This window comes from Luteibacter rhizovicinus DSM 16549 (assembly GCF_001887595.1).
In the GTDB taxonomy this organism is placed as follows: domain Bacteria; phylum Pseudomonadota; class Gammaproteobacteria; order Xanthomonadales; family Rhodanobacteraceae; genus Luteibacter; species Luteibacter rhizovicinus.
This window is the reverse complement of sequence record NZ_CP017480.1, coordinates 282,767-398,109: the sequence shown is the minus strand read 5'-3', so window position 1 is coordinate 398,109 and position 115,343 is coordinate 282,767. Positions and strand designations below refer to the sequence as shown.

Genomic DNA, 115,343 nt, shown 5'->3' with positions numbered 1-115,343 from the left:
GGATGTCGGGCGAGACGATGGCCTTGGCGGCCGGAATATCGACGGCGGTGAACTTCGATCCCTGGATGCCGAGGCGCATCTGTGCACCAGCACCGAGCGCGGCCGTGCCCTTAATGCCGAGTGTGCCTTCGCCCGAGCGGATCGTGCCGTCGACGGTGTAATTCGTCGCGTCCGTGGTGGTGACGCTGATGCGTCCGTCCTTGAGCTTCAAGCCCGCACTCGGCACTTCCGCGGCGAAGCCGACGACGAGCGCCTGCCCGGTAATGGCTGGCGTGGCGATGGTCCCACCGAGATGGAAGTTGGCATCGAGGCCACCCTTCACCTCGGCGACCTCGCTGGTGAACAGCTCGATGACGCCGAGGTCGGTGAGATGCAGGGCGACGGTGCCGCCGAGCGCCTGCTGGGCGCCGCTGATCGACACGTTGCCATCGAGCGTTCCGCCCTTGTTGAGCGACGCGCGAACGGTGACACGCTGGTTGTCGGGCGCGAGCTGCGCATTGGCGACGAGGTTGTCGTAGACGAGCAGCGGATTCTCGCTGCGATCGGTATAGGCGATGGAGCCATGCGCGCTGGTGATATTCGCCTGCCCGGACAACGCGCCCGCCGCGGTACGACGAATGCTGCCATCGCCTTCGATGATGCCGTCGGCACGCATCGGGCTGTTCGACTGCTCGGCCGCCGTCATGATCAGGGCGAGCGGCACCTTGCGCAGACGATAGCTGGCGTCGAGGTTGCCGCCCTTGTCCTGCTTCGCCGCCACGCACAGCAGCGGCTCGCCGGCGGTGAGGCAGAGGTCGCTCAGGCTGGCTGCGCCATCCTTCCAGGCCAGCTGGCTGGCGTTCTGCAGGCGCCAGCGGGGCAGTCCCTGATAGTCGATGTTGAGCGTGGACAGCGTGCCGCTCCACGCGCCGTTGCGTAGTGAGCCGGAGAGCTGGAGATCGGCAGCAAGCGGGCGACCGGTCGCGTCCACGCTGAGCTGGTGCTGTTCCTGCGTCCCGTTGGCGTTCACCGCGAGGCGGTCGAAGACGAGACCGCCCGAGACGACGTGCGTGCCGACGATGGCGACCTTGCCACCGGGCTTGCTGATATCGGGAATGTCCGCGTCGACGGTCAGCGCATCGACCTTCTGGCCGGCATACATCAGGGCACCACCGCGAACATTCGCCTTCACCGCCAGCTTCGGCACATTGCCCTTGGCCGAGACGTCGCCCTGGATCCGGCCACCGGCATCGGGCAGCCAGTCGCCGAGCGACGTGATGGCCAGCTTCAGGTTAGCGTCGTTGGCGGTATCGCCCTTGGCATCCAGATGAACCGTGCTGCCGCCAGAGGCGAGATCGAGCGTGCCGTTAACCACTTCGTTGGGCTTCAGCGTGAGCTTGCCAAAGCCACGTAGTTGCCGCTGGCGAAGCGTGCCATCGAGCTTGCGCAGCTCGAGCGTGCCGAGCGGGCCATCCTTTGCCATCTGGCCTTCGGTGGACAGATCGAGGTTGAGCGCGCCGGGCCACTCGGCGAGCAACTGGCTGGGATCGAAACGATCGCCCTTTAGGTCGATCTTCCAGGCCAGTTGTGGCTGCAGGGTCAGCGTGCCGCTGGCGGCGAGGCTGCCGTTGGGCTGCTTCAGCTGCACCGTGTGCAGGGCGATGATGTCCGGTTTGCCGTCGACGTCCAGGGTGAACTTGCCGACGTGACCGGGTGGCCCGATGTCGACGTCGCCAGCCGCGTGGTACGCGTCGGCGCTGCCCTTGAAGGTGAGTTGGCCGACGCTGGCGAGGTCCTGTCCGGCGACGCTGGCGGGAACGAGGACATCCTTCCAGTTGAGCGCGAGATCTGCCGAGACCGGCTGTGCCCCGATGTCGACCGTGCCGCGCGCGGTCAGCGCACCCTTGACCTGCGGTGAGCCGACGGTGAGTTCGTCGAGCGTGAGTCGCTTGTACTCGTGGTCGAACGCGGCCTTCACCGGCGTCAGTCGCACGACGTAATCGTTGAGGTCGACGTCCCCGCTGAGATCCGCGTGGTAACGGTCGCCCGAGCCCTGAAGCGCGAGAGCCAGAGATTGCAGGCTGCTGTCGCCGATCAGCGGTTTGGGATCGAAGCGTGGCGCATCGATCTTCGCTGTCCAGGCGAAGTCGCCGCTCTGAACGAGGTTGGCATCCACTTGTGCCACGAAGGGCAGGGTGAGCTTGACGAGGGTGTGCGCCTTCGCACCGTCGCTATGCGCTTCGAGGTCGCCGGCGTAGTCGATGTCGCCGAGTTTCCAGCGGAAACTCGCCTTGCCGTCACCCTTGTAACCCTTGCCGACGGCAAGCGTGCCGCCGAGATCGGCCTGTCCGTCGGGGGCACGCAGCGCGAGGGTTTGCAGCGCGATGCCCTTCGACGTCCAGGAGCCAACCAGGTCGAGCGAACTGGATTCGAACAGCGGCTGGCCGGCCTGGGTCACCTTGACGTGACCAACCTTGACCTTGTCGAGCACGATGTCGAGTGGTGGCTCGAGCGAGAACGGCTCCGACGCCGTCTCGGGCTCGGGCTGGCTCGGCGGCAGTGCCACATCGATGCCATCGGCGGTCAGGTCATAGACGTGCGCGCGCTTGCGCAGCAGCGAGCCGAACGAGAAATCGACATGCGCACGGGCGACACGGATATCCATGCCCTTGCCATCGCGATAGCGCAGTCCAGTGAGGTCCAGCGGGCCGGCAAGACGCCCTTCGGCGTGATCGACGGTGAGCGCGTTATCGGTAAAGGCACCTGCACGCGCCAGCGCGAAGCGAAGTCCGGACGCGCTGCCGACCAGCCACCACACGCCAAGCACGACGACCAGAAGCAGTACGCCAACGGCCACGCCCACGCGGATCAACCATTTCATGCCGGTGCTCCTCACAGGTCGGGCCCGATGACGACGTGCAGGTGGATACCGTGCGATTCCTTGTTACCGACCGGAACGGCAAGGTCGGCGCGGATCATGCCGACCGGCGACAGCCAGCGCACGCCCAGGCCGGTACCGACCAGCGGTTTGTAGTCGGTGCCGGCGAAGGCATTGCCCGCATCGACGAAGGCGGCCATGCCCCAGTTGCGCGTGAAGTAATGCTCCACCTCGGTGCTGCCGACAAGCAGGTTCTCGCCGCCGATCACGCGACCGTACGAGTTCTTCGGGCCGATGCTTTCGAAGTCGTAGCCGCGCACGGAGCGATCGCCACCGGCGAAGAAACGCAGCTGCGGCGGCAAGGCGCTGAAGTCGTCCGTCCAGATCTTGCCCGCGGTGCCGCGGAGGATCAGGCGATTGCGTCCCCAGAACGACTGGATCCACTTCGCGTCGCCCATCAGTTCGGAGAAGCGTGCATCGGAGAGCAGGTCGCCGGCGGTGCTGCGGGCGGTGAGTGTGAGCGACCAGCCGCTGCGCACGAAGGTCGGGTTGTCACCCTTCTTCCGGCTCAAGGTGAGTTCCGGGTAGAGCAGGGTGCTCTGGCCGTGATCCAGGCCGAGGGCGTTGTCGCCTTCGCCGCCGCGTTTGCCGACGGTGAACGTGCCTGACAGGACATTGATGCCGATCGTTCGTGTCCAACCGTGCCACAGCCGCGTTTCATTGGCGACGAGCTGGATCGTGCGCGACTTCGAGGTGACCGTGTTGGCGTCGCGGTAGTTCGCGCCGAAATTGAAGCTGCGCTGGTTGGGACCCGGCATGGGGATCTGGTACAGCGTGGAAATGGTCTTGAGCCGTTGCGCCACGACCAGTTCGTTCTTCCATTTGTGGCCGCGATCGTTCACCCAGCGCTTTTCGATGCCGCCGCGCAGGCCGGCGCCGGTATCGGTGCCGAAGAACGGCCCGCCGGTATAGATCGTGCGCTTGGCCGGCGCGAGTTCCACCTTGATGTCGATCGTGCCGTCCTTCGCGTTGTCGGTGTCGGGCATGACGTTGACCACGGCGAAGTAATCGGCGCCGTTGAGGGCCTGCTGCAGGTCGAGCAGCTGGTTCTGCGAGAAGTAGTCGCCACTCTTGAATGGCACGTAGCGATCGAGGAAGCCGTCGCGGAACTGCGAGTTCTCGAAATGGATCGTGCCGTAGCGGTAGCGTTTGCCCGTCTCCCAGGCCAGCTCGACGGTGGCGCTGTGTTCGGCGCGGTTGACCTCGACACGATGGGTGACGAGCTTGGCATCGAGAAAGCCCGTCGCCGTGAGCGCGCCGCTGACGGCATCACGCGCCGCGTCGTACTGGCCGTCGTTGAGCGTCTTGTCCTTGAGTCCGTTGACGCCGCGCATGGCACGGGCGATGGGCTGCAGCTTGGCAGCCTCCTTGTCCAGGCCGACGTTGACGGTCTTCACGGTAACCGGCGTGCCGGGCACGACGTGGAGGGACACCTGCCAGTCATTGCCGACCTGCTTGATGTCGCCGGTAGCGGTCGCTTCGTAGTAGCCGTAAGGGCGGAGCGCAGCCTGTACCTGGTCGGGAGCGTTGTCGTAGAGCCGCCGGATCTGCGCTGCGGTGGCATCACGCTTGGCGTACTGACTCAGTTCGACGCCGGCAACGACGGCGTTTTTCAGGGTTTCATCGACGCCGTCCACGGTGACGACGACGCCGGCATGGGCGAGGCAGGGCAGGAGGAACCACGGCAGAAGCAGCAGTCCATGGCGTCTGGTTCGGCGCATGAGCATCCCGTTCCGGTCGTGATCCAACACCGTGGGGTACGGCGGCGAGCGGGGACACCTCCGGCATCCCCTGACATCAGGTCTTGGCGTAACTTACCGCGCGGCGCGTGCAGGGTCGATACACAAACGTGAACGACCCCCGGTGGTTCAGCCCGCTTCGTCACCCGCAGTGTGCGCGATCCAGGCGCCGACCAGCGCCGACACGTAGGGAATGGACTGCGCCGTGAGGATGAACATCCACAGCACGCTCTCCACATAGTTCGTGCCGTAGTGCATCGCCATGCCGATCACCGCGCAGAGCAGGGCGATCGCCATGAGACCTTCCTCACGTACCGGGGCAAAAGCGGCAAAACTGCTGCCACCCATGCGTCGGCTCTTCGCGGTGACCACGAAGGCCGTCTTCTCGCGTGTCAGGCCATGCAGGATGCCGCGTGCAATAGCGTGCGACAGACCCATGCTGGCCACCGAGGCCATGATGGTGTCGTACCAGCTGCACGGGACGCGCGCGCGATAAAGCACGAAGCCGAAGATCGCCTTGGCGAAGAAGAAGCCGATCACCGGGATCAGGAACAGCTGCATCGGCAGGTTGAAGTACTGCGGCGCGTAGATCATGCCGGCCGTCCACAGCAGGCCCATCATCGTGAAGATGAAGTGCAGCGCATCGGCGAACCAGCTGAACCAGCCAGTGAGGAAGTGGAAGCGCTGGCCGGCGGAGAGGGGTCCCTTACGGGTCATCCAGCTCCAGCGGCCCTTGAGGATCTGCATGGCGCCGAAGGCCCAGCGATAGCGCTGGCTCTTGTACGCCTTGAAGTCGGCAGGGGTCAGGCCCTTGCCCATCAGTTCGTCAACGTAGACCAGCTCGTAGCCTGCGTGCATGAGGCGCAGGCCGAGCTCGGCATCCTCGCAGATCGTCCATTCGGACCAGCCGCCGGTGCCTTCCAGCGCCGAGCGACGGACCATGGTCATGGTGCCGTGCTGGATGATGGCGTTGCGCTCGTTGCGATGATGCATGCCGATGCGGAAGAAGCCGTCGTATTCCCACGCGGTCATGCGCCGGAAGCGGTTGTTCTCGAACTCGCGGTGGGCCTGCGGGCACTGCACCACGGCTACCTTGGCGTCGTGGAAGTAGCCGGTGAGCGCGGCCAGCCAGTCCTCGCGAACCTCGTAGTCGGCATCGATCACGGCGACGACCTCGGCACGTTCGTCCGTGGCGGTGAGGCCGAAGTTGAGCGCGCCCGCCTTGTAGCCGGGCCAGGGTTCGAGATGGAAGAAGCGGAACTTGGGACCGAGCTGTTCGCAGTACGCCTTCACCGGCTCCCAGACCGCCGGATCCTTGGTGTTGTTGTCCAGCACCAGGACTTCGAAATTCTCGTAGTTCAGGCGGGCCAGCGAATCCAGCGTGATCTGGACCATCTCCGGCGGCTCGTTGTGGCAGGCCAGGTGGATGGACACGAAGGGCTGCTTTTCGACCGGATCGTACGGCAGCATGCCGGCGTGGCGGATCCACTCGCGACGCCAGAGCACCTCGGTGAATTCGAAACCGTTGATCAGCAGGATCGCCAGGATCGCGATCTGCGCAGGGAACAGCAGGATCAACATGGCCCAGTCGAACGGGCTCAGGTAGAAATTGAAGGGCAGGGTGGCCGACCAGACGATCAGGCCGCAGGCCAGCTGCAGCAAGGCCATGAAGAACAGCCGGCCCATCAGCTTGAAGCGACGGAAGCGACTGCCGAACCAGACCATGGGGAAGAAGGCCAGCGCCGAGGCGGCAAACGCCTTCCACGGCCAGCTGGTGTCTTCGGTCACCGGACCCTTGAACGGGAATTTCAGCTGGCGGTCGGCATTGAACATGCCCCAGTACGCGCCCGTGCGGCCTTCGCCCAGGTTTTCCTTCCACGGCTGGTCGATGGCTTCGAGGACGTAGTAGTCGTCGATGCCCTTGCGCTTGGCCATGTTGAAGAAGTCGCGCAGGAAGATCGCTTCATTGGAAACGGTCGGGTAGGCGTATTCGTGGCGGTCGCCGTTGGAGGGCCAGCCAATCTCGCCGATAACGATGTGCTTGCTCGGGAAGCGATGCTGGAGCGCCTGGAAGCTGCCATCGCTGTCCTTGCTGCCGTCGGCCTCGCGCGTGCCGATGGAGTCGGGCACGGCATCCTTGCGATCGATACCGTTCCAGTAGGGAAACAGATGGACCGTGATGAAGTCGACGTGGTCGGCCAACTCCGGATTCTGCATCCACACATGGAACGGTTCGGCCATGGAGACCGGCTGGTGCACGGCGGCGCGCACGCGATCCAGGTAGGCCATCATCTGGCTGGGCTTGAGGTCGCCGCGATACAGCACCTCGTTACCGACGATGACGCGCGAGATGGTCTTGGGGAAGCGGTGGGCCTGGGCGATCAGCGCGTCGATCTCGCGCTCGTTGTTTTCCAGGCGGGTGTCGATGTTGGCGCCCGCCATCACGTCCAGCCCTTCCTTGTCGGCCAGGCGGATCGTCTGCGGGTTCTCCAGCATCGAGTAGGTACGAATGCGTGGCGAATAGCGATGCACCAGGTGCAGGTCGCCGGTGATTTCCGGGTCGGAGGAGACGTCGCCCCGCATCGGATTCTGGTAGCGCTGGTAGGCCGTGAAGGCGAAACCGGAGATCGGGCCGTTCCAGTCGTCCGGGCCGCGCGGGATGTTGCCCAGGAACCACAGGCCCACGTTGAGGCCCGCGACTAGGACCGCCAGCAGCAGCGCGGTGAGGATCGGATGGCTTCGTTCGGTCGTGGTAACAGCGCTCAAAAACAATCCCCGGACCGGTCGGCCCCCAAGTGGCATCAAGTGAGGTAACCGGGGGAGCTTAACGAACGCGGGGGACAGGCTCAACGCATTGCAGCATGGCCGGTCAGGGGGAACTCAGAGAGTGGGGGCGTCACGGGGCCGTGTGATCTCACATTACCGGCTCGGCCAGCCCCTGTAGGAGCCGATTCATCGGCGATCCCGCGGCAGCGGGCCAGGGTGCGGCGAGCACCCGATTCGCCGATGAATCGGCTCCTACAGAGAGCATGAGGCTCTTACTTCAGCAGCGAGCGGAGCATCCAGGCGGTCTTCTCGTGGTCCTTGAGGCGACCGGTGACCATGTCGGCGGTGCCTTCGTCACCGGCGGCCTCGGCACCCTTGATGGTGTCGCGGGCCGTGGCGGCGGCGATTTCATGGCCTTCGACCAGCTGGGCCACCATATCCTTCCACTCCGGCACGCCGGCTTCTTCCTTGATCGAGGTCAGCTTGCCGAACTGGCTGTACGAGCCCGGCGCGAACACGTCGAGGATGCGGATGCGCTCGGCGACTTCGTCGGCGGCCAGCCAGAGGGCGTTGTACTGCACCTCGAACATGCCGTGCAGGCTGTTGAATTGCGGGCCCGTCACGTTCCAATGGAAATTATGCGTCTTCAGGTAGAGCGAATACGTGTCCGCGAGGAGCTTGGACAGGTGCTTCGCGACCGCTTCCCGGTCTTTCTTGGCAATACCGATATCGATGGCCATGGTGCGACTCTCCTTGGTTTTTTCTTGCTTCAAGCGAAATCTTAACGGGCGGCACGGTGCACGTGAAATGAAACGTTCCGATGCCGTCGATAGACGCACGCTATTATTGGCGTTCCCATGAGTACCTCGACCAGCCCCACACGACACCCCGCCCCGGATCCGCGCCTGCGTGAGCTGCGCGAGGCGCTCGGCCAGGTCACCAGCCGCGATTTCGGCCGCCTGTCCGGTCGCTGGCGCGCGCTGTCGCGCAAGCCGGACGCGGCGAAGATCGACGCGCTCGGCAAGGACATCGCTGTCTCGGTGGCCCGTCGCGCGGCCCGTGCGGCGTCCAAGCCGCCCATCACCGTGGACGCGTCGCTGCCGATCGCCGCGCGGGCCGAGGACATCATCAAGCTGATTCGCGAGAACCAGGTGGTGGTGCTCGCCGGCGAGACGGGCTCGGGCAAGACCACGCAGCTGCCCAAGCTGTGCCTGGCCGCCGGTCGTGGCGAGGCCGGCCTGATCGGCTGCACCCAGCCCCGACGGCTCGCCGCGCGCTCGGTGGCGACCCGTGTGGCGGAGGAACTGGGCACCCCGCTGGGCGACAAGGTCGGCTTCCAGGTCCGCTTTACCGAAAAGGTCTCGGACCAGGCCCTGGTCAAGTTCATGACCGACGGCATCCTGCTGGCCGAAACCCAGTCCGATCCCTGGTTGTCGGCCTACGACACGATCATCATCGACGAAGCGCACGAGCGCAGCCTCAACATCGATTTCCTGCTCGGCTACCTCAAGCGCCTCGCCCAACGCCGGCCTGAGCTGAAAATCATCGTCACCTCGGCGACGATCGACACCGAACGCTTCGCCGCTCATTTTGGCGATGCGCCCGTGGTCGAGGTGGAAGGTCGTACCTACCCGGTCGAAACGCGCTATCGCCCGCCGGGCGAGCGTGGCGAGGGTAATGTCGCCCAGATGATCGCCGACGCCATGGACGAGATCACGCGCGAAGACCCGCGCGGCGATGTCCTGGTGTTCCTGCCCGGCGAGCGTGAGATCCGCGATACCCACCTTCTTCTTTCGCGCAAGCAATACCGGGAAACCGAGGTGCTGGCGCTCTACGCACGGCTCTCGGCCAACGAGCAGGACCGCGTGTTCAAGCCGGGGACGAAGCGCCGCATCGTGTTGGCCACCAACGTCGCCGAGACCTCCCTCACGGTGCCGCGCATCCGCTATGTGATCGATCCCGGCACGGCGCGCGTGAAGCGTTACAGCCAGCGCAGCCAGCTGGAGCGCCTTCACATCGAGCCGATCTCGCAGGCGGCGGCCAACCAGCGCAAGGGCCGTTGCGGCCGTATCGGTCCGGGTATTTGTTACAGGCTTTATGACGAAGCGGATTTCAACCTGCGCCCGGCTTTCACCGATCCGGAGTTGCTGAGGTCCTCGCTCGCCAACGTCATCCTGCGCATGCTCGCACTGGACCTGGGCGACGTGGATGACTTCCCCTTCCTGGAAGCCCCGGATCCGCGCGTCGTCGCGGACGGGTATCGCCGTCTCGCCGAGATCGGCGCGATCGACGACACCCAGCGCCTGACACCGATCGGTCGCACCGTCGCCCGCTTGCCGATCGACGTGCAGCTGGCGCGCATGCTGGTGGAGGCACGGCGGCTGGGTGGCCTCTCCGAACTGCTGACCATCGTCGCGTTCATGAGCATCCAGGATCCGCGTGAGCGTCCGCCGGAGGCTCGCGGGCAGGCCGATGCGGCCCATGCGCAGTTCGCCGATCCCAAGTCGGATTTCATCGGCGTATTGAACCTGTGGCGCGCGCACGGCGAAGCGGCCGAGGAACTCACCTCGTCCAAGCTGCGCGACTGGTGCTCGCGGCATTTCCTCAGCTTCATGCGCATGCGCGAGTGGCGCGAGCTGCACCGTCAGCTGGTCCTGGTCACGCGTGAACTGGATTGGGGCAGCAAGGCCCCGCCTCCGGCAGCCGCGCTGGAAGGTGACGCCCAGTTCGAAGCGATCCATCGCAGCGTGCTCGCCGGCCTGCCGACCCAGGTCGGCCACAAGGACGAAAAGGGTGTTTTCCGCGGCACACGCGAGCGTCGCTTCCAGGTCTTCCCCGGTTCCGCGCTGGCGAAAGCGCCACCGGCCTGGCTCTTTGCCGGGCAGATCATCGATATCGGCGGGCGCGTGTGGGCGATGATGTGCGCCCGCGTCGATCCTGCGTGGATCGAATCGCAGGCCAGTCATCTCGTGCGCGCCACGGCGCGTGACGCGCATTGGTCGCGCAAGCGCGGCACGGTGATCGCCTATGAGCAGGTCACCCTGTTCGGGCTGGTGCTGGTCGAACGTCGCCCGGTCACGTTCCACAAGCAGGATCCGCGACTGGCTCACGACATCTTCGTGCGCGAGGCGCTGGTCCGTGCCGACATCGACAGTCGCGCCGATTTCGTCCGCGCCAACGCGCGCGTGCTCGAGCAGGCCCACGACATCGAGGCCAAGCAACGTCGTGCCGGCTTGCTGCGTTCGGATGAGGAACTATCCGCGTTCTTCGAGGGCAAACTGCCCGAGGAGATCGCCGATGTGCGGGGGCTCGACGCGTGGTTCCGCAAGGCGTCGCCCGGCGAGCAGGCTGCGCTGCGCTGGACGCTTGCCGATGTCATGGACAGCGGCACCGGTCTCGATCCCAAGGCCTTTCCAGCGTCGCTCGATATCGACCAGCATCGCTACCGGCTGGAATATCGTTTCGTCCCGGGCGATCCGGCCGACGGCGTCACCATCCAGGTCCCACTGGCCTTCCTCAACGCGCTGCCAATCGCGCGGGGCGAGTGGCTGGTCGGTGGCCTCGTGGTCGACAAGGTTGCCGAGCTGATTCGCGCCTTGCCCAAGGTCTTGCGTCGCAACTTCGTTCCCGCACCCGACTTCGCTCGCGCGTTCGCCGAGGCGGAGGCGCCTCGTGATGAGCCGCTGGCGAAGGCGCTGGCGCGTTTCCTCAAACGCACGACCGGTGTCGATGTCGATCCGGCGGCCTTCGCGGGCGCGGAATTGCCGTCGCATCTGCTCATGCGCTACCGCATTCATGACGAAAACGGCCGGACGCTCGCGGAAGGGCGAGATCTGGCAGCCATCCGTGCCGACTGGGAAGGCAAGGCCCGTGAAGCGTTCTCACGCAAGACGGACGTCGAGCTCACGCGCGAAGACATCGTCGCCTGGGACTTCGAATCGATCCCCAGGGAGGTCCGCTCCGAGGGTGGCCTGACCGCATATCCCGCGCTCGTCGACCTGGGCGAGGCAGTCGCCCTGCGCGTCTTCGAACGCGCCGACGAAGCGGCCGAGGCGCACGTGGGCGGCGTGGAGCGGTTGATCCGCCAGGCGCTGGCCCCCGAGTTCAAGCGCGCACGACGCCAGCTGCCGATCGCCAACGCGCTGTCGCTCAAGTACGCGCCGATGGGCAGCGTCGAGGGTCTGCGCGAGGATCTGGTCGAGGGCGGCTTCGGCGACCTGATCGCTGATCGCCGCCTGGATGCGCGGACCCAGGGCGAGTTCGAGGCGTTGCACGTACAGCTCGGGCGCGAACTGTTCGGCGCCGCCATGGCCCGGCAGAAGCTCGCCGAGCCGATCATCGAGGCCCAGGCCGAACTGAAGCCGTGGATGGATCCGCCTCTGATGGGCTTTGCCAAAGCCAGCTACGACGACTTGCGCGAACAGCTGGCCGGCCTGCTTCAGCCCGGTTTCCTGCGCGAACTGCCGACCGCGCGCCTGGGCCACCTGCCGCGCTACCTCAAGGCCATGCGCCTTCGCGGAGAACGCCTCCGGCAGGACCCCGCGCGCGACCAGTCGCGTATGCTGCAGGTGCTGCCTTACTGGCGCGCATTGCTCAATGCGGGGGGTACCGCCCTGGATGCGGTGGTCTGGAGCGAACTGCGCTGGTTGCTCGAGGAATGGCGCGTATCGCTGTTCGCGCAGGAGCTGAAGACCGCCGAACCCGTGTCGGCCAAACGTCTTGCCCGCGCGTTGGAAGTGGCCCAGGCCGCGCAACGATGACCACCCGGAAGGACGACGCGACGATGAGCGAGCAGCGTTCCCCCGACGTCAAGGCAACGGCGATGCCGTTGACCCAGCGTGCGCGCGAGGCCTGCGCCTTGTTGCCCGTGGCGGCGCGCGCCGAAGCGGAAACCGTCATCGAGTTGCTGCGCCTGCTCGGCTGCGACGACGAAACCTGCGCGTCGGCCCTGTGGTTCTCGCTGCTCAACGGCTTGCCGGGCGCTGCCGACGAGGCAGCGAAAACCTGGCCGGCGTCGCTACGTCGCCTGATCGACGGGCAGGGCGAAGCCGAGAAGGTCTGGGCGCTGCATGCCCAGCGCGGTCCGGTGGGAGGCGCCGAAGGGTTGCGGCGTCTCCTGCTGGCGATCATCCGCGACCTGCGCGTGGTCTTCGTGCTGCTGGCCCGGCAGCTGGCGGCGATGCGCACGGCGATGGCCCTGCCGGACCACGAGCGCCGCGAGCTTGCCCAGCTCACCTCCGATATCCATGCGCCGCTGGCCAACCGACTCGGCATCTGGCAGCTCAAGTGGGAGCTGGAAGACCTCGCCTTCCGTTATCTCGAACCCGATACCTATCGGCGTATCGCGCGGCTGCTCGACGAACGCCGCGTGGATCGCGAGACCTTCATCGCCTCGAGCCTGGCCACGTTGCGCAGCACGCTGGAAGGCGCGGGTGTGCACGCTGAGCTGGCTGGCCGGCCCAAGCACATCTTTTCCATCTGGAAGAAGATGAAGAAAAAGGGGTTGGAGTTCTCCGACCTCTACGACATCCGTGCCGTGCGCATCCTCGTCGACAGCGTGGCCGACTGCTACGCCGCACTCGGCCTCGTGCACAGCCTGTGGCCGCATCTGCCCGGCGAGTTCGACGATTACGTGGCGCGGCCGAAGGGCAACGGGTATCGCTCGCTGCACACGGCGGTGATGGGCCCGGCGGGGAAAACGCTCGAAGTACAGATCCGCACGCACGAGATGCATCGCGCCAACGAACTCGGCGTGGCCGCGCACTGGCGCTACAAGGAAGGCGGCGGTGCCGATGCGGAGTTCGAGGCGAAGATCGCCTGGATGCGCAAGCTGCTCGAGCCGCGCGGCGAGGACGAAGCGGAGCTCGCGGCCGGTTTTGAAACCGAGCTGATGGAAGATCGCGTGTACGTGCTCTCGCCCAAGGGCGAAGTGATCGACATGCCGCGCGGCGCCACCGTGCTCGACTTCGCGTACCACATCCACACCGAGGTCGGGCATCGCTGCCGCGGCGCCAAGGTCAACGGCCGCATCGTGCCGCTGACCACGCAGCCGCGTAGTGGCGACACCATCGAGATCCTCACCACGAAGAGTTCCGAGCCGAGCCGTGACTGGCTCTCCTCGCACCACGGCTACCTCAACACTTCGCGTGCGAAGGAGAAGGTCCGGGCCTGGTTCCGGCGCACCGCGCACGATGCCAACATTGTGGCTGGCAAGGCGGCGCTCGAGAAGGAACTGCGCAAGCTGGCGCTGGATGATGTCGACCTGGCCAAGCTGGCCACGCACTTCCGCCTCAAGGGCGTCGAAGAGCTTTTCGTCACTATCGCGCTGGGCGAAGTCTCGCTGGGTCAGATTGCGCGCTCGCTGCAGGAACCGGTCGAGCACGAGATCACCCAGTCCGGTAACCCCGTCGCCTCGCGCGCCGCACAGCATGACCGTGGCGCGCTTTCCATCGAGGGTGTCGGCAACCTGCTGACCACGCTGGCGCGCTGCTGCCAGCCGCTGCCCGGCGATCCAGTGCGTGGGTTCATTACCCGTGGGCGTGGCGTGTCCGTCCATCGGGCCGACTGCGCCAGCCTGTCACGTCTTGCGCGAAAGAACCCCGAACGGGTGATCGACGTGAGCTGGGGCAGGGTCGAGGTGCAGAACTACGAGATCGACATCGAGCTCCGCGGCTACGACCGCAAGGGACTGCAGAAGGACGTGGCGACCACGATCAGCAATACCGGGCCGCATATCGTCGCCTCGTCCAGCCGCGTGCACGTGAAGACCGGCGAGGTGGAGATGCGGTTCACCTTGCGGGTGAAGGACTACGAGCAGCTGTCGATGGTGCTGGGACGGCTGGGCGCATTGCCGAACGTGACCGACGCCCGCCGCCTCGGCGGCCGGTAACAGCCGCCCCGGTGGCAGGTAACAGGTAAGCCACGCACAGGAGGCGGCTCTTTGTGGGAGCCGCTTCAGCGGCGATAGGGAGCTTGCCTCACCCTGGCCCGCTGCCGCGGGATCGCCGATGAATCGGCTCCCACAAGTGCAGCTCCCACGAGGAAGGCTGTTACAGCCCGCCCATCATCATCGCCACGCCCCAGTCCTTGATCGGTGCGGCGATCAGCATGCGGGCCAGGATCAACCCGAGGATGACCACCGTCGGCGAGAAATCCAGTCCGCCGAGGGTCATGCGGCCACGCAGGGGACGCACCAGCGGATCGGCCAGGCTGGTGACCAGACGTGCCACGGGATGGTAGCGGTCGGTCGAGAGCATGCTCATCAGCGACCAGACAAAGACCAGCACGACCCAGGTGAGCAGGAAGAAGTCGAGGGTCTCGCCGAGGCTGACGATGACCAGACCGACCACGTTCGGCAGGATGCCGGCCATGGCCACGATCAGCAGCCACTTCACGCATTCCAGCAGGAAGACGACCAGCAGCGCGCCGGTGTTCACCCGGCGCACGCTGGGCAGCACCTTGCGGACCGGGCGCAGGATCGGGTTGGTGAAGCGGTAGAGGAACTGGCAGATCGGATTGTTGAAGTCCGCGCGGAAAGCCTCGGCCAGCAGGCGCAGTACGAAAAGGGTGACGAGGGCCCCAAAAATGAAATCCAGTATCAGGGAGCCCGCGTTGGTCAGGTAGTTCACGTGTTCGATTCCATGTCTTCGGAAAGGTCAAAGCCGCGGCGGCGTGCCGCATCGACGGCGCGAGCCACGATGGCATTGAAGTGGTCGTTGCGAAAGCTGTCCAACGCCGCCTGAGTGGTCCCTTTCGGCGAAGTGACCCTCTGACGCAGTGTGGCGGCGCTTTCACCGCTTTCGATCAGCATACGGCCTGCACCGAGGGCCGTTTGTGCCGCCAGCGCGCGTGCGGTTTCGCGGGAAAGGCCCTGAGAAAATGCTGCATTTTCGAGGGCTTCGACCATCAGGAAGAAGTAGGCAGGGCCGCTTCCGGAGAGGGCGGTCACCGTATCGAGCTGGTCTTCCTCGGGCACCCACACGGTCAGGCCGGCGGCGTCGAGCACGTGCTGGGCCTCGGCCCGCTGGGGCGCGCTGACCCGGCCATTGGCGAACAGGGCGGTCGCTCCGGCGCCGATCATGGCCGGGGTATTGGGCATGCAGCGGACCACGGGCAGGGCGCCGTCCAACCAGCGCTCGATCTGCGCTATGCGGATGCCCGCGGCGATCGAGATGATCACCGGCCGGTACTTCTGCACCACGGGGCGCAGGGTCCGGCAAACGTCGGCCATCATCTGCGGTTTGACCGCCAGGACGAGGATGGCGGCGCCTTCGGCGGCATCGAGGTTGTTGGTATAGGTCGCCACGCCGTACTCGCGCGAGAGCTCCTGCAGGGCCTCGGCGCGTGGTTCGGCCACGGCGATACCGCCTGGCTGGGCGCCGTGGCGGATCATGCCGGCGATCAGCGCCGTGGCCATGTTGCCGCCGCCGATAAAGGCGATCCGATTCATGGGGGTGTCCGCTCCATACGCGACGTCTTTCACAGTCATCGAAGCATATATGGTGCCGTGCCTTGCCGCCGACCCCCGGGCGTGTTTACCTATGCCCACAAAGATAGGGGACCCAAATGGATATCGCCGAACTCCTTGCCTTCTCCGTGAAGAACAAGGCCTCCGACCTGCACCTTTCCGCGGGACTCCCGCCGATGATCCGCGTCGACGGCGACGTGCGCCGGATCAATATCCCGGCCCTGGAGCACAAACAAGTCCATTCGCTGATCTACGACATCATGTCGGACAAGCAGCGGCGCGACTTCGAAGAGTTCCTCGAGACCGACTTCTCCTTCGAGATTCCCGGCCTTGCGCGCTTCCGAGTCAACGCCTTCAACCACAATCGTGGCGCCGGCGGTGTGTTCCGTACCATTCCGTCCGAAGTGCTCTCCCTCGAAGACCTCGGCGCGCCGAAAATCTTCCGTGAGCTGATCGAGCAGCCCCAGGGCCTGATCCTGGTCACGGGGCCGACCGGTTCGGGCAAGTCGACCACCCTCGCGGCCATGGTCGACCACATCAACAAGACCGAATACGGCCATCTGCTCACCGTCGAGGACCCGATCGAATTCGTCCACACCTCGCAGAAGTGCCTGGTCAACCAGCGCGAAGTCCACCGCGACACCCATGGCTTCAACGAAGCCCTGCGCTCCGCACTCCGTGAAGATCCGGACTACATCCTGGTCGGCGAGCTTCGCGACCTGGAAACCATCCGCCTGGCGCTGACCGCCGCGGAAACCGGTCATCTGGTGTTCGGCACACTGCATACCTCGTCGGCGGCCAAGACCATCGACCGTATCATCGACGTGTTTCCGGCTGGCGAAAAGCCGATGGTGCGCTCGATGCTGTCCGAGTCGCTGCGCGCAGTCATCTCGCAGTCCCTGCTGAAGAAGGTCGGCGGTGGGCGCATCGCCGCCCACGAGATCATGACCGGCATCCCGGCGATCCGTAACCTGATCCGCGAGGACAAGGTTGCCCAGATGTACTCGGCGATCCAAACGGGCCAGCAGTACGGCATGCAGACCCTCGACCAGAACCTGCTGGATCTGGTCAAGCGTGGCGTGATCACCCGCCAGGAAGGGTTGATGTACGCCAAGAACAAGGAAAGCTTCCGCTAAGCGCTCCCGCCGGCCGCGCCTGCCTTCGGGCAGGGCGGTCGCAGACCGTGAAAGCCGTCGCTGCAGGGCCCATCGTGGCGGTATATGATCGCCCCAGGGGCGCCGGCCCGGTCCGGCCATGGGGACACACGCGATGAGCGACTTCGATTTCACCTCTTTCCTGAAGCTGATGGTGCATAAGCAGGCATCCGACCTGTTCATCACTGCCGGCGTCGCGCCGTCCATGAAGGTCCAGGGGCGCATCGTCCCGATCACCCAGAGCCCGCTGTCGGCGCAGCAATCGCGCGACATGGTCCTGAACGTGATGACTCCGGCGCAGCGCGAGGAGTTCGAAAAGACCCACGAGTGCCAGTTCGCCATCAGCGCCTCCGGCGTCGGCCGTTTCCGTGTGTCGTGTTTTTACCAGCGTAACTGCGTCGGTATGGTCCTGCGCCGGATCGAATCGAAGATCCCGACCCCGGAAGAACTCAACCTGCCGCCGGTGATCAAGCAGCTGGCGATGACCAAGCGCGGCATCATCATCTTCGTCGGCGGTACCGGTACGGGTAAGTCCACCTCACTGGCATCGATGATCGGCTACCGCAACCAGAATTCTACGGGTCACATCATCACGATCGAGGACCCGATCGAATACGTGCACAAGCACGAAGGCTGCATCGTCACCCAGCGCGAGCTCGGCATCGATACCGACAGCTGGGAAAACGCGCTCAAGAACACGCTGCGCCAGGCACCCGACGTGATCATGATCGGCGAAGTGCGTACGCGCGAGACGATGGAACACGCGATCAACTTCTCCGAAACCGGCCACCTGTGCCTGTGTACGCTGCATGCGAACAACGCCAACCAGGCGCTGGACCGCATCCTGCACTTCTTCCCCGAAGACCGTCGCAGCGCGCTGTTCATGGACCTCTCGCTCAATCTCAAGGGCATCGTTGCCCAACAGCTCATCCCGACGCCGGACGGCAAGGCCCGCCGCGTGGCGGTCGAGGTACTGCTCGGCACGCCGCTTGCGCAGGACTACATCCGCCAGGGCGAAGTCCACAAGCTCAAGGAGCTGATGCGCGACTCCAACCAGCTTGGCATGCGCACCTTCGACCAGAGCCTCGTGGAGCTTTACCACGCTGGCGAGATTTCCTACGAGGATGCCCTGCGTCACGCCGATAGCTCGAATGAAGTGCGCCTGCGCATCAAGCTTGCGCAGGGCGGCGATGCGCACACCCTCTCACAGGGTCTGGAAGGCGTCGAAATCGACAAGGCCAACGACAAGCAGACCTTCGGCGGAATGCTCTCGCGCTGAGGTGGTTTATTCGCCGATGACGTCGTAGGCCATCTGCACGAGGTGTCCCGTCGCGTGTCGCTGGCCGACGCAGTAGCGCACGGAGCCTTCGACGCCGGCGGGCCGACGAATGGGAAAGGATCCCCATCGATCGAAGAAGGTCCAGGTTACCTTGGTATAGCCGGCGACGTCGGCGCACACCGTGGAAGCGGCGGGGCCTGCCTTGACGACCATCTCGGCGTCGGCGAGGTGCTCGAAGCCTGGTCTTACCCGTGCGCCTTGAGCGGACGTGGACACGCCACTGCCGTAGCTTCGCGGCAGGTGCTTGGCGATGGGTGACGTGGCCATGGCGGCCTGGCTGGTCAGCCAGGTGATGGCGGCAGCGATAACGAATTTCTGCATGGTGTCTTCCTTGAGTCCGGATGCGCGAGAGCCGCGTTCGCGTATTAGACGTTCCTTCGCTCGCAGTGGATGTCGCCCCTACGACGGCCGTGGCGTAGGTCTGTTCGCGGAAGCAGCGTAAGCGCGAGCCGAGCAATAAAAAGGGGCCCCATGGGGGCCCCTTCGGTCACGCCGAATGTGGCGCTGTCTTACTTGGCGGCGGCGGTAACCGTCAGGCCGCTCGCGTCGACGCTCTTGACGCCCTTCACGGCCTTGGCGATCTTCTCGGCGTTGCTCTTTTCCTTCGCCGTGGCGACCGTGCCGGTCAGGGCGACGACGCCTTCGGTGGTCGTTACCGAAATGTCGCTACCCTTCACGGCCTTCTTGGTCGCGAATTCCGACTTCACCTTGGTCGTGATCCAGGCATCGTCGGTCTTGCCGGCGACGGTCTGGTTGTCCGCCTTGGCGGCTGCCGGCGTAGCGTCCTGAGCATTCACCTGGGCAAACGGGACCGTACCGAGACCGGCGACGAGGGCAGCAGCAAACAGGGCCTTGCGGAGGTTGGCATGGTTCATGGTGAACTCCTTTCTGCGAATCTGGTTATGGGACTGGGGAACGGCGCCACGGGGTGGCTGCCTGTCCGGGACCAATGAAAACAGCGCATCCGTGAACGATTCGTGCCCACAAAACGGCTTTGTTCAGGTTTGCCGAAAGCGAACAAAAAAAGCGCCCCGAAGGGCGCTTTCGTCGACACTGTTACGAACGCTTACTTGTATTCAACGGCACCCGAGATCACCAGGCCCTTCTCTTCCATATGAGCTTCACCGGACACCTGCACCACGCGGGTAGCCTGTGCCTTCATGGAGTCGAACTGGGCTTTGGAACGCTCGGCGGCCGCCGTGTCCTCGGCCTGACTGTCCGGTGCACCGTCGGCGCCCGCAGCGGTCGTCATGGCGCTGGCATAGGCCTTCGCCTTGTCGGCCATCACGTCGACCCAGGCGCGATACATGTCGCCATTGAGGTGCATGCGGCTGAGACGACCGGCATCGCCGGTGCTGGCCATCAGCACTTCGTCGAGCTTGGCGTCTTCGCCAAGGCCTACGCCGATCGCGATGGCCTGGCCATTCATCGCAGCCCAACCCGGCATGCCGAGCATGCCGACGATGTTCGCGGGCAGGGCAGCCGGCTTGCCGTCGCCGGCCAGCTTGAAGTCGCCGCCGAGCACGGCCTGGCCCATGGCAAGCAGGCCCGGGGCATTGCGCGTGGCGAGCACGACGCGACCGGTGACCTGCGGCACCTGCGTTGCCGAGGCGGCCGGCTTGAACGAGTCGATGACGATGCGCACACCGCGGATATCGCCGAACGGCGGGATCGCTGCCTGCTGCATGGTCGAGCCGAGCTTGGTGAAGCTGTCGTTCATGCTGGCGAACGCGGGGCATTCGAACGGCTTGGCGGCGACGGATTCGGACTGCGTGGTCATGAACGTGCGGATCTGCTCGACGGGCAGCGCGAGGCTGACGTCGAACGGCGCGCTGGCATCCTGGCCCAGGCCCGGGAGTTCCACCTTCAGGCCCGAGAACGCCTTGGTGACGTCGTCGGCGAGAGCGATGTCGACACGCTGGTTCTGGTGGTGAAGATCGAGCTTGGTGTAGCCGAAGCTGATCGACGGTACGCGCGCGGCGATGCGCGATGCCTCGGTCTGACAGCTGGGCGGGAGCACGGGCGCGGGTTCACCCGTCTTCACCGACTGCTGCTTGATGAAGGCGGCAAAGAGCGGGTCCTTGCCTGCCGCGATCAGCGGCAGGAGGCGCGTGAGATCCAGCAAGCCAACGGCGTAATCCTTGTAGCCCTTGTCCTTGGCGAGATCGGCAAGGCGACCGTCGTCCTGAAGGCTCTTCTCCGGGCGGTCGGCGCCCAGGGCCTGACGGATCAACGGCTGCGCGGCATCGGCCGGCAGCAGCGAGACCACCGCCTGCTTGCCCACGGTGGCGATGACCAGCTGGATGCCGGTGTCGGAGATGGCGACATGGCGGTACGCCTGGCCACCGGCGTCGCCGGCGTCCAGCTTTTTGCCGTAAGCCGTCTCGAGGCGGCCGACGAAGGCGTCCCAGGCGGCCGGGTCGGCGAGCGACACACGCGCCACCGGGCTGAGGCCCAGGCCGTAGATCGCTGAGCCGGTCTTGACGTCGAGGCCAAGATTCTTCAGCGCCGCTTCGGCGGTCTTGCCGTCGAACTCGGCGGCCACGGCCTTCATCAGGTGGGAGCCATCCACATTACCCTTGGCTTCCATGTCCAGGGCGACCGCCTTCATCTGGGCGACCTGGCTGGGCAACTCGGTGTTGACCTGGTTGAGCATGGCCTCATAGGCATCGTCGTCCAGCTTGTCGAGGCTGGCCGCAACGTACGGAGTGTCGGCCGGCACGAAGGCCAGCGGGGCGTCCTTGTCCTTGTGGCCGCAGGCCGCCAGCAGCACGCTGGCGACGCCGAGCGCGATGAGTCGCTTCGTCGGTCGCATTTCGTATCCCATTGTTTGAGTTGTCCCTTGGTCCGGCCATTATGCCGGAAGCCGGGCCGGGCGCGGGATCAGCGTCCCATCACCTCGGCCAGTACCGCCATGCGCACGAACACGCCGTTGCCTACCTGCTCGAGGATGCGCGACTGGGCGCCATCGGCGACATCGGTGGCGATCTCGATACCGCGGTTGATCGGGCCGGGATGCATGACCAGACAGCCCTTGGCGGCCCGGGCGAGGCGTTGCGTGTCGAGGCCGAAACGCTCGAAATAGGCGGCCTCGTCGGGCAGGTCCGTGGTCGCCATGCGTTCTTTCTGAAGTCGCAGCATGATGACGGCATGGGCACCCTCGATCGCCTGATCGAAGTCCTCGTAGAGGCTCACGCCTTCCAGTTCGCCTTCCGCCGGCAGCAGCGACGACGGACCGACGAGGCGAACATCTTTCGCACCCAGCGCCGTGAACGCATGCACGTCGGAGCGGGCGACGCGTGAGTGGCGCACGTCGCCGCAGATCACGATGCGCAGCTTGCGAAAGTCCGGGTGATGGTTGCGGATGGTCAGCGCGTCGAGCAGCCCCTGGGTCGGGTGGGCGCGGTTGCCGTCGCCGGCATTTACGACGGATACGCCGCTCATCGCGTGTTTGACCAGCGAATCGGGCGTGCCCGACTCCTTGTGCCTGACGATGATCGTGTCCAGGTGCATGGCTTCGAGCGTATGCAAGGTGTCGAACAGCTCCTCGCCCTTGGCGGTCGACGAGAAGCCGATGTCGAAGTTGATCACGTCGGCACCCAGCCGCCGCGCGGCGAGTTCGAACGAGGTGCGCGTGCGGGTGGAAGGCTCGAAGAACAGGTTGAGCACGGTTCGTCCGCCGAGCAGGTCGAGCTTGCGCGTGCCGTGCGCGGTTGCCTCGCGCATGCTGTTGGCACGGTCTAGCAAACGCTCGATGGTTTCGCGCGGCAGGTTCTCGAGGGTGGTCAGGTGGCGCAGGCGTTGTGACATGACGTCGACGTCCTCAAGGGCAATGGAGCGGGATCAGAACTGGGCGAGATGCGTTTCAAGAATCACGGCCGCCGCTTCGGCGTCGATCGACTTCACGTCCGAGCGCTTGCGCGTGCCGGCCGCGCGCGCGGCGGCAAAACGGCGTGCCGCTTCCTGCGAGCTCATGCGCTCGTCGGCGAAGGCGACCGGCAACCCGTAGCGCTCGCCGATGCGTTCGGCGAAGCGGCGCGCAGTGCGCGTCATGGGTTGTTCCTTGCCCTCGTTATCGAGCGGCAGACCGACCACGAGTTCGGCAGGCAGCCACTCGCGGCGGAGCGTGTCGAGGGCCTGCCAGTCGGGCTCGCCGTCGCGGACGGGAAGTGCGGCCAGCGCGCGCGCCGTGCCAGTCAGTCGATTGCCGACGGCGACGCCGACCATCTTCGTCCCGACATCGAATCCGAACAGACAGCTCATCGCGCCCCGTGCTCAGGCGTGGCCGGCATAGCCGGCGATCTGGGAGGGGTCGGTGACACCCAGCTTGCGCGCGGCGGCGGTCCAGCGTTCGTCGAGGGGGGTGTCGAAGATGATGCGTTCGTCGGCGCGGGTCGTCAGCCAGGCGTTGTCCATGACTTCCTGCTCGAGCTGGCCGGCTTCCCAGCCCGCGTAGCCGAGGGTGACGACGGCCCGGCGCGGGCCCTCGCCCTTGGCCATCGCGACGAGGATGTCGCGCGAGGTCGTGACGGACCAGTCTTCGTTGACACGGTAGCTCGAGTCCCAGCGACCCGGCTCGCGGTGAAGCACGAAGCCGCGCTCCTGTTGCACGGGGCCGCCGATGAGGACGGGGTAGTCCGCGATCTCCGGGTCTTCGCAGCCGAGTTTCATCTGCGCGAGCACGTCGCCGAGACGATATTCGGAGATCTGATTGATCAGCAGGCCGACCGCTCCGTCTTCGCCGTGCTGGCAAAGAAACGCGACGCCGCGCGCGAACGGAGGTTCGGCGAGGGAGGGCATCGCGATGAGGAATTGCCCCGCGAATGTATTGGCGATCGTCATGGCCTCATTGTAGCCGCTACGAACATGACTCGTGCGCGAATGTTCAGCGCCGTCCGGGTACCGTATCGGTCCATGCATAAGGAGGCAGGCTCATGAGGAAGGTCATGTTTGCAAAGGTTTTTGTCACGCTGGCCGGAGGCTTCGCCGCGTCCGCCGCGCTGGCCTCGTCACCGGCTGCCTGGAAGGACTATGACCAGCGGCTGATGAAGGCATGCGTCGCCGCCAGTGGCCTGAAGGATGTGAAGCCGGTGGGTGGACCCATCCAGTACGACGATCGGGTCCCGGTCACGGCGCTGGTTCTGGCAGGACGCTATCCCCAGAAGCATATGAACAACCGGCCGGGGCGCGAGCTGTGTGTGTGGGATCGAAAGGCGGAAAAGGCCTACGTGAGCGAAGCCGACCAGCTCCTGAAATAGGGATATGTGGGAGCCGATTCATCGGCTCCCACACTAAGAATCAGTAATTTCGTAGCACATTGCCCGGCAGGAACTGCCAGGTGCGCGTGATGTACAGCTCGTCGACGCGCGTCTTGTCCGTAGGCAGGGCGGGGAAGGGGGCGGCCAGGCGGACGATGCGCTGGGCGGCTTCGTCGAGAAGTTTGTGCCCCGAGCTCTTGATCACGTCCATGCTCTTGATCGTGCCGTCGCGGTTGAGGCCGACAGTAAGCACCAGCTCACCATAGACGCCCTGGCGTCGCGCTTCGTCCGGGTAATTGAGGTTGCCCACGCGCTCGACACGTCCCACCCAGCCCTTCATGTAGGCGGCGTAGACGTACTCGCGCGTGTTGGACGAGATGAATTTCTTCTTCGGGCGCTTGGCATAAGCCTGGGACTGTTCGCGCACCTCGGCCGACAGCTTCGCCATCTCCAGCTTGCGCTGCACATCCTCGTCGGAGACCGGGACCGGGCGTTCCTTCTGTTCGTCCTGCGCCTTGGTCGTGTCGACGGCAAAGCCGGTCTCGCCGGACGTCGTGAGCAGCTGGGCGGGCGTACGCTCGGTCGGTGCCGGCGCCTGCGCTTCCTTGGGCTCCGCCGTCAGGCCCTGGTTGGGCGTGGGCAGCGGCCCGGATACCGGCTCCGAAGGGCGCGCCGCCTTGTCCTGGTCGCCGCCGCCAGCATTGCTCGCCTGGGCCAGGAAGTCGGCTTTGTCCGGTTGTTCCTGGTTGGCGACGTCCACGAGGGTGACGTCGAGCGTGGGTACGCTCGGTTTGGGCTTTTCTGCATCGAAGGTGATGCCAAGGATGACGACACCGTGCAGCAGCAGCGAGAACAGCAGGGTCGCGCCGAACAGGTCGGCGCCGGTGGTACGGGTCGTCATCGGGCCTCGATTGCGTCGAACATCAGCCCTGCGATGTTAATGCCGAACTGGGCATCCAGTTCGCGGATGCATGTCGGAGATGTGACGTTGATCTCGGTCAGGTAGTCGCCGATCACGTCCAGGCCGACGAAACGCAGGCCACGGCGGACCAGCTCCGGGGCGACCTGGGCGGCGATCCAACGGTCACGGTCGGACAGGGGGATGCCTTCCCCGCGGCCGCCGGCGGCGAGATTTCCGCGAAATTCGTCGCCTTGGGGGATGCGGGCCAACGCATAGGGCACCGGCTCGCCATCGATCAGCAGGATGCGCTTGTCACCGGCGGTGATCTCCGGAATGTACTTCTGCGCGATGGCGAAGTGATGGGCGCCGTCGAGCAGGGTTTCCAGCATGGAATTGAGGTTGGAGTCGCCGTGCCTGACCCGGAAGATGCCGCGCCCGCCCATGCCGTCCAGCGGCTTGAGCACGGCTTCACCGTGTTCGGCGACGAACCGGCGCAGCTCGCCGGCGTCCCGGGAGACCAGGGTCGGCGCGATGCACTGGGGGAAATCCAGGGCAAACAGCTTCTCGTTGCAATCGCGCAGGCTGCGCGGGTCGTTGACTACCTTGCAGCCGGCACGCTGGGCGCGCTCCAGGACCATGGTGTCGTAGATGAACTGGGCATCCACCGGCGGATCCTTGCGGGCCAGGACGATGTCGACCTCGGCGAGAGGGCGCCAGGCGGCCTCGCCCAGGGTGAACCAGCCGGTCGGATCTTCCTTCACGGTGAGCGGACGCAGGCGGGCCCAGGCCTCGCCGTTGCGCAGAGCCAGGTCGCCCTGCTCCATGTACAGCAAGGCATGGCCACGGCGGGAAGCCTCCAGCAACATGGCGAAGGTGGAGTCCTTGGCGATCTTGATGGCGCGGATCGGGTCCATCAGGACGGCGACGGAGAGCGACATGGGCGTGTCCCGGAAGAGCAGGAAAGGTGCCAAGTCTAGTGGGGGAGGGGTCGCAATTTCACAAGGAATTTCCCCTTTAAGAACAATTCATCTTGACGGCGACCCAGCCAACCATTAAACAGCGAACGGGAGGAACGCCGAAGAGCGGACCACCGGAGCCCAGGTTCCGGACGACGACCCAGCGCACGGATAAGCCGGCATGAAACCAGCTATCCTGCGGTGGGATTTGCGGTTTTTTTGTGCGTGCTACGGGGGCGCAGTGAACGAAAACGGACGTGGTACCGATCTGACCGGCTTGCGGGTCATGGTCATCGACGATTCGAAAACCATCCGACGCACGGCCGAAACCCTGCTGAAGAAGGAAGGCTGCGACGTTCTTACCGCGGTCGATGGGTTCGAGGCGCTGGCAAAGATTTCCGACCAGAAGCCGAACATCATCTTCGTCGACATCATGATGCCGCGCCTGGATGGCTACCAAACCTGCGCGCTGATCAAGAACAACGCCCAGTTCCGCGGAACGCCAGTGATCATGCTGTCCTCCAAGGACGGCCTGTTCGACAAGGCGCGCGGGCGCATCGTGGGTGCGGAGCAATACCTGACCAAGCCTTTCACCCGCGACGAGCTTCTCGGCGCGATCCATCGTTATGCGACGGCGAGCTGATAAACATCCGCTTTTCGACGTCCAGGGGGACGTGTGGCAAACATTCTGATCATTGACGACTCGCCGACCGATGTACGCGTGTTCACCACGCTGCTGGAGAAGGCGGGTTTTTCCGTTTCCAGTGTCGACAACGCCGAGTCGGGCATCGACCGCATCCGTGCGAGCAAGCCCGACCTGGTCATCATGGACGTCATCATGCCCGGCATGAATGGCTTCCAGGCCACCCGAACGCTGAGCCGAGACCCGGCCACGGCGGACGTGCCGGTGGTGATGATCACGACCAAGTCCATGGAGACGGACCGCGTATGGGGCCTGCGCCAGGGTGCGAAGGCCTTCATCACCAAGCCGGTGAACGAGAAGGAACTGCTCTCGACCATCGCCAGCCTGCTGCCGAACAAGCATTGAGGGCACCATGATCGAGAACGCGGCACTTACGCCTTTCGAACTGCTCGCCCACTACGAGCGCGCCTGTCTGGCGCACTCGGCGGGCGCGCCCGAACGGGTCGAATCGCTGGGCCTCTGGCGCGGCATCGGTTTCCGTATCGGGCGTCGTGCCTTCGTCAGCGGCATCGAGGAGATCAACGAACTGCTCGCGGTGCCGCCGCTCACCAACGTCCCTGGCACGCAGCCCTGGCTGATGGGTGTGGCCAACGTGCGCGGCAACCTGGTGCCGGCGATCGATCTGGGTCGCTTTCTTTTCGACGAGCGGACGCCATCGTCCGAGCGTACGCGTCTTCTGCTGGTTCGCCAGCACGGCGGTACGGTGGGCCTGCTGGTCGACGAGGTGTTTGGCCAGCGCACCATGGACGAGGCGCAGCGCGGTACCGGTAGCGAGGAACACGACCCGCGCCTGGCGCGGTTCGTCGCGGAAAACGTACAACTGGGCGAGCAATCGTTCGGGCTTTTCAGCATGAGCCGCCTGGCTCGTGCGCCGGATTTCCGGCAGGCGGCGCTGTAAAGCGCCTCCAGGGGGGACGGGACGGCCGGGTGGCCGCCCCGCACCAGGATCGGCGGGGGCGGTAACGCTTCTGCGATGGGAACGGAGGGGCGGCCAGTGCGGCCGCTTCGTCATGCCGACGGCCTCATTCGAGGCGCCGGTGACTAGCTTTGCCAGGTTTGGTCGAGGTGAGTATGAGTACGACAACAGGGGGCGCAGGCCGGGAACGTGGCTACACGATGGTTATCGTGGCACTGCTTCTGGCTATCGGTTTGGCGTCGGTCGACTTCTGGTGGCTGAATATCAAGAACGGTGAGGATCGCGAAGCCATCGCGCTGACGACCCAGGTGCAGGTGCTTTCGCAGCAGACCGCGAAGTACGCACTCGAGGCGTCCGACGGCAACCGCGACTCCTTCCGCGAATTGGCGGCGACGCGCAACACCATCGACTCGGCGGTGCAGCGACTGGTCAAGGGCGACGAAAAGACCGGCATGCCCTCGTACGCCGAGAACGACACGACGCCATCCGGCCGCTCGGTCAGTGCCCTGGCCAACGCCTGGCACCAGCTCGACGCGGACATCGGCAAGATCCTCTCGAACAAGGACCTGGTCCTGAGTTCCGGTGAGCGTGCCGACCTGTTCTCCAAGCAGATGCCCCTGCTGAACTCGCGTACCGACGAAGTACTGAACATCGTCCAGCAGAAGAACGCTTCTTCGGAGCAGACCTTCACCATCGCCCGCTGGATGCTGATGGCTGACCGCATGATCCGTCGTGTGCAGGAAATCCTGCAGGGTGGTGATGGCGCGCAGTCCGCAGCCGACGGTCTCTCCCGCGACGCGCAGCTGTATGGCGCGGTGCTCAAGGGCCTGATCGACGGCAATGCCGACGGCGGCGTCCGTGCGATGACCGACACCAACGCACGCAAGATCCTCGAAGGCATGCAGACCTCGTGGGGCGACCTGGTCGACCCGGTGGCCCAGCTGGTCGCGGCATCGCCCAACCTGCAGGACGTGAAGCGCGCCGGTAACCAGGCATCGCTCGACTCGCAGACCGTTTTGCTCCGCGCGAACGAATCCGCGGACCAGATCGCCAAGAAGTTCCGTCTCTTCCCGAACGTGGGCTGGGGTCTCGTCGGCGCACTCGCCACGGTGGCCTTCGCCCTGCTGCTCGTCGTCACCCTGGTGCGCGACCAGCGCCAGCGTCTCGAGAGCACCTCCGAACTCAACCAGCGTAACCAGACGGCCATTATGCGGTTGCTGGACGAGATGGGTACGCTCGCCGAAGGCGACCTGACCATCAAGGCCACGGTCACCGAGGACATCACGGGCGCCATCGCGGACGCCATGAACTCCGCGGTCGACGAGATGCGCAACCTCGTGACCACGATTAACGAGACGGCGGTTCGCGTCTCGGCGGCGGCACAGGAAACGCAGGCGACCGCCATGCACCTGGCCGACGCGGCGGAACAGCAGGCGCAGCAGATCACCTCGGCAACCTCCGCCATTAACCAGATCGCGACCTCGATGGATACCGTGTCGAAGGATTCCGCGGAATCGGCCGACGTGGCCCAGCGCTCCGTGCAGATCGCCTCGCGCGGCGCGGAAGTGGTGCGCGAGACGATTCAGGGCATGGACTCGATTCGTGACCAGATCCAGGAAACCTCGAAGCGAATCAAGCGACTGGGTGAGTCGTCGCAGGAAATCGGCTCGATCGTGGAACTGATCAACGACATCGCCGAACAGACCAACATCCTCGCTTTGAATGCAGCCATCCAGGCGGCATCGGCCGGTGAAGCGGGCCGCGGTTTCGCGGTCGTCGCGGACGAAGTCCAGCGCCTCGCCGAACGTTCCGCCAGCGCGACCAAGCGAATCGAAACGCTGGTGCAGACCATTCAGTCCGATACCAACGAGGCGGTCAGTTCGATGGAACAGACCACCGCCGAGGTGGTCGCCGGTGCAAGACTGGCTGAGGATGCGGGTACCGCGCTGGGCGACATCGAGCGCGTCTCGAACGATCTGTCGGCGCTGATTCAGAACATCTCGGCCGCGGCACGCCAGCAGTCCGCTGCGGCGACCGATACTTCGGCAACGATGAACGTCATCCAGGAGATCACGTCGCAGACGTCGTTGGGCGCAAGCCAGACGGCGGAATCGATCGGCAACCTGGCCCAGCTCGCGAACGACCTGCGCCTGTCCGTCGCGAACTTCAAGCTGCCGGGCTGATGCAGTGAGACTTCAAGACCATACCGATTTCACGACGCTGCATTGGGTCAAGGCGGAGCTCGACGACGCCCTGTCCAAGGCACGCCAGGCCCTCGAGTCGTATGTCGAGGATTCTCGCGACGCCTACGTCATGCACACTTGCGCCGCCGACCTGCACCAGGTCCACGGCACGTTGCGTATGGTCGAGCTCTACGGCGCCGCGATGGTTGTCGGCGAAATGGAGCAGCTGGTTGCCGCCCTCATCGACGACCGGGTCGCTCATCGTGATGACGCCTATGCCGCGCTGATGCGCGGCATGATGCAGATGCCCGATTACCTCGAGCGTCTGCAGAGCGGCCATCGTGACGTACCGATCGTCCTGCTGCCCTTGCTCAACGACTTGCGCGCAAGTCGTGGCGAGCAATCGCTGCACGAATCCGCGCTGTTCACGCCCAACCTCGACACCATGCTGCCGATCGGCGCGCCCGGTGCGAGCGACCCGTCGGTGGCCGAGGCGCATCGCGCCGAGCTGGCGGAGCTGCGCGTGCGTTTCCAGCAGCAGTTGCTGGCATGGTTCCGCGGGCAGGGCAATGAACGCCAGTTGCTCGGCATGCGTGCCACGCTCGATGCGATCGCCGCGCGCTGCTACACGATTGCCGGCCGCCGCCTGTGGTGGATAGCCGCTGGCGTGCTCGAAGGCCTCGAGCGCGGTGTGCTGCGTGCTCATGAAAAGGACGTCCGTCAGCTGATCGGCCGCGTGGATCGCTCGATCCGCGAACTGGTCGACGGTGGTGAGGAAGTCCTGCTGACCGGCGAATCCGACGATCTCGCCCGCAAGCTCCTTTATTACGTCGCCCAGGCCAAGACCGGCAGCGATCGTATCGAGGAACTCCGCCAGACCTATCGCCTGGACGGCCTGCTGCCGCGTGCCGCCGAGCTCGAACACGCCCGTGGCTCCATGTCCGGGCACAACCGCGCCCTGCTCGACACCGTGTCGGTGGCGATCAAGGAAGACCTGCTGCGGGTGAAGGAATCGCTCGATCTATTCCTGCGTCGCCCCGATGGCGATCCCGCGCAGCTCGGCCCGCAAGCCGAGGTACTCGACCGCGTCGGCGACACGCTGGGCATGCTTGCCCTGGGTGTGCCGCGTCGCGTGGTCGGCGAACAGCGCCGGATCCTCGGCGAGATCGCCACGGGCCAGCGCTCGCCCGACGAAGAGGCCTTGCTCGACGTCGCCGGTGCGCTGCTGTACGTCGAAGCCTCGCTGGACGACCACATCGAGCGACTGGGCGCGGAAGGCGAGGGCGAAGCCCAGGTTTCCGATTCGGGCCCGTCGCCGCTGCCGCGCAGCGAAGCACGCCACATCCTTTCCACGCTGATGCGTGAAGCCACCGCCAACACCTCCAGGGTGAAGGACGCGATCGTCGCCTTCGTGGAGTCCTCATGGGACCACGCGCAGCTCGACGGCACGCCTGAACTCATGGGCGAGATCGGTGGTGCCATGAACATGCTGGGCGCCCCGCGTCCGGCCGAGCTGGCCGATGGCATTGGCCTGTTCATCCACCGCGAACTGCTCGGTGACCGTCGCGTGCCCAACGGTGCGCAGATGGATCGCCTTGCCGACGCGCTGGCCGCCCTCGAGTATTACCTGGAAGCGGCGCGCGAACATCGTGGCGGCCTCGAGCACATCCTCGATGTGACCCAGCAAAGCCTGGCCGAGCTCGGCTACTGGCCGGTACCGGTCGTGGAAGACGAGGTGTCGCTCGGCGATGCCGCGCTCGAAGCGATCGACACCGCTGCTATCGAACATATCGCCGTGCCGTCGACCAGCGTCGACGCAGGCGAGACCGTGTCCAGCTTCGCCGACACCTTCGACCTTCTCGACGAGCCGCCCACCGAGGCGGAGATCGAACAGGCCCAGGCACACGCCAGCGAGGCGGTCGCCCACGACGTGGCTGTCGCGGCGACGGGCGAGGAAGACTGGGTCGAGATCGAAGAGGAAGTCGAGCAGGAAGTCGGCGGCACGGGCAATGCCGAGTTCGCCGGATTCCAGATCACGGTCGACGGCATCGACGACGAAATCCGCGAGATCTTCCTCGAGGAAACCGAAGAAGAGATCGGCAACCTGCTCGCTGCGCAGGACGCCTGGCTGAAGGATCCCGAGCGGATCGAGGCGCTGGTTCCGATCCGCCGCTCGTTCCACACCCTGAAGGGCTCCGGACGCCTGGTCGGCGCGCGCCTGCTGGGCGAGTTCGCCTGGAAGGTCGAGAACATGCTCAATCGTGTGCTCGACCACACGATCACCCCGCACGACGGCGTGCAGGCGCTCATTCGCCACGCCGTGGATGCGCTGCCCCAGCTCAAGTCGGCCCTGGAAGGCGAGTCCACACCGGGCGCACCGATCGCCGCGATCATGGAGACGGCCGATCGCCTGGCGATGGGCGACAACGCCTTCGTGGAAGACGTCGCGAAGAGTTCGGTCCACACGGTTCGCACGCGGGTCAAGCGTCGCGTGCCGCGCGACACGATCGCCGCGGTGCCGACGGCGGCGTTCGCCAGTTACGGCCATACGCCGTCGGAGCCCGTCGAAGCGGCGCCGATGGATCCGCCGTACGTGGCTCCGCCGCTGCCGCCGGTCGACGCGGTGCTGCTGGATATCCTGCGTACCGAAGTGGCCCAGTACCTGCACGTGATCCGCGCCAACCTCGCGCTCGCCGGCGACGGCGAGCTGCCGGTGGATGACGGCTTGCTGCGTGCCGTGCATACCCTGCACGGTGCCATCGGCATGGTCGATATCCCGGTGCTCATCCAGGTGCTCGCGCCGCTCGAGGGCCTGATCAAGCGCGTCCGCGCCAGTGGCGTGCCGCTGCGTCCGAAGGGTGTCGATGCGCTCACGGATGCGGCCGACCTGGTCGATCACGTCATGGAGCAGTTCGACGCGCCGGACCCGCGCGTCCCCGACGTCTCCGCGCTCGCCGCGCAGATCGTCGCGCTGCGTGACGAACAGCCCGAAGCCACGGTCGCCCACATCCTGTACGAGCCGGACCCGCAGCCGCTGGAAGACGAAGTCGCAGCAGATGCCCCGGTCGTGCACGACGAGGCACGGGTCGCTTTCCAGGAACCGGTGGCTTTCGAAGACATCGAGGCCGTCGACGCGCCGGACGTGGTCGAAGAAACGCCGGTCGTGACCGACGAGCGTATCGACGACATCACGTTCGACGAGGATGAGCTCGAAGCGCTTCTGCGCGACACGTCCCCGTCGGACGGGCAGGCGCCCGCTGTCGAGGAATCGGTTATCGAGGACGTGCCGGTGGCATCGACCTCGTTCGAGGCCGAGGCACCCACGCACGAAAATCTCGAGGCCGAACTCGAGGCCATGCTGTCCGGCGAACTCGCCGCGCGTGAATTGGCCGACGGCGAGGCGAACGCAGAGCGTGCGCGTCAGCACATCGCCAACGACACGGCGAACGACGTCGTGCCGGTCGCTGCGCACGACGAACACGACGAACACGATGCGATTGCAGGGATCGAACTCGATCCGATCGACACCTCCGACCTGTCCGACGCGACCGCCGACCTCACCGCCGAACTGCTGGCTTCGTTCGAAGGCTTCCAGGTCGACAAGCCCGAAGGCGAGGTCAAGCCGATCCTCAAGTACGACGCGGAAGAAGACGCGACGTGGCGTTCGCTCATCGGCGGCCTTGCCGACGATGCGGCTGCGCCGGAAGAAGCCGGTGCCTTGCCGCAGCCGATGTCGCATGACGGCGACGTACTGCACAGTGACGATGGCCTGGTCGAGCCGCGCCTGATCGACGACGAAGAGACGATCGACGAGACCGTCTCCGAGGAAGAGGGTTTCCTCGCCGACGAGGCGTTCGCCCTGGACGCGTCGCCGGCCGAGACCACCACCGTCGAGCCGACGGAGCTCGCCGAGGTCACGGAACCCACGACCATCGACGAAACCGTCGAGGCGTCTTCGGACGTCGAGGTGCCGTCGGAAGTCGACGTGTCGCCGGAAGTCGTGGCTGCCTCGGATGTCGGGGAGCCGTTGCTTGTCGCGGCATCGTTGGACGAGCCGGCAAACGACGCCATCGTCATCGAAGATCAGTCGCACGAAGCGCTTGCCGTGCCGGTCCACACGCCGGTCGACGAGCCCGTCGTAGCCATGATCCCCGAACTCTCGCCATACGCGGATATCGATCCCGACCTGCTCGAGGTCTTCGTCGAGGAAGGTCGCGAGATTCTCGATCACGCCGATGGTGCCCTCGCGGCATGGCGTACCGAACCGCAGATGGCCGAGCACGTGACCGCCCTCCAGCGCGACCTGCATACGCTCAAGGGCAGCGCGCGCATGGCTGGCCTGGCCGTCGTGGGCGATCTCGCTCACGCGATGGAAGCCTTGCTCGATGCGGTGGCCGGGGGCAGCGCGAGAGCGATCGCCCCGCCATCGAAGCGACCGAGGTCGGCTTCGACCGTCTGCACGGCATGATCCAGAGCATTGCCCTGGGCCGTGCCATTGCACTCAACGACGCCGATATCGAGCCGTTCGCGCGTCTTGCCGGTGCGCCGATCGCACCGGATACGCTCACGGCCGAAAGCTATCGCGAAGAGCGCGAGGCCGCGATCATCACCGTCGACCCGACGCCGATGCCTGGCTTCGACTCGCTGGCCGAGGCCGAGACGATTCCGGTCCTCGACCACGACCTGCCGGAGCTGTTGCCGGAGTTCGAGGAAGAGGAACTCCAGCGCTCGTCGCAGGAACAGATCCGCGTTCGCGCCGACATGCTCGACACGCTGGTGAACCATGCCGGTGAAGTGTCGATCTACCGCTCGCGCCTGGAACAGCAGACGGCCAGCTTCCGTTCGACGCTCACCGAGCACGAACAGACGGTCAGCCGCCTGCGCAGCCAGCTGCGTATGCTCGAAATCGAAACCGAAGCGCAGATCATCGCGCGTTACCACCAGGAACACCGCGAAACGGGTGCGACGAACTTCGATCCGCTCGAGCTCGATCGCTTCTCGCAGCTGCAGCAGTACTCGCGAGCACTGGCCGAGTCGGTATCCGATCTCGTGTCGCTGCAGACGATCCTCGATGAGCTGACCCGCCAGTCCGAAAACCTCCTGCTCCAGCAGCAGCGAGTCAATGCGGAACTGCAGGAAGGTCTCATGCAGACGCGCATGTTGCCGTTCGACGCGATGGTGCCCAACCTGCGCCGCACGCTGCGCCAGGCGGCCGGCGATGTCGGCAAGCGGGCCCAGCTGGTGGTGGAAGGCGCCAACGGCGAAATGGATCGCAACATGCTCGACCGCATCAAGGCGCCGTTCGAGCACATGCTGCGCAACGCGGTTGCCCACGGCATCGAGGCACCGGACACCCGCGAGGCGACGGGCAAGAACCCGGAAGGCACCGTACGTATCCAGGTGTCGCGTGAAGCGACCGAGGTCGTGGTTCGCCTCTCCGACGACGGTGCCGGCATGGACCGCGACGTGATTCGCGCCAAGGCGATCGAGCGCGGCCTGCTGCGTCCGGACGCGCGCGTCTCCGACGACCAGATCTTCCAGCTTACCCAGGTACCGGGCTTCTCCACGGCGGAGAAGGTCACCCAGGTGGCGGGGCGCGGCGTCGGCATGGACGTCGTCGCGAACGAGATCAAGCAGCTCGGCGGTACGCTGGGTATCGAATCGCAGAAGGGCGTCGGCACGACGTTCGTGATGCGCCTGCCGTTCACCCTCGCGGTGACCCAGGCACTGATCGTGCGCATCGGCGAAACCAACTTCGCGATTCCGATGACCTCGGTGCACGGTGTGGCTCGCGTGGCTCCGAACGAGCTGGCGCATCGCATGGCCGAGGAAATCCCGAGCTTCGACTACCTCGGCGACGACTACACCATCCACGACCTGCCGCAGCTGCTGGGCGTGCACGTGGTCTCCTCGCCCGAGGAAGGCGACGTCCCACTGCTGCTCGCCCGTTCGGGCGACCTGCGTGCTGCGATCCGCGTCGATGCCGTGCTCGGCTCACGCGAAATCGTGGTCAAGCCGGTTGGTCCGCAGGTCAGCTCGGTACCGGGCATCCTCGGCGCGACGATCATGGGCGACGGTTCGGTGCTGATGATTCTCGATCTCGCACCGATGGTTCGCCACGGTGTGGCACGCCGTGCATTCGAGGCCGAGGCCGCCGTGCCTCACGCCCCGCGCGTGCAGGACGAGGTCCGCGTGAAGCCGCTGGTCATGGTGGTCGATGATTCGATCACCATGCGCAAGGTCACCGGTCGCGTGCTCGAGCGTCACGAGTTCGAAGTGATGACGGCAAAGGATGGCGTGGACGCTCTCGAGAAGCTCAACGAGCGGGTGCCCGACCTGATGTTGCTCGATATCGAAATGCCGCGCATGGACGGCTATGAACTGGCGACGCAGATGAAGGCGGACGAACGCCTGGCGGGTGTGCCGATCATCATGATCACCTCGCGCACGGGCGATAAGCATCGCCAGCGCGCGTTCGACATCGGTGTCGAGCGCTACATCGGCAAGCCTTACCAGGAGAACGACCTCATCGTGCAGATCAACGACGTGCTCGGAGTGACCCATGGCTGATCGCGAGCCGTCGGTCGCGTTGCTGTTCGACGACGCGGCGCTTGCCGCACACCTGCGCGACGCCCTCGTCGCGCAGGGCGCGCGGATCGTCTATGAGTCGGACCTGCGGGCCTTCGCCCCGGCCGAACTGGTTGGCGCCTCGGCGGATGTGGTCGTGGTCGATCTCGACGACCCCAGCGATGGCGATCTCGACCGTCTCTATGACACGGTCGAAGGCGGTCACCCGCGCCTCGTGTTCAACGATGCCGACGCCAGCCGCAACCTGGAAGGCTGGGATCGTGCCCGTTGGGCCCGGCATCTCGCCGCCAAGCTGGTCGGTACGAACCCCATGGATCCGCCTCGTCCGGAGGATGCGCGCGCCATCGAGCCGCGACTCGAGGCGATCGCCGGCGTGGCCGCACCTGCAGAAGAAACGTTCGACGAGCCGCTGGTGGACGATCTCGCCATCACCGGCAGCCATGGCTATGCCGAGACGCTGATGACGATGGCCGAGGATGTCGGTTTCGTTGCGCCAGAGGATGACGGCGACGCCATCGACAGCGCCGACGATCTGGCCGACTCCCTGGATTTCTCGGCGGCCCAGACCGACGTCGTGGAAGAGGGTGGGGAAGAGGGCGAGGGCAGCGATCCTGTCAGGCTCGCCGCCGAGCTCGAGGCCTTGCTGGCTGATAGCGATGCGAACTCGATCAATGGCTCCGACGGGCTGGAAGACATTCCTTCGTCGCCGCTTGAGCTGACCGAACTGGCTTCGCTCGATCTCTCGGGTTTCGAAGTGGTGGACGAGGCACCGCCTCCGGCCCCCGCCGTGGAACAGGAATTCGACGTCAGTCAGTTCAGTCTGTCCGCGGACGAGGATGTCGCGACAGCAGCTTCCCCGGAGAGCGTGCCTGCGCTCCAGATCGAATCGCGCGCCACGGAATACGTACCGCCGCCGGCCCCCGAATGGGATCTGGTGGATCACGACACGATCGTTCTCGACGTGCCTGCGCATGGCAGCCCGGCCGACTTCGGTATCGAAACCGTCAGCGCTGCCGAATACCTCGCGCAGGACGTGGTCGACGACGGCTCGTACGGCTTCGAGCCCGGGCTGTCGCTCGAGCTCGTGTCGCTGGAGGAAGCGGTCGCGCCGCGTACCGACGGCGACTTCTCGCACGAAATGTTCCTCGAGGGCAGCGCGCGTGCAGTGCGTCGCATCGTCGCGTTGGGTGGTTCGCGTGAAAGCGAAGCCGCCGTGACCGCCTTCGTCGCCGCCTTGCCCAAGCGCATGCCTGCGGTGATCCTGGTCGCGGTCCACCACGATCAGGACCCGAACGGTTTCGCCCAACGCCTTGGCCGCGCCCGCGTGGCCACGGATGGGTCGCACACCGCGCATGGCGAGATCCTCGTGGTGCCCCGTGGCGCGCATGTGCAGATCCGCCGCGACGGCAGCGTCACCGTACGTGAGGATGGCAGCACAGGTTCCGCGTCCGGCCCCTCGATCGATGGCATCTTCAGCACGCTCGCCGGCGGGTTCGGTACGGATGCGCTGGCGATTGTCTTCGCCGGTCGTGGCAACGATGCCGTGGCCGGTTCGCAGGCGGTGTACGACGCCGGCGGCCGTGTCTGGGTCGAGACGGTCGCACCCGAGGCCGAGGCTGGGCATATGGTGGCCGGGATTCGCGAGGAACGCGTGGCCGGTTTCGCCGGCGACGTTCACGCGCTGGCACAGAAACTGATCGAGGAATTCCCATGAGCGAGCCGTTACCGCGCGAAATCCGCTGCGTCCTGATTCCCAGTGGCGGCGTGCGCCTGCTGTTGCCGAACGCCGCGGTGGCCGAAGTGATCACGTTGGCCGGTGTCGAGCCGGTGGTCGACGCACCGGCGTGGCTGGTCGGGCGGATCGCTTGGCGTGGCTGGCGCATTCCGCTGGTGCGTTTCGATCACGTCGCTCCGCTACCCGAAGACGGTGTGAACCAGGCGCCTCGCGTGGCGGTGTTGAAGGGCGTGACGAATCATCCGGACATGCCTTATATCGCGGTCCTGACCCACGGTTTCCCCCGCCTGACAACGCTTAACGCGGAGCTCCTCCTGCCGACCCATGACGGCCACGACCTTCCGTTCGGCGTCCGCGCCCGTGTCCTCGTCCGCGACGACACGGCCGTGATCCCGGACCTGGAGGCGCTCGAGGCGACCCTGCTGGATATGCACGCCGACGCATGACGCCGGCCAGCGGTTCCTGTGGGAGCCGCTTCAGCGGCGATGCTCTTCAAAAACGCCCCGGCCAGCCCGGGGCTTTTTTATCGGTTCACTCGCGTTGCGAGTGCGTGTTTTTAGCGGCTCGCGCCGCCGCTTGCGTGGAGGTTCGTCGCGCAGAGCCTTCGGTGCCCACCCTCTTGACTCGTAAATGAGAATCGTTATCATCAAAGGCGAACCCAGACCCCGGAGCTGAGCCATGTTGATGAGATCGCTTCCCCTGACCGACAACGGCGGCCGTGACAAGGTCGTTGCGCTGCGGGCCGCCCCCGCCGTCGCCCGTCGTATCGAAAGCACGCGTCTGCTTGACGGCTCGCGGGAGCTCGTCATCGAGCACCAGGGCAATGAGTACCACCTGCGTCTTACGCGCAACGACAAGCTCATCCTTACCAAGTAAGGGCCTTAGTCAGTCGGCCTGTGCCCATAAGGTCTGCTCCGCTAGGTACATTCTCCCCGACGCCAAGCCACGCTGGCCCTCCCAGGCCGCCCAGCCAGGCATCCTTTTCCGGCAGTCACCCGGGAGACGCCATGTTCGGCTGGTTAGCTTCGTTCGGCATGCATTCGCGTGCCCGTTCCACCCCCACCACGCGCTGGCTGGCGGTGACGCCCCGCACCCTTGTCGAAGGCCTTGGTCAGCTCGGCGGCGTCTTGTATCTCGCGCCGGGTGCGAAAGGCTGTCCGTTTCAGGACAACGCGCCCTTCGGCTGCCTCGTCGAATCGGCGGATCTCGCGCCACTGCTGGCCACGCGCTACGTCGGCCTCACCTGCGCAATCACCGCGGAAGGTCCGCGCGAGTGGATCGATTGCGTGAGCGGGGAAGGCGAAGCGCTTGCCCGCATCTACCTGCTGCCCGACACCGATTACCTCGCTTGGGATGGCCTGTTCGTCGATGCGACATCGGTCGACGCACCGGCGCGGGAACGGCCCGATCGCGAGTGGTTGCGTGCATCGCGGGCCCGCGTGCTCTCCTTCACGCGCCGGCGCATGGTCGGTTTCACCGTGCTGGGCGCGCGCGATGTGCTGATCTCCTCGCTGGGCCGTGGCGTGGCGCGTGACATCGCGGTCTCGGAGTCGGTAGGTATCACGGTCTGAGCGACCGCCTGTCCGACCGGCGCAGTGTCCGGACACTTTGTCCGCGGACACGGCATGGAGACGCGAAAGGCATCCTAACTTGCTGTTTTAAAACAATGTAGCGGCTTGGCACGCGGTTTGCTCTCTTCCCTTCAAAGAAAATCCAGGGAAGCCAGCATGATCCGCGATACCTCCGCCACTGACCGCCTCGTCGAGGTCGGCTCCAACCGCAAACGCAAGCTGATCATCTACATCGGCGCTGGCGTTGCCGTGGTCGCCGCGCTCGCGTTCGTGCTGCCCCACGTCGCCACGATGTTCTCTGCGGACAGCTCGGTGAGTGCCTCGCGACTCAGTTTCGCCACGGTATCGCGCGGCCCCTTCGTTCGCGATATCGCCGCCGAAGGCAAGGTCGTGGCTGCCGTGAGCCCCACGCTCTACGCGACATCCGCCGGCGCCGTCGTGCTGACCGTGCACCCGGGCGACGTGGTCAAGAAAGACCAGGTGCTCGCCACCATCACCAGTCCCGACCTCGCCGCCAAACTCGCCCAGGAACGTTCGGCTGCCGACGCGGCGAAGGTGGAATTCCTGCGTGCGCAGATCGATGCGACGAAGAAGCGCTCCGAGCTGCAGAAGGCTTACGACAACGCGGTCATCGATCAGACCGCCGGCCAGCGTGACCTCAAGCGCTATGAAGGTGCCTTCGCGAAAGGCGCCGTGCCGGTCGCCGATGTCGACAAGGCCAAGTCCACGCTCGACAAGGCCGACGTCACGGTGAAGCACGCGCAGTCCGATCTCACCACCGACAACGGCAGCCTGACCTTCGACATCCAGGCCAAGAAGCTGGCCTATGACCGCCAGGTGCTGCTGGTGCAGGACCTCGAGCGCCAGGTCGAAGAGCTCAACGTGAAGTCGCCGGTCGACGGCCAGGTGGGCCAGGCGTTCATCGCCGAGCGTGCCACTGTCGCGAAGGACGCCCAGCTGCTCAGCGTCATCGACCTTTCCGCCCTGCAGGTGGAGATGAAGGTGCCCGAGAGCTTCGCTCGGGATCTCGCGATCGGCATGCCGGGCGAGATCAGCGGCAACGGCAAGGTCTGGAACGGCAAGGTCAGTGCGATCTCGCCCGAGGTGGTCAACGGTGAAGTCGCCGCCCGCCTGCGCTTCGACGGTGCCACGCCGAGCCAGCTGCGCCAGAGCCAGCGTCTCTCCGTTCGCGTGCTCCTCGACAAGCGCGACAACGTGCTCACGGTTCAGCGCGGCTCCTTTGTCGACGAAAGCGCTGGACGCTACGCCTACGTCGTCGCCGACGGCATGGCCGATCGTCGTGACATCCGCGTCGGGGCGAGCAGCATCGACAAGGTCGAAATCCTGAGCGGCCTGAAAGAGGGCGACAAGATCGTCATCTCCGGTGCCGACACCTTCGGTGACGCGAAACACGTCGCCATCAGCCGCTGATCCAACGTCATTCCCTTACCCACGAAGGAACCGCCATGCTCAAGATGACCCATCTCGCCAAGGTCTACCGCACGGAAGTCGTCGAGACCTACGCCTTGCGCGACTTCAACATCGACGTAAAGGAAGGCGAGTTCGTCGCCGTCACCGGCCCCTCGGGTTCGGGCAAGACCACCTTCCTGACGATCGCCGGTCTGCTCGAGACCTTCACCGGTGGCCAATACCACCTCGACGGCGTCGAAGTGAGTCAGCTCGACGACAACGCCCGTTCGCGCATCCGCAACGAGAAGATCGGCTTCATCTTCCAGGCCTTCAACCTGATTCCCGACCTCAACGTGTTCGACAACGTGGAAGTCCCGCTGCGCTATCGCGGCATGAAGGCCGCCGAACGCAAGCAGCGGATCATGGATGCCCTGGAGCGTGTCGGCCTCGCTTCGCGTGCCAAGCACTATCCGGCGGAACTCTCCGGCGGCCAGCAGCAGCGCGTCGCCATCGCCCGTGCACTGGCGGGTTCGCCGCGACTGCTTCTGGCGGATGAGCCGACCGGTAACCTCGACACGCAGATGGCCCGCGGCGTCATGGAACTGCTCGAAGAGATCCATCGCGAAGGCGCCACCATCGTCATGGTCACCCACGATCCCGAACTCGCCGCGCGCGCCCAGCGCAACGTGCACGTGATCGACGGCCAGGTGGTGGACCTGTCCGAAGAGCCGCGCTTCCACACGCAGCCGCACGCCGCCCTTTCCTGATCCGTCCGCCCAACGCTCCGGGGACTTCCATGTTCAGTTATTACCTCCAGCTCGGACTGCGCAGCCTGCGCCGCAACCCGGTTCTCACCGGGTTGATGGTGATGGCCATCGGCTTTGGTGTTGCCGCCTCGATGACGACGTACTCGGTATTCCGCGCGACGTCGCGGGATCCGATTCCGCAAAAGTCGAGCCAGCTGTTCAACACCCAGCTGGACAACTGGGGCCCGGACAAACTCGAAAAGGGCGAGCCGCCGCAAGCGCTCAGCTACAAGGATGCGACGGCGCTGCTGCGCGCTCATAAGGCGAAGCGCCAGACGATCACCTATCCGATCGGGGTCTCCGTGATTCCCGATAACGCGGGCCGCCTGCCGATACGAGAGGGTGCCTACGCTACCGGCGCGGACTTCTTCCCGATGTTCGACGTGCCGTTCCTGCAGGGCACGGGCTGGACGCTCGAGGACGATGAAAAGCATGCGAGTGTCGTGGTCATCGCCAAGTCGCTCAATGACAAGCTGTTCGATGGCGGGCAGAGCGTGGGCAAGCAGTTGAACCTCGACGGCCACCTGTACCGCATCACGGGTGTCATCGAGGACTGGGCGCCCCAGCCGTTGTTCTTCGACGTGCCCAATACGGGCGGCTTCGACGAAGGCGCCAAGGTGTACGTGCCGTTCAATCGCGCCGTGGACCTGAAATTGCCCAACGCCGGCAACAACAGCTGCGTCGCCGAGCCGGGCGAAGGCTGGGACAACTACCTGCGCTCTGAATGCATCTGGCTGTCGTTGTGGAGCGAGCTGCCCACCAAGGCGGAAGCCGACAGCTACCGTCAGTACATCGAAGGCTATGCCGCCGACCAGCAACGCGCAGGCCGCTTCAGCTGGGCACCGAATATCAAGGTGCGCGACGTGATGACCTGGCTGGACGTCCAGCACGTGGTACCGAAGGAGTCGCAGGTTTCCCTGATCGTGTCACTGGGCTTCCTGGTGATCTGCCTGGTCAATACGATCGGCCTGCTGCTCGCCAAGTTCATGCGCCGGGCTCCGGAGATCGGCGTGCGTCGTGCCCTCGGTGCATCGCGCAAGGACATCTACGCGCAGTTCCTGATCGAGGCAGGCACGATCGGTGTCGCCGGTGGCGTCCTTGGACTGATTCTCACGGGCGTGGGCATCCTCGGCGTCGGTCTGGTCTTCCCCGAGCCCGTCGCCCGTCTTGCCACCCTCGATCCGGTCTTGATCATGCTCACGCTGGTCGTCGCGATCGTCGCCTCGCTGATCGCCGCCTTCTACCCCACATGGCGCGCCGCCCAGGTCCAGCCGGCCTGGCAGCTGAAATCCAACTGAGGACATGATCATGCAGATCAAGCCCATTCTTTCCGCGTTGCGCCGGCACAAGTCAGGCACGATCCTCATCGCGCTGCAGATCGCGCTGACACTCGCCATCGTCTGCAATGCGCTGTTCATCGTGCACGAGCGCGTCGATAAGGTGAATCGCACGACCGGCCTGGACGAGACGAACCTCATCGCGGTGTCGAACGACTACGTCGGCGCTCCGGAAGATTTCACTCCTCTGATGAAGACCGACCTGCAGACGCTTCGGTCGCTTCCCGGTGTCGTCGACGCGTATGTCACCAACTCCTATCCGCTTCGCCAGGGTGGTTGGTCCACGGGTGTGCAGACCGATCCGGATTCGAAGGCGAAGGGTCAGTCCACCGCGCTCTACTTCGGTGACGAGCATGCCCTGAAGACGCTCGGTGTACGCCTGATCGCAGGGCGTAACTTCAATGCTGGTGAAACGGTGACCGTCGGGCGCCAACAACAGCCGGGCACCGCGCAGGTGATCGTCACCAAGGCCCTGGCGGACAAGGTATTCCCCGACGGCAACGCGCTGGGCAAAGTGATTTACCTGGCTAAAGGAAAGCCGTCGACGATCATCGGTATCGTCGAGAAGCTGACGACGCCCTGGATCCAGAATGACTTTGTCGAAGGCGACTACGTCACCATCATGCCGGTCATGTTCAACAGCAGCTTCCAGCAGTTCCTCGTGCGCACGCAGCCGGGACAGGAAGACGCGGTGTTCAAGGCCATCCCGCCCGCACTCTATGCGACGAACCGCATGCGTGTGCTTCCGGACAAGGTGGGTATCCGCAAGTTCGAGGAAGTGCGCCGGCGTGCGTATGACGCCGACCGCGGCATGGCCATCCTGATGAGCGTGGTCTGCGGTGTGCTCCTGGCGATCACGGCGGCCGGTATCGTCGGCCTGTCGAGCTTCTGGGTCGGCCAGCGTCGCAAGCAGATCGGTGTGCGCCGTGCACTCGGCGCTCGTCGCAGCGACATCCTGAGTTACTTCATGACCGAGAACTTCCTGATCGCCCTGGTCGGCGTCATCGTCGGCGTGATCCTCGCGGTCGGCCTCAGCCAGTGGATGTTCACGCACTTCGAAATGAAGCGTCTGTCGCTTACCTATGTCGCGATCGGTGTCGTTGCCTTGCTCGCCCTCGGCCAGGCGGCCGTGTTCGCGCCGGCTCTGCGTGCCTCGCGGGTGTCGCCTGTCGAGGCGACGCGCAGCGTCTGACGGCTCATCACGGAGAACGGAATGTTTGGTTATTACATGGAGCTCGCGCTTCGCAGCCTCAAGCGAAGCCGGGCACTGACGGCGCTGATGATCCTCGCCATCGCCCTGGGCATCGGCGCCTGCATGACGACGTTGACCGTGCTTCACGTGCTCTCGGGTGATCCGCTGCCTGGACGCAGCGCGTCGATCTTCTATCCGCAGATGGATCCGCGTGACATGAAGGACTATGCGTCGGACCAGGCGTCGCCGAGCCAGGACTTCCCGCGGCAGCTGACCTGGGCAGACGGCATGAACCTGCTGCACTCTCGCCGCGCCGACCATCAGGCCCTGATGGTCGGCGGCCAGGTAGCGATGCAGACGACCGATGCTCGGATGGATCCGTTCTATTCGTCCTCCCGCTACACCACCGCCGACTTCTTTCCGATGTTCGAGACACCCTTCCGCTATGGCAGGGCCTGGACGTCGGCAGACGACGATAGCCGTGCTCGCGTGGCGGTGATCGGCAGCGACCTCAATGACAAGCTCTTCCACGGCGAGGACAGCACGGGCCGCACGGTCCGCGCGGACGGGCACGACCTGCGCGTTATCGGCGTGCTCAAGCCCTGGCGCCCGGTGCCGCATTTCTTCGATCTGAACGTGGGAGCGTTCTCGGAACAGGACGACGTTTTCATTCCGTTGTCGACATCGCGCGACTTCCTGCTCAGTCGCGCCGGCGGCATTCAGTGCTGGGGCAAGGGCTCGGGCGACGAGAGCTCGCTGGAGACCTCCGAGTGCGCATGGTTGCAATTCTGGGTGGAGCTCGACACGCCGGCAAAGGTGGCGGCTTATCGCGATTTTCTCTCTCATTACGTCGCGGAGCAGAAGGCGATTGGCCGCTTCGAACGGCCGGCGCATACGCGGATGCTCGACCTGATGGGCTGGCTCGATCACGAAAAGGTCGTGCCGAGCGACGTGCGGCTGCAGGTGTGGCTGGCGCTCGCGTTCTTCCTGGTGTGCCTGATCAACACCGTGGGCCTTATGCTCGCGAAGTTCATGCGGCGCTCGGGCGAGGTCGGCGTGCGGCGCGCGCTGGGTGCCTCACGCATCAGCATCTTCAGCCAGCTATTGACCGAAGCGGGCATGGTCGGTCTCGTGGGTGGCGTTGCCGGCGTGTTGTTGTCCTGGCTCGGCCTGTGGATGGTTCGGTTGCAACCCGTGTCCTACGCGAAGCTGGCTCATCTTGACCTGACGATGCTGGGCGTGACCTTCGCGATGGCTATCGGCGCGACGGTTGCCGCCGGCGTGCTGCCGGCGTGGCGTGCCTGCCGTATCACTCCTGCGCTGCAACTGAAGAGCCAATGACATGCTGAAGGACATCGGTCCCATTCTCTCCGCCTTGCGCAAGCACCGGCTCACGGCCAGCCTGGTGGTCCTCGAAATCGCGCTCACCTGCGCCATCGTCTGTAATGCGGTGTTCCTCATCAGCGATCGCCTTTCGATCCTGGATACCCCCAGCGGCATCGACGAAGCGAACGTGGTGCATATCGTCACCTCCGACATCGGCAGGCATGGTGACGATCATGCGCGTGCCGAAGCCGACCTCGCCGCGCTACGCGCCATCCCGGGCGTGGCAGCCGCCACGATCACCAACAGCCTGCCGCTTGGCGACACCAGCTGGGGCAGTAGTCTCAACGTCACGCCGAACCAGGCATCCTCGACCGTGGACGTGAAGAATTTCTACGGCGAGGGCGTTGGCGAAACGCTGGGCACGCGCCTGGTGGCGGGGCGTTACTTTGAACCGGGCGAGTACGTCTGGTTGGACGATCTGGTCACGGGCAAGGCCAAGCCATCCCCCGTGATCGTGATCACCCAGGGTCTCGCGCGACATCTTTTCGGCGACGCGTCGGCGCTAGGGCGTTCGGTCTGGCTCGGCAGCAGCAATACCGAGATGCGCGTGATCGGCGTCGTGGATCACCTCGCCAGCGCTGGCGGCGTCGATCGCTCCGTGGTCGAGTTCTCCACGTGGCAGCCCTGGCGCGAGACGACGGCCACCAACGGCTCCTTCATCATTCGTAGCCAGCCTGGCCAGGCCGATCGGGTCCTTGCTCTCGCCGTCGAAAAGCTGAAGCAGATCGACCCGCGTCGGGTCATCGTCAAGAAGGAGAAATTCAAGGCGGTCCGCGACGAGCGCTTTGCCGGTGACCGCGCCATGGCCGGCCTGCTGGCGGCCGTGTGCGTCATCCTGCTCGTGGTGACCGCCTTGGGTATCGTCGGCCTGGCGAGTTTCTGGGTGGGGCAGCGACGGCGGCAGATCGGCGTTCGGCGTGCCCTTGGTGCCCGCCGCGTCGACATCTTGCGTTACTTCCAGACGGAGAACTTCCTGCTCGCCAGCATGGGTATCGTGCTCGGCATGGCGCTGGCCTACGGAGTCAACCTGTTCCTGATGAGGGAGTACGAACTTCCGCGGCTGCCCCTGTTCTATCTGCCCCTGGGAGCCGTGCTGCTCTGGCTGCTCGGCCAGATCGCCGTATTCGCACCGGCCATGCGCGCGGCTTCGGTTCCCCCTGTCGTGGCTACCCGTGGCTAGAATGGCCCTGGGAACGAATAAAGTGCCGATGGGGTTGCAACCCTTTCGGCGGGGGAAGCATCCATGACTCCATGCGAAGGGAACAGATGCGCTGCGTACTGATTATCGACGACAACCCCGCGGTGGGCGAGGCGCTATCGCTTGCGCTTTCCCTGCGGGATATCCGCCCCCTCGTCGCGATGACGCCCGAGGATGGTCTCGCCACGCTTGCGACCGAACGCGTGGACGTCGTCATCCAGGACATGAACTTCACCGCCGATACCACCTCGGGCGAAGAAGGCGTGGCGCTGTTCAAGGCGATCCGCGGCCGCTACACCGACTTGCCGGTGATCCTGCTCACCGCGTGGACGCACCTGGAGGCCGCGGTGGAGCTGGTCAAGGCCGGCGCGGCCGACTATCTGGCCAAGCCCTGGGACGACACCAAGCTGCTCGCCACGGTGGAGAACCTGCTCGAGCTTTCGGAATCCACGCGCGAAGTGACCCGCGCCCGCGTGGAGCGTCGCAAGCGTCGCGAGATCCTCGAAGGCCGATACGACCTCGACGGCCTGGTGTTCGCGTCCGAGGCCATGAGCCGAACCATCGAACTGGCTTGCCAGGTCGCGCGTTCCGACGTGCCGGTCCTGATCACCGGACCCAACGGTTCGGGCAAGGAACGTATCGCCGCGATCGTGCATGCCAATTCAGGCGTGCGCCGCGGTCCGTTTGTCGCGGTCAACTGCGGTGCGCTACCCGGCGAGCTGATCGAGGCCGAACTGTTTGGCGCCGAAGCCGGTGCCTATACGGGCGCCAACAAGGCGCGCGAAGGCCGCTTCGAGATGGCCGATGGCGGCACGCTGTTTCTCGACGAGATCGGCAACCTGCCGCTGCCCGGCCAGATGAAGCTGCTGCGCGTGCTGGAGACGGGTCAGTTCGAACGCCTTGGCTCGGGCCGCACACGACAGGCCAAGGTGCGTGTGCTGAGTGCCACGAACGCCGATCTGAAAGCGATGATCGCCGCGGGCACCTTCCGTGAAGATCTCTACTACCGCCTCAACGTGATCGACGTGAATCTGCCGGCCCTGGCCGATCGCACGGACGATATCCTGCCGCTCGCCGAGTTCTTCCTCGCCGGCCAGGCCGAGCTCAGCGAAGACGCGCGCGAAGCGCTGCTGTCGCATCCCTGGCCGGGCAACGTGCGTGAACTGAAGAACGCGATCGCTCGTGCGGCGTTGCTTGCCAGCGATGGCCGCATCGAGCCGGGGCACCTGAACCTCCCGCCGCCCACGCAGAGCGTGAGCCGCAATCTCGACGAGCCCAGCCGCGAATCGGTCGAAGCGGCACTGGCGTCGGCGGGCGGCGTGGTCAGTCGCGCCGCGACAAATCTCGGCCTGTCGCGACAGGCGCTGTACCGGCGCATGGAGCGTTACGGACTGGCGGTGTGATCTGCTAGCGTCCCCGCCATGAAGACGCTCTCGCTCGAAGGACGAATGACCCTGGTCGTCGCCAGCTCGGCGATTGTCGGTGCGCTGGTGTTCGCTGGCGTATCGATCTGGCCTTTTCCCCAACTGGTGGCGTGGATGCGCGAAGCGCCGGCCAAGCCCGGTGCACTGCCCGACGTCGTTCCCGTCGAGTTTTTCGATGGTGGCACGGCCTTGCTCATCTGCCTGCTCGTGCTGGTGCCGTTGTCCGTGTGGGTCGCCCACGCGCTGGTCGAACCGCTGCGCCGCCTGATACGCGCCCTCGAAAGTGCCGTGGCCAGCTACCGCGACGGCGACTTCAGCATGTCGATCGGTACCACGCGACGTGACGAACTCGGCGACCTGATCCGCATGCACAACGCCTTGGGGCAGACGCTGCGCGACCAGCGCCAGCATCTGGCCCAGCGCGAACTGCTGCTGGACACCGTGGTGCAGAACACGCCGGTGGCGCTGGTCCTCACCGACTCGGCGGACAACATCACCTACGCGAACATCGCCGCGCGACACCTGTTCAACGAAGGCCGCTCGCTGGCCGGACTCGATTTCACCACGGTGCTGGCGAGCATGCCCGAGAGCCTGCGCGAAGCGGCGGCGACCGGCGAGGACGCCTTGTTCTCCGTCGAGATGGAAGGGAGCGAGGAGACGTTCCACCTCTCGCAGCGTGGCTTCCGGCTGCAGGGACGTCCGCATCGTCTGCAGCTGTACCGTCGCATGACGCGAGAGCTCTCCCGTCAGGAAGTGCATACGTGGAAGCGCGTGATCCGTGTCATCAGCCATGAGCTGAACAACTCGCTGGCGCCGATTTCGTCGCTGTCACATTCGGGTGCCGAGCTCGCCCGGCGTGGCGACCTTGCGCGGCTGCCCGGTGTGTTCGCATCGATCGGCGATCGCGCGAAGCACCTGCATACCTTCATTTCGGGCTATGCGAGCTTTGCCAAGTTGCCAAATCCGCAGGCGCGGGCCGTGCCATGGGGGCCCTTCCTCGACGCCCTCGGACTGCATGCGTCGTTCCGCCTTGCGTCGCCGCCACCCGAGCATCCCGGCTGGTTCGACACCACGCAGGTGGAACAGGTGTTGATCAACCTGATCAAGAACGCCCACGAGGCGGGTGGGGAGGCCAGCGAAGTCACGGTCGCGGTCCACGCGGTCGGTCGAGAGACCCTGATCGAGGTGTCCGACCGTGGTCCAGGGATGAGCGAGACGGTACTGGCCCAGGCCTTGCTGCCGTTCTACTCGACCAAACGCTCGGGTACGGGGCTTGGCCTGGCCCTGGCCCGTGAAATTTCTGAGGCCCATGGCGGCCGCATCGCACTGTCCAACCGCGAGGGCGGCGGTCTGCGCGTGACCCTGGTACTTCCTGCCGGAACGCCCTGAGCCGCTTCGCCTATACTCCGGGACATATCCGGATGAGGGAGTGCAAGGGCAATGGGAAGCGTCGTCGCGTTAGTCGTCGTCATCGTCGTGGTGATCGTGCTGGCCAAGCTGATCCGCATCGTGCCGCAGGGTTACGAGTGGACGGTCGAGCTGTTCGGCAAGTACACGGGCACCCTGACGCCGGGCCTGCATTTCCTCATTCCGTTCGTCTATGCCATCGGGCGCAAGATGAACATGATGGAACAGGTGCTCGAAGTCCCTTCGCAGGACGTCATCACCAAGGACAACGCGGTCGTCCGTGTCGACGGTGTCGTCTTCTACCAGATCCTCGATGCCGCCAAGGCTGCCTATGAGGTTGCCAACCTCGAAGGCGCGGCGCTGGCACTGATCATGACCAACATCCGCACGGTGCTCGGTTCGATGGACCTCGACGAGAGCCTCAGCCAGCGCGATGCGATCAACGCCAAGCTGCTCGGTGTGATCGACGAAGCGACCCATCCCTGGGGTGTGAAGGTCACGCGCATCGAGATCAAGGACATCTCGCCGCCGCGCGATCTCGTCGATGCAATGGCCCGGCAGATGAAGGCCGAGCGCGAGAAGCGCGCAAACATCCTCGACGCCGAAGGCTATCGCCAAGCGGCCATCCTCAAGGCCGAAGGCGAGAAGCAGTCGGCCATCCTCTCGGCTGAAGGCAAGAAGGAAGCCGCGTTCCGCGAGGCCGAGGCGCGCGAGCGTCTTGCCGAAGCCGAAGCGAAGGCGACGACCATGGTCTCCAACGCGATCGCCGGCGGCAGTGTCAACGCGCTGAATTACTTCGTCGCCAACAACTACGTCGAGGCGCTGAAGGAAATGGCGAAGTCGCCGAACCAGAAGACCCTGCTGCTGCCGATGGAAACGACCGGCATCCTCGGTTCGCTCGCCGGTATCGCCGAGCTGGCCAGGGATTCGCTGACTGCCCAGCGCGCAACGACCCCGCCCGTCGCCAACAGCGACCGCCCGCCACTGCCGCCGCGTTGATGCCATGACCGATCTGGCCCTGCACTACTTCTGGTGGATCGCCGCGTTGGTGCTGATCGGCGGCGAAGTCGTCCTTCCCGGCTACTTCATGCTGTGGATCGGCATCGCGGCCGCTGTCATGGGTGGCTTCGTCTTCGTCATGCCTGACATGGGGGCGCTCACGCAGGCCCTCGTCTTCGGTGTGCTCGCCTTCGTGTCCTGCTTCGCCTACTGGAAGCTCGTCCGCCCACGGCTCGAGCGCATCGTGCCGATCGGTAACGAACGCCTGAACCGTCGCGGCGACCAGCTCATCGGCCAGCGCTTTGCCCTGTGCGAACCCATCGTCAACGGTCGCGGCAAGGCTCGCGTCGGTGACGGCATGTGGCTGGTCGTCGGCCCCGACCTGCCGTTGGGCGCGACGATCGAGGTGGTCGGTATCGATGGCACGACCCTGCGCGTGAAGGCGGTGGACGTTGCCTGAGGTCGTGCCGATGAGCGTGCCGGTGAGCTTCGCCACCACGGCGATCAACACCCGCATCGCATTCCTCACCGAGCTCGCCCGTCGTCTGCATCAGTACGGAACCACCGCGCCGCGCCTGGAAACCGCCATCGCACGCTCGGCGCAACGCCTGGGACTCTCCGCCGAAGTCTGGTCGAGTCCCACGGCTATCATCGTGTCGTTTGCCGACCTGGGGCAGGGCGACGACGGCGTCGCCCAGGTGACCCAGGTGATGCGCCTGCCGCCGGGCGACGTGAACCTGGCACGCTTGTGCGAGGCCGATCGCATCGCGGATTCGGTGATCGATGGCCAGATGGAATTGCGTGAAGGCTTCCATCTGCTGCGCAAGCTCGGCGCGCCCGAGACGTTCCTGGCCCAACTCGGCGTCATTGCGAGCTATGGCCTTTGCGCCGCCAGTGTCGTCGGCCTGCTGCTCCACAGTTCCTGGCCCGACCTGATCACCGCCTGCGTGATCGGCGTACTGATCGGGCTGATCACCGTTGCCTCGGGTAGTCGGCCGCGCCTGGCCGCGGCCAGCGAAGCGATCAGTGCGATGGTGGCGACGGTGGTCGCGACGGTGGTCAGTGCCTATGTGGTGCCGCTCGCACTGAAGTCGGTGATCCTCGGCAGCCTGATCGTGTTGATGCCCGGTATGGCCCTGACCACGGCGGTACGCGAAATCTCCAGCCAGCACCTGGTGGCGGGTGTGGCCCGCATGGGTGGTGCGATTGCGACCTTGCTCAAACTCACGTTCGGCACCGTGGCCGCCAGCCAGCTCTGCGAAGCGGTGGGCATCATCCCGCGTAACTACGCACTGCCGCCGTTGCCTGGCTGGGCGGACTGGCCCACGCTGATTCTGGGCGCATTTTCGTTTGCCATCCTTTTTCGCGCAGCGAAACGCGACTGGCTGGTCGTCATGGGGTCGGTCGTGCTCGGCTATCTCGCCACGCGGTGGGGAGGGAGTATTTCCGGCTCCTTGCCTGGCGCGCCGTTCGGGGTATTCGTCGGCGGCCTGTTGCTTGGCTCGCTGAGCAACGTATATGCGCGTTATGCCCAGCAGCCCGGTGCCGTCGTACGCGAGCCGGGAATCATCCTTCTGGTCCCGGGGTCGGTCAGTTTCCGCAGCGTTTCCTATCTATTGGACCGGGATGCTTCCCTGAGCATGGATACCGGCCTGCTCGGCGTGACCCTGCTGGTTTCCCTCGTCGCCGGCCTGCTGTTCGGCGACCTGATCGTGGCTCCGCGCCGCTCCCTTTAACCGCGTACATGTGGGAGCCGATTCATCGGCGAAAAGGTACATGTGGGAGCCGATTCATCGGCGAAAAGCCAACGGAGCGGTGAAGCTGAAAAGCATCGCCGATAAATCGGCTCCTACAAAAAGACCGTTCGCGTAATGCAGTCGATCAGACCAGCATATCGCTTTCTTTCGTGCCCGCCTTCAGCGCTTCATTGAACCAGCGCGGGCGCTTGCCGCGGCCCGACCAGGTCTGCTCTTCATTGCCGGGATTACGGTATTTGGCTGCGACCGTGGTGCCGGCGCGCTTTGATTTAGGGGCGCGAGCGCCAAATACGTCGTCGAAGGTAAACCCCTCGGCCTTGATCAGCGCATTGATCTTCTCGCGCAGCTTGGTGACCTTTTCCTTGCGCAACTCCGTCTGGCGGACCTGTGCCTTGGAAATCAGCTCGTTGAGCTGGTTGTGATTGAGGTTCTTGATATCGACAGCCATTGGGGTCTCCCGTAGAGGATTAACGTGCGCGCCGGGATTTTTAGCTGGTTACGCCATAAAAAGCAAAATGCCGGATGTTTCCATCCGGCATTCACTCGCATTAGCTGGATTTTACCTACGCGCAATATCGATAGATAACCACGCCAGTAATGGCCGGATTACAGGGCGCCAAGGAGTGCCAGTAGTTCCTGACGCGATACATTCCGGCTTTCGCTATCCGTTCGGGCACGGTATTCGAACGTGCCGGCTTCCAGCCCACGTGCGCTGACGACGACACGGTGCGGAATGCCGATCAGTTCAATGTCGGCAAACATCGACCCCGGACGCAGGCCACGATCGTCGAGCACGGTGTCGACGCCGGCCTGCGAAAGTTCGTGGTAAAGCGACTCACCGGCCTCGGCGACGACGGGATCGGTGTTCTTCGGGTTGATGACGCAAACGGCGACACGCCAGGGCGCCATGGCATCGGTCCAGATCATGCCGGCGTCGTCGTTGCGCTGTTCGATCGCGGCAGCGACGATCCGGCTCACACCGACGCCGTAGCAACCCATGTACATGGTGGACTTCTTGCCGTTGCTGTCGAGCACGTCGGCGCCCATGGCTTCGGCATACTTCTGGCCGAGCTGGAAAATGTGACCCACCTCGATGCCGCGCGCGAGGCGGATATGGCCCTTGCCGTCCGGCGACAGGTCGCCGTCGACGACCTTGCGGATGTCCGCGACGCGGTTGATGCGCGCGTCGCGCTGCCAGTTCGCGCCGGTGAAGTGGGTGCCGTCCTGGTTGCCGCCGCAGACGAAATCGGCGAGCAGGGCCGCACTGCGGTCGACGATGACCGGGATCGACTCGGGCAGGCCGACAGGACCGAGCGAGCCGGGGCGCGCGCCGGTGGCGGCGAGGATTTCTTCCTCGCTGGCCAGCTCGGAGTCGTCCGGCAGCTCGGGCAGGTGGGCGGCCTTCACTTCGTTGATCTCGTGGTCGCCACGCACGCACAGCGCCACCAGCCCGTCGCGACCGCGCACCAGGATGGTCTTGACCAGCTGGGTCGCCGGGACGCCGAGGAAGGCTGTGACCTCGTCGATCGTGCGCTGCTTCGGCGTGTCGACGCGAGTGAGCTCGGCCGAGGGGGCAGGGCGTTCACCGGCCGGAGCCAGTGCTTCGGCTTTCTCGATGTTGGCCGCGTACGAGGATGCGTCGGAGAACGCGATGGCGTCCTCACCGGAGTCGGCGAGTACCTGGAATTCGTGGCTGGCGCTACCGCCGATCGCTCCTGTATCGGCGTCGACCGCACGGAACTCCAGCCCGAGTCGGGTGAAGATGCGCGAATAGGCGTCGTACATCACCTTGTATGTCTCGCCGAGCGATTCGGGAGTCAGGTGGAAGGAGTAGGCGTCCTTCATGAGGAACTCGCGCGCGCGCATCACGCCGAACCGCGGGCGGATCTCGTCGCGGAACTTGGTCTGGATCTGGAAGAAATTGAGCGGCAGCTGCTTGTAGCTCTTCAGCTCGTTGCGCGCGAAGTCGGTGATGACTTCCTCGTGCGTGGGGCCGTAGCAGAACTCCTGCTCCTTGCGGTCCTTGATTTTCAGGAGCTGGCCGCCGAATTTCTCCCAGCGGCCGGTCTCTTCCCACAGCTCGCGCGGCTGCACGGATGGCATCAGCACTTCGATCGCGCCGGCGCGCAGCATTTCGTCGCGCACCACGTGCTCGACCTTGCGCAGCACGCGCAGGCCCAGCGGCGACCAGGTGTACAGGCCGGAGGCGAGCTTGCGGATCATGCCCGCGCGCAGCATCAGCTTGTGGCTGGCGACTTCCGCGTCGGCGGGGACTTCCTTGACGGTGGCGAGATGGAACTGGCTGAGGCGCATGCGGGATGTCTTTCGGGTGAAAGCGGAGATTATAGGCCGGCTGGCCACCCCGCGAACGGCCCGACTACTTGCAGTAGAGGGTCATCTGCGCCTGGGTCGTCTCGACCTGGCGTGCTCGGCCCGCATCGTCGAGGACCCGGGAGCCGCCCTTGCCATCGTCGACTGACACCACCTTTTCCTTGCTCAGCGTGTCCGCGTTCTTGCGCAACTGCTCGCACAGCTTGGTGCGGTTGGCCGGCGTGTCGGCCACGGGAGCGGCTGGGGCCGGTTTTGCCGCCACCGTCGAGGCCGGTGCCGGCTCGCCCGCCGGTGGGATCACGACGCCGCTGGTCTTGATCTTCTCGACCTTGGTGCCAGCCGGCGGCGGGGAGTCCGAGTAATGCGTGACGCCCTGGGCGTCCTTCCACTTGTACGCCTGGCCGAACGCCAGGGGACAGACAGCCACGAGAAGGGCGAGGACTAGGTAGCGGCGCATGCGGGCCATCCGGCAGGGTGATTAGTGGCGCAAACAACTATCACCGGATCGGGGGACACGCAAGCGACGGAGTGAGGTTTCGTGCGGCGGCGCCCATGTTGGCGTCCGACTGACGCTTCACGGTGCCTGGGCTACACTGTCGTCCCACGTTACGGCATTGGCCCATGAGCGATCCGATCCAGGCCCAGGGGCCGCGACATCGCGGCATTTACCTGCTGCCCAACCTGTTCACCACCGGTGCGATGTTCGCGGGCTTCTACGCGATCGTCTCGGCGATCGGTGGGCACTACCAGACGGCGGCGCTGGCGGTATTCGTCGCCGCCATCCTGGATGGCATGGACGGTCGCGTCGCGCGGATGACCAACACGCAGAGCGAATTCGGCGTGCAGTACGACTCGCTTTCCGACCTGGTCAGCTTTGGCCTGGCCCCGTCGCTGGTCATGTACACCTGGTCGTTGTCCTCGCTGGCTCTCTATGGCCCGGTGTGGGGCAAGATCGGCTGGGCCGCCGCCTTCATCTACGCCGTGTGCGCTGCCTTGCGTCTTGCCCGCTTCAACACCCAGGTCGGTGTCGCCGACAAGCGCTACTTCCAGGGGCTGGCCAGTCCCGCGGCCGCCGGGCTGTGCATGTCCTTTGTCTGGACGATGGAAAAGTTCGATGTGTCCGGTCCGTCGGTCGCATTCTTCGCGATGCCGCTGGCAGTGATCGCCGGCCTGCTCATGGTCAGCAACGTGCGTTACTACAGCTTCAAGGCCTGGCCCAAGGGTGATCGCGTGCCCTTTATCTGGCTTATCGCGGCGGTGCTGGTCGTGGTGCTGTTGCTGGTCGACACGGCGCGTGTCCTGTTTGCCGTGGCGGTGATCTACACCCTCTCCGGACCGATCCACACGCTGTGGGGCCGTGCGACGCACCGTCGTCGCGTCCGTCGCCACGCCAAGGCATCGGAGTAAACGCGCCGATGCCAGCTTTCGCCGATCGCCGCGAACGTCTTCTCCGGGTCATGGGTGTCACGCCTTGGCGTCTGCGGGTGGGCGAGGTGGTAGCGGGTGACGGCATCGAGTCCGCCGCCAATGAGGTGGCCAGCGGCGACCAGGTCGGCTGCGTCGTGATCCTTCCGGCGGGCAGCAGTGCCCGCGAACTCGACCTGCTCGGCAAGGCTCTGCGTGCGTTCGGCCCGGTTACCGGTCGGGCCGCACGTCTCGAAGTGGGTGAGGGTGGTCTCGGCCAGGTGCCGGTGGCTGCTGCCTATCTCGTGTTCGGCGACGCACAGGCCCATGCCCTCGGTCGCGATTTATCGGCTGCCGCACTGAGCGCCGCGCAGATCGTCCTGGTCGATCCGCCCTCGACGATCCTCGTCGAAGCGGCCGCCAAACGCCGTTTGTGGAACGGCCTGCGCGCGCTTGGACGCGCCTTCGTCACGGGCTGACACCATGGTCGCCGTGACCCGCCCCTCGACGGAAGTACGCGCGATGCGTCGCGAGGACCTCGACGCGGTCGTGGCGATCGAGCACGCGTCCTACGAATTTCCCTGGAGTGCGGGCATCTTCCGCGACTGCCTGCAGGCCGGGCACAACTGCTGGGTACTGGTTCACGAGGGTGACATCGCCGGTTACGGGATCCTCTCGGTGGCCGCCGGCGAAGCGCATGTACTGAACGTTTGCGTGGGCGACGCGCATCGCGGCCTGGGTTACGGCCGGCGGATGATGCGCCGGCTGATCGATCTCGCGCGCTGGTATGGCGTCGAGCGGATCTTCCTGGAAGTCCGTCCGTCGAATCCCGTGGCGAAGACGCTCTATGAAACGCTGGGCTTCACCGAAATCGGTCGCCGCCCCGCGTACTACCCGGCCAAGGGTGGACGCGAGGAAGCGATCGTCATGTCGCTGGAAATGCGGATTTCCGGCTGAGCCTCAGCCCTCGCGCAACAGGGCCATCGGAGATGTCCTGAGCACGCGACGCGTGCCGAACAGGCCGATAGCCATGACCACCAGCGCCGCCAGCACGGCAGCCCCGGCGAGTGGCCAGACGGGCGGGACGAAGTGCTCGATGTGGAATACCGCGTTGCCCAGCCAGAAGCCCGCGCCGCTCGCGCCGAGCGCCGCGGTCAGGCCGGCGACCAGACCGAGCAAGGCAAACTCGCAGGCCGCCGCCGCGCGCAGCTGCGCGCGCGTTGCGCCGAGTGTGCGCAGCAAGGCGGCTTCCTTGCGACGCTCCTGTGCGCTTGCCGCCAGGGCGGCGGCGAGCACCAGGGCACCGGCGAGCAGGCTGAAGCCGAGTACCCAGCGGACCGCACCCCCGACGCGATCGACGATTTCACGGACGCGGTCGAGCAGGGCGTCCACATCGATCAGGCTCAGGTTGCCGAAGTCGCGCGAGACCTTCGCCAGGTCGTCGGCATGGCCTCGTGGCAGGTAGAAGCTGGTCAGCCAGGTATGGGGCAGTTCGGTCGCATGGGCCGGATCGATCATCAGGAAGAAGTTGACCCGGAACGAGCCCCAGTCGACCTGACGCACGCTGGTCAGGCGCGCATCCACCGTGCCCTCGCCAACCTCGAAGCGCAGCGTGTCGCCGAGCTTGAGATGGAAGCGGTCACGCCAGGACGTGTCGACCGATACCTCGGCCTGCGCGGGGGAAGCACCTGGCCACGTGCCGGCGACGACCTTGTTCGAGGGCGGCAGCTCGGCACTCCAGGACAGGCGCAGTTGCCTGTCCGCTGCATCCTTCGCCTGCTCGTCGACGAAAGCGATGCGATCGACCGACTGGCCGTTGATCGCGGTGAGCTTGCCGACCGCCAGAGGCATCATGTTCGTCTTGCTGGCGCCCATGCGTTCCAGGGCGCGGGAGAAGTCCTCGCGCTGTTCGTCCTGAAGGTTGAGCGCAAACCAGTTCGGCGTATCCGCCGGCAGCTCGCGCCGCCATCCATCGAGCAGTGACGGTGCGATCACCGCCAGCAGGAGCAGGGCGCAGAGGCCAAGCGACAGGGCGGTCGCCTGGACCAGGGACAGGCCGCGGCGACGGGCGAGCGCGGCAAGGCCCAGGCGCAGGGCAGGATGGGCGCCCGGGGCGATACGCCTGGCGAGGACCAGGAGCAGGCCGGACAGCAGGGCGGCCACGACCGCCACCCCCGCGAGACTGGCGGCGAGGATGCCGGCCAGTTTCGCCGAGTCGCTCTGCAACCAGACCAGGGCCACGGCGGTGACCACGGGCACCAGGTAGAGCGCGTCGAAGCGACGCACGCGGCGTTGCATGGATTCGCGGAACACCGCGACGGGAGGGACTTCGGCCAGGCGCACGAGGGGCGGCAAGGCGAAGCCGGCGAGCACGGCCAGGCCCATGGCTGCCGCGGCGAAAGCCGGACCCAGGGGCAAGGTGGTGGGAATGTTATCGAACAGCTGGCTGGCGAAGTACCAGGCGCCTTGTGCGAGTCCGAGTGCGATCGCCATGCCCAAGGCGGCGGCGGGCAGGGCCAGTGCAGCGAGCGTCGTGACCAGCAGGGCGGCGATGCGCCGGCGCGGCGTGCCCAAGGCGCGGAGCAGGGCCACTTCGGCGGCCTTGCGGCGCGCATAGCGCGACGAGGCCAGGGCGATCGCCACGCCAGCAAGCAGGGCGGAAAGCAGGGCGGTCAGGCGCAGGAAGGCGCTGGCCCGGTCGAACGCCGAACGCATGCGTTCCTGCATCTTTTCCGGGGTGATCAGCTCACCGCCGTGGGGAAGCGATCCCTGCTCGACACGCGTGCGCCAGCCGGCCACGGCGGCAGGCGTTCCTGCGACCAGCAGGCTGTGGCGCGCGCGACTGCCGACCGACAGCAGACCGGCCTCGTTCGCATCGTCGAGGTTCATCAGGGCGCGCGGTGCGAGGGCGAACAGCTCGCCGCCGTCCGGCTGACGGATCAGCTCCGCACCGACGGTGAGGTCGCGGCCGCCGATCTGCAGTGTCTGTCCGGGCGTGATGCCCAGGCCGACGAGGGCGCGATGGTCGAGGAAGACTTCCCCGCGGGCTGGCCCATGGCTGGCGTGATCGCTTCCCTTCGTATCGCGAACTTCCAGGGTGCCGCGTAGCGGGTAGGCCGCGTCGGTCGCCTGGACGTCGAGCAGCTGGCTGTGCTCGCCGACGAAGGCGACGCTGCGGAACGCGGCGCCACGCGTCGTCCGCAAGCCATCGTCGACTGCCGTGCGCAAGAGCGGCTCAGGCAGGGGTGCGGGTGCGGAGATACCGAGGTCGCCGCCGATCAGCTCGGCGGCGCTGGCGAGGATGCCGCGTTCGATGCGGGTGGACAGCGTCGCGACGACGCCCAGCGCGATCACCGCCAGGACCAGCGACGCGGCGAGCGTACGTAGCTCGACGAGATGCCACTCGCGCCGCAGCGTGCGCAGGGCGAGCCGGGTCACGTTCACGCGGGCACTCCGAGACGGCCTTCGTGCAGTTCCGCCGAGCGCGCGCAGCGGGCGGCGAGGCGGGCGTCGTGGGTCACCAGGATCAGCGTGGTGTTGTGCTCGCTGTTCATCGCGAAGAGCAGGTCGCCGATATGCTCGCCGGTGTGCTGGTCGAGATTGCCGGTGGGCTCGTCGGCGAAGAGGATGCGTGGCCGGTGCACGAAGGCGCGGGCCAGGGCCACGCGCTGCTGCTCACCCCCGGAAAGCTGGGCCGGGTAGTGGCGACGTCGCGCGCCGAGGCCGACCGACTCGAGCGCCGCATGCGCGCGGTCACGCGCCGAGTTGTCGCCTTCCAGTTCCAGCGGCAGCATCACGTTTTCCTCGGCCGTCAGTGCCGGGAGGAGGTGAAACGACTGGAACACGAAGCCGACCAGTCGCCGGCGGATCGCCGCCCGGGCTTCTTCGTCGATCGCCTCGAGTGCCTGTCCGTCGAGTCGTACGCTGCCCCCGGTGGCCACGTCGAGGCCGGCCAGCAAGCCGAGCAAGGTGGTCTTGCCCGAGCCCGACGCACCCACGATGGCGAAGCTCTCGCCGGCCGCCACGCTGAGGTTGACCCCGGACAGGATGTCCAGCCGTCCCTCCGGGCCGAAAACCGACTTGCTAACATCGGCTACTTCTAGAAGACCTCGGGAAGAATCGCTCATGCGTCGTTGCCTGTTCCTGTTGCTGTTCGTCTGGTGCGCCATCGCTTCCGCGGCGGATGCGCCGCGCAAGGTGCTGGTGCTCGGGGACTCGTTGTCGGCGGCGCACAACATCCCGGTGGACGCCGGGTGGGTGCGTTTGCTGGACGCTCGCACCTCGAAGATGGCGACGCCGTGGACGATGGTCAATGCCAGTATCAGCGGGGAGACCTCGCTGAGTGGGCGCAACCGGTTGCCGGGCCTGCTGCAGAAACAGCATCCCGCGGTGGTGGTGATCGAACTGGGTGCGAACGATGGCCTGCAGGGGCTGCCGCTGGGGCAACTCGCGGGCAATCTCGACGGCATGATCGACGCGGCCAAGGGCGCGGGAGCGAAGGTGCTCCTGCTCGGCATCGAGCTGCCGGTAAACTATGGACCGCAATACCGGGACGGGCTGCGCAAGGTCTACGCGGATGCCGCAAGGAAACACGACGTAGGCCTGGTTCCCTTCCTGCTCGACGGTGTGGCGCTGGATCCATCGCTGATGCAGGACGACGGCCTTCATCCCACCGCGCAGGGTGAGCCTCGCGTTGCGGACAATGTATGGAAAGCGCTTACGCCCTTGCTCCGTTAAACGACATAACGTCCACGTTCTCGTCCGCAGAATGAATGCTTGTTTTCGGTCTTCACACGGTTCTCACTGGTCCGGCCGTTAACTCTTCACATTTGTGAATCACAGAGGAGTGACACCCGATGAGCAACCGCGACGAACAAGCCGGCCTGATCCTTCTTGTCGAGGACAATCGCCAGATCGCCGAGATGGTGGGCGAATTTCTTGAGCGTCGGGGCTACTCGGTCGACTACGCGGCCGATGGCGTGAGTGGCCTCCACCTGGCGGTGTCCAACAGCTATGACGTCATCGTGCTGGACCTCATGCTCCCGGGCATGGACGGCCTGGATGTCTGTCGCAAGCTGCGCAAGGACGGCAAGAAGTCCACGCCGGTGCTCATGCTTACGGCACGGGACACCCTCGAAGACAAGCTGGTCGGCCTCGAGGCCGGCGCCGACGACTACCTGGTCAAGCCGTTCGAAGTGCGCGAGCTCGAAGCGCGCCTGCGTGCGTTGATCCGCCGTGACCGTCGTCAGGTGTCGTCGGAGGTGCTCAATGTCGGCGACATGACCCTCGACACGGCGACGCTGCGTCTGACCCGCAGTGGTCAGGAACTCACCGTCTCGCCGATCGGCCTGAAGCTGCTCGCGATCCTCATGCGCGAATCGCCGCGTGTGGTCAGCCGCCGTGACATCGAGCGCGAAATCTGGGGCGACACCTTGCCGGACTCCGACACGCTGCGTTCGCACCTGTACAACCTGCGCCGTGTCATCGACAAGCCGTTCGACCGTCCGCTCCTGCACACGATTCATTCGGCGGGGTATCGGCTTGCCGATCTCGATTCCGAAGTCGCCGCGTCGCAGACGGCATGAAGGCAACGCGGCACCGGATGTAATCGATGGAAGGCAGCAAATCGCAGGGGACGAAGCGTCGGCGCGGGTCATTCCGCGCCCGCATCGCGATCGTCTTCATTCTGCAGACCCTGGTCGTCGTCATCGCTTCGCTGATGGCGGCGAACAATGTCGCGCCGATCGGCGCAGCGATCGCGATCATGCTGTCGTCGGGCGGTCTTGCATGGCTGGCCGTATCGCGTGAGTGGGTACCCATCGCGACACTCGCGCGCCTGCTCGATGGCTGGGACCCTGACAAGCCCGACATGGCCCAGCTCGATCAGGAAAGCGGTAAGCGTTCGAACGGCGACGTCGGATCCCTGATCCGCGGCCTGCACGGTCTGGCGTCACGCATCGACGGCTATGGCGAGCGCGAGCGCAACTTCACTCGTGACGCCAGCCATGAGCTGCGCAGCCCGCTCACGGTGATCAAGATGTCATCGGACATGCTGGCGGACGAGTCGGACCTTTCCGATTTCGGGCATCGTTCGCTGGAGCGAATCCGACGCTCCACGCGTGAGCTGGAAGCGTTGGTCGAGGCCTTTCTCATCCTCTCGCGGGAATCCGACCAGGGTCTTGCCGAAGAAGACTTCGTCGTCAACAAGATCCTTCGTCAGGAAGTCGAATACGCGCGTGAGCTGATCGCCGGACGCCCGGTGGAACTGATTCTCGACGAGCCGGCGAGCTTCGCCTTGCACGCATCGCCGCGGGTTTTCGCCGTGCTCTGCGGACAGCTGATCCGGCATGCGCTTCAGCAGACCGACCAGGGCGTGATCGTCGTGACGGTCATGCCCGGCAGCGTGAGCGTCATCAATCCTGCGGTCGACCTGCCTGAGGAGGGTAGCCGGCGACATGCCTCGGTGGATCGTCACGGCTTCGACCTGGCGATTGCACGGCGGCTGTCGGATCGCTTCCAGTGGCCGTTGGAGTTGCGCTCGCTGCCCGGTGCGAATCGCGTCGCGAGTGTCAGGTTCCCGCATCCGCAGCCGGTCGAGGCGTGATCGCAGATCGCCGCTGAAGCGGCTCCCACATCGCCGCTGAAGCGGCTCCCACATCGCCGCTGAAGCGGCTCCCACATCGCCGATCGATGGGTCCTACAGAAGGCTCTTGTGGGAGCCGCTTCAGCGGCGATTCGGCGAAATCCTCACTTCACAAGGCTAGCGATCCGCTCGCTACTCAACGCCCCACTAAACGCCTTACGCGTCCCATCCGCACGAATCACCAGTGTGCGCGGCGTTTCGCCACCCCACTGGGGATCGATGAGGTAATTGATCCGGTCGGGTGTCGCATCGGCGTAGGCTCGTGACGGCACGCCATCCAGCCCCGCCGCCTTCAACCGCGCGCTCAGTGCATCGCGCTGGCCGATCGAGTCCGTCGCGACGAAGACCAGGTCAACATCGGCATGCTCGCGCTGCCAGGTCGCCAGGGCCGACAGGTTCTCCTCGCAATACGCACAATCGAGCGCCCATAGCGCGACCATGCGTACACCCTTGGCGGGTGGTGCAACCAGCGCCTTGACGTCGGCCGGGGTGAAGGCCACCGGCGCTGCGGCGAACACGGGCATCGCGATGCTCAACGCCGTCAGAAGGAGTATTCGCTTCATCACTTCAGCGCCTCCGTCGGCACCAGGCGGAACTGTCCTTCCGGATTCCATGCCACGAAGGCGCGGTGATCCCAGAGAACCAGTTTCGGCCAGCCTGACTCGTTCGCGGTATGGGCGACCTGCCGGGGCTCGTCGAAGCTGGCGCCGCCGTCGCGCGACTCGCGCACCATCAGGTTCAATCCTTCGGGCGACATCTGGTGGAACGCGATCCAGACATGCGTGCCGTCGGCGAGGAGGTCCGCATGGGAAGCTCCGGCCGTGGCAACCGTGGTCAGATGCGACGGCGGCGCGCCAGGCATCAGCTGGCCGTACCAGATCGTCGCCTTGCCATCGGCGGCGCTGAACCACACGGCGTGACGCGTGCCCTTGGCATCGATCGACAACGAAGGGCCGTGATGCGGACAGCCTTCGATGTGCCACTGGGTGAACGTGGCGCGCTCCACCTTCGGCGACGTCTTGCCAACGGGGAGGGTGGCGAAGGCGTGGTCACGGATGTTGTCACCGTAGATCGTGCGGAAGAACGCATCCACCGAGCCATCCGGCGCTCGTGCGAGCGCGATGCGGCAGCACTCGCAGCTTTCGTCGACGATCTTGCGCTCCGGCGCGAAATGCGCGCCGCGGTCAGTCGACCAGCTGTAATACGTCGCTGCGCCGAGGTACGGCTTGCCGGCTGCTTTCGCGGCCTCGAGGTCACGCTTGTCGATCCAGGCGACGATGACGTTGCCCTTGCCGTCGACGGCGAGCGAATCGAACCGGTGAGTGATTTCCGCGCGGTCCGCATGCACGGTGGTCGGTGTGTCGAAGTGCGCACCGCCATCCAGGGAACGTGAAAAACGTACGAAGCCGGTCCACGGCAGCTTGCGCGGCTGCGACCAGGTCACGTAGAGCTCGCCCTTCGGGCCCAGGGCGATCTTGGGCCGATTCTCGCCCTCGGCGTAGATCGGCTCGCCCGTGGGATTGACGATGGTGGAGACGGTGAACGAGCGGCCCATGTCGTCGGAGCGTCGCGCGCGCACATGCTCGCCCACGGTGTCGACGACCCACAGGTGCCCCCCGGCATCGATAGCCGCGTCGAAGCCCAGCGGGGCCTCATGTCCCATGGCCATGCCGTGCATGTCGTCGGCATGCGCCGAGGAGGCCAGGCCGGCGAGGAGGAGTGAAGCGAAGCAAGCGAGGCGGCGCATGCTCAGCGCTCGTCCGGACGTTCGCGCACCGGATGCTTGCTCAGCTTGCGCTGCAGCGTGCGTCGATGCATGCCGAGACGGCGTGCCGTTTCGGAAATATTGCCTTCGCACTCGGTCAGCACGCGCTGGATGTGTTCCCACTCCAGGCGACGCAGCGGCAGGGGTGCGTCGGGGGCGTCGACCAGGTCGTCGGGGTCGGCAGGGCCCGAGTCGCCGTCGAGCAGTGCGCGGACCACGGCATCGGCATCCACGGGCTTGGCGAGGTAGTCGTGTGCGCCGCGCTTGATCGCTTCCACCGCGGTGGCGATCGACGCATACCCGGTCAGCAGCAGGACCCGGATGTCCGGCACCAGCGACTGCAGTTCGGGAATCAGGCGCAGCCCGTTCTCGTCGCCCAGCTTCAGATCGAGCACGCAATAGCGAGGCTGGTGCCGGCGGGTGAGGGCGCGCGCATCGTCTGCGTTGTCCGCAGTGATGACCTCGAACCCACGCGAGGTCATGGCACGTCCCAGCACGCGTGCGAACGTGGGGTCGTCATCGACGATCAGCAGCGGGCGACCGCCGGGTGGGACGAGTTCATTCATGCCGGATCTCCAATAACCGAAAGAGGCAGGCGCAGGCGCATCTGCGCGCCGTGGCCGGTATTGCTGGCGGCGAGTTCGCCTTCGAGACGCTCGGCGGTCGCTTCGGCCAGCGCAAGGCCGATGCCGAGGCCGGTCGCCTTTTGCGACAGGCCGAGCGTGCCGAGTTCGTCGAACTCGTCGAAACCGGGGCCCTCGTCGCTGACGACGAGTTCCAGCCAGCGGTCGTCGCGGCGAATGGCCAGCGAGACGGCGGCGCTGGCGTTCATCGCCGAGGCGTCGGCAGCGTTGTTCAGCAGGTTGATCAGCGCGTGGCGCAGGCCTGGCGGTGAGCGCAGGCGCAGGCGTGCCGCATCGTCCGCGACGGCAAGCGTCACCTCGGCTTCGGGGCGCAGCAACTGGAAGCGTTCCATGCAGCCGTGTACGAACTCGTCCAGGGTGATCCGCTCCGGCACCTGCGACAGCTGTGCCTGGCCGAAGGCGACCATTTCGCGAAGGATGGTGCGGCATCGTTCCACCTGGCCCTGGAGCAGGTCGAGGTCGTCGCCCAGCGCATTGTCGGTGACGTGCTCACGGCGGATCTCGGGCAGCAAGGTGCGCATGGTCGACAACGGGGTGTTGAGTTCGTGCGCAGCACCGGCGGCCTGTGTCGCGATCGCCAGGATGCCCTCGTCGCGCAGGGCACGTTCGCGCACGCGCTGCACCTCACCCTGTTGATGGCGGATGGCCTTTGCGAGGTTGCTGATGAACACGCCGAGCAGGATCGCCATGATGACGAAGTTGACGCCCATGCCGGCCACGTAGAGGTCGAGATCCAGGCTGCTGCTGCCCAGTGTCGGCAACGGCAGGTGATAAGGCACGAGCAGGACGTAAGCCACGCCGGTGAGGATCGCCACCAGCGACACGCCGGCGATCGACAGCGCGGCCGCCGACAGCGCGATCGGTACGAGCAGTAGGGTGACGAACGGATTACTGGCGCCACCGGTGAAGTAGAGCAGGTAGCCCAGCACCAGCGTATCGGCGGCGATGTGCACGATGGCTTCGCCTTCGCTCACCTTCCACGGCATGCCGAGACGGAACGACGCTGCCGCCGCGAACACGGCCAGCACGCAGACGCCGATCATCAGCGGCAGCAAGGGCACGTCGAGGTTGAGCAGGGTGACGCAGGAGAGGATCGCCACGCTCTGCCCGGCAATGGCGCACAGGCGGAGCCAGGCAAGGGTACGCGCGAGTGCGAAGGGACCGGAGCGGGATGACGGCGAGTGCAGGTTGTCGCTCACGGGGGTCTCTTCAAAAGGGAAGGGCCGCCGGGTGGGCGGCCCTTCGGCGCGTTACAGGTCTTCGTTGTGTACCGGCGGGAACGGCGGCACGTTGGCCAGCGCATGATTGAGCGAAAGCTTCTTCATGAGCGGCAGCATGCCCACCGCGATGCCCGTGCACAGGATGCCGACCATGCCGAGCTTGTTGAACAGGCTCGTGTAGATGGTCAGCGACTGCAGCGGATCGGTGATGTTGTCCGGGATCGCCGCGTAGTTGGCGACGACACTACCCATGTATTGGGCCACACCCGAGGCGACGTAGTAGGCACCCATCATGAAGCCGCCCATGCGCGCGGGGACGTAGCGGGCGATCATCGCGAGGCCGAGGCCGCTCACCAGCACTTCGCCCAGCGAGTAAAGGCCGTAACCCCAGACCATGTACCAGGACGAGATCTTGCCGGCGATCGCGGTGGTGGCGCCGAGGCCGTACATGAAGAAGCCGGCGGCGACGGCCGCGAAGCCCAGGGCGAACTTGGCGGCGACCGGGAAGTCCTTGCCGTGCTTGCCGAGCGTGTTGTACAGCCAGACCAGGATCGGCGAGAGGATCACGATCCAGATCGCGTTGAGCGACTGGAACTGCTCGGGAATCCACGTGAAGATATTCCAGCCGAACAGGTTGAACTGCAGGTCGACGTTGCGCTGGGCGAACAGGTTCAGCGAGGTCGACATCTGCTGGTAGAAGATGAAGAAGAAGATCGTCTGCACGGTCAGCACGAGTGCGGCGATCAGGCCGGCGCGCTCGCCTTGTGCGCTGGAGCGGATCAGGTGCACGAAGATACCGAGGATGACGACGCCGGCGATGTAGACGCAGGCCTGCGCAACGCCCTGGTTCTGCAGGATGTAGGCCGAGGCGGCGATGATCAGGATGCCCGCGCCGATGATGGCGAGGATGTTCTTCACCTTCGGCGGATGCTCGTCCGGCTCGGAACCGACGTGGGCGAGCGTGCGGCGCATGAAGAAGTAGTTGATCAGGCCGAGGATCAGGCCGATGGAGCAGACGCCGAAGGCGGTGTGCCAGCCGAGCGCGTCGCTGTAGTGGGTGCCGACGTAGTCGCGGATCCACGGGGTGAGCAGCATCGAGATGGTCGAGCCGACGTTCACCGCCATGTAGTAGATGGTGAACGCGCTGTCGATCTTGACCTCGTCGCCTTCGTAGATCTTGCGCACCAGGTTGCCGGCGTTCGGTTTGAACAGGCCGTTACCCAGGATGATCACGCCCAGCGCGATGTACAGGAAGTAGGTGCTGTTGGTCGGGATCCAGAGCAGCGCATAGCCGACCATGAGGACCACGGCGCCGGTAAGCATCGTGCGGCGCGTACCGAGGAATTTGTCGCCGATCCAGCCGCCGATGGCGGGTGTGGCGTAGATCAGGGCAGAGGCAGCGCCCCAGACCAGGTTGGCGTCGACGTCGGGAAAGCCGAGCTTCTTCACCATGTAGGTGACCATCAGCACCTGCATGCCGTAGAAGCCGAAGCGCTCCCACATCTCGATGAGGAAGACCGTGCTGAAAGACTTGGTCTGTGAAACGGGCGGGTTCTGGATTGCCATGTATTTTCCGGAAGCATTGGAAACAGCGAGCCGGGTTGTGGAACCCTGGCTCCCGTCGCCGTGACCTGAACGAAGTCACAACCGTTCAAGCGTAATACAAATGGTCCACCGGGTTGTGCTGCAGCGCCAGAGGGGCGCGGCGATACGCCACGGAGCGGGGTTTCGGCGGCTTCGTAGGCGGGCTATGGCATCATAGGGGGCCTACCGTCACGCCAGCGCCCGAGCCATGGTCCTGAACCCCGTCCTTTTGTCCACTTCGGCGACCTGACCGCCCATGGCTTCCACGATTCCGCGCGGGCCGCGGCAGGTGTTCTCGGCGTTCCAGTGGTCCATGAAGGGCCTGAAAGCCTGCTACCAGCACGAGGCCTCGTTCCGGCTTGAGGTTTATCTTGCCGTGATTCTCGTGCCCCTCGGCTTCTGGCTGGGTCAGGGCGGTGTCGAAAAGATCGTGCTCGTCACCTTCCCGATCCTCGTCCTCGCCGCCGAACTGCTCAACTCGGCCATCGAAGCCGTCGTCGATCTGGTCAGCCCCGAATTCCATGAGCTGGCCGGACGGGCCAAGGATATGGGCTCCGCAGCGGTCTTTTTCCTCCTGTTGATGGTCGGCGTCAGCTGGGCCCTGATCCTGATTCCCCACTACAGCCACTGACGCGGCTCCATGTAGGAGCCGATTCATCGGCGATGCTTTCCCTGCAAATTCCTGCGAACTCCCCGGGTTTGGGTTAACTTGTGCCCCGCACCCCAAGGAATCGCCGCCATGAAGACACTCGTCCGTGCTTTTGCCCTCGTCCTGCTCGCCGGCTTCCTGTCCGGCTGCGGCTACAACGCCATCCAGCGCGAAGACGAATCGGTCAAGGCCGCCTGGTCCGATGTACTGAACCAGTACCAGCGCCGCGCCGACCTGGTTCCTAACCTCGTCAACACGGTGAAGGGATACGCCCAGCACGAAGAGCGCGTGCTGACCGAAGTCACCAACGCCCGTGCGAAGGTCGGCCAGACCCAGATCACCCCGGAGCTCGCCAACGACCCCGAGGCCCTGGCGAAATTCCAGGCCGCCCAGGGCCAGCTGTCCGGCGCGCTGTCGCGACTGATGGTGGTCAGCGAGAACTATCCCCAGCTCAAGGCGGACGGCTCGTTCCGTGACCTGCAGGCCCAGCTGGAAGGCACCGAGAACCGGATCACCGTGGCGCGTACCCGCTACGTGGCGGCCATCCAGTCCTACAACACGCTGATCCGCTCCTTCCCGAACAACCTGACCGCCAAGGTCATGGGCTACAAGGTGAAGCCGAACTTCAGCGTCGAGAACGAGAAGGCCATCTCCACCGCGCCGACCGTGGACTTCGGTTCCACCCCGGCCCAGGCCCCCGCACCGGCTCCCGCGGCCAGCCGCTGATGTGGCGGTTCGCGGCGCGGCTGTGGCTCGCCGTCGCCCTGTTGGTGCCGTCCATGGCGGCGCTGGCAGACGGCGACGCCGCCGTGCCGACGCTACAGCGACACGTCACCGACCTCACGGGCACGCTCAGCGCCGATCAGGTCAGCCAGCTGGATACGCGGCTGGCCGATCTGGAAAAGCGCAAGGGCGCGCAGGTCGTCGTGTTGATGGTGCCGACGACCCAGCCGGACGATCTGGAGGGTTACTCGCTCAAGGTCGCCGAGGCCAACAAGATCGGTCGCAAGGGGCCCGACGACGGCGTCCTCCTGCTGGTGGCCAAGAACGATCGCCGGGTGCGCATCGAAACCGGCTACGGCCTCGAAGGCGCGCTGCCCGACGCCATCGCCTCGCGCATCATCCGCGAGTACATGGCGCCCAAGCTGCGCACGAACGACTACTACGGCGGCATCAGCGACGCGCTGACCGCGATCACCCAGATCGTCGACGGCGAGGCGTTGCCGCCGCCGGTCAGTCCCGACGAAAGCCATGAGCGCAAGCGTGGTGGCGGCAATCTGTTCCTGCCCCTCCTCTTCGGCGTGATCTTTCTTCGCGGCATCCTGGGCCGTGCGCCGTTGTGGGCGCGCATGCCGATCGGCGGAGCCGTGACCGGCGGCCTGGCCTGGCTGATCATGAGCTCGATCTTCGGCGGGGTGGTCGGTCTCGTCGCCGGCGCCTTGTTCATGGCCATTCCGGGCGGTGCCGGCCGCTCCATCGGCGGTGGCGGCTGGGGTGGTTTCGGTGGCTGGGGCGGTGGTGGCGGTTTCGGAGGCGGCGGCTTCGGCGGTGGTGGTGGAGGCGGCGGCTTCAGCGGAGGCGGCGGCAGCTTCGGTGGTGGCGGCGCGTCGGGGAGCTATTGATGGACATGCAACGGATCGTCGCCAACCTGTTCGGTGCCTGGTTCCAGATGGGGCGTCAGTTCGGGTCGGACACCCTCGATGCCATTGCGGGCACGGTATCCGCGGGCGAAGCCACGCACCGCGGCGAATTGCGTGTTGCCATCGAATCGCGCTTGCCGTTCTCTGCCGTCGCGTCCGGCGTCACGGCCCGCGACCGCGCGGCAATGCTGTTCGCTCATCTGCGCGTATGGGACACCGACGACAACTGTGGTGTCTTGCTGTACGTCCTGCTCGCCGAGCATCGCATCGAAATCATCGCGGACCGCGGCATCGCGCGGGCCGTCACGCAGCCGGAATGGGACGCCATCACCGTCCATATGCGCGACGCGTTCGCCGAGGGCCGTTTTCGCGAAGGCGTGCAGATCGGCGTCGCCGACGCCGGTGCATTGCTGGCCCGACATTTCCCGGCCGACGGTCGTTCGCGGGAAAACGAGCTGCCCGACCGGCCACTGGTGCTGTAACCCTGGCGTTACGCACTGGGGGCGCGGGAGGCATACGCCCTTCGGGGAATGGTCTGGAGACTCTTCCCGTAGCACGCTTGACGAGTCATCCCCGTCCGGTGCGACGCATGAAGACCTTCCTGCTCCTGCTCATCCTGTTGCTCGGACCGTCGCTGGCCCAGGCCCAGTCCGGCAACGACGAAGCCGCTCTCACGGCACTACCCCAGGCTTTCATCGATGCGTGGAATCGGCACGACGGTCATGGCCTGACCGTCCTCACCGAACGCGAGGTGGACTTCGTCACGGTCGACGGCAAGTGGATGCGGGGGCAGAAGGATTTCGAGACGTATCACACGCGCATTCTCGGTACGCGCTTCCGCGACTCGGTCAACCGCGTCATCGGTACCAACGTGCGTTTTCTGGGGCCGGATCTTGCCTCCGTGCATTACACCTGGCAGATCACCGGCGCCACCGACGACGCGGGCCGGGCGATCCCACCCCGTTCCGGCATCATGATGTTTCTCGCGCGCAAGCAGCACGGCCAGTGGCTGATCGCGGTGGGGCAGAACACGAATGGCGCGCCTGTTCGTAGCGAAGGGGCGGATATTGTTTCGCCGTTGGCGCTGGTGCCTTAGCGCATCAGCTCGCGTCAGATGCTTGAATTTCTGCAAGCATCTTTTCGTTAGCGATCATGGCTTCCGATCGCGTCTTGTAAATGCCGGCTTCCGGCTCGGCAAACCCGAGATCGGCAAATACGTTTCCGCCGGACGGAATCAGCGTGGTGTTATCGCAGGTCATTCGTTCGAGTTCCGGTCGACCGATGTGGTGCGCGGAAGATTAGCGCATGGCCTCACTCGCAGCTTTGAAAAGGCGAGGGTTCGCCGCTGAAGCGGCTCCCACAGTGGCCTCGCAAGGTCGGCTCAGAACTTCTGCTGGTAGCCGACGTAGAAATAGCGATCGATGTCGAACGCGGGGTTGTACGGCGGGCTGCCGCCGCCGGCGCTGGATACGTTGTAGTACAGCGGTCCCTTGCGTGCGAACACGTTATTGATGCCGACACGGAAGTTGCCGTTCCAGGGTGCCTGCCAGCGCAGCTGCGCATCGTGGAAGGCGACCGAGCCCTTGCGGCTCACGCCGGTGACGCCGGTGATCGCGTTGAGCTCATTCGGACGATTGCACTCGACCGTGGACGACCAGCACGAATCTTTCAGGCCGTCGAAGTAGCGCACGGTCCACGTCGCACCGAAGCGCCGCCACGACCAGTCGAGGGAGAGGTTCGAACGGACGCGATATAGTCCCTGCACGCCGTTCATGTAGCCGGCTAGCTGGCGTGGCGGTGAACCGGGGCTGCTCGATTGCGTGTAGTCCTTCAGATAGGTGCTATCCGAAAGCAGGGTGAACTCGCCATAGCGTGTTTCCGGGAAACGGTAGTGCGCGCCGAGATCGTAGCCTTCGGTACGCAACGTGCCGAGGTTGGCCAGGCTTTCGTCCAGCGAGGTGATATGCCCGTCGGCCGCACGCGTAAAGCGTCCGCAATACGTCGGATCGTTCCGTACGTAGCAGAAGTTGAGAATGTCACCGGCGAGGATCGGCGTGATGACGTCGCGGATGTCGACCTTGTAGTAGTCGAGCGTGATGTCGAGGCCATCGAGATAGCCGGGGCTGTAAACCAGGCCGGCGGTGCGCGTGATCGACGATTCCGGTTTGAGCGCGGGATTGGCACCCGTGCGGAATGCCACGGGATTCTGGCCGCCGGTGGCGGAGTTGACCTGCGCCCCCGACTGGTCGATCTGACGGTAGTTCGCCGGCACGCCTGCCGCGCCGCAACGGCCACGCACACCGGCGTCGGACGCCGCCGCACCGTAGACGCTGTCGCAGGGGTCGAGGAAGCTCTCGAAACTTTCGCTCGAGCCTGCGTAGAGATCGGCGACCGTCGGTGCGCGGAAGCCTTCGGCGTAGGTGCCGCGCAACAGGAGATCGTCGAACGGTTTCCAGCGGAAACTGTACTTGTTGTTGGTCCGGCCGCCGAAGGCCGAGTAGTGGGAATAGCGCGATGACGCGTTCACCGCCAGTTCCCGCGCGAAGGGCAAGTCGGCCAGCAGCGGCACGTCGAGTTCGAGGTAGGCCTCGTTGACGATGTAGCCGCCGTTGGTCGGATTGCTGGCCAGCTGGGTGGTCAGGCCGGCGGAGTCGGCGGGGTCGGGCACGTAGCGTCCGTTCTCGGTACGATGCTCGAGGCCACCGGCCACGCGAACCGTGCCGGCAGGCAGGTCGAACACGCCGCCGGTCAGGTTGGCGACGATGTCGTTGGTCCTCGTCACCTGGCGGGCGGTGGTCGTGGATTGCACGTAGTTCCACACGGCCTCCGGCGTACCGCCGGGGCCGGCAAGGATGTTCCACGGCACGCAGCCGGCCGCGCGATCCGCGGCATTGGCGCAGACGACGTTACCGTTGACGACCGAGGTCGGTCCCAGCGCTTTGGCGGCGTTGACCAGATTTATGTTGCCGCTGTCGGTGCGGCTGTCGCGTGCCTCGGAATACCCGTAGGTAACGTCCCAGTTCCAGGTGCGGTCGCCCCAGAGGAAACTGCCTTCGGCGCCGGCATCGGCGTGGAAGGCCTTGCTCTTCGCCCAGCTGATCCGCGGCAGTTCCGTGGTGCGGCGGAAGAAGTCGGTGTCGTAGCCTGGAAACGGGTTGTATGCGTTGCCCGCATCGATCGCCAGGTCGCTGGTGCGTCCCGAGCCGCTCTCCAGAGGATAGCCCGCCGCCTGGCTGCGCGTGTCGCGCACGCCGTAGTTGGCCATGCCACGCAGGGCGATGTCGTCGGTAATGTTGTAACGACCCGTCGCGAACAGATTGCGCAGCTTGCTGCTCGCCCGGAAGGTCATGTCCTGCGGCGTCGAATACTTGTCGGCGTTGCTGTTGACGTCGTAAGGGTGGTAGTTGGCGAGGTCCGCGGTGTTACCGACCACGCCACCCGGATGGTTGACGACGTAACGGTTGGGCGCCCACGAGCCGTCCGCGGCGTACGCGCCTGCACCGGCCGTGCCTGCTGCGCGGGGATCGACCACACCGCCGAAAGGGCCCATGCCGAAACCATCGTCCGGATGACGCGGACCGTAGGCCGTGCGAGTCAGTGAGCGCTTGCTGTCGTCCAGTTCGTCGCCGTCTTCGTAACTGGCGCCGAGAATGATCGAGGCGCGCTCGGTGCTCTTGCCCCAGGTGAACGTGCCGTTCTTCTGGGTGCCGTCGCCTTTGCCGTTGACGCCGTAGAGCACGTCGGCGGACGCGCCTTCGAAGCGATCCGTCGTGACGATGTTGACGACACCGCCGATGGCATCGGAGCCGTAGATCGACGAGGCGCCATCCTTGAGGACTTCGATGCGCTCGACGATCGCCACGGGAATGGTGGAGAGATCGGTCAGGCCGTTCAGGCTGGTGGTCCAGCGCCGGCCGTTGACCAGGATGAGGGTGCGCACCGCGCCAAGATTGCGCAGGTTGGCGTAGCGGCCACCGGCGTCGGTGCTGGACGAGAGCGTGTCCTGCGGGGTGACTTCGGGCGTCGCCGCGGAGGGAATGCGGGCGATCACGTCCGCCAGGCTGGTCAGGCCCGTATCGCGAATGGCCTGGCGATCCATGGTGAAGACGGGCTGCGCGGTTTCGACATCGGTGCCGCGGATGCGCGAACCGGTCACGCTGACGTTCACCGGCGCGAGCATCTCCGCCGACGGAGGGGTTTCCTGCGCGGAGGCGCCGACATAAGGCACGCAGGCTCCGAGCGCTACGGCAAGCGCTACGCGTCGCCCTGCGACGAGGCGCTTGTGCCCGGAACTGACGTACATACCCTGAAGCCTCCCAAGCCCCGCCATACCCCACCCGGGCTCGACGATCACACGAAGATAACGCGTGCGGCGTGACGGGGGCAACCGGCGGAAGTCATGGACGACCGCCGGTTGGGGCTCCGGCTCAGTTCGACGCGGTGCTGGCCTCGCCGCCGCCGATGTTCTTGTCGAGGAACGCCTGCAGCTTGTTATAGAACTCCTCGACGTTCTCCGGCTTGACGAAACCGTGCTTTTCGCCGGACTTGGTCAGGACGTCGTAGGGCTTGTGGGCCGCATCCATCGCCGCGCGCATGGCCTTGAACTGGGCAAACGGGGCGCGTTCGTCGTCTTCACCGTGGACCAGCAGCACGGGCACGGTGATCTTGTCGGCCAGGTGCACGGGCGAGTTCGCGGCCAGGTCGGCCTCGTCGCGGCCGATCACCGAGGTGAGGTAGCTGCGGCCGGACTTCGTCGTCTTGATGTCGCCCTTGTTGTACATCATGTCCAGGTCGTAGATGCCCGCGTAGCCGACCGCGCACTTGAACAGACCCGGGTCACGGATGGTGGTCATCATCGCGGAGTAGCCGCCGAAGCTGGCCCCGTACACGCAGATGCGCTTGGGGTCGGCATAGTTTTCGGCGATCGCCCATTTCACGCCGTCGATCAGGTCCTGCTGGATGCGGGTGCCCCACTTGAGATAGCCCTGTTCCTCGAATCCATTGCCACGGCCACCGGAACCGCGGTAGTTGACCTGCAGCACCAGGTAACCACGGTTGGCCAGGAACTGGGCGTCGTCATCGTAGAACCAGTCGTCCTTGATGCCGATCGGGCCGCCATGGGGGACGAGCACCATCGGCAGGTTGCCTTCGGACTTGCCCTTGGGAAAGGTCAGGATGGCCTCGAGTTCCGTACCGTCGCTGGCCTTGAAACGCAGCGGACGGCGCTCGGCCATCTTTGCCGGGTCGATCCAGGGGGCCACGGCGAACAGGCTGCTCACCTTGTACGTCTTGGTGTCGATCAGCATGTAGCGTCCCGGATCGCGGTCGCTGGCCAGGCCGAACATCAGCTGGCTGCCGTCCTCGCTGAAGTCGATGAAGTTGACGAAGTTCCCCGGGAATTTCAGCGACAGTGCCATGTGCAACTTGGCGATCGATTCCTTCGGGTCGACGTAGGTGACCTTGGGGACGCCGCTGGTGGCATACGTGCCGAAGGGACGCAGGGGCACCGGTGTCCACAAGCCGGCAGACGTGACGGTACTGAAATCGTCCTTGCTGATCACGCGGCGGTTGCCGCCATCCTCGTCCTGCTCGACAAACTCGCCACCCATGCCGCCGGGGCTGTAGCGGGCATATATGCGGTTGCTTCCCGCGACGGAGGCGACAGGCACGAACCGCTGCAGTTCGCCGTTCTCGGGCACCTTGACCCAGCCGCTGCCTTCGCGGTGGAACACCACGTACTTGAAGTTGTCGTCCGTGCCGTAGGAGAACTTGGCCACGCCCTCGGGCGAGACCATGAAGCTCATGTCGCCGATGCCGATGTTGGCCATCTCCTTACGTGTGCTGGTGGTCGCGTCGACGTCGAAGAGAGTGCTTCGATTCTTGTCCGACCATGACGTGGCGCGCATGTAGAAGTGGCCGTTGCTCTGCACGGGCGTGCCTTCGATCTCGCCCCAGCCGGAGTCGGTCTGGCGGGTGCCCGAGCGCTTGCCGACGGCCTCGTAGCCGTAAAGGTAGTCGGGATTCTTGCCATTGATGTCGATCGCCATGATCTCGCCGGTGTACGACGTGTTGCCGATCGAGCCGTCCTGCTTGCCGCGCGCGACGACCAGGCGTGTGGCGCTCGCCCAGACGATGTTCGCCGGCAATTCGTACGGAGGCATGCGGATCAGGCTCCCCGGCTTGGTCGGGTCATCGACCGAATAGATCGCGATCGAATGCGTCTTGCCGTCCGGGTCGTTGTAGACCACGGAGAAGTGTTTGCCGTCGGGCGAGAGGCGCGGCATGGTCAAGGGCAGTCGACGGGCGAAATCGGCCGTCGGGATCAGATCGGCGGCCGCGACGCCGGTGGCGCACGCGGCGAGACACAGCACGGCCAGTAGCGGCCGCACGAAGCGGTACTTCATGTTCGACTCCCCTTGCTTTGGTGTACTTCCCTTACACGCTGCCCTCCCCGGACAGCGCCCCTGGCGGATATAGCCGATTCCGAGGCCGCCGACAAGGCGGCCCCCTCGGCCGGAGGGGGCGCTACACTTGCCGCCTGCGTTCTATCTGGGCCTTCCATGGCAACTCCGTTCGTCGTCAATATCGATCCCGTCGCGCTGTCCCTCGGACCTCTTCAGGTCCATTGGTACGGGCTCATGTACCTCGGCGGCTTCCTCGGCGGATGGGCGCTCGGCGAGTATCGCCGCCGGCAGGGGCGTTTGCCTGTCAGCGCAGACCGCTTCGGCGACCTCATGTTCTATTGCATGATGGGCGTGGTGCTGGGCGGCCGGGTCGGCTACATGCTGTTCTACACGGCCATTTCCTGGATATGGACCGACCCCCTCGCCATCTTCCGCATCTGGGACGGCGGCATGTCCTTCCACGGTGGCCTGCTCGGCGTGGTCGTGGCCGGTATCTGGTGGTCGCGGCGCAACCACGTCAAGTTCTTCGACACCATCGATTTCGTCGCCCCGCTGGTGCCCCTGGGCCTCGGCCTGGGCCGCCTGGGCAACTTCATCAATGGCGAGTTGTGGGGCAAGCCCACCGACCTGGCCATCGGCATGATCTTCCCGCATGCGCCCGATGCCTTGCCGCGCCATCCCAATCCGCTCTACGAGTTCGCGCTCGAGGGCGTGGTGATGTTCACCGTGCTCTGGCTGTTTACGCTGAAGCCGCGCCGGCGCTACGCCGTGTCGGGCCTGTTCGCCCTGATGTACGGCAGCTTCCGCTTCATCATCGAATTCGTCCGCGTACCCGATGCCCAGCTGGGGTATCTGGCCTTTGGCTGGGTCACCATGGGGCAGATCCTCTCGTTGCCGCTGATCGCGCTCGGCATCCTCTGGCTGGTGATGTCGCGCCGTGCACCGTACGCGCCTGTCGCTCCCGTCGCGGCCACCGCCGCGACCGCGACCTGATATCGTCCCGAGCCATGCAGCCCTATCTCGAACTCCTGCGCCATGTGCGCGACCACGGCACCGAGAAATCGGACCGTACCGGCACGGGTACGCGCAGCGTCTTCGGCTGGCAGATGCGCTACGACCTGGCCAAGGGTTTTCCGCTGGTCACGACCAAGAAGCTGCACCTGCGGTCGATCGTCCATGAGCTGATCTGGTTTCTCCAGGGCGACACGAATGTCGCCTACCTGAAGGAGAACGGAGTCAGCATCTGGGACGAATGGGCCGACGCCAACGGTGACCTCGGCCCGGTCTACGGACGCCAGTGGCGTGCGTGGCCGACAGCGGACGGCAAGGTAGTCGACCAGATCGCCTGGGTGGTGGACGAGATCAAGCGCAATCCGGATTCGCGTCGGCTTATCGTTTCCGCATGGAACGTGGGCGAACTGCCGAAGATGGCATTGATGCCGTGCCACACGATGTTCCAGTTCTATGTGGCCAGCGGCAAGCTGTCCTGCCAGCTGTACCAGCGCTCGGGCGACATCTTCCTCGGGATACCGTTCAACATCGCCAGCTATGCCTTGCTCACGCACATGATCGCCCAGGTGACCGGGCTGGAAGTGGGCGACTTCGTGCACACGCTGGGCGATGCGCACCTGTATTCGAACCACATCGAGCAGGCCGACAAGCAGCTGTTGCGTGAGCCGCGTCCGCTGCCGCGCCTGTCGCTCAACCCGGAGGTGACGTCGATCTTCGATTTCCGCTTCGAGGATGTCGCCATCGTGGATTACGACCCGTATCCGGCGATCAAGGCACCTGTGGCGGTCTGAAGTCCGCTGCCTGCCCCGGAGGGACGATGTCCCCTGGGTTGGGTCGGCGCTCAGATCGTCCGCGTCGCCTCGACCGGCGGCACGCGTGACGCCCGCCGTGCCGGCGACAGCACGGCCAGCTGCCCGAGCAGCAGCAGGATCACCGCCCCCGCGCCGACATAGAGCAGCGAAAGCCGTGACGTCTCGAAGGCGCGCATCATCCAGGCGTTGAGACCGAAGGCCAGGACGACACCGGCGAGTGCGCCCGCCATGCTGATGAGTCCGTTCTCGGTGAGGAAGTACACGAGAATGTCGCGACGCGTGGCGCCCAGCGCACGACGAATGCCGATCTGCCGACGACGTTGACCCACCCAGAAGCTGGTCAGTCCCACGATCCCGGCGGCGGTGACCACGAGCAGGGTGACGCAGATGCCGGCGAGCATCCAGGCCAGGCCGCGATCGCTGCGGTAGGCGATCTGACGTACCTGACTGAAGGGCATGACGCCGTGTGGCTGGGGAATGACGCGACGCGCGCTGAGCGCCTTGAGGGCCTCCGGCACGGAGCGCAGGAGCGCGTTGAGCTGCCCCGGCTGCGCACGAACGACAAAGAACGCGCCGCTGCCAGTGAGATGCATCGGTACGAAGATCGAATCCTCCCAGTAGATGTCGTCGCCGCTATCGGTTTGCGGGGTTTGCACGTGCTCGACGATTCCGATGATCGTGCTCGGACGGGAATCGCTGTTGCCGATGTAGAACGCCTTGCCCAGCGCGTGGCCTTCGGGGAAGGCTCGCTTGGCCAGCGCACGCGTAATGATGATGGACGGTGCGTCGGGGCTGCCGTTGGGCACAAGGGTGCCGATTTCGTCGGAGCGGAAATTCCGCCCTTCGGCGATCTTTACACCTAGGGTGTTCAGTGCATGGTCGTCGACGAAGTAGATCGACGCACCTTCGCTGACGAAGTGCTTGCTCGTCGGATCCAGTCGCACGCCGCTTTGCCAGGCGCCGCCGATGAGCGGGTACGCGTTGGTGGCGTAGGCATCCGCTACGCCGGGCAAGGCGCGCAGCATGGCCACGTCGGCTGCCTGTCGCGCAGGCAGTTCCGCCGCCGGTGCGACCCACTTGTTGTTGACGACCATCAGCTCGCTTTCGGCGATGCCGGTGTCGCGTGACAGGCGCTGTAGCCGTTGCTCGATGACGAAGATCGCGTTGCAGATGACGGCAAGGGTCAAGGCCACCTGCAAGGCGATGAGGATGGCGCCGGCCTTGTGATAGCGCAGCGCGGCGAGGATAGGGCGGAAAGGCGGCATATCGGACTCCGGATCAGCTGGCTTTGAGTTGCCATGCCGGCTGCACTCGTGAGGCGCGCCAGGTGGGATAGAAGGCGGCGACCAGGGTGCTCGCCAGGGCAACCAGGATCGTCAGGCCGAGCAGGGGCAGGCTCATGTGCACCAGGTCGGCGATGGCGGGATCGAAGACGGCGCCGATGCACAGGGTTCCCAGCGCGGTGAAGATGACACCGAGCGCGCCGCCGGCCAGTCCTACCGAAGCGGCCTCGAGCAGGAACTGCGTATAGATGGCGCCGCGCGATGCGCCCAAGGCACGACGTATGCCGATTTCCGGGGCGCGGCGCATGAATTTCGCCAGGAGCAGGCCGATGACGTTGACCAGGCAGATGACGAGGAAGGCCGCGGATACCAGCAGGCCCATGCGCGCTTCGGCGGGGACGACGTGGCGAACCTCGAGCCATTCCATGACGTCGCGCAGCCGCACGTTCGGTGGCCAGGAGAAGCGGCCGCTGCGTGTCTGCTCGGCGGAGTAGTCGTGCAGGAACTGACGGTAGGCCGTGGCGCTGGCCGCATCGGGCAGCTCCGCCCAGAAGGTGACGAACAGGCACTCGGAATGGACGAAGTTATCCCAGCCCGGCTTGGAAGGGCGGTTGCACACATTGCCACCGGCCGGTTCGAGACCGTCGGCGATCGCGCGTGCGAACGGCATGTAGATCTCGCCGAGATCGCCGAACCCGTGCTTCGAATCCAGGTCGAAGAAGCGCGGCCGCGCATCCCAGTAGTCGGTGACGCCGACGACGCGGAAGGAGTGGCCGTCGAGATCGATGTCGCGACCGACGCTGTCGACCCCGCCGAACACGCGATCGTTGAGGCTCTTGGCGATAACGACGACGCGGGCCTGCCCGGCGTCGTCGGCGGCCGACCAGGGGCCACCGTAGATAAACGGCACGTCGAACATGGGAAACATGTCGGCCTGGACGGCATAGCCGCGTGCCGGCGACGCCATCGTGTTCGGCTGATCGGGGACGACGGAGACCCCGATGGGATACAGCGGGGTCTGGCGTTTTGCCCGATGCGCGGCGGCCAGCGCTGTCGCATCACGCCAGGTCAACCAGTTCAGCGGTTCGCCATTGTCGGTGGAGTCGGGACCGTAGTTGTCGATCTGCGCTATGAACAGTTGCGAGGATTTTTCAGGTATGGGGTTGCCCGATGTTGCGCGGAATACCGCATAGCTCGTCATCGAGGCGGCGACGCCCACCCCGATCACCAGCACCATCAACAGCGTGAGCACTGGGTTGCGCCTGAGGCTACGAAGCCCGAGTTGCACGTAGTAACCGAACATCGTTGGCGATCCCTGTGGTGTGTCCTTCAGGGCAGGGTAGCAAGGGCTGTGCCATGGCTTCGGCCGCGCCATAGGGCGAAGCCCGCCCCCAGGCGCCTGTCCGCGGACAGATGGACGGCGGACAGGCGGACGTGGACCGCCCGGGGAAGCGCCGGCGTTAGTTTCTTCATCACACGCGGAGGACTACTATGCGGTCCGCAAGGGCCGCCGTATGCGCCCGTTCTACCTCTCATCCGAAGGAAGCTACATGTCCGTTCACCTGGTTGCCGCGCTCGACGAGAATTTTGCCATCGGCAAGCAGGGAGGCCTGCCCTGGCACCTCCCCGAAGACCTGCGTCACTTCAAGCGCCTGACCACGGACAAATCCGTACTGATGGGGCGCAAGACGGCCGAGTCGATCGGCAAGGCGCTCCCGGACCGGGTGAACTATGTGCTTTCGCGCAAGGGCGAGGCCCCGTTCCCGGGCCAGATCACCGTGCGTTCGGTGGCCGAGGCACAGGCGAGCTGTGGCCACACGGGCCTGATGGTCATCGGCGGCGGTGAGGTATTCCGCGAGGCGTTGCCGTACGCGCGTACGCTGTACCTGACCTGGGTCTATGCCGCGGTCGACGGTGCCGACGTGTTTTTCCCGGGCATCGATTTCAAGGAATGGGCCGAGGTCTCGCGCGTGCATCACAAAGCCGACAAGGATCACGCCCACGCGTTCGACATGGTCGAATACGTCCGGAACGTCTGATGCATGTCGTTGCCGGCGTCCTCGTCGACGGCGCCGGACGGATCCTCATCGCGCAGCGGCCGCCAGGCAAGCACCTGGCGGGCATGTGGGAGTTCCCCGGCGGCAAGCTCGAACCCGGTGAAACGCCGCCGATGGCGCTGGAGCGCGAGTTGGATGAGGAGCTGGGGATCGCAGTCGATCCGCTCTCATTCGAGGCACTCGTGCGCATTCCGTGGACCTACGGCGACCGCGCGATGCTGCTGGAAGCGATCCTGGTCCGCGCTTGGACCGGCGAGGCGAAAGCGCTGGATGCGGCTGAGATTCGCTGGGCCGATCCCCGCGATATCGACCCCGCCTTGCTCGCCCCGGCCGATCGCCCGATCCTTGCCGCCACCCGACTGCCATCGCATTACCCGATCACGCCGCCCGACGTGTCCGTCGACGATGCCCTGGCCTTGCTGGCAAGCGCGCTGGCGCGCGGCGAGCGGCTGCTCCAGCTGCGCTTGCCCGGCTTGCCGACGGAAGCGGTCCACGGCATGGTCGCGCAGGTGCTGCCGGAGCTGCGTGCGCTCGGCGCCACCTTGCTGCTGAATCGCGATATCGAAGGCGCACGTGCTTTTGGCGAGGGCGTCGGCGTGCATCTGGCGGCGTCGCAGCTTCATCAGCTCGACGCCAGGCCGTTGCCGCTGTCGCAGGTCGTCGCCGCGTCATGTCATAACGCGGACGAACTGGCGCGGGCCGCGGCACTGGGTTGCGATTTCGCGACCTTGTCGCCCGTGCAGGTCACCGCCAGCCACCCCGGCGCGGAGCCGCTCGGCTGGCCGCGTTTCGCGCGGCTCGCCGAGGCGGCGTCCTTACCGGTGTATGCCTTGGGTGGGCTAGGGCCGGATGATGGGATGGAGGCGCGGCTGCATGCCGCGCAGGGCGTGGCAGGTATTCGCGGCTTTCTGTAGGACCCGATTTATCGGCGATGGATCGCAAGGCGATCCTTACCTGGACTTCAGCCGCGCAACCAGCGCCCTCAACACACCCTGCGTTTCATCCGCGAAGAAATCATCGATGAACCCCGGGTCGAGCAGGTCGGTCGTATCGCCCCAGACGGCGACCAGATCGGCGCGCGCGATCGCTCGCGTGCGCAGCATCGCCTTCGGCGGCAGCTTCAGGATATCGGTCATCCAGATCACGGCGCGCTGCACGACCTGTTCGACGGTCGCCAGTTCGTCGACCAGGCCAATGGCGTGGGCCTGCTCGGCGTCGACCATGGCGCCCGCCACGAGAAGGCGTTCCGCGCGGTAATTGCCGACGATGCGGCGCATGGCGAACTGGATCGGCTCCGGCACCGACAGGCCGACCTGTACCTCGTTGAGGCCGATTTTGTAAGGGCCGTGCGCCATGATCCGGTAGTCGCAGAACAGCGACACAACGGCGCCGCCGGCGGGGCTGTGACCGGTAACAGCGGCGACCGTGGGGACGCTCGACGCGGCGATCGCACCGCAGAGGGCAAAGAACTCGTTCCAGAATTCCTGCACGCCGGCACGATCGCGCTGGATCAGCGCCGGTACGTCCACACCCGCCGAAAACATGCCCTGGGCACCGGAAAGAACGATGCCGCGTGCGCCGTTGGACGGCGCTTCGACGATCGCTTCGCGTAGCGCGCGCACGAGGTGGATGTCGAACGCGTTGACCGGCGCGCGTGCCATGCGGATTTCATGGATGCCGCCGTCGTGCGGAAGGATGTCGAGCATGGGCGCGTGTCCGTCGGTGATGTGGGGCGATTATGACCGCGCAGCGCGGCAAGGGCATGCCGCACTGCGGTCCGGCTCGACTTTACTGGTGTGGCAGGTCCGCGTCTGCCCACGTATAGCGCAGGGCGTAATCGAGATGGACCGAGCCGTTGGCCGGTACCTCCACCTGGAACTCGAGCAGATCGGGCGTCGACTTCGTGGGCTTCACCGACGAGGACGTGACCGTCCAGGCGCGCCAGCGGCTCGGATGCTCACGTACCGTGATCGTGCGCTTCGTATCGCCTGCATTGCTCAGGGTCAGGCGGGTACCTTCGTCCATGCGATGCGAGGCCGCGTCCGCGCTGAACGAGGTCTGCTCGCGCGTCGCGGTGAGGTCGAAGGCGTTGCCGAGGGCAATCGTCGCGTCCTTGTTCTTCGGGGTGTCGTCGAGACGGCCCTCGCCGAGTAGTTCCGCGTTGCCGTCACGATCGGTGGTGAGGACGCGCACATAGCCCGAAGGCAGCGCATCGAAGGCCTTGAAGCGCAGGTTCGAGACGATCTGGGTCGACGGCGGCATGCCGATGTCGCGCTGCAGGCTCGGCGCGTTACCGTAGTAACGCATATTGGTGTCGTAGAGGGCTTCGCGCTCGCAATCGAGCGTGCGGCTCTCGTAGAGCGGCGTCTGCGTCACGCTGCCATCGGGCAGGTCCACCGCGGCGGGCAGGGTGTACGTACGTAGGTCACCCAGGGTGGCCTGGCGCGGCTCCATGGAAGCGGCGTCCATCGCCATCGCCGCCGGCGCGGCGCGGGCCATGAAGACCTTGGGCTGCGGTGGCGTCTTGGCGCGCTGCGCGTCGCCGGCGACCAGCTTCAGGGAGACATCCTTCCAGTCCCGGCCGCTTCGGTTGGCGATGCTGGCGGAGGCGTCGAAGCTCATTTTGCACGTAGCTCCCGGCGCAATGGTCGCCACGTAGGCGCCGCGCCAGCCGAGACCGGAGGTCGGGTAGTCGAGCTGGGCGGTCGTGCTCCCTGCGCTGCCGCCGGCGACCCGCACCTGCAGCGTGGAACCGCGGGCAAAGTCGGTGGCGTCGGCGGCGCGAAGCGCGGCGTAGTTCTTGATCAGGCTCGCCTGGCCACTGGCTTCGCGAATCACCAGGGTGTCGCCACCACGGACCAGGGTGCCGCTGGCGATCGGCTGGCCGGTGCTACCGATGGCGGTCACGTTATGACCGACCAATCCGGCGACGGCGCCGTCGAAGCCCTGGCCGAGCAGGAGGCGCTGGGAGACGACGCGCGTGCCCTGGCCGGGGAAGCGCAGCGACAGCGCTTCGCTGTCCAGGGCAGAGGGAAGGCCGTCGATCGAGAGGTCCTGTGCACCGCCCTTCAGATCGAAGTGGCGACGTTCGTGGACCACCGCGTATCCGTCGCCCGACACCGCCTCGCCGTTGGTGGCGAAAAGCTGATCGCTTTCGGCGCGGTAGAGGGTGAGCGCGGTGCGCTCGTCGGTGGCGGCGAAGGCTGGCAGCGCAATGGCACCGGCGATCGCGAGAACGAGTAAACGACGCGACATAGGTCTCTCTCCGTGTTGATCCTGCGGGATCATACCGGGGAGACGTGAACGGTGTAGGAGCCGATTTATCGGCGATCCCGCGCCAGCGGGCAGGTTATCGCGAGCACCCAATCGCCGATGCATTCGGCTCCTACAACAACGGCCTGGGGGCCATAAGAAAAAGCTCAGTCGTTCTGTGCGTCGGCGACCGCGTCGCGAATGACCTGCGGCAGGGGCACGGGCCGGCCGGTCTTCGTATTGATCCAGACCATGGTGACGCTGCCATCGGCGTGGATCTTCGTCGCGTCGTTGGAATCCACGATGCGGTGACCGACGGTCATCGAACTGTTACCCATGCGGTTGGCGAAGAGCTCGATCTGGATGTCGGCCGGCCACTCGATCGGCAGGCGGTAGTTGATCTCGCTGTGCGCCATCACCGGCGCGCCTTCGTCGCTGTACCAGTCGCCGGGCAGGGCCTGCAGCCACTTCAGGCGTGCTTCCTGCAGGTAGACCAGGTAGTTGGCGTTGTTGACGTGGTTATAGGCATCCATGTCCTGCCAACGGACGTCCATCGGCGTGATGAACAGCGGGAGGGGCTTGTTCGAAGCGTCGGTGCTCATGCGGTTCGTTTCTTCTTCGCGGCCGAAGCCGTCTTCGCGGTGGATTTGACGGGCGCGGCCTTGCTTGCCGGTGCCGCGGTTTTGGCAGGCGTTTTCGGGGTCGCCGGTTTGGCCGAGACCGGTTTGACGGCGGCCTGCCTGGCAACGGGCTTCGTCACGGCGGCCTTCGCTGCCGTTTTGGTCACGCCCTTCGCCGCAGGCGTGGCGACCGGCGTCAGGTGTGACTTCAGGAAGCGGCCGGTGTGCGATTCCTTCGTTGCAGCCACCGTTTCCGGCGTGCCGCTGACCAGGATGCGTCCACCACCGGAACCACCCTCGGGGCCGAGATCGATCAGCCAGTCGGCGGTCTTGATGACGTCGAGGTTGTGCTCGATGACGACCACGGTATTGCCGTGCTCGACCAGCTTGTGCAGTACGTCGAGCAGCTGCTCGATGTCGTGGAAATGCAGGCCCGTCGTCGGCTCGTCGAGAATGTAGAGCGTGCTGCCCGTGTCGCGCTTGGACAGCTCCTTCGACAGCTTCACGCGTTGCGCTTCACCACCGGACAAGGTGGTCGCGCTCTGGCCGAGCTTGATGTAATCCAGGCCCACGGCGCGAAGCGTTTCCAGCTTGCGCGCGATGACCGGCACTGGCTCGAACAGCTTGAACGCATCTTCCACCGTCATGTCGAGCACGTCGGCGATGGTGTGACCCTTGTAGAGGACTTCGAGCGTCTCGCGGTTGTAGCGCTTGCCGTGGCAGACATCGCAAGGGACATACACGTCCGGCAGGAAGTGCATCTCCACCTTGATCATGCCGTCGCCTTCGCAGGCCTCGCAGCGGCCACCGCGTACGTTGAAGCTGAAGCGGCCGGCGGAGTAACCGCGCTGGCGCGACTCCGGCACCTGCGCGTACAGCTCGCGCAGCGGCGTGAACAGGCCCGTGTAAGTGGCCGGGTTCGAGCGCGGCGTGCGGCCGATCGGCGACTGGTCGATGTCGACCACCTTGTCGAACAGCTCGAGGCCCTCGATCGACTCGTACGGCGCCGGCTGCTCGCCCGCGCCGTTGAGTTCCATCGCGGCAAGGCGATAGAAGGTGTCGTTGATCAGGGTGGATTTACCGGAGCCGGACACGCCGGTGACGCAGGTAAAGGTGCCGACCGGAATGCGAACGTCGACATCCTTGAGGTTGTTGCCCGTGGCGCCCTTGAGTTCGATCCACTTGTCGTCGCGCGGCTGGCGGCGCTTTTTCGGCACGCGGATACCGCGCTCGCCGGTCAGGTACTTCGCGGTCACCGAACGCGGTGACGCGAGGATGTCTTCGAGCGAACCTTCGCCCACGATCTCGCCGCCATGCACGCCGGCACCGGGGCCGATGTCGAGGATGTGGTCCGCCGCGCGGATCGCATCTTCGTCATGCTCGACCACGATCACCGTATTGCCGAGGTCGCGCAGACGGGTGAGGGTGCCGAGCAGGCGTTCGTTGTCGCGCTGGTGCAGTCCGATCGAGGGCTCGTCCAGCACGTACATCACGCCCACGAGGCCGGCGCCGATCTGGCTGGCCAGGCGGATGCGCTGGGCTTCACCGCCGGACAGGGAGTCTGCCTGGCGATCGAGCGTGAGGTAGTTGAGGCCGACATCGTTGAGGAAGGTCAGGCGCTCGCGGATTTCCTTGACGATCTTGACGGCGATCTCGCCGCGCCAACCGGGTAGCTTCAGGTTTTCGAAGAAGCCGAGCGCGTTGTCGATCGCGAGCGAGGTCAGCTCGGGAATCGCGCGGTCGGCGACGAAAACGTTGCGCGCCGACGGGTTCAGGCGCTGGCCGCCGCAATCCGGGCAGGGGTGGTCCGCGATGTAGCGCGAGAGTTCTTCGCGAACGGCGGCGGACTCGGTCTCACGGTAGCGGCGCTCGAGGTTGGGCAGGATGCCCTCGAACTTATGCTCGCGGGTAACCTTGCCGCCCCGATCGGTGATGTAGCGGAACGGGATGACGTCCTTGCCCGAACCGTTGAGGACGGCGTTCTGCATCGGTTTGGCCAGCTCGCGCCACGGGGTTTCCGGGTCGAAGCCGTAGTACTTGGCCAGCGAGATGATCAGCTGGAAATAATGCGCATTGCGACGGTCCCAACCACGAATGGCGCCGCCGGCAAGGCTGAGCTCGGGATGGCCGACCACGCGCGAGGGATCGAAGACCTGGGTCACGCCCAGGCCGTCGCAGGTCGGGCAGGCGCCGACCGGGGAATTGAACGAGAACAGGCGCGGCTCGAGTTCCGGCAGCGAGTAGTCGCACATCGGGCAGGAGAAACGCGAGGAGAACAGTTGCTCCGGCGCCTTCGCATCGTCCATGTCGACCAGGGTGACGATGCCTTCGCCAAGCCGCAGGGCGGTCTCGAAAGATTCGGCCAGGCGCTGCTTGATGTCGTCACGTGGACGGAAGCGGTCGATCACGGCTTCGATCGTGTGCTTCTGGCGCAGGGTCAACGGCGGCACGGCGTCGAGATCGTAGACCTCACCGTCCACGCGGGCGCGGACGAAGCCCTGGGCGCGCAGTTGGTCGAAGACCTGCACGTGTTCGCCCTTGCGCTCGCGGATCACCGGCGCGAGAAGCATCCAGCGCTTGTCGGCGTCGAGCGCCATCGCGCTGTCGACCATCTGGCTGACGGTCTGTGCCTCGAGCGCGATGCCGTGGGTCGGGCACCGCGGTGTACCGACTCGCGCGTAGAGCAGGCGCAGGTAGTCGTACACCTCGGTGATCGTGCCGACGGTGGAGCGAGGGTTGTGGGAAGTCGACTTCTGCTCGATCGAGATGGCCGGCGAGAGGCCTTCGATCGTGTCCACGTCCGGCTTTTCCATGATCGAGAGGAATTGCCGCGCGTAGGCGGACAATGACTCGACATAGCGACGCTGGCCTTCGGCATAGATCGTGTCGAAAGCCAGCGAGGATTTACCGGATCCGGACAGCCCCGTGATCACGATCAGGCGATCGCGGGGCAGGTCGAGGTCGATATTCTTGAGATTGTGCGTGCGGGCGCCGCGGATGCGAATGCTGTCCATGTGCCGACAATGTGGGGGAAGCCCCCGACTATACCAAGGGTTTTCCGCCTTCATTCCCCATCGACTTGTGACGGTTCAGCACAGGTGATTTGCGGGATCGGTAGCCGGCCGTCAAGGCGTACCCGGCCGCCCCGGACGCGGCTACCATGGCCGCTACCCCGGGGAGGGGTGTGCCATCCATCCCAAAGAGGAACGTGACACATGCGTAAGTGGACAGGGATCGCCGTCGGCCTCGTGCTGGCGGGTTGTACGGGCCAGGCGCTCGCGGCGCAGCCCAGCGAACAGCAGGTGCGCCAGTTGATGGACGCCGTAGGCATGGGCCGCATGCTCAGCCAGATGAACAGCCAGATGGCGGGCGTGATGCAGAACGCGCTGCCCTGCGTGCCGGCCAGCTATTGGCAGGGCTTCGTCGACGCCAATGCGACCAACCAGCTGATCGGCCGCATGGTGCCGGTCTATCAGAAGCATTTCACCGCCGAGGATATCGACGGCCTGCTCAAGTTCTACCGCTCGCCGCTGGGCCAGAAGGTGATCACCCAGATGCCGGCGACCATGGCCGAAGGCATGCAGATCGGTAAGGCCTGGGGCCAGGAGCGTGGCCAGCAGATGATTTCCCAGCTGCAGAGCCAGGGCACCCTGAATCCACAGGGCCAGTGCCCCGCCACCGGCACCGCCGCGAAACCGGCGGGTGCCACACCCGCGCCGGCACCCGCACCCGTGCCTTCCAAAAAGAAATAACGCCAGCCCTTGTGGGAGCCGCTTCAGCGGCGATGCCGCGGCAGCGGGCCAGCCCGAGGTGGGCTGGCATCGCCGCTGAAGCGGCTCCCACAGAAAGTGTATGCTTCTAACTTATTGATTATTATGCATATATGGGGGCGGCGAGATAATCCGTAAGGTCAGCTCGGCTTTTACTTAACCATCTGATTGACCTTGCCTTTTCCCCTTGGCTATAATTCGCAGTTCGCAACACCCGTACGACCCTAAAAAGAACTACATAATCAGCAACAGGAAACAACCATGAGCTACGCAGTCATCAAGACCGGTGGCAAGCAGTATCGTGTGATGGCAGGCGAAATCCTGCGCGTCGAACTGCTCACCGCCGAAGTCGATTCCACCGTCCAGTTCGACCAGGTCCTCCTGGTAGGCGAAGGCGAGTCGGTCACCATTGGCGCCCCTCTGGTCGCCGGTGCCACCGTCAGCGCGACGGTTCGCGCCCACGGTCGCGCCGATAAGATCCGCATCGTCAAGTTCCGTCGTCGTAAGCACTACAAGCGTACGCAGGGACATCGTCAGCATTACACCGAAATCCAGATCACTGGCATCAACGCCTGATCTGCGGAGGATATGAGTCATGGCACATAAAAAAGGCGTAGGTTCCAGCCGCAACGGTCGCGATTCGAACCCGAAGTATCTCGGTGTGAAGATCTATGGCGGCCAGGCTGTTGAAGCCGGCAACATCATCGTTCGTCAGCGTGGTACCAAGTTCCATGCTGGCGTGGGCGTCGGCCTCGGCCGCGACCACACCCTGTTCGCCCTGATCGACGGCACGGTTGCCTTCAAGGTCCGTGGCGACAAGGGTCGCAAGTTTGTCGACGTCGTCACGGCGTAAGCCTGTTTCGACGCGATGACGAAGGCCCCGCCCACGGCGGGGCTTTTCGTTTGTAAAGCAGTATCACTTCTTCACCCAGGTTCCCTTCCCATGAAATTCGTCGACGAAGCACAGATCAGGGTCACGGCCGGTACCGGCGGCAACGGCTGCGTCAGCTTCCGTCGAGAAAAATTCATTCCCTTCGGTGGTCCCGATGGTGGTGACGGCGGCAATGGCGGTTCGGTCTGGCTCGTGGCCGACGAAGGCCTCAACACGCTCGTCGACTTCCGTCACATGCGCGCCTTCAAGGCAGAGCGTGGGCAGGGCGGCATGGGTAGCCAGATGTACGGCAAGGGCGGTGAGGATTCTGAAGTCCGTGTACCGGTCGGCACCATCGTGATCAACGTCGATACCGATGAGGTGATCGGTGATCTCACGGCGCACGGCCAGCGCCTCAAGGTGGCGCAGGGCGGCCGCGGTGGCCTCGGCAATATCCATTTCAAGAGCTCGGTGAACCGTGCGCCGCGTAAGTTCACGCCGGGCACGCCGGGCGAAGTCCGTGACATCAAGCTCGAGATGCGTCTGCTCGCGGATGTCGGCCTGCTGGGCTTCCCCAATGCGGGCAAGAGCACGTTCATTCGCGCCGTGTCGGCGGCGACGCCGCGCGTGGCGGATTACCCGTTCACGACCCTGCACCCGAACCTGGGTGTCGTCCGCATCGGCTACGACCAGAGCTTCGTCATCGCGGATATCCCTGGGATCATCGAGGGCGCTGCCGAGGGCGCGGGCCTGGGCATCCAGTTCCTTCGCCATGTCTCGCGCACCAGCTTGTTGCTGCACGTGGTCGATATCCAGCCGATCGACGGCTCGGATCCGGTCGAGCAGGTTCGTACCATCGAGAAAGAACTGGCCGAGTTCGACGCCGAGCTGGTCGAGCGCCCTCGCTGGCTGGTGATCAACAAGTCCGACGTCTTCTCCGACGAGGCCGAGCTCAAGCGCGTCGCTGACGATATCGTCGCCCGTCTCGAGTGGAAGGGCCCCTGGTTCCTCGTCTCCGCCGCTGGCGAGATCGGTACCTGGGACGTCTGCCTCAAGGTGCAGCAGTTCTTCGACGAAGAGCGCGAGAAGCAGCGCGAAAACAAGGAACTGGCCGACGACGTGCGTATGCGCGAATAGGTAAATGTAGGAGCCGATTCATCGGCGAATAGTAAATTACCGCGCTGCGCAGCAGCGCTCCTCCAAGGTTGCTTGCGTCGGCCTCCTTGAAGGAGGGCATCGCCGATGAATCGGCTCTTACCGAGCCAGGCCACCCTCGCCTAGCCAAGCCACCGGAATCCACGCAACAAAAAAGCCGGCTTGCGCCGGCTTTTTTGCGAACTGCGATGTCGCGCAGGCAATTACGCCAGGTCGCGGATCTTCGCGTTCAGGCGGCTCTTGTGACGGGCAGCCTTGTTCTTGTGGATGAGGCCGCGTGCAGCGTAGCGGTCCATCACCGGCACGGCGACGGCGTAAGCCGTGACTGCGCCAGCCTTATCCTTGGCGTCGATCGCCTTGACGACCTTCTTCAGTGCGGAACGCACCATGGAACGCGCGCTGACGTTGCGCAGACGGCGCTGCTCCGACTGACGCGCACGCTTCTTCGCGGACTTGATGTTGGCCAAGGTGAAGCTCCAGAGTTCTGTTGGTTTTAAGAAAGACGCCCATTTTGAGGCCAAAGACGGGTCGCGTCAATAGCTTAGAGCCCGCGTGGGCGGGTCTGGAGGGCGGGCCGGGCACCGTGCCCGGTAAATACCAGACCGCAGACTGTCCTCCGCCTGCCCGCCGCTGTCAAACTAGGGGTTTGCGATCACCCGGACACGGATGAAAACCCCCAGCCTTCTTCGCGGCGTGCTGTCCTTCAGTGGCATGACCATGGTCTCCCGTGTACTCGGCCTGGTCCGCGACATGGCGATCAATGCCTCGTTCGGCGCCAATGCGGCTACCGATGCGTTCTGGGTGGCGTTCCGAATTCCCAACTTCATGCGCCGGCTCTTTGCCGAGGGCTCCTTCTCGACGGCCTTCGTGCCGGTGTTCACCGAGGTCAAGGAAACCCGTCCGCATGACGACCTGAAGCAGCTCATGTCGCGTACGGCAGGCACGCTTGGTGGCGTGCTCCTGGTCGTAGTGGCCCTGGGCGTGATCTTTGCGCCGCAGGTGACGGCGCTGTTCTCTCCGGGCGCGGTCGAGTCGCACGATAAATTCGAACTCACCGTCAACCTGCTGCGCCTGACGTTCCCTTTCCTGCTGTTCGTCTCGCTGACGGCCCTGTGTGGCGGCGCCCTCAATAGCTTCCACAAGTTCGGCCTGCCGGCGCTGACGCCGGTGATCCTCAACCTGTGCATGATCGGTGGCGCGCTTTGGCTGGCGCCGCGGCTGCATACGCCGATCATGGCCATGGGCTGGGCGATCCTGCTCGCCGGCATCCTGCAGCTGGCCTTCCAGCTGCCGACGTTGCGCCGGCTGGACCTGCTCGCCATGCCGCGCTGGGGTTGGAGTTCGCCCGACGTGCGCCGGATCATGCGGCTGATGGTGCCGACCCTGTTCGGCTCCTCCGTGGCGCAGATCAACCTCCTGCTGGATACGGTGATCGCGTCGCTGCTGGTGGCAGGCTCGCAGAGCTGGCTGTCCCAGGCCGATCGCTTCCTCGAGCTGCCGCTGGGCGTGTTCGGCGTCGCCCTGGGCACGGTGATCCTGCCATCGCTGTCGCGTCATCACGTGGGTGCGGACAAGGAAGCATTCTCGCGAGCGCTGGACTGGGGCCTGCGCACGACCTTGCTGATCGCGGTGCCGGCGATGTTCGCCCTGATGATCCTGTCCGTCCCGCTGGTGGCGACGATCTTCCAGCACGGGCGCTTCACCGCCTTCGATACACGCATGGCCTCGTTGTCGATTTCGGCGCTGAGCTTCGGCTTGCCGGCCTTCGCCCTGGTCAAGGTGGTGCTGCCGGCGTTCTACGCCCGCAAGGACACCCGGACACCGGTGCGCGCGGGCGTTGCCTCGCTGGTCGCCAACATGGTGTTCAACGTGGCATTCCTCGCCCTGCTGTTCTTCCTGTGGGCCACGCCGGCGCAGAAGGCCGGTTCCTGGTTCGCCGCGATTTCCGTCATTCCGGGCCTGCACATGGCCCTGGGCATGGCCAGTGCGCTGGCGAGTTACCTCAACCTGGCCCTGCTGTGGCGCTGGCTGGGCAAGGCCGGCGTCTACGAGCGCCAGCCCGGCTGGGCACGCCACCTGCTTCGCCTGGGTGTGGCCTGCGCGGCGATGATCGCCGTGCTCCTGGCCGGACTGGCCCTCTGGCCGGAGTGGACCGATGTGGAGAAATGGGAGCGGGTCTGGCGCCTCGCCGCGCTGGTCATTGCCGGCGGCGGTGCCTACGTCGCGGCCTTGTTCGCGATGGGCTTCCGCCCGCGCGACCTGCGCACCCGCTGAGCCGCCGACGAGGCCCTGGCGTGTCGCATTGTGCGGCGCAATGGGGCCGCTATACTGGCCCGATGGCTTTTATTCCGCATCGCTTCCAGGACGCCCACGCATGACGCTGCGACTTCATCGCGACGTCGATGGCCCCTGCCTGGCACCCGAGGGCAGCATCGTCGCGATCGGTGCTTTCGATGGCCTGCACCTCGGCCACCAGACCATCCTCGACGAGGTGCGTCGCCGTGCCGAAGCGCGGGGCCTCGTACCTGCTGTCATTACCTTCGAGCCGCTACCGCGCGCTTTTTTCTCGAAAGAGCCGGTGCCGCGTCTGTCCGGGGTGCGTGAGAAGGCCGAAGGCATGGGTGCGGCCGGGATTCGCGAGTTGCTTTCGCTGCGTTTCGACGAGGCGCTGACCGCCATGTCCGCGGAGGACTTTGTCCGCCGCGTGATCGTCGGGCGGCTGGCCGCCCGGGAAGTCTGGGTCGGCGAGGATTTTCGCTTCGGCCACCGCCGGGGCGGCGATTTCGCACTGCTGCAGAGCATGGGCGCCGAGCTCGGTTTTACGGCCCATGCCGTGCCGCCGGTGATCGTCGACGGCGAGCGTGTGTCGTCGTCCAAAGTACGCACCTTGCTCGGCGAGAGTCGTTTCGCCGAGGCCGCCCGCTTGCTCGGGCGCCCATTCGTGATCGACGGACACGTCGAGCACGGGCAGCAGCTGGGCCGCACCCTTGGATATCCGACCGCGAATATCCATCTCAGTGAACGGGTCAGTCCCGTGCAGGGCATTTTCGCTGTACGCATCGGCGTCGGCGACGGTCCCTGCAGCTGGCCCGGTGTAGCGAGCCTCGGTTTCCGGCCGACGGTGAACGAGGTGCGTGAGCCCCTGCTCGAGGCGCACCTGTTCGATTTCTCCGGCGATCTCTACGGCCAGCGCATCGGCGTGGAGTTCGTACGGAAACTGCGTGACGAAGCGAAATTCGACGGCCTCGACGCCCTGACCGCGCAGATGCGCCAGGACGAGATCGCCGCCCGGCAAGCGCTTGGGATGAACCCCATCCTTGCCTCAGAAACCCACGGTTGACAGCGATGACCCAGGATTACAAGAACACGATCAACCTGCCGCAGACGGCCTTCCCGATGCGTGGCGACCTGCCCAAGCGCGAGCCCGGCTGGCTGGCCAACTGGGAGCGCGTGAATCGCTACGCGCAGATCCAGGAAAAGGCGGCCGATCGCGACAAGGTGTTCGTGCTGCACGACGGCCCGCCGTATGCGAATGGTGCGATTCACCTCGGGCACGCCGTGAACAAGGTGCTCAAGGACGTCGTCGTCAAGTCGAAGCTGATGGCGGGCTATCGTGCGCCGTACGTGCCCGGTTGGGACTGCCATGGCCTGCCCATCGAAATCGCGATCGAGAAGAAGTTCGGCAAGGCGGGCGACAAGCTCGACGCCGCCGCCTTCCGGCAGAAGTGCCGCGAATACGCGATGGCGCAGATCGACCTGCAGCGCGTGGACTTCAAGCGCCTCGGCGTCCTGGGCGACTGGGAAAAGCCGTATCGCACGCTCGATTTCACGTACGAAGCCGACATGATCCGCGCGCTTGCGCGCATCGTGGAGAACGGTCATGTCGTGCGTGGCGCGAAGCCGGTCTACTGGTGCTTCGACTGCGGTTCGGCATTGGCCGAGGCCGAGATCGAGTACGCCGACAAGACCTCGCCGGCCGTCGATGTCGCCTACGACGCGGTGGATCCGGTGTCCTTCGGTGCGCTGTTCGGTATCGCCGCCGGCGATGCCATGATCGCCGTGCCGATCTGGACGACCACGCCGTGGACGCTGCCGTCCAGCCAGGCCGTGTCACTCGGTGGCGAGATCGAGTACTCGCTCGTCGAAGGTCCGTCACGTGACGGCAAGCCGCTGCTGCTCGTCGTCGCCTCGGCGCTGGCGGAGAAAGCGCTTGCGCGCTACGGCGTCGACACCGTCAACGTGCTCGGTCGCGTGCAGGGCGCGGTGCTCGAGAACCAGCCGCTGCGTCATCCGTTTTACGACAAGCAGGTCCCGGTCATCCTGGGCGAGCATGTGTCCGACGAAGACGGTACCGGCGCGGTGCACACCTCGCCCGACCACGGTGCGGAAGACTTCGTGGTCAGCCAGCACTACGGCATCGGCACGCTCAACTACGTGGATGGCCGCGGCGTGTACCGCAGCGACCTGCCGCTCGCAGGCGACGTGTCCTTCGCCGGCATGCATATCTGGAAGGCGAACGACGCCATCGTCGACCTGCTTCGCGATCGCGGTGTGCTGCTGGCTTTCGCCAAACTGACGCACAGCTATCCGCACTGCTGGCGCCACAAGACGCCCGTGATCTTCCGTGCCACGCCGCAGTGGTTCATTGGCATGGAGCAGGCGGACCTGCGCCGCACCGCGCTCACCTCGATCAAGTCTGTGCGCTGGGTCCCGGGTTGGGGCGAAGAGCGTATAGCCGGCATGGTCGATGGTCGTCCCGACTGGTGCATCTCGCGCCAGCGCACGTGGGGCGTGCCGATCGCGCTGTTCGTCGACAAGAACACGCATGAGCCGCATCCGGACAGCGTCGAGCTGCTGGAGAAAGTGGCGCAGCGTGTCGCCCGCGAAGGCATCGATGTCTGGTTCTCGCTGGATGCTCGCGAGCTGCTTGGCGACGACGCCGACAAGTACGAGAAGGTCACCGACGTTCTCGACGTGTGGTTCGATTCGGGTGTCAGCCACTTCGCGGTGGTCGGTGCGCGTCCGGAGCTGCAGGCCGGTGACGCCAGCGAATACAAGGTGATGTACCTGGAAGGCTCCGATCAGCATCGCGGCTGGTTCCAGTCGTCGCTGCTCACCTCGGCAGCGATCAACGGCCGTGCACCTTACGACCATGTGCTCACCCACGGTTTCACCGTGGACGCGCAAGGCCGCAAGATGTCCAAGTCCATGGGCAACGGCATCGAGCCGCAGGACATCATGAAGACCCTCGGCGCGGACATCCTGCGCCTGTGGATCTGCTCGACCGACTACCGTAACGAAATGTCCTTGTCGGACGAGATCCTCAAGCGCGTGGCGGACACGTATCGCCGCGTGCGCAACACGGCGCGCTTCCTGCTCGGCAACCTCGACGGCTTCGATCCGGACAAGCACCTGCTGCCGACGGCGGGCTGCCTCGACCTGGATCGCTGGGCTGTGCAGCAGGCCGCCGACACGCAGACGGCGATCGTCGCCGCGTACGAGCGTTACGACTTCCCGGAAATCGTCCAGCGCGTGCAGAATTTCTGCACGAACGAACTCGGTGCGCTGTACCTCGACATCACCAAGGATCGCCTGTACACGATGCCGACCGATAGCCGCGGTCGTCGCAGTGCACAGAGTGCGATGTATCGCATTCTCGAAGCGATGGTCCGCTGGCTTGCACCGATCGTCACCTTCACCGCCGAGGAAATCTGGGCGAGCATGCCCGGGTCGCGCAGCGAGTCCGTGCTGTTCGACACCTGGTACGACGGCCTCGACGTGCGCGAAGACGGCGATGCCCGTGGTTGGTGGTCGACCCTGCTGGCTATTCGCGCATCGGCCTCGCAGGTGCTCGAAGGCATGCGCAAGGGTGGGCAGATCGGCGCCTCGCTCGACGCCACGCTGACGATTCATGCAGACACCGCCACCCAGGCGGCGCTGGCCGAATCGGCGAGCGAGCTACGGTTCTTCTTCATCACGTCCGACGTCACCCTCGCGCCGCTGGAGGGCCGTCCGGCCTCCGCCGAACGCGTGGAGCTGGAGGGTGCCGAGGTCTACGTTTCGGCCGATGTGAGCGACGCGGTGAAGTGCATCCGTTGCTGGCACCATCGCCCGGATGTCGGCGTGGATCCGGCGCATCCCGAGATCTGCGGGCGCTGCGTCGAGAACGTGACAGGGCAGGGCGAAGATCGCTGCTGGTTCTGAGGAACCGGTCCGACCCTATCCATCCGCGCCGCCACATGGCGGCGCGGCCGCTCCGCTTCGACATGGCCTGTCTGAATGACCGTACGCCCCAAACCCAACGCGCTTTCCTGGCTCTGGCTTGCTGCCGCCATGATCGGTCTCGACCAACTCACCAAGTGGTGGGCGCTGACTGCGCTGCAGCCAGCGGAGACGCCGCATCCGGTGATTCCGGGCATCCTCAACTGGACGCTCACCTTCAACACCGGCGCCGCGTTCAGCTTTCTCGCCGATAGCGCGGGCTGGCAGCGCTGGTTCTTCGTGGTGCTGGCCGTGGTGATCAGCACGACCCTGAGCGTCTGGTTGTCGCGTACGCCGCGTGCCGACTGGCGCACGGCGGCGCCCCTGGCCCTGATCGTGGGTGGCGCGCTGGGCAATGTCATCGACCGGCTGCACGCGGCCAAGGTGACGGATTTCATCCAGGTGTTCCTGGGTAGCTATCCGTTTCCGGTGTTCAACGTGGCGGACTCGGCGATCAGCGTGGGGGCGGTTTCGATGATTTTGTTCAGCCTTTTCACCGGGCATGGGAAGCCGGCTTCCCCCTGATCGTTGGGTAGCTGCTTCTTCGCTTCGTGGGCTTTTCGCCGCTGAAGCGGCTCCCACATATCTGCCGGGCCCTTGTGGGAGCCGCTTCAGCGGCGATTGGGTCTGGCGAAAGCGCCCGTCAGACAGCCATGCGATAATCCGTGAGTCCCGGCGCCCCCAGGCGCCACCGCTCATTCGAGGTCCCCCTTGGACATCCTGCTCGCCAATCCCCGCGGTTTCTGCGCCGGTGTCGATCGCGCGATCGCCATCGTGGAGCGCGCGCTCGAGTCGTACGGCGCGCCGATCTACGTGCGCCATGAAGTCGTGCACAACCGTTTCGTCGTCGAGCGCCTGCGTGCCGATGGCGCCGTGTTCGTCGAGGAACTGGACGAAGTGCCGGACGGCTCCACGGTGATCTTCAGCGCCCATGGCGTGCCCAAGGCCGTACGCGAGGAGGCCGACCGTCGTCGTCTCAATGTGTTCGATGCCACGTGCCCGCTGGTGACCAAGGTGCACATGGAAGTCGCGCGCCTTGGGCGGGCCGGCCACGACGTTGTCCTGATCGGCCATGCCGGCCATCCGGAAGTCGAAGGCACGATGGGGCAGTGGAACCCCGCCAACAGCGGCACCATCTACCTGGTCGAGTCGGTGGACGACGTGGCGTCGCTGACGCCGTCGCAGCCGGAGAAGCTGGCCTTCGTCACCCAGACCACGTTGTCGGTCGATGACACGATCGCCATCATCGGTGCGCTGCGCGCGAAGTTCGCTGCCATCGAAGGTCCGCGCAAGGACGACATCTGCTACGCCACGCAGAATCGCCAGGATGCCGTGCGGCGCCTCGCGGACGCGGTCGATCTCGTGCTGGTCGTCGGTTCGGTGAACAGTTCGAACTCGAACCGGCTCAAGGAGCTGGCGGAGAAGCAGGGCGTCACCTCGTTCCTGATCGATGGTGCGGAGCATATCGAGCGCAGCTGGCTGGACGGCATGACGCGCATCGGCGTGACCGCGGGCGCCTCGGCGCCGGAGAAGCTGGTTCAGGAGGTCATCGCGCGTCTGCAGTCGTGGGGTGCCGGTACGGTCCGCGAACTCGATGGCGAGGCCGAAAACATCACGTTTGCCCTGCCTAAAGAGCTCCGCCTTGCAGGTTAGACTTGCGCCCCGCACCAAGCTTCCCTAAAATCCCCGTTCTCGCCGAAATAGCTCAGTTGGTAGAGCGCGTCATTCGTAATGATGAGGTCGTAGGTTCGATTCCTATTTTCGGCACCACCATTCTTCCCGGACTGCCGTCGAGCGGTCCCGGAGGCACAAAAAAACCCGCCGGTGCGGGTTTTTTTGTGCCTGAGATTCGCGGTGGATCAGGCGGCGAGTCGGGCATCCTCGGCGAGGTAGCGCAGTCCGATGGACAACGCCATGTTGTAGCCCGCGCCGGCATTGCCAGGCACCACCACGCTGACCAGTGAGGGATGGCCAGGCACGAGCGCCGACGCATCCGCTTCGTCGCTGCCGTCATGAATCTCGATATAGGGCACGCGCAGGTGGGCGAGGGCGTCGCGCAGCGGGGCGATGTCTTCCGGTGGCACGTCATTGGCGTCGACATCGAGCAACACGAGTTCCGCGTGGTCACCCGTGGAGCGGTCGAGGTAGCCGGTCAGTTCGACGAAATCCTGGCAAGGCCGCCACAGCAGGTCGATGCCGGCGGCTTGTGCACGTTCCCACAGTCGCCACATCGCGTCATCCGCCAGGTTGGCGTGTACCGCGTCGTGACGCGGGCCGGTGATCACGACGATCGACATCGTTCGCTGCTCCAACAGGTCGGGAGTGCAGTATCGAATCACCATGCGTAAAAACGCTGCGCCGTCCGGGCGCTTTTCGGGTAACGCCTGCGTAAAGAAATGCTACCGTCCGCTGAAAACCCGTGAGGAACCCATCGTGGACGGTACCCAGGACATCGCCATCGTCACCGCGCGGCTGCGGCTGGATCGCCTGGTCGCGGCCGACGCACCAGCTCTTTTTGCTTACCGCGGCGATGACGCCGTCGCCCGCTACCAGGGCTGGAAGCCTGCCGATATCGCGGCGGCCGGGGCCTTCATCGCGGACCAGGCGCGACTCGCCTTCGGCACAGCGGACAGCTGGTGCCAGCTGGCTATTCGCGACAAGGCTACCGGGGAGCTGCTTGGCGACGTTGGCGTGCATTTTCCCGCCAGCACCGACGAGCCGATCGAATTCGGGCTCTCCCTGCGGCCGGAGCGGCAGGGCCAGGGTTTCGCCCGTGAGGTCATGGCGGCCCTGCTCGACCTGGCCTTCGGCGAATGGGCGTACCGCCGGGCCGTGGGCTCGGTGGACCCGCGCAACGTGTCCAGCATGGCCCTGCTGCGGTCGCTGGGTTTTCGGCAAGAAGCCCATCACGTGGAAAGTTATTTCTTTCGTGGTGAGTGGGTGGACGACGTGATCTTCGCGATGCTCGCACGGGAGTGGCGGCGTCACCCCTGAGTACGACGCTCCCAGGTGCCCCCCGGCATACACACGCGATCTTCATGTTAGGGGTGAGACATAGGGCGGAGCCCTCCGCGGACATCACCATGAGCGAGCGGTACGTGCGCATCTACGTCGTCCAGCCGCCCGAGACCGGGGCGGAATGGGCGGTGCGCGTCGACTCCGACAAGCCGCTGCGTTTCCGTCACGAGAAAGACGCCTTGAGCTATGCACTGCGCCAGGCGCGGGCACGTAGCGGCGAGGGCGTATCGGTCGAACTACGGGTGGAAGACGACCATGGCCACTGGCGGTCCATGGCGCTTTGACCTGCGGGAACGCATATGCACACACCTGTACGGCACCCCCCGGTCGAGCACTACCGGGGCTATGACATCCTTTGCAGCGCCAGCGGATATACGCTGCTACGCAACGATGTGGAGGTCCTCACCGTGGGCGAGATCGACGCGGAAGGCCATCTCGAGGACTGCGAGCATCTCGCCAACCTGCTGAAGCACGCGAGAGACAGCGTGGACAAGCTCCTCGAGCGACGATGAGGGCCGACGATCAGGCGGCTGCGAGACGAGCGAGCGCGGCAGCACTGGGCGGAGCCAGATGACCGAGGGCGGCGGCGGGGAGGAAGCGCCAGTCGCTCAGGCGACGGGGCAGCCGCGAACCGGCATAAGTTTCACGCAGGCTGGCCACGGCACCTTCCGGGGAATCGAAACGGCCCACTTCGCTGTCGCCGCACAAGGCGCGCCAGCGGTGGCCGTGATTGACGATGCGGAAAAGACCGTCGGTCGAGGTAAAGACATATTGCGCGAGCACGGAACACTCCTTCGTGGCCCGTGCATTGTCGCCGTGCGGTCGTGACCGCTTTGTTATCCCGAGGCTACGGTGTGGTGTCGGCCGTAGTCGCGTCGTCAGGCAGGCCGGTGTGGCTCACGCCTACGGCGTGGTCCTCATGACACCGTTCATGAGGGCCTCGATTTCCGGGCAGCTGCTCTGGCCAAGTTCGATGAGATCGTCATTGTTATCGCGCAGCTTCTGGATCTCGTCGCGGCCGGTCTGTTGGCCCGCTATATAAGATGCGTTTCCCGTGCCGCCGGGTACGAGTAGATTCACCTGTTTGCGAAAAGCGTCGATCCTGAAGCCCGGCATGCCACAGACGAACTGGCCGATGACGTCGGCATGGCCGGCTTCGCCCAGGGTCATGTTTGGAAGGTTCGCGGCGGAAGCCGAAGCGACGGGAGCGAGCAAGCAGGCTGCAATCAAAAGTGCGCGAACGGAATGCATGGAGTTCCCCTTGGAGAAGCTGGCGGCGGCTGAAGCATGAGACCGCGCCGGGCGCCGCGCAAGCCCGGCCCGAAGGGAAATGTGCGCCCGTCCACAGACCGCCCCGCTCGTCGGATTTCGCCTACCGCTCGTCGTCGGACGCTTGATTGACGCACCCGGGTTGCTAGCCTGAAGGTAGGGAACAGTAAGGGGAAGCCTTCGTGGCACACATGCAATTCCGTCGCGCCGTGCGCGGCGTGTCGCTGATCGAGGTCCTGATGGCGGTGCTGATCTTCAGCATCGGCCTCATCGGGCTGGCCGGACTGCTCATCGTTTCGACCCGATCCAACCAGGCGGCCTTTGTCCGCACCCAGGCAACCTTCCTGGCCAACAGCATGGCCGACCGGATGCGGGCCAATCCCTATGGTCTGTGGGAGGGCGATTACACGGCGACCTTCCCAGTCACGGGTACGATGCCTCAGTGCGACACCACGAATGCCTGCGTCCCCAAGGATGTCGCTCTTCGCGACAAGATCCTCTGGGGAACCCAGCTTCAAACCTTCCTGCCTGGCCTGGGCAAGACGACCATCGCCTGCACCCCGGCGACCGGCACCACCTACAACCCCACCGGGCAGATCGGCTTGCGGCCGCCTTATGGCGGCACCTGCACCATGATCATTACCTGGGGCGAACGGGGTACCAGCGGTGGCACCGATGACAACACGGACACCGCCAACCTTCAGTCCTTCACCTGGGTGTTCGAGCCATGATCACGCGTTCCCTTTTTCGCCGGGCTGCGCGCGGCGTCACCCTCGTCGAGTTGATGATTGCCATGCTGCTGGGCATTCTCGTCGCGGGCGGCATCATCACGATTTTCCTGTCGACCTCGAACAGCAATCGCGTGCAGACACAGCTGGCCCGCATGCAGGAAGACGGTCGCTTCGCCATTGGCCGTCTCAACGATGACCTGGCCATGGCCGGCGGCACGTACTGCAACAATACCGGTGGCATCGCGACGACCTCTGCTTCAAACGTCGCCCTCGATGGCCTGCGTACGCCAAAGATCTTCGCCAAGAACTTCCTCGATCTTCCGGCGCTGTATGAAAACACCACGAAGTGGGCCACCACCTCGGGTAAGAACACGTATCCCGCCGCCCCGACCGCTCCGTATGCCATGCCGTCCTTCATGTACATGCGTGGATACAACTGCACCGGCACGTCCGACTGCACGCCGATTCCGGTGGCCTTCCTGGGTGGTTCGCTGGACACAGCCGGCACCGCGGTTGGCAATCGTGTGATCGGCACCGACGTACTGACGGTTCGTTACCTGAACTCGTCGCGTGGTTGGCGCCTCGGCGGAACCAGTGTCGCCGTAGGCGACACCACGGGCGGTACGCTGAAGGAGATCGACCTCACTCCAGCCGCTGGTGAGCCGCCGGTGTCGGACTTCAAGGGTACGATGGCGCTCGTGGCCGACTGCTCGACCTCCCAGGTCTTTGCGGTGACGGTCAGCGGCAACACGATTACGCCGGATCCGGGCAATAACTTCTCCCCCCCGCTCAACCTGCAACCGCAGTCCGCACCGCGTGTCTACGACTTCGTTCACGACATGCAGAACGTGACGTACTACGTGCAGGTGGTGACCGACGACGGCACGCCGGCGGGCGTGAAGACCGGAGCGCTGATGCGTCGCGTTAATGGCGACACCGTCTCCGTTCCGGATCAGGAGCTGATACGCGGTGTGGAGCGGCTGACTTTCCGCTACGGTGTGGAAGATACCTCCGGCGGCGTGCGGTTTCTCACCGCCGACCAGGTGGATTCGCGCAATGACGGTGCCATCACCTGCCCGCCGACGGTCTCCAATACCAACCTCACGACGACCGATCCGGGCTGCCTGTGGCGCGCGGTGAAGAGCATCGAGGTTTCGCTTCTGCTTTCGAGCCAGGCGACGATGGCAAACCTCACCACGCCCGAGACGGCCTTCCTCTATACGCCCGACACCGCCACCGGCACACCCTCGCCGGTCTATCCGACCGAAGCCAGTACGGCCAAGCTCGCGATCCAGCCCTCGGCCCAGGGTTTCCCCGATCAGCGCCTGCGCCGCCAGCTCACCTCGCTGGTGATGTTGCGCAACTACAACCCCTGATGCCATGCGTAACGGAGACACCATGAAACATTCCCACTTCCGACCGCTGCAGCATGGCCCCCAGGGCCAGCGCGGCGTCGTACTCGTCGTGGCGCTGATCTTCCTGCTCTTGATCACCATTCTTGCGATGTCGGCTTCCGGAACGTCGTTGATGCAGCTGCGCCTGGTCGGTGGCCTGCGTAGTTCGCAAATGGCGGATTTCGGTGCGGAGTCCGCTGCCCGCGGTGCCGAATGGCGCCTATGGACGGCGAGTATCAACACGCCGCTGGCATGCACATCGACCGGTCCCAACTGCTACATCTACGATGCGGCCACGCCGAACACCGTGGTCGATACGTTCCGTAATTCGCCAGGCTGGGTTCCAACCGGCGGCACGACTTATTCGGCCGGTACGATGACCACGGCAAGTGCCGACAAGACCTTCCAGCTGACGCAGGATCCGGTCTACATGATCGAAGATCTTGGCGTGGAAGTGCCTCCGGGGCTGGGCTCCCAGCATGAGTCCGGACAGACCGCGGCCGGCACGGGTAACACCAGTGTCGACAGCCACGTTTACCGCATCACCGCGCGCTCGACCGGCGCGAACGACAATACCGTTCGCGTGCTCGAGACGACGTTCGCGGCCAAGGCCAACTGAGAGATTCCGTCATGAGCGCTTCCCATCGACTGCTAACGCTCGCCGCCGCCATGGTCCTCACGGGGATCGGCGGATTCTCGGGCCAGGCCGCCGCCGCGGCGACCAACCTCGGCTCGACACCGCCTGACCTGACCACGTCGGTTGCGCCGAACATCGCCGTGACCTTCGATGACTCTGGCTCCATGCAGAGTGATTTCATGGGCGACAATGTGCCCTTCATCACGTCCCCGTTGAAGGCCTGGGATCAGAGTCAGCCCTGGTTTTGCGCAGGCGTCATCGATCCGCGCGTCACGGACACGAAGAACAATGCGTCAAAAACGATGAACGGCGTTTACTACAACCCGAACATCAAATATGCGACCGCTGTGAACGCAAACGGCACGCCGTTTGCGAATGCGGATGCGACATTGCAGGCGGTCTGGTTGAACGGCATCGACGTCAATCGGCCAGACAATGCGGTTAAAACTCTGGATGCGGTACTGCCGCTCGGGAACCGTAACAGCTTAGGGAACTATCTGGACTCGCGAGTCAGCAACATCGTTGCTACTTATACGTACAAGGCAGATGGGAAGACGGTTAAATCCGACGACCGCTGGGTCTGCGGCACGAATGCGTCGAATCCGTTCAACGGCAGCCTGAAGGATCCGGACACGGGCGCGAAGCCGGTAGGTGGTCCTTACTACTGGCGCCTGAAGACGGGTGTGAACATCACCAACTCCGACGGGTCGATGAACACCAGTACCCTATACCTCGCCACTAATTGGGAGGCCGTGTCGGTTCCAAAGTCGCAGTATCAGAATTTTGCCAACTGGTTCGCTTACTACCGCACGCGTAACATGATGACGCGTACTGCGTTGTCACAAGCGTTCTCGAAGATCGGCAACTCGGTTCGTATCGCCTGGCAGAACATGGCGAATGCAACCAGCACAAGCAAGACGCCCACTAACTACGACGTACAGTTCAACGGCGCCGCTGCCCTGCAGGATATTGGTGACCTCAATTCCGCGGTCCGCGCCAGCTTCTACAAGTGGATGCTCCAGGTCGTAGGTGGCAACAGTACGCCATCGCGTGGCGCCACCATCCGTGCAGGCGAGGTCTTCCGTCAGCCGCTGGTGCCGAAATCAGCTGATGCGACGGTCAAGGCGTTCGATCCCTACTGGAACGGACTGACGACGTCCGATTCCGCCGATCTCGTCTGTCGCAAGAACTTCCATATGCTGGTAACAGACGGCTACTGGAATGACACCGTAGGCAGTAAGGTTGTCGACCCCACCTTGCCCAAGACGGGCGCTAATAAAGCGGTGGGGATGGACGGCATCAATTCGCAGACGGCGCAGACGCTGCCGGATAATCGGAGCTATTCGCCGACCGATAGCTTCTCGAAAATCTATGGCAATGTCGCTGGGACAATTTACGCCTCGTCCATGGCCAACATTGCCTGGTACTACTGGTCCACCGACCTCCAGCCCGACCTGGCCAACGGCGTGAAGCCTTACTGGAAGGATCTGACGGCGTCCACCCCGGTCGAGCCGACCGATCCGGGTGCGAACAACACGGTGTATTGGAACCCGGTGAACGATCCCGCGACGTGGCAGCACGTGTCGCAGTTCTTCGTCACCCTCGGCGTGGCCGGTACGCTGCAATACCCGGACGACTATCCAGCACTCCTGGCGGGAACGAAGGCGTGGCCACGGCCGGTGAACAACGCGCCCGAAGGCGTGGATGACACCTGGCATGCAGCGATCAATAGCCGCGGTGGATTCTTCAATGCGTCCGATCCGTCCAGCCTGGTTACCAGTCTGGTGAATATCATCAACTCGGTGATTTCTGCCTCCTCGAGTGCGGTATCCCCCGCGTTGAGCGATGGCGTGCTTGGCCCGAATGCGATGACGTATGTGCCCAACTTCTCCTCTGCCGACTGGACGGGCACGCTGACGGCGTACCCGCTGACGGCGACGGGTGCCCGCGGTACGGCTGATTGGGAAGCCGCTGGGTTTCTTGCAAAGCGAACCGACCGCGTGATCGTTACCAGTGCTGGCCCTGGGGAAGGCAACGGTGTGGAATTCCTCTACACCAACCTGACCACGAGCCAGGCGAAGATCATGGATTCCAAGGATGGCAGCCTTACGACCTACGTGAGCGACAGCAAGGGTGTCAACCGTGTGAACTGGGTCCGGGGCAGCACGACGGATGAGGGTAGCCTCCTGCGCACGCGTGGCAAGCTGCTTGGTGCCGTGGTCAACGCTCAGCCGGTGTATGTGGCGTATCCGTCCAGCGGCTACCGCGACTTCTTCCCGCCGAACCCGGCCACGCCGAATACGCAGTCGCCGGAAACCGCGGCATACAACGGGAGTACTCCTGACCCGACCAAGAGCTACTCGGCGTTCGTTGCAGCAAACCTCAATCGTATGCCGACCCTCTATGTAGCGGCGAACGACGGTATGTTGCATGCGTTCGATGCCCAGCCCTCGGCAAAGTCCACCACGGCCGGTCGGGAGCTCTGGGCGTACGTTCCGGATGCGGTGTATCGCAAGCTCTGGTTCTTCTCGCAGAAGGACGGCTTCCTCTACCGCCCGACGGTTGACTCCACGCCGGTCATCCGCGATGTCTATTTCAGCCAGAACGCCAAGTCGGCCGTTGGCTGGCACACCATCCTGGTCGGCGGTCTTCGTTACGGCGGTCGTGGCATCTATGCGCTCGACGTCACCAAATCGGGTGTGACCGACGCGCCCGGAGCATCGAAGAAAGTTCTCTGGGAATTCAATTCGGACTCGACGAACGGCGCCAACCTTGGCTACACCTTCGGGCAGCCGAACATTGGCCGTCTCTCGAATGGCAAGTGGGTCGTTCTGGTGCCTGCTGGCTACTTCCCGACGGACAGTACGGATCCCGCGTATGGAGCGCCTGCGGCTGCGAATACGGTCAGCTCGCTGTTCATCCTGGATGCGCAGACTGGCGCGTTGATCAAGGAACTCAAGACACCGGCCAGCTATGGCAATCAGACCATCACGAGCTATGGCCTTTCCTCGCCGGTGCTTGGCGACTATGACAACGATCAGATCGACGATGTCGCCTTCGCTGGCGATCTCGTCGGCAACCTCTGGCGCTTCAATCTGAATGACCTGACTACGGTCGACCTGGTCTACAAGCCTGATGCCGGTACCGAGGGGACGCAACCGATCACGGTGATGCCGCGTCTGTTCCCGGATCCGAACTCGCAGAACTTCATGGTCGTGTTCGGCACGGGCAAGTTCCTTGGCGACGACGATCGGACGTCGACCGGTGCCGCGACTCAGTCGGTTTACGGCATCCGTGACCTCGGGAAGACCGTCAAGACCGGCCTGCCGTGGACGAAGGACAAGCTCGTCCAGCAGATCATGGATCAGACCTCGACGGGCGTACGTGGTCTCACGACCAACCCGGCACCGACGGACGCCAAGCCGGGTGGTTGGTACTTCGACCTCATACTCAATGGGGTCAATGGCGGAGAGAAGGTCGTGGTAACGCCGACGGCACTTTTCAACACCAATCGCGCGATCATCACGACGCTGATTCCCACCTCGCCCGATCCGTGCAACCCAGGTCGCGCGGGCGCCATCATGGTGGTCGATTCGTCGACGGGTGGAGCAGGTGCCGGCGTCAGCGGCGGCTCCTACGGCGCTGACTCGCCCTTCACGGTGGCGGGCTCGCGCGTCGACAATCCGCCAGCCACAGGTGGCTTGCCGGCGGCAACGGGGCTGGGTGGCGGTAACGTGATCGTGCCGGGCGTAACGGTGACCGGCAGCAGTGCGGCATTCTCGGTGGGTTCGCCGATCTGGCGCCGCCGTTCCTGGAGAATTCTCAATGATCAGTAACATCCGCCGGACACGCGGCTTTACTCTGCTCGAGCTGATGATCGTGGTGCTGGTGATGGGCGTGCTCGCCATGATCGCGGTCACCTCGTACGGTCGCTATGCCTACCGTGCGCGTCGCGCCGATGGCCAGGAACTGCTGATGCGCGTAGCTAATGCGCAGGAGCGTTACTACGCTACGTTCAACAAGTACGGGGACGATCCGGTCACCGGCGACCTGAAGCTCGGCAGTGCGACCTCGGAGAAGGGCTACTACACCGTCAAGATCACGAAGACGGACATCACCAAGGACTACACCGCCACGGCGGTGAGAGTGGCTGGCAATTCCCAGGCCAAGGACGTCTGTGGCGATCTGAGTATCAATTCGCAGGGTGTGAAGCTGCCGGCAGCCACCGACACCGCAGCGAACAGCAACGGGCGCTGCTGGTGATGGTCCGTACGGGGGGAAGGATGATGGGTAAGCGCACGCACATGGCGGGCCTGTCGATGGTCGAGTTGATGGTGACGGTCCTCGTCCTCGCCGTCCTCATGGCTATTGCCGTCCCGAACTTTCGTGGGGTGATGAACCGGAGCAATGTGGTTGCGGCGGTCAACGCGCTCAGCACGGACCTGCAATACGCACGCGGAGCGGCATCGAGCGAGCATCGCTTCGTGTCGATCTGTCGCAGCACGTCCGGGACGCAATGCGATCTCCCGACCGGCTCCGCCCACGACTACGACGCCGGTTGGATCGTGTACTCGTACGACGTGAGCTCGGCCGGTGCCGACCAGGCGTATAAGGCCGGCAGTTCCAACATGACGATCCTGCGGTATAACCCGCAGCTCAAGGGCGTGTCGCTTCGCGCGACGGACGTCAACGTCTTCACGTTCAACCAGACGGGGCAGTTCGTCGCTTCGGCGGGGCGGACCGGGCTGAATTTCGTCGCATGCTCGCGTGCGAACGTGAGCGACTCGACCGACCAGCTGGGCACCAACGAGCCGGGCAAGCAGGGGTCGCTCCTGGTGCTTCGCCAGTCCGGCTCGCTGACGGTCACGCCGTTGCCGTTGACCTCGTCGTGCCTGCTTTGATCGACGGGCATTGACGGCAGAGGGCTTCCACCTTAGAATGCCGCGCTCGATGGGCGGTTAGCTCAGCGGTAGAGCACTGCCTTCACACGGCAGGTGTCACAAGTTCGATCCTTGTACCGCCCACCAATAAAAACTTAAAACCCGGCTCTAGGCCGGGTTTTCTGTGTCTGGCGGGGAGCGTGCGTGTAGCAGCGAACCTTCGCACGGCAGGTGTCACAAGTTCGATCCTTGTACCGCCCACCAATAAAAACTTAAAACCCGGCTCTAGGCCGGGTTTTCTGTGTCTGGCGGGGAGCGTGCGTGTAGCAGCGAACCTTCACACGGCAGGTGTCACAAGTTCGATCCTTGTACCGCCCACCAATAAAAACTTAAAACCCGGCTCTAGGCCGGGTTTTCTGTGTCTGGCGGGGAGCGTGCGTGTAGCAGCGAACCTTCACACGGCAGGTGTCACAAGTTCGATCCTTGTACCGCCCACCAATAAAAACTTAAAACCCGGCTCTAGGCCGGGTTTTCTGTGTCTGGCGGGGAGCGTGCGTGTAGCAGCGAACCTTCACACGGCAGGTGTCACAAGTTCGATCCTTGTACCGCCCACCAATAAAACTTAAAACCCGGCTCTAGGCCGGGTTTTCGTTTTTAAGGCTCAGGCAAGGTCGCGTCGGTACAATGCGCCGGCTGACCCACTGGATACCGCCATGCACGAAGCCCTCGCTAATCTCCACCTGCTGGTCCTGACGCCGTGGAAGATCATCGGCCTGCTCGGCACCCTGCTGTTCACGGCGCGCTGGTTCGTCCAGTTCTACGCCACGAAGAAGAACAAGAAGGTCACGGTGCCGATGTCCTTCTGGTACCTGTCGGTCAGCGGCAGCGTGCTCACGCTGGCGTACTTCATCTGGGGCAAGAACGACTCGGTCGGCATCATCCAGACGGCCTTCCCGATGATCGTGTCGTTCTACAACGTCTTTGCACACCTGAAGCACAGGAACCAGAAGGAAGAGATCAGGCCCGGCGGCCCAGAAGAGACTTGATAGGGCCGGGTCGCTATCCGGTCGGGCCGGGATCACGCCGGGTGGCGACCGGTCCCGGCCCGGCCGTCGTCAATCCGGGTCGTAATCCAGGTAAGGCGCCAGCCAGCGCTCGGCTTCGGTGCGATCCCAGCCCTTGCGCCTGGCATAGTCCTCGACCTGCTCGCGGCCAAGCCGGCCGACCACGAAATACTGGCTGTCCGGGTGAGAGAAGTACCAGCCCGAGACGGCCGCCGTGGGGTACATGGCGAAGCCTTCGGTGAGCTGGACGGTCGTGTGTGACGTCGCATCCAGCAGCTCGAACAGCGTGCCTTTCTCGGTGTGCTCGGGGCAGGCCGGGTAGCCGGGGGCCGGCCGGATGCCGCGGTAGCCCTCCGCGATCAGGGTGTCGTTGTCCAGGGCCTCGTCAGGCTGGTAGCCCCAGAACTCCTTGCGCACGCGTTCGTGCAGCCGCTCGGCGAAGGCTTCCGCGAGGCGGTCAGCGAGGGCCTTCAGCAGGATCGACGAATAGTCGTCGTGGCCGGCCTCGAAGCGGGCCACGTGCTCGTCGATGCCGATGCCGGCGGTGACGGCGAAGCCACCGATCCAGTCCTGTACGCCGCTGTCCTTCGGGGCGACGAAGTCGGCCAGGCAGAAGTCCGGGCGTTCGACGGGCTTGTCCACCTGCTGGCGCAGATGCCGCAGCGTCGCCACGGGCTTGCGCTTCGCCGTGCCGGTCTCGGCATACACCTCGATATCGTCGCCGCTCTGCGCGGCCGGCCAGAAGCCGATCACGCCCTTGGCGGTGAGCCATTTCTCAGCGATGAGGGTGTCGAGCATGGCCTGGGCGTCGTTGTAGAGCTCGGTCGCCTGGGTGCCGACGACCTCGTCGGTGAGGATGGCCGGGAACTTGCCCGCCAGCTCCCAGGCATTGAAGAACGGTGACCAGTCGATGTAGGTACGCAGCTCGGCCAGGTCGTAGTCGTCGAACACGGTGATCCCGGGTTTTGCCGGGGTCGGTGGGACATAGGCCTGCCAGTCGCCGGCATAGCGCTGCGCACGAGCCTTGGCCAGCGGCACGAGTTGCTTGCCGGTGCCGCGACCCTTGTGGCGCTCGCGCACCTCGGCGTAGTCGGCGCGGACCTTGATCATGAACTCGTCGACAAGGTCTTTGCTGACCAGCGACTGCGCGACGCCAACGGCGCGCGAGGCGTCCTTGACCCAAACGGTGGGTGACTTGTAGTGCGGCTCGATGCGCAGCGCCGTATGCGCGCGCGATGTCGTCGCACCGCCGATCATCAGCGGGACCTGGAAGTTCTGGCGCTGCATCTCGCGGGCGACCTGGCTCATCTCCTCCAGCGAGGGAGTGATCAGCCCGGACAGACCGATGATGTCGGCACCGACTTCACGGGCGGTGTCGAGGATCTTCTGCGCCGGCACCATGACACCGAGGTCGAACACCTCGAAGTTGTTGCACTGGAGCACCACGCCGACGATGTTCTTGCCGATATCGTGGACGTCACCCTTGACGGTGGCCAACACGATCTTGCCGTTGTTCTTCGCGCTGTCGCCGGAGATCCGCTTCTCCTCCTCGATGAAGGGAATCAGATGGGCGACCGCCTTCTTCATCACGCGGGCGGATTTCACCACCTGCGGCAGGAACATCTTGCCGGCACCGAAGAGGTCGCCGACGATGTTCATACCGGACATCAACGGACCTTCGATGACGTCGAGGGGGCGCTTTGAAATCAGCCGCAGCTCTTCGGTGTCTTCGACCACGAACTGGTCGATGCCGTGCACGAGTGCGTGGCTCAGTCGATCGATCACCGGCTTCTCGCGCCAGGCGGCGGTTTCGACGGCGACTTCGGCCTTGCCACCCTTGTATTTGTCGGCGATCTCGAGGAGACGCTCCGTGCCGTCGGCGCGGCGATTGAGCACGACGTCCTCGACGCGCTCGCGCAGTTCTTCGGGGAGGTCGTCGTAGATCGACAGGCCGCCGGCATTGACGATGCCCATGTCCATGCCCGCCGCGATCGCGTGGTAGAGGAACACGGAATGGATCGCCTCGCGCACGGGATTGTTGCCGCGGAACGAGAACGACACGTTGGATACGCCACCGGAGATGTGCGACGACGGGAAACGCTTTTTCAGTTCGCGCGTGGCTTCGATGAAGTCGACGGCGTAGTTGTTGTGCTCTTCGATACCCGTGGCAATCGCGAAGATGTTCGGGTCGAAGATGATGTCTTCCGGCGGGAAGTTCACCTCGTTGACCAGCAGCTCGTAGGCGCGCGAGCAGATCTCGATCTTGCGCTCCTTCGTATCCGCCTGCCCGACTTCGTCAAAGGCCATCACGACCACGGCAGCGCCGTACTGGCGTACCTTGCGCGCGTGTTCGAGAAAGAGCGCCTCGCCTTCCTTCATCGAGATGGAATTGACGATGCCCTTGCCCTGCATGCAGCGCAGGCCGGCCTCGATCACGCTCCACTTGGAGGAGTCGACCATGATCGGCACGCGCGCGATATCGGGCTCGGAGGAGATCAGATTGACGAAGCGCGTCATCGCCGCTTCGGAATCGATCAGGCCCTCGTCCATGTTGATGTCGATGATCTGCGCGCCGTTTTCCACCTGCTGGCGTGCGACATCCACCGCTTCTTCGTAGCGGCCTTCCTTGATCAGTTTGCGAAACTGCGCCGAACCGGTGACGTTGGTGCGCTCGCCGACGTTGATGAAATTCAGGTCGGGCGTGAGGATCAGCGGCTCGAGGCCGGAGAGGCGGGTATGTCGGAGAGTGGTCATGCGGCTTGCGTGGCATCCAGGCGTGCGCGCGGCGGGTAGGGCGCCACGGCGGCGGCAATCGCCGCGATATGAGCGGGCGTGGTGCCACAACAACCACCGACGATGTTGAGCAGGCCGTCGGCAGCGAAGCTTGCGATCGTCGCGGCCATGGCCTCGGGCGTTTCGTCGTACTCGCCGAAGGCGTTCGGCAGGCCTGCGTTCGGATGCGTACTGACCGCGCTGCCGGCGATACGCGAGAGCATCTGCACATGAGGACGCAGGTCCTCCGCGCCGAGCGCGCAGTTGAGGCCCACCGATAGCGGTCGGATGTGCTCGACCGAATAGAAGAACGCTTCGGCGGTCTGGCCGGACAGCGTGCGGCCCGAGCGATCGGTGATGGTGCCGGAGATCATCACCGGCACGCGGGCGCCGAGCTCGTCGAACAGTTCCGTGAGCGCAAACAGGGCGGCCTTGGCGTTCAGGGTGTCGAAGATGGTCTCGACCATGATCGTGTCGGCACCACCTTCGATCAGCGCACGCGCCGACTCGATGTAGTTGGCCGTAAGCGCTTCGAAGCTGATGTTGCGGAAACCCGGGTCGTTCACGTCCGGCGAGATCGACGCCGTACGGCTGGTCGGGCCGAGCACACCGATGACGAAGCGTGGCCGGTCGGGTGTACGCGCCGTCATCGCATCGCAGGCCTCGCGGGCGATGCGCGCGCCCTCGCGGTTGAGCTCGGGCACCAGGTGCTCCAGGTGGTAGTCGGCCTGGCTCACGCGCGTCGCGTTGAAGGTATTGGTCTCGACGAAATCCGCGCCCGCCTCGAGATAGGCCATGTGCACGCCGCGGATGATCTCCGGCTGGGTCAGCAGGAGCAGGTCGTTATTGCCCTTGAGGTCGCACTCTCCCGGATGATCGTGATGGTGCTCGTGAAGGCTGTCGAGGCCGCCGGAGAAGCGGTCGCCGCGGTAGCCGGATTCATCCAGCTGGTGGCCTTGCAGCATGGTGCCCATGCCGCCGTCGAGGATCATGATCCGCTCGGACAGCGCCTTCTCGATGAGAGCGACGCGGTCGGGGTGTAGCCAGGGTAGGGTGCTCATCGGCGGTCTCCGGTCAGGGCTTGCGTGCGAGCAGGCTGATCACTTCGAAATGCGGTGCGCGGCGCTCGCGGCTGAGGCGTTCGCAGCTGACGACGTCGAGGCCGGCGGCCGTCGCCATCGCGACCAGGCTGTCGCAGGTAAAGCCGAGATTGCGGTGGTCGAAGGGCTCGATCACGGCGCGATGCTCGTGTTCGCCCAGGGTCGAGACGAGAAGCCGGCCGCCGGGCTTCAGCACGCGTGCCACCTCGGTAAATACCGTTTCCGGCCGCTCGGCATAGGTGAGGGCGTGGAGCAGCAGGACAAGGTCGAATCGGTTGGCTTCCAGGTCCAGGTCGTGCATGTCGCCGGTGCGCACGTCGACATTCGTGAAGCTGGCCAGGCGCTGGCGCGCGGCATCCACGACACGCTCGGAACTGTCGACGCAGACGATGGAATGCGCATGCGGGGCGAGCAGTTCCGCGGTCACCCCGTCGCCGGAGGCGATGTCCAGGACATCGCCGGTCGAGAGCAACTGGAGCAGGGAGCGGGCGAGGGTTTCCCAGGTGCGGCCCGGTGAGTAGTGGCGCTCCATGTCGCCGGCGACGGTATCGGCCCAGCCCTCCGTGCGCGCTCGCTGCGCGAGTACGGCGGGCAGGCGCTCGGCGTCTTCCCGCAGCAGGGCGTCGCTCAGGGTGTCGCGGAGGGAGGCCACCAGGGCAGCCAGCGTGGGGTCGGCGTCCGCATTGGCCCGATAATAGGCGGACACACCGGCACGTCGATCGCGCACCAGCTCGGCTTCCTTGAGCTTGGCCAGATGGGTGGATACGCGCGGCTGGGCCAGGTGCAGCACGGAGGCCAGTTCGGCCACGGTCAACTCCTCGCGGTCCAGCAGGGCGAGCAGGCGAACGCGCGTCGGGTCGGCCAGCAGGCGAAGCACGGTGGAGGCCGTCGACAAATCCATGCCGAATCCTTTTATCGCGATAGAGAGATACATAAGGATGGGGCCCCGCCGGCCCAGCGTCAAGGCCGATGTTGCAGTGCATGGAGGCAATG

General features: G+C 65.1%; 98 protein-coding genes, 2 tRNA genes and 2 pseudogenes (1 of these 102 cut by a window edge). 62 read left to right on the top strand and 40 right to left on the bottom strand.

Going from position 1 to position 115,343, the window contains the following annotated elements; genetic code table 11:
* The 4 genes from BJI69_RS01860 to BJI69_RS01845 form a co-directional block, all read right to left on the bottom strand.
* Positions 1-2,860 carry the 5' portion of a translocation/assembly module TamB domain-containing protein gene (locus BJI69_RS01860; RefSeq protein ID WP_046968450.1) on the bottom strand. The gene continues 890 nt to the left of window position 1, outside the view, so only the first 2,860 of its 3,750 coding nucleotides appear in the window; it begins with the start codon at positions 2,858-2,860; the stop codon falls past the left edge of the window.
* A gap of 11 nt (positions 2,861-2,871) precedes the next feature.
* A complete protein-coding gene (locus tag BJI69_RS01855; protein WP_046968478.1) occupies positions 2,872-4,638 on the bottom strand; it encodes an autotransporter assembly complex protein TamA in 1,767 nt (588 codons plus the stop codon).
* 147 nt (positions 4,639-4,785) lie between these two features.
* Positions 4,786-7,422, bottom strand: coding sequence for a glycosyltransferase (locus BJI69_RS01850; protein WP_046968451.1), 2,637 nt, complete (start codon positions 7,420-7,422; stop codon positions 4,786-4,788).
* 272 nt (positions 7,423-7,694) lie between these two features.
* The gene (locus tag BJI69_RS01845; RefSeq protein WP_046968452.1) at positions 7,695-8,162 is read right to left on the bottom strand and encodes a Dps family protein; all 468 of its coding nucleotides are present in this window, start codon (positions 8,160-8,162) and stop codon (positions 7,695-7,697) included.
* A 117-nt stretch (positions 8,163-8,279) separates the two neighbouring features.
* Here BJI69_RS01845 and hrpA point away from each other — a divergent pair, with 117 nt between their 5' ends.
* Positions 8,280-12,182 carry an ATP-dependent RNA helicase HrpA gene (gene hrpA / locus BJI69_RS01840; protein ID WP_046968453.1) on the top strand — a complete coding sequence of 1,301 codons (3,903 nt, stop codon included), beginning with the start codon at positions 8,280-8,282 and terminating at the stop codon, positions 12,180-12,182.
* Entirely contained in the window at positions 12,179-14,311 is a 2,133-nt protein-coding gene (locus BJI69_RS01835; protein WP_244465298.1) for a bifunctional (p)ppGpp synthetase/guanosine-3',5'-bis(diphosphate) 3'-pyrophosphohydrolase, read from the top strand. Before hrpA ends, BJI69_RS01835 begins: the two co-directional genes overlap by 4 nt.
* 160 nt (positions 14,312-14,471) lie before the next feature.
* On the opposite strand, the gene BJI69_RS01830 is transcribed toward BJI69_RS01835, so the two are convergent.
* Both BJI69_RS01830 and proC read right to left on the bottom strand, forming a co-directional pair.
* The gene (locus tag BJI69_RS01830; RefSeq protein WP_046968454.1) at positions 14,472-15,050 is read right to left on the bottom strand and encodes a YggT family protein; all 579 of its coding nucleotides are present in this window, start codon (positions 15,048-15,050) and stop codon (positions 14,472-14,474) included.
* A complete protein-coding gene (proC, locus tag BJI69_RS01825; RefSeq protein ID WP_046968455.1) occupies positions 15,047-15,871 on the bottom strand; it encodes a pyrroline-5-carboxylate reductase in 825 nt (274 codons plus the stop codon). Before proC ends, BJI69_RS01830 begins: the two co-directional genes overlap by 4 nt.
* 116 nt (positions 15,872-15,987) lie before the next feature.
* On the opposite strand from proC, the gene BJI69_RS01820 reads away from it, so the two are divergent.
* Together BJI69_RS01820 and BJI69_RS01815 are read left to right on the top strand one after the other, a co-directional pair.
* A complete protein-coding gene (locus tag BJI69_RS01820; RefSeq protein ID WP_046968456.1) occupies positions 15,988-17,025 on the top strand; it encodes a type IV pilus twitching motility protein PilT in 1,038 nt (345 codons plus the stop codon).
* Positions 17,026-17,158: 133 nt separating this feature from the next.
* Entirely contained in the window at positions 17,159-18,322 is a 1,164-nt protein-coding gene (locus tag BJI69_RS01815; RefSeq protein WP_046968457.1) for a PilT/PilU family type 4a pilus ATPase, read from the top strand.
* 6 nt (positions 18,323-18,328) lie between these two features.
* On the opposite strand, the gene BJI69_RS01810 is transcribed toward BJI69_RS01815, so the two are convergent.
* The 6 genes from BJI69_RS01810 to BJI69_RS01785 all read right to left on the bottom strand — a co-directional run bounded on the left by BJI69_RS01810 (position 18,329) and on the right by BJI69_RS01785 (position 23,224).
* Entirely contained in the window at positions 18,329-18,703 is a 375-nt protein-coding gene (locus BJI69_RS01810; RefSeq protein WP_046968458.1) for a hypothetical protein, read from the bottom strand.
* 188 nt (positions 18,704-18,891) lie between these two features.
* Complete coding sequence (locus BJI69_RS01805; RefSeq protein ID WP_046968459.1) at positions 18,892-19,257, bottom strand: BON domain-containing protein; 366 nt, start codon at positions 19,255-19,257, stop codon at positions 18,892-18,894.
* 191 nt (positions 19,258-19,448) lie between these two features.
* Entirely contained in the window at positions 19,449-21,197 is a 1,749-nt protein-coding gene (locus tag BJI69_RS01800; RefSeq protein ID WP_046968480.1) for a hypothetical protein, read from the bottom strand.
* Between the two features lie 68 nt (positions 21,198-21,265).
* A complete protein-coding gene (locus BJI69_RS01795) occupies positions 21,266-22,192 on the bottom strand; it encodes an aspartate carbamoyltransferase catalytic subunit (RefSeq protein WP_046968460.1) in 927 nt (308 codons plus the stop codon).
* Positions 22,193-22,225: 33 nt separating this feature from the next.
* Entirely contained in the window at positions 22,226-22,645 is a 420-nt protein-coding gene (gene ruvX, locus BJI69_RS01790) for a Holliday junction resolvase RuvX (protein WP_046968461.1), read from the bottom strand.
* A 12-nt stretch (positions 22,646-22,657) separates the two neighbouring features.
* Positions 22,658-23,224: a YqgE/AlgH family protein gene (locus BJI69_RS01785; protein ID WP_046968462.1), complete on the bottom strand. Its 567-nt coding sequence runs from the start codon at positions 23,222-23,224 to the stop codon at positions 22,658-22,660.
* 104 nt (positions 23,225-23,328) lie between these two features.
* On the opposite strand from BJI69_RS01785, the gene BJI69_RS01780 reads away from it, so the two are divergent.
* Positions 23,329-23,640: a hypothetical protein gene (locus BJI69_RS01780; protein ID WP_046968481.1), complete on the top strand. Its 312-nt coding sequence runs from the start codon at positions 23,329-23,331 to the stop codon at positions 23,638-23,640.
* Positions 23,641-23,680: 40 nt separating this feature from the next.
* Here the strand turns inward: BJI69_RS01780 and BJI69_RS01775 are convergent, their stop codons facing one another.
* Both BJI69_RS01775 and gshB read right to left on the bottom strand, forming a co-directional pair.
* Entirely contained in the window at positions 23,681-24,541 is an 861-nt protein-coding gene (locus BJI69_RS01775) for an energy transducer TonB (protein WP_046968463.1), read from the bottom strand.
* Positions 24,538-25,479 (bottom strand): glutathione synthase, encoded by a 942-nt coding sequence (gene gshB / locus BJI69_RS01770; protein WP_046968464.1) that lies wholly within the window; start codon positions 25,477-25,479, stop codon positions 24,538-24,540. The genes BJI69_RS01775 and gshB overlap by 4 nt, the downstream gene beginning before the upstream one ends.
* A 304-nt stretch (positions 25,480-25,783) precedes the next feature.
* Here gshB and pilG point away from each other — a divergent pair, with 304 nt between their 5' ends.
* The 21 genes and pseudogenes from pilG to BJI69_RS01665 all read left to right on the top strand — a co-directional run bounded on the left by pilG (position 25,784) and on the right by BJI69_RS01665 (position 52,088).
* Positions 25,784-26,140: a twitching motility response regulator PilG gene (pilG, locus tag BJI69_RS01765; protein WP_051944199.1), complete on the top strand. Its 357-nt coding sequence runs from the start codon at positions 25,784-25,786 to the stop codon at positions 26,138-26,140.
* A 33-nt stretch (positions 26,141-26,173) separates the two neighbouring features.
* A complete protein-coding gene (locus BJI69_RS01760) occupies positions 26,174-26,545 on the top strand; it encodes a response regulator (RefSeq protein WP_046968466.1) in 372 nt (123 codons plus the stop codon).
* Between the two features lie 7 nt (positions 26,546-26,552).
* A complete protein-coding gene (locus tag BJI69_RS01755; RefSeq protein WP_046968467.1) occupies positions 26,553-27,098 on the top strand; it encodes a chemotaxis protein CheW in 546 nt (181 codons plus the stop codon).
* A gap of 218 nt (positions 27,099-27,316) precedes the next feature.
* On the top strand, positions 27,317-29,299 hold the full coding sequence (locus tag BJI69_RS01750) for a methyl-accepting chemotaxis protein (RefSeq protein WP_125903166.1): 1,983 nt from the start codon (positions 27,317-27,319) through the stop codon (positions 29,297-29,299).
* Positions 29,300-29,303: 4 nt separating this feature from the next.
* Positions 29,304-32,354 (top strand): annotated as a pseudogene (locus BJI69_RS22810) (FimL-related protein); the annotation flags it as partial.
* 1,116 nt (positions 32,355-33,470) lie between these two features.
* Positions 33,471-35,869, top strand: a pseudogene (locus BJI69_RS22805) (response regulator); the annotation flags it as partial.
* Positions 35,862-37,601: a chemotaxis protein CheB gene (locus BJI69_RS01735; RefSeq protein WP_046968470.1), complete on the top strand. Its 1,740-nt coding sequence runs from the start codon at positions 35,862-35,864 to the stop codon at positions 37,599-37,601. The pseudogene BJI69_RS22805 and the gene BJI69_RS01735, both read left to right, overlap by 8 nt.
* Positions 37,598-38,068 carry a chemotaxis protein CheW gene (locus tag BJI69_RS01730; protein ID WP_046968471.1) on the top strand — a complete coding sequence of 157 codons (471 nt, stop codon included), beginning with the start codon at positions 37,598-37,600 and terminating at the stop codon, positions 38,066-38,068. Before BJI69_RS01735 ends, BJI69_RS01730 begins: the two co-directional genes overlap by 4 nt.
* 232 nt (positions 38,069-38,300) lie before the next feature.
* On the top strand, positions 38,301-38,498 hold the full coding sequence (hemP, locus tag BJI69_RS01725; protein WP_046968472.1) for a hemin uptake protein HemP: 198 nt from the start codon (positions 38,301-38,303) through the stop codon (positions 38,496-38,498).
* A 131-nt stretch (positions 38,499-38,629) separates the two neighbouring features.
* Positions 38,630-39,193 carry a hypothetical protein gene (locus tag BJI69_RS01720; RefSeq protein WP_052767269.1) on the top strand — a complete coding sequence of 188 codons (564 nt, stop codon included), beginning with the start codon at positions 38,630-38,632 and terminating at the stop codon, positions 39,191-39,193.
* 156 nt (positions 39,194-39,349) lie between these two features.
* A complete protein-coding gene (locus BJI69_RS01715; protein ID WP_046968473.1) occupies positions 39,350-40,624 on the top strand; it encodes an efflux RND transporter periplasmic adaptor subunit in 1,275 nt (424 codons plus the stop codon).
* Positions 40,625-40,659: 35 nt separating this feature from the next.
* A complete protein-coding gene (locus BJI69_RS01710; protein WP_046968474.1) occupies positions 40,660-41,370 on the top strand; it encodes an ABC transporter ATP-binding protein in 711 nt (236 codons plus the stop codon).
* 29 nt (positions 41,371-41,399) lie between these two features.
* Entirely contained in the window at positions 41,400-42,707 is a 1,308-nt protein-coding gene (locus tag BJI69_RS01705) for an ABC transporter permease (RefSeq protein ID WP_046968475.1), read from the top strand.
* 10 nt (positions 42,708-42,717) lie between these two features.
* Positions 42,718-43,938: an ABC transporter permease gene (locus BJI69_RS01700; RefSeq protein ID WP_342016350.1), complete on the top strand. Its 1,221-nt coding sequence runs from the start codon at positions 42,718-42,720 to the stop codon at positions 43,936-43,938.
* A 21-nt stretch (positions 43,939-43,959) separates the two neighbouring features.
* Positions 43,960-45,279, top strand: coding sequence for an ABC transporter permease (locus BJI69_RS01695; protein ID WP_046979643.1), 1,320 nt, complete (start codon positions 43,960-43,962; stop codon positions 45,277-45,279).
* 1 nt (position 45,280) lies between these two features.
* On the top strand, positions 45,281-46,504 hold the full coding sequence (locus BJI69_RS01690; RefSeq protein WP_071924853.1) for an ABC transporter permease: 1,224 nt from the start codon (positions 45,281-45,283) through the stop codon (positions 46,502-46,504).
* A gap of 86 nt (positions 46,505-46,590) precedes the next feature.
* Positions 46,591-47,925 carry a sigma-54-dependent transcriptional regulator gene (locus BJI69_RS01685; RefSeq protein ID WP_046980540.1) on the top strand — a complete coding sequence of 445 codons (1,335 nt, stop codon included), beginning with the start codon at positions 46,591-46,593 and terminating at the stop codon, positions 47,923-47,925.
* Positions 47,926-47,943: 18 nt separating this feature from the next.
* Positions 47,944-49,335, top strand: coding sequence for a sensor histidine kinase (locus tag BJI69_RS01680; protein WP_046969615.1), 1,392 nt, complete (start codon positions 47,944-47,946; stop codon positions 49,333-49,335).
* 51 nt (positions 49,336-49,386) lie between these two features.
* Positions 49,387-50,352, top strand: a complete 966-nt coding sequence (locus BJI69_RS01675) for an SPFH domain-containing protein (RefSeq protein ID WP_071924852.1) — start codon at positions 49,387-49,389, stop codon at positions 50,350-50,352.
* A gap of 4 nt (positions 50,353-50,356) precedes the next feature.
* Positions 50,357-50,812: an NfeD family protein gene (locus BJI69_RS01670; protein WP_046969610.1), complete on the top strand. Its 456-nt coding sequence runs from the start codon at positions 50,357-50,359 to the stop codon at positions 50,810-50,812.
* A gap of 10 nt (positions 50,813-50,822) precedes the next feature.
* The gene (locus tag BJI69_RS01665; protein WP_046969609.1) at positions 50,823-52,088 is read left to right on the top strand and encodes a threonine/serine exporter family protein; all 1,266 of its coding nucleotides are present in this window, start codon (positions 50,823-50,825) and stop codon (positions 52,086-52,088) included.
* A 145-nt stretch (positions 52,089-52,233) separates the two neighbouring features.
* Here the strand turns inward: BJI69_RS01665 and BJI69_RS01660 are convergent, their stop codons facing one another.
* The 3 genes from BJI69_RS01660 to BJI69_RS01650 all read right to left on the bottom strand — a co-directional run bounded on the left by BJI69_RS01660 (position 52,234) and on the right by BJI69_RS01650 (position 54,897).
* The gene (locus tag BJI69_RS01660; RefSeq protein WP_046969608.1) at positions 52,234-52,557 is read right to left on the bottom strand and encodes an H-NS histone family protein; all 324 of its coding nucleotides are present in this window, start codon (positions 52,555-52,557) and stop codon (positions 52,234-52,236) included.
* A gap of 158 nt (positions 52,558-52,715) precedes the next feature.
* Positions 52,716-54,422, bottom strand: coding sequence for a proline--tRNA ligase (locus BJI69_RS01655; RefSeq protein ID WP_046969607.1), 1,707 nt, complete (start codon positions 54,420-54,422; stop codon positions 52,716-52,718).
* Positions 54,423-54,486: 64 nt separating this feature from the next.
* On the bottom strand, positions 54,487-54,897 hold the full coding sequence (locus tag BJI69_RS01650; RefSeq protein ID WP_071924851.1) for a DUF4124 domain-containing protein: 411 nt from the start codon (positions 54,895-54,897) through the stop codon (positions 54,487-54,489).
* A 164-nt stretch (positions 54,898-55,061) separates the two neighbouring features.
* Here BJI69_RS01650 and pssA point away from each other — a divergent pair, with 164 nt between their 5' ends.
* Genes pssA through rimI form a run of 3 tightly spaced genes read left to right on the top strand, consistent with a single transcriptional unit; the run spans position 55,062 to position 56,801 of the window.
* A complete protein-coding gene (pssA, locus tag BJI69_RS01645) occupies positions 55,062-55,847 on the top strand; it encodes a CDP-diacylglycerol--serine O-phosphatidyltransferase (protein WP_046969605.1) in 786 nt (261 codons plus the stop codon).
* Positions 55,848-55,855: 8 nt separating this feature from the next.
* Positions 55,856-56,323: a hypothetical protein gene (locus BJI69_RS01640; protein ID WP_046969604.1), complete on the top strand. Its 468-nt coding sequence runs from the start codon at positions 55,856-55,858 to the stop codon at positions 56,321-56,323.
* A gap of 4 nt (positions 56,324-56,327) precedes the next feature.
* A complete protein-coding gene (gene rimI / locus BJI69_RS01635; protein WP_046969603.1) occupies positions 56,328-56,801 on the top strand; it encodes a ribosomal protein S18-alanine N-acetyltransferase in 474 nt (157 codons plus the stop codon).
* 3 nt (positions 56,802-56,804) lie between these two features.
* On the opposite strand, the gene BJI69_RS01630 is transcribed toward rimI, so the two are convergent.
* Entirely contained in the window at positions 56,805-59,288 is a 2,484-nt protein-coding gene (locus BJI69_RS01630; RefSeq protein WP_046969602.1) for an ABC transporter permease, read from the bottom strand.
* Positions 59,285-59,971: an ABC transporter ATP-binding protein gene (locus BJI69_RS01625; protein WP_046969601.1), complete on the bottom strand. Its 687-nt coding sequence runs from the start codon at positions 59,969-59,971 to the stop codon at positions 59,285-59,287. Before BJI69_RS01625 ends, BJI69_RS01630 begins: the two co-directional genes overlap by 4 nt.
* Here BJI69_RS01625 and BJI69_RS01620 point away from each other — a divergent pair.
* The 3 genes from BJI69_RS01620 to BJI69_RS01610 all read left to right on the top strand — a co-directional run bounded on the left by BJI69_RS01620 (position 59,970) and on the right by BJI69_RS01610 (position 62,448).
* A complete protein-coding gene (locus BJI69_RS01620; protein ID WP_046969600.1) occupies positions 59,970-60,581 on the top strand; it encodes an arylesterase in 612 nt (203 codons plus the stop codon). The two genes, BJI69_RS01625 and BJI69_RS01620, sit on opposite strands and share 2 nt — an antisense overlap.
* A 119-nt stretch (positions 60,582-60,700) precedes the next feature.
* Complete coding sequence (locus BJI69_RS01615; RefSeq protein WP_046969599.1) at positions 60,701-61,429, top strand: response regulator transcription factor; 729 nt, start codon at positions 60,701-60,703, stop codon at positions 61,427-61,429.
* Positions 61,430-61,455: 26 nt separating this feature from the next.
* Positions 61,456-62,448, top strand: a complete 993-nt coding sequence (locus BJI69_RS01610; protein WP_046969598.1) for a sensor histidine kinase — start codon at positions 61,456-61,458, stop codon at positions 62,446-62,448.
* A gap of 143 nt (positions 62,449-62,591) precedes the next feature.
* Here the strand turns inward: BJI69_RS01610 and BJI69_RS01605 are convergent, their stop codons facing one another.
* The 5 genes from BJI69_RS01605 to BJI69_RS01585 are packed head-to-tail and all read right to left on the bottom strand — an operon-like array spanning position 62,592 to position 67,682.
* A complete protein-coding gene (locus BJI69_RS01605; RefSeq protein WP_046969597.1) occupies positions 62,592-63,050 on the bottom strand; it encodes a TlpA family protein disulfide reductase in 459 nt (152 codons plus the stop codon).
* Positions 63,050-64,234 carry a sialidase family protein gene (locus tag BJI69_RS01600; RefSeq protein WP_052767394.1) on the bottom strand — a complete coding sequence of 395 codons (1,185 nt, stop codon included), beginning with the start codon at positions 64,232-64,234 and terminating at the stop codon, positions 63,050-63,052. The genes BJI69_RS01605 and BJI69_RS01600 overlap by 1 nt, the downstream gene beginning before the upstream one ends.
* 2 nt (positions 64,235-64,236) lie before the next feature.
* Positions 64,237-64,818 (bottom strand): response regulator transcription factor, encoded by a 582-nt coding sequence (locus BJI69_RS01595; RefSeq protein WP_046969596.1) that lies wholly within the window; start codon positions 64,816-64,818, stop codon positions 64,237-64,239.
* Positions 64,815-66,095, bottom strand: a complete 1,281-nt coding sequence (locus BJI69_RS01590) for an ATP-binding protein (protein ID WP_244465348.1) — start codon at positions 66,093-66,095, stop codon at positions 64,815-64,817. The genes BJI69_RS01595 and BJI69_RS01590 overlap by 4 nt, the downstream gene beginning before the upstream one ends.
* Before the next feature lie 51 nt (positions 66,096-66,146).
* Positions 66,147-67,682 carry a peptide MFS transporter gene (locus tag BJI69_RS01585; RefSeq protein ID WP_046969595.1) on the bottom strand — a complete coding sequence of 512 codons (1,536 nt, stop codon included), beginning with the start codon at positions 67,680-67,682 and terminating at the stop codon, positions 66,147-66,149.
* A gap of 274 nt (positions 67,683-67,956) precedes the next feature.
* Between BJI69_RS01585 and BJI69_RS01580 the strand changes: the two genes are divergently transcribed.
* The 5 genes from BJI69_RS01580 to BJI69_RS01560 all read left to right on the top strand — a co-directional run bounded on the left by BJI69_RS01580 (position 67,957) and on the right by BJI69_RS01560 (position 71,085).
* A complete protein-coding gene (locus BJI69_RS01580; protein ID WP_046969594.1) occupies positions 67,957-68,331 on the top strand; it encodes a diacylglycerol kinase in 375 nt (124 codons plus the stop codon).
* 108 nt (positions 68,332-68,439) lie between these two features.
* The gene (locus BJI69_RS01575; protein WP_046981540.1) at positions 68,440-69,075 is read left to right on the top strand and encodes a LemA family protein; all 636 of its coding nucleotides are present in this window, start codon (positions 68,440-68,442) and stop codon (positions 69,073-69,075) included.
* Positions 69,075-69,971: a TPM domain-containing protein gene (locus BJI69_RS01570; RefSeq protein ID WP_071924850.1), complete on the top strand. Its 897-nt coding sequence runs from the start codon at positions 69,075-69,077 to the stop codon at positions 69,969-69,971. Before BJI69_RS01575 ends, BJI69_RS01570 begins: the two co-directional genes overlap by 1 nt.
* Positions 69,971-70,471 (top strand): TPM domain-containing protein, encoded by a 501-nt coding sequence (locus BJI69_RS01565; protein WP_071924849.1) that lies wholly within the window; start codon positions 69,971-69,973, stop codon positions 70,469-70,471. The genes BJI69_RS01570 and BJI69_RS01565 overlap by 1 nt, the downstream gene beginning before the upstream one ends.
* Before the next feature lie 107 nt (positions 70,472-70,578).
* Positions 70,579-71,085 (top strand): SgcJ/EcaC family oxidoreductase, encoded by a 507-nt coding sequence (locus BJI69_RS01560; RefSeq protein ID WP_053057426.1) that lies wholly within the window; start codon positions 70,579-70,581, stop codon positions 71,083-71,085.
* Positions 71,086-71,089: 4 nt separating this feature from the next.
* On the opposite strand, the gene BJI69_RS22470 is transcribed toward BJI69_RS01560, so the two are convergent.
* The 3 genes from BJI69_RS22470 to BJI69_RS01550 all read right to left on the bottom strand — a co-directional run bounded on the left by BJI69_RS22470 (position 71,090) and on the right by BJI69_RS01550 (position 76,393).
* The gene (locus BJI69_RS22470) at positions 71,090-71,248 is read right to left on the bottom strand and encodes a hypothetical protein (protein WP_154670736.1); all 159 of its coding nucleotides are present in this window, start codon (positions 71,246-71,248) and stop codon (positions 71,090-71,092) included.
* Between the two features lie 122 nt (positions 71,249-71,370).
* A complete protein-coding gene (locus BJI69_RS22990; protein ID WP_071924848.1) occupies positions 71,371-74,292 on the bottom strand; it encodes a TonB-dependent receptor domain-containing protein in 2,922 nt (973 codons plus the stop codon).
* A 124-nt stretch (positions 74,293-74,416) separates the two neighbouring features.
* On the bottom strand, positions 74,417-76,393 hold the full coding sequence (locus BJI69_RS01550) for an alpha/beta hydrolase family protein (RefSeq protein ID WP_046967263.1): 1,977 nt from the start codon (positions 76,391-76,393) through the stop codon (positions 74,417-74,419).
* A gap of 156 nt (positions 76,394-76,549) precedes the next feature.
* Here BJI69_RS01550 and lgt point away from each other — a divergent pair, with 156 nt between their 5' ends.
* Both lgt and BJI69_RS01540 read left to right on the top strand, forming a co-directional pair.
* A complete protein-coding gene (gene lgt / locus BJI69_RS01545) occupies positions 76,550-77,386 on the top strand; it encodes a prolipoprotein diacylglyceryl transferase (RefSeq protein ID WP_046967264.1) in 837 nt (278 codons plus the stop codon).
* Between the two features lie 14 nt (positions 77,387-77,400).
* Positions 77,401-78,195, top strand: a complete 795-nt coding sequence (locus tag BJI69_RS01540; protein ID WP_046967265.1) for a thymidylate synthase — start codon at positions 77,401-77,403, stop codon at positions 78,193-78,195.
* A gap of 50 nt (positions 78,196-78,245) precedes the next feature.
* On the opposite strand, the gene BJI69_RS01535 is transcribed toward BJI69_RS01540, so the two are convergent.
* Both BJI69_RS01535 and BJI69_RS01530 read right to left on the bottom strand, forming a co-directional pair.
* On the bottom strand, positions 78,246-79,481 hold the full coding sequence (locus tag BJI69_RS01535) for an ABC transporter permease (protein WP_046981643.1): 1,236 nt from the start codon (positions 79,479-79,481) through the stop codon (positions 78,246-78,248).
* A 13-nt stretch (positions 79,482-79,494) separates the two neighbouring features.
* Positions 79,495-80,802, bottom strand: a complete 1,308-nt coding sequence (locus tag BJI69_RS01530; RefSeq protein ID WP_046967267.1) for an ABC transporter permease — start codon at positions 80,800-80,802, stop codon at positions 79,495-79,497.
* Between the two features lie 247 nt (positions 80,803-81,049).
* On the opposite strand from BJI69_RS01530, the gene BJI69_RS01525 reads away from it, so the two are divergent.
* Both BJI69_RS01525 and BJI69_RS01520 read left to right on the top strand, forming a co-directional pair.
* Positions 81,050-81,538, top strand: coding sequence for a dihydrofolate reductase (locus BJI69_RS01525; protein ID WP_046967268.1), 489 nt, complete (start codon positions 81,050-81,052; stop codon positions 81,536-81,538).
* On the top strand, positions 81,538-82,470 hold the full coding sequence (locus BJI69_RS01520; protein ID WP_046967269.1) for a Nudix family hydrolase: 933 nt from the start codon (positions 81,538-81,540) through the stop codon (positions 82,468-82,470). Before BJI69_RS01525 ends, BJI69_RS01520 begins: the two co-directional genes overlap by 1 nt.
* Positions 82,471-82,506: 36 nt before the next feature.
* Here BJI69_RS01520 and BJI69_RS01515 read toward each other — a convergent pair whose 3' ends face one another.
* The 4 genes from BJI69_RS01515 to uvrA all read right to left on the bottom strand — a co-directional run bounded on the left by BJI69_RS01515 (position 82,507) and on the right by uvrA (position 88,442).
* Positions 82,507-83,262, bottom strand: a complete 756-nt coding sequence (locus BJI69_RS01515) for an enoyl-CoA hydratase/isomerase family protein (RefSeq protein ID WP_046967270.1) — start codon at positions 83,260-83,262, stop codon at positions 82,507-82,509.
* 82 nt (positions 83,263-83,344) lie between these two features.
* Positions 83,345-84,811 (bottom strand): DUF4139 domain-containing protein, encoded by a 1,467-nt coding sequence (locus BJI69_RS01510; RefSeq protein WP_046967271.1) that lies wholly within the window; start codon positions 84,809-84,811, stop codon positions 83,345-83,347.
* A 164-nt stretch (positions 84,812-84,975) separates the two neighbouring features.
* Positions 84,976-85,410 carry an acyl-CoA thioesterase gene (locus BJI69_RS01505; protein WP_046967272.1) on the bottom strand — a complete coding sequence of 145 codons (435 nt, stop codon included), beginning with the start codon at positions 85,408-85,410 and terminating at the stop codon, positions 84,976-84,978.
* The gene (gene uvrA / locus BJI69_RS01500; protein ID WP_078022965.1) at positions 85,407-88,442 is read right to left on the bottom strand and encodes an excinuclease ABC subunit UvrA; all 3,036 of its coding nucleotides are present in this window, start codon (positions 88,440-88,442) and stop codon (positions 85,407-85,409) included. The genes BJI69_RS01505 and uvrA overlap by 4 nt, the downstream gene beginning before the upstream one ends.
* A 201-nt stretch (positions 88,443-88,643) precedes the next feature.
* On the opposite strand from uvrA, the gene BJI69_RS01495 reads away from it, so the two are divergent.
* The 4 genes from BJI69_RS01495 (at position 88,644) to cgtA (ending at position 91,206) form a co-directional block, all read left to right on the top strand.
* On the top strand, positions 88,644-89,180 hold the full coding sequence (locus tag BJI69_RS01495; protein WP_071924847.1) for a DUF2059 domain-containing protein: 537 nt from the start codon (positions 88,644-88,646) through the stop codon (positions 89,178-89,180).
* 279 nt (positions 89,181-89,459) lie between these two features.
* Positions 89,460-89,774, top strand: coding sequence for a 50S ribosomal protein L21 (gene rplU, locus BJI69_RS01490; protein ID WP_071924846.1), 315 nt, complete (start codon positions 89,460-89,462; stop codon positions 89,772-89,774).
* A 19-nt stretch (positions 89,775-89,793) separates the two neighbouring features.
* Positions 89,794-90,051 (top strand): 50S ribosomal protein L27, encoded by a 258-nt coding sequence (rpmA, locus tag BJI69_RS01485; RefSeq protein WP_071924845.1) that lies wholly within the window; start codon positions 89,794-89,796, stop codon positions 90,049-90,051.
* Positions 90,052-90,141: 90 nt separating this feature from the next.
* Entirely contained in the window at positions 90,142-91,206 is a 1,065-nt protein-coding gene (gene cgtA, locus BJI69_RS01480; RefSeq protein WP_071924844.1) for an Obg family GTPase CgtA, read from the top strand.
* A 221-nt stretch (positions 91,207-91,427) separates the two neighbouring features.
* On the opposite strand, the gene rpsT is transcribed toward cgtA, so the two are convergent.
* Positions 91,428-91,691: a 30S ribosomal protein S20 gene (rpsT, locus tag BJI69_RS01475; protein WP_046969368.1), complete on the bottom strand. Its 264-nt coding sequence runs from the start codon at positions 91,689-91,691 to the stop codon at positions 91,428-91,430.
* A 199-nt stretch (positions 91,692-91,890) separates the two neighbouring features.
* Here rpsT and murJ point away from each other — a divergent pair, with 199 nt between their 5' ends.
* The 6 genes from murJ to BJI69_RS01445 all read left to right on the top strand — a co-directional run bounded on the left by murJ (position 91,891) and on the right by BJI69_RS01445 (position 99,255).
* A complete protein-coding gene (murJ, locus tag BJI69_RS01470) occupies positions 91,891-93,498 on the top strand; it encodes a murein biosynthesis integral membrane protein MurJ (RefSeq protein ID WP_046969369.1) in 1,608 nt (535 codons plus the stop codon).
* A gap of 100 nt (positions 93,499-93,598) precedes the next feature.
* Positions 93,599-94,564, top strand: coding sequence for a bifunctional riboflavin kinase/FAD synthetase (locus BJI69_RS01465; RefSeq protein WP_046969370.1), 966 nt, complete (start codon positions 93,599-93,601; stop codon positions 94,562-94,564).
* Positions 94,565-94,569: 5 nt separating this feature from the next.
* A complete protein-coding gene (gene ileS, locus BJI69_RS01460) occupies positions 94,570-97,428 on the top strand; it encodes an isoleucine--tRNA ligase (RefSeq protein WP_046969371.1) in 2,859 nt (952 codons plus the stop codon).
* A 75-nt stretch (positions 97,429-97,503) separates the two neighbouring features.
* A complete protein-coding gene (gene lspA, locus BJI69_RS01455; RefSeq protein ID WP_046969372.1) occupies positions 97,504-98,010 on the top strand; it encodes a signal peptidase II in 507 nt (168 codons plus the stop codon).
* Positions 98,011-98,196: 186 nt separating this feature from the next.
* A complete protein-coding gene (gene ispH, locus BJI69_RS01450) occupies positions 98,197-99,138 on the top strand; it encodes a 4-hydroxy-3-methylbut-2-enyl diphosphate reductase (protein ID WP_046969373.1) in 942 nt (313 codons plus the stop codon).
* Between the two features lie 41 nt (positions 99,139-99,179).
* Positions 99,180-99,255: transfer RNA gene (locus BJI69_RS01445), tRNA-Thr, on the top strand.
* Between the two features lie 89 nt (positions 99,256-99,344).
* On the opposite strand, the gene BJI69_RS01440 is transcribed toward BJI69_RS01445, so the two are convergent.
* A complete protein-coding gene (locus BJI69_RS01440; protein WP_046969374.1) occupies positions 99,345-99,782 on the bottom strand; it encodes a hypothetical protein in 438 nt (145 codons plus the stop codon).
* Between the two features lie 43 nt (positions 99,783-99,825).
* On the opposite strand from BJI69_RS01440, the gene BJI69_RS01435 reads away from it, so the two are divergent.
* The 3 genes from BJI69_RS01435 (at position 99,826) to BJI69_RS01425 (ending at position 101,015) form a co-directional block, all read left to right on the top strand.
* The gene (locus BJI69_RS01435) at positions 99,826-100,479 is read left to right on the top strand and encodes a GNAT family N-acetyltransferase (protein WP_244465338.1); all 654 of its coding nucleotides are present in this window, start codon (positions 99,826-99,828) and stop codon (positions 100,477-100,479) included.
* Positions 100,480-100,568: 89 nt separating this feature from the next.
* Positions 100,569-100,787, top strand: a complete 219-nt coding sequence (locus BJI69_RS01430; RefSeq protein WP_046969375.1) for a DUF2188 domain-containing protein — start codon at positions 100,569-100,571, stop codon at positions 100,785-100,787.
* Between the two features lie 15 nt (positions 100,788-100,802).
* Positions 100,803-101,015, top strand: a complete 213-nt coding sequence (locus BJI69_RS01425; RefSeq protein WP_046969376.1) for a hypothetical protein — start codon at positions 100,803-100,805, stop codon at positions 101,013-101,015.
* Between the two features lie 10 nt (positions 101,016-101,025).
* Here the strand turns inward: BJI69_RS01425 and BJI69_RS01420 are convergent, their stop codons facing one another.
* Entirely contained in the window at positions 101,026-101,286 is a 261-nt protein-coding gene (locus BJI69_RS01420; protein WP_046969377.1) for a hypothetical protein, read from the bottom strand.
* 120 nt (positions 101,287-101,406) lie between these two features.
* Positions 101,407-101,673, bottom strand: a complete 267-nt coding sequence (locus tag BJI69_RS01415) for a hypothetical protein (RefSeq protein ID WP_046978786.1) — start codon at positions 101,671-101,673, stop codon at positions 101,407-101,409.
* Positions 101,674-101,963: 290 nt separating this feature from the next.
* Here BJI69_RS01415 and pilV point away from each other — a divergent pair, with 290 nt between their 5' ends.
* The 8 genes from pilV (at position 101,964) to BJI69_RS01375 (ending at position 110,460) form a co-directional block, all read left to right on the top strand.
* Positions 101,964-102,503, top strand: a complete 540-nt coding sequence (pilV, locus tag BJI69_RS01410) for a type IV pilus modification protein PilV (protein WP_052767373.1) — start codon at positions 101,964-101,966, stop codon at positions 102,501-102,503.
* Positions 102,500-103,879: a PilW family protein gene (locus tag BJI69_RS01405; RefSeq protein ID WP_046969379.1), complete on the top strand. Its 1,380-nt coding sequence runs from the start codon at positions 102,500-102,502 to the stop codon at positions 103,877-103,879. Before pilV ends, BJI69_RS01405 begins: the two co-directional genes overlap by 4 nt.
* A 22-nt stretch (positions 103,880-103,901) precedes the next feature.
* Positions 103,902-104,516: a pilus assembly PilX family protein gene (locus tag BJI69_RS01400; protein ID WP_046969380.1), complete on the top strand. Its 615-nt coding sequence runs from the start codon at positions 103,902-103,904 to the stop codon at positions 104,514-104,516.
* Positions 104,517-104,527: 11 nt separating this feature from the next.
* The gene (locus BJI69_RS01395; RefSeq protein WP_046969381.1) at positions 104,528-108,370 is read left to right on the top strand and encodes a pilus assembly protein; all 3,843 of its coding nucleotides are present in this window, start codon (positions 104,528-104,530) and stop codon (positions 108,368-108,370) included.
* Complete coding sequence (locus BJI69_RS01390) at positions 108,360-108,797, top strand: type IV pilin protein (protein ID WP_046969382.1); 438 nt, start codon at positions 108,360-108,362, stop codon at positions 108,795-108,797. The genes BJI69_RS01395 and BJI69_RS01390 overlap by 11 nt, the downstream gene beginning before the upstream one ends.
* 23 nt (positions 108,798-108,820) lie before the next feature.
* Positions 108,821-109,435, top strand: a complete 615-nt coding sequence (locus tag BJI69_RS01385) for a GspH/FimT family pseudopilin (RefSeq protein ID WP_052767374.1) — start codon at positions 108,821-108,823, stop codon at positions 109,433-109,435.
* Between the two features lie 51 nt (positions 109,436-109,486).
* Positions 109,487-109,561 (top strand) — tRNA-Val (locus BJI69_RS01380).
* A 566-nt stretch (positions 109,562-110,127) separates the two neighbouring features.
* Positions 110,128-110,460, top strand: a complete 333-nt coding sequence (locus BJI69_RS01375) for a lipid-A-disaccharide synthase N-terminal domain-containing protein (RefSeq protein WP_046966483.1) — start codon at positions 110,128-110,130, stop codon at positions 110,458-110,460.
* A 69-nt stretch (positions 110,461-110,529) separates the two neighbouring features.
* Here BJI69_RS01375 and metH read toward each other — a convergent pair whose 3' ends face one another.
* Genes metH through BJI69_RS01360 form a run of 3 tightly spaced genes read right to left on the bottom strand, consistent with a single transcriptional unit; the run spans position 110,530 to position 115,251 of the window.
* The gene (gene metH, locus BJI69_RS01370) at positions 110,530-113,232 is read right to left on the bottom strand and encodes a methionine synthase (protein WP_046966482.1); all 2,703 of its coding nucleotides are present in this window, start codon (positions 113,230-113,232) and stop codon (positions 110,530-110,532) included.
* A complete protein-coding gene (locus BJI69_RS01365) occupies positions 113,229-114,311 on the bottom strand; it encodes a homocysteine S-methyltransferase family protein (RefSeq protein WP_046966481.1) in 1,083 nt (360 codons plus the stop codon). The genes metH and BJI69_RS01365 overlap by 4 nt, the downstream gene beginning before the upstream one ends.
* 13 nt (positions 114,312-114,324) lie before the next feature.
* Complete coding sequence (locus BJI69_RS01360) at positions 114,325-115,251, bottom strand: ArsR/SmtB family transcription factor (protein WP_046966480.1); 927 nt, start codon at positions 115,249-115,251, stop codon at positions 114,325-114,327.
* Positions 115,252-115,343: the final 92 nt, after the last annotated feature.

Coding starts and splice junctions, on each gene's coding strand:
- BJI69_RS01855 (WP_046968478.1), bottom strand. CDS start 4,638: ATGCGCCGAACCAGACGCCATGGACTGCTGCTTCTGCCGTGGTTCCTC.
- BJI69_RS01845 (WP_046968452.1), bottom strand. CDS start 8,162: ATGGCCATCGATATCGGTATTGCCAAGAAAGACCGGGAAGCGGTCGCG.
- hrpA (WP_046968453.1), top strand. CDS start 8,280: ATGAGTACCTCGACCAGCCCCACACGACACCCCGCCCCGGATCCGCGC.
- BJI69_RS01835 (WP_244465298.1), top strand. CDS start 12,179: ATGACCACCCGGAAGGACGACGCGACGATGAGCGAGCAGCGTTCCCCC.
- proC (WP_046968455.1), bottom strand. CDS start 15,871: ATGAATCGGATCGCCTTTATCGGCGGCGGCAACATGGCCACGGCGCTG.
- BJI69_RS01820 (WP_046968456.1), top strand. CDS start 15,988: ATGGATATCGCCGAACTCCTTGCCTTCTCCGTGAAGAACAAGGCCTCC.
- BJI69_RS01815 (WP_046968457.1), top strand. CDS start 17,159: ATGAGCGACTTCGATTTCACCTCTTTCCTGAAGCTGATGGTGCATAAG.
- BJI69_RS01810 (WP_046968458.1), bottom strand. CDS start 18,703: ATGCAGAAATTCGTTATCGCTGCCGCCATCACCTGGCTGACCAGCCAG.
- BJI69_RS01805 (WP_046968459.1), bottom strand. CDS start 19,257: ATGAACCATGCCAACCTCCGCAAGGCCCTGTTTGCTGCTGCCCTCGTC.
- BJI69_RS01800 (WP_046968480.1), bottom strand. CDS start 21,197: ATGCGACCGACGAAGCGACTCATCGCGCTCGGCGTCGCCAGCGTGCTG.
- BJI69_RS01795 (WP_046968460.1), bottom strand. CDS start 22,192: ATGTCACAACGCCTGCGCCACCTGACCACCCTCGAGAACCTGCCGCGC.
- ruvX (WP_046968461.1), bottom strand. CDS start 22,645: ATGAGCTGTCTGTTCGGATTCGATGTCGGGACGAAGATGGTCGGCGTC.
- BJI69_RS01785 (WP_046968462.1), bottom strand. CDS start 23,224: ATGACGATCGCCAATACATTCGCGGGGCAATTCCTCATCGCGATGCCC.
- BJI69_RS01780 (WP_046968481.1), top strand. CDS start 23,329: ATGTTTGCAAAGGTTTTTGTCACGCTGGCCGGAGGCTTCGCCGCGTCC.
- BJI69_RS01775 (WP_046968463.1), bottom strand. CDS start 24,541: ATGACGACCCGTACCACCGGCGCCGACCTGTTCGGCGCGACCCTGCTG.
- gshB (WP_046968464.1), bottom strand. CDS start 25,479: ATGTCGCTCTCCGTCGCCGTCCTGATGGACCCGATCCGCGCCATCAAG.
- pilG (WP_051944199.1), top strand. CDS start 25,784: ATGGTCATCGACGATTCGAAAACCATCCGACGCACGGCCGAAACCCTG.
- BJI69_RS01755 (WP_046968467.1), top strand. CDS start 26,553: ATGATCGAGAACGCGGCACTTACGCCTTTCGAACTGCTCGCCCACTAC.
- BJI69_RS01750 (WP_125903166.1), top strand. CDS start 27,317: ATGGTTATCGTGGCACTGCTTCTGGCTATCGGTTTGGCGTCGGTCGAC.
- BJI69_RS01735 (WP_046968470.1), top strand. CDS start 35,862: ATGGCTGATCGCGAGCCGTCGGTCGCGTTGCTGTTCGACGACGCGGCG.
- BJI69_RS01730 (WP_046968471.1), top strand. CDS start 37,598: ATGAGCGAGCCGTTACCGCGCGAAATCCGCTGCGTCCTGATTCCCAGT.
- hemP (WP_046968472.1), top strand. CDS start 38,301: ATGTTGATGAGATCGCTTCCCCTGACCGACAACGGCGGCCGTGACAAG.
- BJI69_RS01720 (WP_052767269.1), top strand. CDS start 38,630: ATGTTCGGCTGGTTAGCTTCGTTCGGCATGCATTCGCGTGCCCGTTCC.
- BJI69_RS01715 (WP_046968473.1), top strand. CDS start 39,350: ATGATCCGCGATACCTCCGCCACTGACCGCCTCGTCGAGGTCGGCTCC.
- BJI69_RS01710 (WP_046968474.1), top strand. CDS start 40,660: ATGCTCAAGATGACCCATCTCGCCAAGGTCTACCGCACGGAAGTCGTC.
- BJI69_RS01705 (WP_046968475.1), top strand. CDS start 41,400: ATGTTCAGTTATTACCTCCAGCTCGGACTGCGCAGCCTGCGCCGCAAC.
- BJI69_RS01700 (WP_342016350.1), top strand. CDS start 42,718: ATGCAGATCAAGCCCATTCTTTCCGCGTTGCGCCGGCACAAGTCAGGC.
- BJI69_RS01695 (WP_046979643.1), top strand. CDS start 43,960: ATGTTTGGTTATTACATGGAGCTCGCGCTTCGCAGCCTCAAGCGAAGC.
- BJI69_RS01690 (WP_071924853.1), top strand. CDS start 45,281: ATGCTGAAGGACATCGGTCCCATTCTCTCCGCCTTGCGCAAGCACCGG.
- BJI69_RS01685 (WP_046980540.1), top strand. CDS start 46,591: ATGCGCTGCGTACTGATTATCGACGACAACCCCGCGGTGGGCGAGGCG.
- BJI69_RS01680 (WP_046969615.1), top strand. CDS start 47,944: ATGAAGACGCTCTCGCTCGAAGGACGAATGACCCTGGTCGTCGCCAGC.
- BJI69_RS01675 (WP_071924852.1), top strand. CDS start 49,387: ATGGGAAGCGTCGTCGCGTTAGTCGTCGTCATCGTCGTGGTGATCGTG.
- BJI69_RS01670 (WP_046969610.1), top strand. CDS start 50,357: ATGACCGATCTGGCCCTGCACTACTTCTGGTGGATCGCCGCGTTGGTG.
- BJI69_RS01665 (WP_046969609.1), top strand. CDS start 50,823: ATGAGCGTGCCGGTGAGCTTCGCCACCACGGCGATCAACACCCGCATC.
- BJI69_RS01660 (WP_046969608.1), bottom strand. CDS start 52,557: ATGGCTGTCGATATCAAGAACCTCAATCACAACCAGCTCAACGAGCTG.
- BJI69_RS01655 (WP_046969607.1), bottom strand. CDS start 54,422: ATGCGCCTCAGCCAGTTCCATCTCGCCACCGTCAAGGAAGTCCCCGCC.
- BJI69_RS01650 (WP_071924851.1), bottom strand. CDS start 54,897: ATGCGCCGCTACCTAGTCCTCGCCCTTCTCGTGGCTGTCTGTCCCCTG.
- pssA (WP_046969605.1), top strand. CDS start 55,062: ATGAGCGATCCGATCCAGGCCCAGGGGCCGCGACATCGCGGCATTTAC.
- BJI69_RS01640 (WP_046969604.1), top strand. CDS start 55,856: ATGCCAGCTTTCGCCGATCGCCGCGAACGTCTTCTCCGGGTCATGGGT.
- rimI (WP_046969603.1), top strand. CDS start 56,328: ATGGTCGCCGTGACCCGCCCCTCGACGGAAGTACGCGCGATGCGTCGC.
- BJI69_RS01620 (WP_046969600.1), top strand. CDS start 59,970: ATGCGTCGTTGCCTGTTCCTGTTGCTGTTCGTCTGGTGCGCCATCGCT.
- BJI69_RS01625 (WP_046969601.1), bottom strand. CDS start 59,971: ATGAGCGATTCTTCCCGAGGTCTTCTAGAAGTAGCCGATGTTAGCAAG.
- BJI69_RS01615 (WP_046969599.1), top strand. CDS start 60,701: ATGAGCAACCGCGACGAACAAGCCGGCCTGATCCTTCTTGTCGAGGAC.
- BJI69_RS01610 (WP_046969598.1), top strand. CDS start 61,456: ATGGAAGGCAGCAAATCGCAGGGGACGAAGCGTCGGCGCGGGTCATTC.
- BJI69_RS01605 (WP_046969597.1), bottom strand. CDS start 63,050: ATGAAGCGAATACTCCTTCTGACGGCGTTGAGCATCGCGATGCCCGTG.
- BJI69_RS01600 (WP_052767394.1), bottom strand. CDS start 64,234: ATGCGCCGCCTCGCTTGCTTCGCTTCACTCCTCCTCGCCGGCCTGGCC.
- BJI69_RS01595 (WP_046969596.1), bottom strand. CDS start 64,818: ATGAATGAACTCGTCCCACCCGGCGGTCGCCCGCTGCTGATCGTCGAT.
- BJI69_RS01585 (WP_046969595.1), bottom strand. CDS start 67,682: ATGGCAATCCAGAACCCGCCCGTTTCACAGACCAAGTCTTTCAGCACG.
- BJI69_RS01580 (WP_046969594.1), top strand. CDS start 67,957: ATGGCTTCCACGATTCCGCGCGGGCCGCGGCAGGTGTTCTCGGCGTTC.
- BJI69_RS01575 (WP_046981540.1), top strand. CDS start 68,440: ATGAAGACACTCGTCCGTGCTTTTGCCCTCGTCCTGCTCGCCGGCTTC.
- BJI69_RS01570 (WP_071924850.1), top strand. CDS start 69,075: ATGTGGCGGTTCGCGGCGCGGCTGTGGCTCGCCGTCGCCCTGTTGGTG.
- BJI69_RS01565 (WP_071924849.1), top strand. CDS start 69,971: ATGGACATGCAACGGATCGTCGCCAACCTGTTCGGTGCCTGGTTCCAG.
- BJI69_RS01560 (WP_053057426.1), top strand. CDS start 70,579: ATGAAGACCTTCCTGCTCCTGCTCATCCTGTTGCTCGGACCGTCGCTG.
- BJI69_RS22470 (WP_154670736.1), bottom strand. CDS start 71,248: ATGACCTGCGATAACACCACGCTGATTCCGTCCGGCGGAAACGTATTT.
- BJI69_RS22990 (WP_071924848.1), bottom strand. CDS start 74,292: ATGTACGTCAGTTCCGGGCACAAGCGCCTCGTCGCAGGGCGACGCGTA.
- BJI69_RS01550 (WP_046967263.1), bottom strand. CDS start 76,393: ATGAAGTACCGCTTCGTGCGGCCGCTACTGGCCGTGCTGTGTCTCGCC.
- lgt (WP_046967264.1), top strand. CDS start 76,550: ATGGCAACTCCGTTCGTCGTCAATATCGATCCCGTCGCGCTGTCCCTC.
- BJI69_RS01540 (WP_046967265.1), top strand. CDS start 77,401: ATGCAGCCCTATCTCGAACTCCTGCGCCATGTGCGCGACCACGGCACC.
- BJI69_RS01535 (WP_046981643.1), bottom strand. CDS start 79,481: ATGCCGCCTTTCCGCCCTATCCTCGCCGCGCTGCGCTATCACAAGGCC.
- BJI69_RS01530 (WP_046967267.1), bottom strand. CDS start 80,802: ATGTTCGGTTACTACGTGCAACTCGGGCTTCGTAGCCTCAGGCGCAAC.
- BJI69_RS01525 (WP_046967268.1), top strand. CDS start 81,050: ATGTCCGTTCACCTGGTTGCCGCGCTCGACGAGAATTTTGCCATCGGC.
- BJI69_RS01520 (WP_046967269.1), top strand. CDS start 81,538: ATGCATGTCGTTGCCGGCGTCCTCGTCGACGGCGCCGGACGGATCCTC.
- BJI69_RS01515 (WP_046967270.1), bottom strand. CDS start 83,262: ATGCTCGACATCCTTCCGCACGACGGCGGCATCCATGAAATCCGCATG.
- BJI69_RS01510 (WP_046967271.1), bottom strand. CDS start 84,811: ATGTCGCGTCGTTTACTCGTTCTCGCGATCGCCGGTGCCATTGCGCTG.
- BJI69_RS01505 (WP_046967272.1), bottom strand. CDS start 85,410: ATGAGCACCGACGCTTCGAACAAGCCCCTCCCGCTGTTCATCACGCCG.
- uvrA (WP_078022965.1), bottom strand. CDS start 88,442: ATGGACAGCATTCGCATCCGCGGCGCCCGCACGCACAATCTCAAGAAT.
- BJI69_RS01495 (WP_071924847.1), top strand. CDS start 88,644: ATGCGTAAGTGGACAGGGATCGCCGTCGGCCTCGTGCTGGCGGGTTGT.
- rplU (WP_071924846.1), top strand. CDS start 89,460: ATGAGCTACGCAGTCATCAAGACCGGTGGCAAGCAGTATCGTGTGATG.
- rpmA (WP_071924845.1), top strand. CDS start 89,794: ATGGCACATAAAAAAGGCGTAGGTTCCAGCCGCAACGGTCGCGATTCG.
- cgtA (WP_071924844.1), top strand. CDS start 90,142: ATGAAATTCGTCGACGAAGCACAGATCAGGGTCACGGCCGGTACCGGC.
- murJ (WP_046969369.1), top strand. CDS start 91,891: ATGAAAACCCCCAGCCTTCTTCGCGGCGTGCTGTCCTTCAGTGGCATG.
- BJI69_RS01465 (WP_046969370.1), top strand. CDS start 93,599: ATGACGCTGCGACTTCATCGCGACGTCGATGGCCCCTGCCTGGCACCC.
- ileS (WP_046969371.1), top strand. CDS start 94,570: ATGACCCAGGATTACAAGAACACGATCAACCTGCCGCAGACGGCCTTC.
- lspA (WP_046969372.1), top strand. CDS start 97,504: ATGACCGTACGCCCCAAACCCAACGCGCTTTCCTGGCTCTGGCTTGCT.
- BJI69_RS01440 (WP_046969374.1), bottom strand. CDS start 99,782: ATGTCGATCGTCGTGATCACCGGCCCGCGTCACGACGCGGTACACGCC.
- BJI69_RS01435 (WP_244465338.1), top strand. CDS start 99,826: ATGCGTAAAAACGCTGCGCCGTCCGGGCGCTTTTCGGGTAACGCCTGC.
- BJI69_RS01430 (WP_046969375.1), top strand. CDS start 100,569: ATGAGCGAGCGGTACGTGCGCATCTACGTCGTCCAGCCGCCCGAGACC.
- BJI69_RS01425 (WP_046969376.1), top strand. CDS start 100,803: ATGCACACACCTGTACGGCACCCCCCGGTCGAGCACTACCGGGGCTAT.
- BJI69_RS01415 (WP_046978786.1), bottom strand. CDS start 101,673: ATGACCCTGGGCGAAGCCGGCCATGCCGACGTCATCGGCCAGTTCGTC.
- pilV (WP_052767373.1), top strand. CDS start 101,964: ATGCAATTCCGTCGCGCCGTGCGCGGCGTGTCGCTGATCGAGGTCCTG.
- BJI69_RS01405 (WP_046969379.1), top strand. CDS start 102,500: ATGATCACGCGTTCCCTTTTTCGCCGGGCTGCGCGCGGCGTCACCCTC.
- BJI69_RS01400 (WP_046969380.1), top strand. CDS start 103,902: ATGAAACATTCCCACTTCCGACCGCTGCAGCATGGCCCCCAGGGCCAG.
- BJI69_RS01395 (WP_046969381.1), top strand. CDS start 104,528: ATGAGCGCTTCCCATCGACTGCTAACGCTCGCCGCCGCCATGGTCCTC.
- BJI69_RS01390 (WP_046969382.1), top strand. CDS start 108,360: ATGATCAGTAACATCCGCCGGACACGCGGCTTTACTCTGCTCGAGCTG.
- BJI69_RS01385 (WP_052767374.1), top strand. CDS start 108,821: ATGGGTAAGCGCACGCACATGGCGGGCCTGTCGATGGTCGAGTTGATG.
- BJI69_RS01375 (WP_046966483.1), top strand. CDS start 110,128: ATGCACGAAGCCCTCGCTAATCTCCACCTGCTGGTCCTGACGCCGTGG.
- metH (WP_046966482.1), bottom strand. CDS start 113,232: ATGACCACTCTCCGACATACCCGCCTCTCCGGCCTCGAGCCGCTGATC.
- BJI69_RS01365 (WP_046966481.1), bottom strand. CDS start 114,311: ATGAGCACCCTACCCTGGCTACACCCCGACCGCGTCGCTCTCATCGAG.
- BJI69_RS01360 (WP_046966480.1), bottom strand. CDS start 115,251: ATGGATTTGTCGACGGCCTCCACCGTGCTTCGCCTGCTGGCCGACCCG.